The 115,343-nt window shown below is 41.2% G+C and carries 115 protein-coding genes and 1 other RNA gene (1 of these 116 running past the window's edge); 81 read left to right on the top strand and 35 right to left on the bottom strand.

Features of this window, described 5'->3' with window-relative positions; translation table 11 throughout:
- The 3 genes in view from ES896_RS17515 to ES896_RS17505 are tightly spaced (at most 19 nt apart) and all read left to right on the top strand, a layout consistent with a single transcriptional unit that may run on beyond the window.
- Window positions 1–721, top strand: partial view of a thymidylate synthase gene (locus tag ES896_RS17515; protein WP_008346390.1) — the 3' portion only. It extends 74 nt beyond the left edge of the window; 721 of the gene's 795 nt are visible here — the last part of the coding sequence; its start codon lies beyond the left edge, outside the window; the stop codon is at window positions 719–721.
- On the top strand, window positions 718–1,206 hold the full coding sequence (folA, locus tag ES896_RS17510) for a type 3 dihydrofolate reductase (RefSeq protein ID WP_060781127.1): 489 nt from the start codon (window positions 718–720) through the stop codon (window positions 1,204–1,206). The genes ES896_RS17515 and folA overlap by 4 nt, the downstream gene beginning before the upstream one ends.
- A 19-nt stretch (window positions 1,207–1,225) precedes the next feature.
- On the top strand, window positions 1,226–1,849 hold the full coding sequence (locus tag ES896_RS17505; protein WP_135227109.1) for a lysophospholipid acyltransferase family protein: 624 nt from the start codon (window positions 1,226–1,228) through the stop codon (window positions 1,847–1,849).
- A gap of 38 nt (window positions 1,850–1,887) precedes the next feature.
- Here ES896_RS17505 and trhA read toward each other — a convergent pair whose 3' ends face one another.
- Both trhA and ES896_RS17495 read right to left on the bottom strand, forming a co-directional pair.
- Complete coding sequence (gene trhA / locus ES896_RS17500) at window positions 1,888–2,523, bottom strand: PAQR family membrane homeostasis protein TrhA (protein WP_008346394.1); 636 nt, start codon at window positions 2,521–2,523, stop codon at window positions 1,888–1,890.
- A 13-nt stretch (window positions 2,524–2,536) separates the two neighbouring features.
- On the bottom strand, window positions 2,537–3,505 hold the full coding sequence (locus ES896_RS17495) for a sigma 54-interacting transcriptional regulator (protein WP_017359698.1): 969 nt from the start codon (window positions 3,503–3,505) through the stop codon (window positions 2,537–2,539).
- A 180-nt stretch (window positions 3,506–3,685) separates the two neighbouring features.
- Here ES896_RS17495 and ilvA point away from each other — a divergent pair, with 180 nt between their 5' ends.
- The 7 genes from ilvA (at window position 3,686) to ypmT (ending at window position 8,511) form a co-directional block, all read left to right on the top strand.
- Window positions 3,686–4,954, top strand: a complete 1,269-nt coding sequence (gene ilvA, locus ES896_RS17490) for a threonine ammonia-lyase IlvA (protein WP_045035067.1) — start codon at window positions 3,686–3,688, stop codon at window positions 4,952–4,954.
- Window positions 4,955–4,990: 36 nt separating this feature from the next.
- Window positions 4,991–5,242: a YpmP family protein gene (locus ES896_RS17485; protein ID WP_008346400.1), complete on the top strand. Its 252-nt coding sequence runs from the start codon at window positions 4,991–4,993 to the stop codon at window positions 5,240–5,242.
- Window positions 5,243–5,426: 184 nt separating this feature from the next.
- The gene (locus tag ES896_RS17480; protein WP_135227108.1) at window positions 5,427–6,269 is read left to right on the top strand and encodes a DegV family protein; all 843 of its coding nucleotides are present in this window, start codon (window positions 5,427–5,429) and stop codon (window positions 6,267–6,269) included.
- Between the two features lie 22 nt (window positions 6,270–6,291).
- Window positions 6,292–6,882 carry a cytochrome c oxidase assembly protein gene (locus ES896_RS17475; protein ID WP_007500791.1) on the top strand — a complete coding sequence of 197 codons (591 nt, stop codon included), beginning with the start codon at window positions 6,292–6,294 and terminating at the stop codon, window positions 6,880–6,882.
- Window positions 6,883–6,951: 69 nt separating this feature from the next.
- Window positions 6,952–7,713, top strand: coding sequence for an SGNH/GDSL hydrolase family protein (locus ES896_RS17470; RefSeq protein ID WP_017359696.1), 762 nt, complete (start codon window positions 6,952–6,954; stop codon window positions 7,711–7,713).
- Between the two features lie 9 nt (window positions 7,714–7,722).
- Window positions 7,723–8,289: a YpmS family protein gene (locus ES896_RS17465; protein WP_007500787.1), complete on the top strand. Its 567-nt coding sequence runs from the start codon at window positions 7,723–7,725 to the stop codon at window positions 8,287–8,289.
- A gap of 24 nt (window positions 8,290–8,313) precedes the next feature.
- Window positions 8,314–8,511, top strand: a complete 198-nt coding sequence (gene ypmT / locus ES896_RS17460) for a protein YpmT (RefSeq protein WP_008346409.1) — start codon at window positions 8,314–8,316, stop codon at window positions 8,509–8,511.
- Window positions 8,512–8,699: 188 nt separating this feature from the next.
- Here the strand turns inward: ypmT and ES896_RS17450 are convergent, their stop codons facing one another.
- From ES896_RS17450 to ES896_RS17440, 3 genes are all read right to left on the bottom strand, one after another.
- A complete protein-coding gene (locus tag ES896_RS17450) occupies window positions 8,700–9,368 on the bottom strand; it encodes a DUF4397 domain-containing protein (RefSeq protein ID WP_017359694.1) in 669 nt (222 codons plus the stop codon).
- A 117-nt stretch (window positions 9,369–9,485) separates the two neighbouring features.
- The gene (locus ES896_RS17445) at window positions 9,486–9,746 is read right to left on the bottom strand and encodes a hypothetical protein (protein WP_008346413.1); all 261 of its coding nucleotides are present in this window, start codon (window positions 9,744–9,746) and stop codon (window positions 9,486–9,488) included.
- Between the two features lie 52 nt (window positions 9,747–9,798).
- Complete coding sequence (locus tag ES896_RS17440) at window positions 9,799–10,230, bottom strand: MarR family transcriptional regulator (RefSeq protein ID WP_007500780.1); 432 nt, start codon at window positions 10,228–10,230, stop codon at window positions 9,799–9,801.
- A gap of 138 nt (window positions 10,231–10,368) precedes the next feature.
- Between ES896_RS17440 and msrA the strand changes: the two genes are divergently transcribed.
- Entirely contained in the window at window positions 10,369–10,902 is a 534-nt protein-coding gene (gene msrA / locus ES896_RS17435) for a peptide-methionine (S)-S-oxide reductase MsrA (RefSeq protein WP_046343804.1), read from the top strand.
- A complete protein-coding gene (gene msrB, locus ES896_RS17430) occupies window positions 10,902–11,333 on the top strand; it encodes a peptide-methionine (R)-S-oxide reductase MsrB (RefSeq protein WP_041091280.1) in 432 nt (143 codons plus the stop codon). The genes msrA and msrB overlap by 1 nt, the downstream gene beginning before the upstream one ends.
- Before the next feature lie 52 nt (window positions 11,334–11,385).
- Here msrB and ES896_RS17425 read toward each other — a convergent pair whose 3' ends face one another.
- Window positions 11,386–12,414 carry an SDR family NAD(P)-dependent oxidoreductase gene (locus ES896_RS17425; RefSeq protein WP_017367463.1) on the bottom strand — a complete coding sequence of 343 codons (1,029 nt, stop codon included), beginning with the start codon at window positions 12,412–12,414 and terminating at the stop codon, window positions 11,386–11,388.
- Window positions 12,415–12,667: 253 nt separating this feature from the next.
- On the opposite strand from ES896_RS17425, the gene ES896_RS17420 reads away from it, so the two are divergent.
- The gene (locus tag ES896_RS17420; protein ID WP_058214051.1) at window positions 12,668–13,390 is read left to right on the top strand and encodes an acylneuraminate cytidylyltransferase family protein; all 723 of its coding nucleotides are present in this window, start codon (window positions 12,668–12,670) and stop codon (window positions 13,388–13,390) included.
- A gap of 28 nt (window positions 13,391–13,418) precedes the next feature.
- Here the strand turns inward: ES896_RS17420 and ES896_RS17415 are convergent, their stop codons facing one another.
- Together ES896_RS17415 and ES896_RS17410 are read right to left on the bottom strand one after the other, a co-directional pair.
- Window positions 13,419–14,381, bottom strand: coding sequence for a CgeB family protein (locus tag ES896_RS17415; RefSeq protein ID WP_135227107.1), 963 nt, complete (start codon window positions 14,379–14,381; stop codon window positions 13,419–13,421).
- Between the two features lie 15 nt (window positions 14,382–14,396).
- Window positions 14,397–14,798: a hypothetical protein gene (locus ES896_RS17410; RefSeq protein WP_007500770.1), complete on the bottom strand. Its 402-nt coding sequence runs from the start codon at window positions 14,796–14,798 to the stop codon at window positions 14,397–14,399.
- Between the two features lie 207 nt (window positions 14,799–15,005).
- On the opposite strand from ES896_RS17410, the gene cgeC reads away from it, so the two are divergent.
- The 7 genes from cgeC to ES896_RS17375 all read left to right on the top strand — a co-directional run bounded on the left by cgeC (window position 15,006) and on the right by ES896_RS17375 (window position 21,107).
- Complete coding sequence (gene cgeC / locus ES896_RS17405; RefSeq protein ID WP_007500768.1) at window positions 15,006–15,326, top strand: spore maturation protein CgeC; 321 nt, start codon at window positions 15,006–15,008, stop codon at window positions 15,324–15,326.
- An 18-nt stretch (window positions 15,327–15,344) separates the two neighbouring features.
- Entirely contained in the window at window positions 15,345–16,640 is a 1,296-nt protein-coding gene (locus ES896_RS17400; RefSeq protein ID WP_048003317.1) for a glycosyltransferase family 2 protein, read from the top strand.
- 157 nt (window positions 16,641–16,797) lie between these two features.
- Window positions 16,798–18,174, top strand: a complete 1,377-nt coding sequence (locus tag ES896_RS17395) for a sigma-54 interaction domain-containing protein (protein WP_135227106.1) — start codon at window positions 16,798–16,800, stop codon at window positions 18,172–18,174.
- Between the two features lie 116 nt (window positions 18,175–18,290).
- The gene (kamA, locus tag ES896_RS17390; protein WP_008346434.1) at window positions 18,291–19,691 is read left to right on the top strand and encodes a lysine 2,3-aminomutase; all 1,401 of its coding nucleotides are present in this window, start codon (window positions 18,291–18,293) and stop codon (window positions 19,689–19,691) included.
- Between the two features lie 2 nt (window positions 19,692–19,693).
- The gene (locus ES896_RS17385; protein WP_025207505.1) at window positions 19,694–19,975 is read left to right on the top strand and encodes a YokU family protein; all 282 of its coding nucleotides are present in this window, start codon (window positions 19,694–19,696) and stop codon (window positions 19,973–19,975) included.
- A gap of 79 nt (window positions 19,976–20,054) precedes the next feature.
- Window positions 20,055–20,279, top strand: a complete 225-nt coding sequence (locus ES896_RS17380) for a YozE family protein (protein ID WP_003215834.1) — start codon at window positions 20,055–20,057, stop codon at window positions 20,277–20,279.
- Window positions 20,280–20,426: 147 nt separating this feature from the next.
- Window positions 20,427–21,107: a hypothetical protein gene (locus ES896_RS17375; RefSeq protein WP_008346441.1), complete on the top strand. Its 681-nt coding sequence runs from the start codon at window positions 20,427–20,429 to the stop codon at window positions 21,105–21,107.
- On the opposite strand, the gene ES896_RS20450 is transcribed toward ES896_RS17375, so the two are convergent.
- Window positions 21,104–21,238 (bottom strand): hypothetical protein, encoded by a 135-nt coding sequence (locus ES896_RS20450; protein ID WP_017359686.1) that lies wholly within the window; start codon window positions 21,236–21,238, stop codon window positions 21,104–21,106. The two genes, ES896_RS17375 and ES896_RS20450, sit on opposite strands and share 4 nt — an antisense overlap.
- Window positions 21,239–21,357: 119 nt before the next feature.
- Between ES896_RS20450 and ES896_RS17370 the strand changes: the two genes are divergently transcribed.
- From ES896_RS17370 to ES896_RS17350, 5 genes are all read left to right on the top strand, one after another.
- On the top strand, window positions 21,358–21,528 hold the full coding sequence (locus ES896_RS17370) for a YozD family protein (protein WP_017359685.1): 171 nt from the start codon (window positions 21,358–21,360) through the stop codon (window positions 21,526–21,528).
- Window positions 21,529–21,579: 51 nt separating this feature from the next.
- Window positions 21,580–22,188: a phosphatase PAP2 family protein gene (locus tag ES896_RS17365; protein ID WP_052320724.1), complete on the top strand. Its 609-nt coding sequence runs from the start codon at window positions 21,580–21,582 to the stop codon at window positions 22,186–22,188.
- Between the two features lie 54 nt (window positions 22,189–22,242).
- Entirely contained in the window at window positions 22,243–22,560 is a 318-nt protein-coding gene (locus ES896_RS17360) for a YodL domain-containing protein (RefSeq protein WP_007500756.1), read from the top strand.
- Window positions 22,561–22,670: 110 nt separating this feature from the next.
- Window positions 22,671–23,366: a purine-nucleoside phosphorylase gene (deoD, locus tag ES896_RS17355; RefSeq protein ID WP_060781124.1), complete on the top strand. Its 696-nt coding sequence runs from the start codon at window positions 22,671–22,673 to the stop codon at window positions 23,364–23,366.
- 68 nt (window positions 23,367–23,434) lie between these two features.
- Window positions 23,435–24,265 carry a M15 family metallopeptidase gene (locus ES896_RS17350; protein ID WP_017367458.1) on the top strand — a complete coding sequence of 277 codons (831 nt, stop codon included), beginning with the start codon at window positions 23,435–23,437 and terminating at the stop codon, window positions 24,263–24,265.
- A 49-nt stretch (window positions 24,266–24,314) separates the two neighbouring features.
- Here ES896_RS17350 and ES896_RS17345 read toward each other — a convergent pair whose 3' ends face one another.
- On the bottom strand, window positions 24,315–24,578 hold the full coding sequence (locus ES896_RS17345) for a hypothetical protein (protein ID WP_017359682.1): 264 nt from the start codon (window positions 24,576–24,578) through the stop codon (window positions 24,315–24,317).
- A 92-nt stretch (window positions 24,579–24,670) separates the two neighbouring features.
- Complete coding sequence (locus ES896_RS17340; RefSeq protein WP_060832400.1) at window positions 24,671–25,369, bottom strand: class I SAM-dependent methyltransferase; 699 nt, start codon at window positions 25,367–25,369, stop codon at window positions 24,671–24,673.
- Between the two features lie 151 nt (window positions 25,370–25,520).
- Between ES896_RS17340 and ES896_RS17335 the strand changes: the two genes are divergently transcribed.
- Window positions 25,521–26,906: a S41 family peptidase gene (locus tag ES896_RS17335; RefSeq protein WP_008346456.1), complete on the top strand. Its 1,386-nt coding sequence runs from the start codon at window positions 25,521–25,523 to the stop codon at window positions 26,904–26,906.
- 245 nt (window positions 26,907–27,151) lie between these two features.
- On the opposite strand, the gene ES896_RS17325 is transcribed toward ES896_RS17335, so the two are convergent.
- The 3 genes from ES896_RS17325 to ES896_RS17315 form a co-directional block, all read right to left on the bottom strand.
- Window positions 27,152–28,645 (bottom strand): sodium:solute symporter family protein, encoded by a 1,494-nt coding sequence (locus tag ES896_RS17325; RefSeq protein WP_048003186.1) that lies wholly within the window; start codon window positions 28,643–28,645, stop codon window positions 27,152–27,154.
- On the bottom strand, window positions 28,630–28,848 hold the full coding sequence (locus ES896_RS17320) for a DUF3311 domain-containing protein (RefSeq protein ID WP_008346461.1): 219 nt from the start codon (window positions 28,846–28,848) through the stop codon (window positions 28,630–28,632). Before ES896_RS17320 ends, ES896_RS17325 begins: the two co-directional genes overlap by 16 nt.
- Before the next feature lie 237 nt (window positions 28,849–29,085).
- The gene (locus ES896_RS17315; protein ID WP_113747251.1) at window positions 29,086–29,703 is read right to left on the bottom strand and encodes a nitroreductase family protein; all 618 of its coding nucleotides are present in this window, start codon (window positions 29,701–29,703) and stop codon (window positions 29,086–29,088) included.
- A 141-nt stretch (window positions 29,704–29,844) separates the two neighbouring features.
- On the opposite strand from ES896_RS17315, the gene ES896_RS17310 reads away from it, so the two are divergent.
- On the top strand, window positions 29,845–30,177 hold the full coding sequence (locus ES896_RS17310) for a winged helix-turn-helix transcriptional regulator (protein WP_008346466.1): 333 nt from the start codon (window positions 29,845–29,847) through the stop codon (window positions 30,175–30,177).
- A gap of 75 nt (window positions 30,178–30,252) precedes the next feature.
- Window positions 30,253–30,471, top strand: coding sequence for a hypothetical protein (locus tag ES896_RS17305; protein ID WP_003215921.1), 219 nt, complete (start codon window positions 30,253–30,255; stop codon window positions 30,469–30,471).
- A 40-nt stretch (window positions 30,472–30,511) separates the two neighbouring features.
- Here the strand turns inward: ES896_RS17305 and ES896_RS17300 are convergent, their stop codons facing one another.
- The gene (locus ES896_RS17300; RefSeq protein ID WP_135227105.1) at window positions 30,512–30,985 is read right to left on the bottom strand and encodes an Hsp20/alpha crystallin family protein; all 474 of its coding nucleotides are present in this window, start codon (window positions 30,983–30,985) and stop codon (window positions 30,512–30,514) included.
- An 86-nt stretch (window positions 30,986–31,071) separates the two neighbouring features.
- Between ES896_RS17300 and rarD the strand changes: the two genes are divergently transcribed.
- From rarD to bshB2, 4 genes are all read left to right on the top strand, one after another.
- Window positions 31,072–31,983, top strand: a complete 912-nt coding sequence (gene rarD, locus ES896_RS17295) for an EamA family transporter RarD (RefSeq protein WP_039165518.1) — start codon at window positions 31,072–31,074, stop codon at window positions 31,981–31,983.
- A 78-nt stretch (window positions 31,984–32,061) separates the two neighbouring features.
- Window positions 32,062–32,343 (top strand): hypothetical protein, encoded by a 282-nt coding sequence (locus ES896_RS17290; protein ID WP_135227104.1) that lies wholly within the window; start codon window positions 32,062–32,064, stop codon window positions 32,341–32,343.
- Window positions 32,340–32,690 carry a YojF family protein gene (locus ES896_RS17285; RefSeq protein WP_008346474.1) on the top strand — a complete coding sequence of 117 codons (351 nt, stop codon included), beginning with the start codon at window positions 32,340–32,342 and terminating at the stop codon, window positions 32,688–32,690. The genes ES896_RS17290 and ES896_RS17285 overlap by 4 nt, the downstream gene beginning before the upstream one ends.
- Window positions 32,691–32,707: 17 nt before the next feature.
- Window positions 32,708–33,373 carry a bacillithiol biosynthesis deacetylase BshB2 gene (bshB2, locus tag ES896_RS17280; RefSeq protein ID WP_135227103.1) on the top strand — a complete coding sequence of 222 codons (666 nt, stop codon included), beginning with the start codon at window positions 32,708–32,710 and terminating at the stop codon, window positions 33,371–33,373.
- A gap of 21 nt (window positions 33,374–33,394) precedes the next feature.
- Here bshB2 and ES896_RS17275 read toward each other — a convergent pair whose 3' ends face one another.
- Window positions 33,395–34,762, bottom strand: coding sequence for an MATE family efflux transporter (locus tag ES896_RS17275; protein WP_019743266.1), 1,368 nt, complete (start codon window positions 34,760–34,762; stop codon window positions 33,395–33,397).
- Window positions 34,763–34,821: 59 nt separating this feature from the next.
- A complete protein-coding gene (locus ES896_RS20445) occupies window positions 34,822–34,947 on the bottom strand; it encodes a hypothetical protein (protein ID WP_003215647.1) in 126 nt (41 codons plus the stop codon).
- Window positions 34,948–35,028: 81 nt separating this feature from the next.
- Here ES896_RS20445 and cdaS point away from each other — a divergent pair, with 81 nt between their 5' ends.
- From cdaS to odhB, 7 genes are all read left to right on the top strand, one after another.
- A complete protein-coding gene (gene cdaS / locus ES896_RS17270) occupies window positions 35,029–35,655 on the top strand; it encodes a sporulation-specific diadenylate cyclase CdaS (RefSeq protein WP_024718575.1) in 627 nt (208 codons plus the stop codon).
- Window positions 35,656–36,059: 404 nt separating this feature from the next.
- Entirely contained in the window at window positions 36,060–37,391 is a 1,332-nt protein-coding gene (locus tag ES896_RS17265; protein ID WP_056704786.1) for a C40 family peptidase, read from the top strand.
- Between the two features lie 77 nt (window positions 37,392–37,468).
- Window positions 37,469–38,047: a superoxide dismutase family protein gene (locus ES896_RS17260; RefSeq protein ID WP_007500730.1), complete on the top strand. Its 579-nt coding sequence runs from the start codon at window positions 37,469–37,471 to the stop codon at window positions 38,045–38,047.
- Window positions 38,048–38,136: 89 nt separating this feature from the next.
- Window positions 38,137–39,015, top strand: a complete 879-nt coding sequence (locus tag ES896_RS17255; RefSeq protein ID WP_017367449.1) for an ATP-binding protein — start codon at window positions 38,137–38,139, stop codon at window positions 39,013–39,015.
- An 11-nt stretch (window positions 39,016–39,026) separates the two neighbouring features.
- Entirely contained in the window at window positions 39,027–40,943 is a 1,917-nt protein-coding gene (locus tag ES896_RS17250) for a vWA domain-containing protein (RefSeq protein ID WP_135227102.1), read from the top strand.
- Between the two features lie 224 nt (window positions 40,944–41,167).
- Window positions 41,168–44,002 (top strand): 2-oxoglutarate dehydrogenase E1 component, encoded by a 2,835-nt coding sequence (sucA, locus tag ES896_RS17245; protein ID WP_035703265.1) that lies wholly within the window; start codon window positions 41,168–41,170, stop codon window positions 44,000–44,002.
- 14 nt (window positions 44,003–44,016) lie between these two features.
- Window positions 44,017–45,273 (top strand): 2-oxoglutarate dehydrogenase complex dihydrolipoyllysine-residue succinyltransferase, encoded by a 1,257-nt coding sequence (gene odhB / locus ES896_RS17240; protein WP_007500721.1) that lies wholly within the window; start codon window positions 44,017–44,019, stop codon window positions 45,271–45,273.
- A gap of 31 nt (window positions 45,274–45,304) precedes the next feature.
- Here odhB and ES896_RS17235 read toward each other — a convergent pair whose 3' ends face one another.
- The 3 genes from ES896_RS17235 to ES896_RS17225 form a co-directional block, all read right to left on the bottom strand.
- Window positions 45,305–46,255 carry a bile acid:sodium symporter family protein gene (locus ES896_RS17235; RefSeq protein ID WP_135227101.1) on the bottom strand — a complete coding sequence of 317 codons (951 nt, stop codon included), beginning with the start codon at window positions 46,253–46,255 and terminating at the stop codon, window positions 45,305–45,307.
- A 150-nt stretch (window positions 46,256–46,405) separates the two neighbouring features.
- Window positions 46,406–47,230 (bottom strand): superoxide dismutase, encoded by an 825-nt coding sequence (locus ES896_RS17230; protein WP_135227100.1) that lies wholly within the window; start codon window positions 47,228–47,230, stop codon window positions 46,406–46,408.
- A complete protein-coding gene (locus ES896_RS17225) occupies window positions 47,223–49,100 on the bottom strand; it encodes a terpene cyclase/mutase family protein (RefSeq protein ID WP_135227099.1) in 1,878 nt (625 codons plus the stop codon). The genes ES896_RS17230 and ES896_RS17225 overlap by 8 nt, the downstream gene beginning before the upstream one ends.
- 50 nt (window positions 49,101–49,150) lie before the next feature.
- Between ES896_RS17225 and ES896_RS20190 the strand changes: the two genes are divergently transcribed.
- Complete coding sequence (locus ES896_RS20190) at window positions 49,151–49,402, top strand: hypothetical protein (protein ID WP_156060890.1); 252 nt, start codon at window positions 49,151–49,153, stop codon at window positions 49,400–49,402.
- On the opposite strand, the gene ES896_RS17220 is transcribed toward ES896_RS20190, so the two are convergent.
- Window positions 49,399–50,883 (bottom strand): aldehyde dehydrogenase family protein, encoded by a 1,485-nt coding sequence (locus tag ES896_RS17220; RefSeq protein WP_017359492.1) that lies wholly within the window; start codon window positions 50,881–50,883, stop codon window positions 49,399–49,401. The genes ES896_RS20190 and ES896_RS17220 overlap by 4 nt on opposite strands.
- A 209-nt stretch (window positions 50,884–51,092) precedes the next feature.
- Here ES896_RS17220 and ES896_RS17215 point away from each other — a divergent pair, with 209 nt between their 5' ends.
- The 8 genes from ES896_RS17215 (at window position 51,093) to ES896_RS17180 (ending at window position 56,812) form a co-directional block, all read left to right on the top strand.
- On the top strand, window positions 51,093–51,305 hold the full coding sequence (locus ES896_RS17215; RefSeq protein ID WP_017367443.1) for a DUF6501 family protein: 213 nt from the start codon (window positions 51,093–51,095) through the stop codon (window positions 51,303–51,305).
- 49 nt (window positions 51,306–51,354) lie between these two features.
- Complete coding sequence (locus ES896_RS17210) at window positions 51,355–51,492, top strand: YozQ family protein (RefSeq protein WP_017359491.1); 138 nt, start codon at window positions 51,355–51,357, stop codon at window positions 51,490–51,492.
- 277 nt (window positions 51,493–51,769) lie between these two features.
- Window positions 51,770–52,111, top strand: a complete 342-nt coding sequence (locus ES896_RS17205) for a PH domain-containing protein (RefSeq protein WP_008346505.1) — start codon at window positions 51,770–51,772, stop codon at window positions 52,109–52,111.
- A gap of 177 nt (window positions 52,112–52,288) precedes the next feature.
- Entirely contained in the window at window positions 52,289–52,936 is a 648-nt protein-coding gene (locus ES896_RS17200; protein ID WP_017367442.1) for an SDR family oxidoreductase, read from the top strand.
- Between the two features lie 91 nt (window positions 52,937–53,027).
- Complete coding sequence (locus ES896_RS17195) at window positions 53,028–53,528, top strand: TraR/DksA family transcriptional regulator (protein ID WP_008346509.1); 501 nt, start codon at window positions 53,028–53,030, stop codon at window positions 53,526–53,528.
- A 133-nt stretch (window positions 53,529–53,661) separates the two neighbouring features.
- Window positions 53,662–53,847: non-coding RNA, 6S RNA (ssrS, locus tag ES896_RS17190), on the top strand.
- Window positions 53,848–53,982: 135 nt separating this feature from the next.
- A complete protein-coding gene (gene recQ / locus ES896_RS17185) occupies window positions 53,983–55,764 on the top strand; it encodes a DNA helicase RecQ (protein WP_135227098.1) in 1,782 nt (593 codons plus the stop codon).
- 256 nt (window positions 55,765–56,020) lie between these two features.
- Entirely contained in the window at window positions 56,021–56,812 is a 792-nt protein-coding gene (locus ES896_RS17180; RefSeq protein WP_135227097.1) for a LysM peptidoglycan-binding and 3D domain-containing protein, read from the top strand.
- 152 nt (window positions 56,813–56,964) lie between these two features.
- Here the strand turns inward: ES896_RS17180 and ES896_RS17175 are convergent, their stop codons facing one another.
- Window positions 56,965–57,471: a GNAT family protein gene (locus tag ES896_RS17175; protein ID WP_008346514.1), complete on the bottom strand. Its 507-nt coding sequence runs from the start codon at window positions 57,469–57,471 to the stop codon at window positions 56,965–56,967.
- A 204-nt stretch (window positions 57,472–57,675) separates the two neighbouring features.
- On the opposite strand from ES896_RS17175, the gene ES896_RS17170 reads away from it, so the two are divergent.
- The 4 genes from ES896_RS17170 to prpB all read left to right on the top strand — a co-directional run bounded on the left by ES896_RS17170 (window position 57,676) and on the right by prpB (window position 61,894).
- Entirely contained in the window at window positions 57,676–58,215 is a 540-nt protein-coding gene (locus ES896_RS17170; RefSeq protein WP_135227096.1) for a DUF420 domain-containing protein, read from the top strand.
- A 167-nt stretch (window positions 58,216–58,382) separates the two neighbouring features.
- A complete protein-coding gene (mmgD, locus tag ES896_RS17165; protein ID WP_058214061.1) occupies window positions 58,383–59,525 on the top strand; it encodes a citrate synthase in 1,143 nt (380 codons plus the stop codon).
- Window positions 59,526–59,527: 2 nt separating this feature from the next.
- Window positions 59,528–60,964 (top strand): bifunctional 2-methylcitrate dehydratase/aconitate hydratase, encoded by a 1,437-nt coding sequence (locus ES896_RS17160; RefSeq protein ID WP_135227095.1) that lies wholly within the window; start codon window positions 59,528–59,530, stop codon window positions 60,962–60,964.
- Window positions 60,965–60,976: 12 nt separating this feature from the next.
- Window positions 60,977–61,894 carry a methylisocitrate lyase gene (prpB, locus tag ES896_RS17155; RefSeq protein ID WP_135227094.1) on the top strand — a complete coding sequence of 306 codons (918 nt, stop codon included), beginning with the start codon at window positions 60,977–60,979 and terminating at the stop codon, window positions 61,892–61,894.
- A gap of 87 nt (window positions 61,895–61,981) precedes the next feature.
- On the opposite strand, the gene ES896_RS17150 is transcribed toward prpB, so the two are convergent.
- The gene (locus ES896_RS17150) at window positions 61,982–62,644 is read right to left on the bottom strand and encodes a lysozyme family protein (RefSeq protein WP_008346523.1); all 663 of its coding nucleotides are present in this window, start codon (window positions 62,642–62,644) and stop codon (window positions 61,982–61,984) included.
- A gap of 97 nt (window positions 62,645–62,741) precedes the next feature.
- Window positions 62,742–64,067, bottom strand: coding sequence for an APC family permease (locus tag ES896_RS17145; protein ID WP_017367435.1), 1,326 nt, complete (start codon window positions 64,065–64,067; stop codon window positions 62,742–62,744).
- A gap of 187 nt (window positions 64,068–64,254) precedes the next feature.
- Here ES896_RS17145 and czrA point away from each other — a divergent pair, with 187 nt between their 5' ends.
- Window positions 64,255–64,584 carry a Zn(II)-responsive metalloregulatory transcriptional repressor CzrA gene (gene czrA, locus ES896_RS17140; RefSeq protein WP_007500691.1) on the top strand — a complete coding sequence of 110 codons (330 nt, stop codon included), beginning with the start codon at window positions 64,255–64,257 and terminating at the stop codon, window positions 64,582–64,584.
- A 35-nt stretch (window positions 64,585–64,619) separates the two neighbouring features.
- On the opposite strand, the gene ES896_RS17135 is transcribed toward czrA, so the two are convergent.
- Window positions 64,620–65,144 (bottom strand): CcdC protein domain-containing protein, encoded by a 525-nt coding sequence (locus ES896_RS17135; protein WP_019743306.1) that lies wholly within the window; start codon window positions 65,142–65,144, stop codon window positions 64,620–64,622.
- Between the two features lie 118 nt (window positions 65,145–65,262).
- Between ES896_RS17135 and ES896_RS17130 the strand changes: the two genes are divergently transcribed.
- The 7 genes from ES896_RS17130 (at window position 65,263) to ES896_RS17100 (ending at window position 71,270) form a co-directional block, all read left to right on the top strand.
- Window positions 65,263–66,186 carry a helix-turn-helix transcriptional regulator gene (locus tag ES896_RS17130; protein ID WP_135227093.1) on the top strand — a complete coding sequence of 308 codons (924 nt, stop codon included), beginning with the start codon at window positions 65,263–65,265 and terminating at the stop codon, window positions 66,184–66,186.
- Window positions 66,187–66,240: 54 nt separating this feature from the next.
- Entirely contained in the window at window positions 66,241–66,717 is a 477-nt protein-coding gene (locus tag ES896_RS17125; protein ID WP_035703240.1) for a GyrI-like domain-containing protein, read from the top strand.
- 38 nt (window positions 66,718–66,755) lie between these two features.
- Window positions 66,756–67,475 carry an MBL fold metallo-hydrolase gene (locus ES896_RS17120; protein WP_046343767.1) on the top strand — a complete coding sequence of 240 codons (720 nt, stop codon included), beginning with the start codon at window positions 66,756–66,758 and terminating at the stop codon, window positions 67,473–67,475.
- Between the two features lie 3 nt (window positions 67,476–67,478).
- Window positions 67,479–68,051 carry a TetR/AcrR family transcriptional regulator gene (locus ES896_RS17115; protein ID WP_108611646.1) on the top strand — a complete coding sequence of 191 codons (573 nt, stop codon included), beginning with the start codon at window positions 67,479–67,481 and terminating at the stop codon, window positions 68,049–68,051.
- 151 nt (window positions 68,052–68,202) lie between these two features.
- Window positions 68,203–69,084: a hypothetical protein gene (locus tag ES896_RS17110; protein WP_135227092.1), complete on the top strand. Its 882-nt coding sequence runs from the start codon at window positions 68,203–68,205 to the stop codon at window positions 69,082–69,084.
- Window positions 69,047–69,652, top strand: a complete 606-nt coding sequence (locus tag ES896_RS17105) for a DUF4166 domain-containing protein (protein ID WP_135227091.1) — start codon at window positions 69,047–69,049, stop codon at window positions 69,650–69,652. The genes ES896_RS17110 and ES896_RS17105 overlap by 38 nt, the downstream gene beginning before the upstream one ends.
- Window positions 69,645–71,270 (top strand): YndJ family protein, encoded by a 1,626-nt coding sequence (locus ES896_RS17100; RefSeq protein WP_135227090.1) that lies wholly within the window; start codon window positions 69,645–69,647, stop codon window positions 71,268–71,270. Before ES896_RS17105 ends, ES896_RS17100 begins: the two co-directional genes overlap by 8 nt.
- Here ES896_RS17100 and ES896_RS17095 read toward each other — a convergent pair.
- Window positions 71,267–71,746: a hypothetical protein gene (locus ES896_RS17095; RefSeq protein WP_007500681.1), complete on the bottom strand. Its 480-nt coding sequence runs from the start codon at window positions 71,744–71,746 to the stop codon at window positions 71,267–71,269. The two genes, ES896_RS17100 and ES896_RS17095, sit on opposite strands and share 4 nt — an antisense overlap.
- A gap of 264 nt (window positions 71,747–72,010) precedes the next feature.
- On the opposite strand from ES896_RS17095, the gene csaA reads away from it, so the two are divergent.
- From csaA to ES896_RS17080, 3 genes are all read left to right on the top strand, one after another.
- Window positions 72,011–72,343, top strand: coding sequence for a chaperone CsaA (csaA, locus tag ES896_RS17090; protein ID WP_017367427.1), 333 nt, complete (start codon window positions 72,011–72,013; stop codon window positions 72,341–72,343).
- 516 nt (window positions 72,344–72,859) lie between these two features.
- Entirely contained in the window at window positions 72,860–74,251 is a 1,392-nt protein-coding gene (locus ES896_RS17085; RefSeq protein ID WP_135227089.1) for an MFS transporter, read from the top strand.
- A 25-nt stretch (window positions 74,252–74,276) separates the two neighbouring features.
- Entirely contained in the window at window positions 74,277–75,884 is a 1,608-nt protein-coding gene (locus ES896_RS17080) for a glycoside hydrolase family 43 protein (protein ID WP_135227088.1), read from the top strand.
- Window positions 75,885–75,930: 46 nt separating this feature from the next.
- Here the strand turns inward: ES896_RS17080 and xylR are convergent, their stop codons facing one another.
- The gene (gene xylR / locus ES896_RS17075; RefSeq protein ID WP_047946553.1) at window positions 75,931–77,091 is read right to left on the bottom strand and encodes a transcriptional repressor XylR; all 1,161 of its coding nucleotides are present in this window, start codon (window positions 77,089–77,091) and stop codon (window positions 75,931–75,933) included.
- A gap of 213 nt (window positions 77,092–77,304) precedes the next feature.
- On the opposite strand from xylR, the gene xylA reads away from it, so the two are divergent.
- From xylA to ES896_RS17060, 3 genes are all read left to right on the top strand, one after another.
- Window positions 77,305–78,642 (top strand): xylose isomerase, encoded by a 1,338-nt coding sequence (gene xylA / locus ES896_RS17070; protein ID WP_135227087.1) that lies wholly within the window; start codon window positions 77,305–77,307, stop codon window positions 78,640–78,642.
- Between the two features lie 33 nt (window positions 78,643–78,675).
- A complete protein-coding gene (gene xylB, locus ES896_RS17065) occupies window positions 78,676–80,169 on the top strand; it encodes a xylulokinase (protein ID WP_135227086.1) in 1,494 nt (497 codons plus the stop codon).
- 94 nt (window positions 80,170–80,263) lie between these two features.
- The gene (locus ES896_RS17060) at window positions 80,264–80,950 is read left to right on the top strand and encodes a glycoside hydrolase family 11 protein (protein ID WP_007500674.1); all 687 of its coding nucleotides are present in this window, start codon (window positions 80,264–80,266) and stop codon (window positions 80,948–80,950) included.
- A 46-nt stretch (window positions 80,951–80,996) separates the two neighbouring features.
- Here the strand turns inward: ES896_RS17060 and ES896_RS17055 are convergent, their stop codons facing one another.
- Window positions 80,997–83,036 (bottom strand): molybdopterin oxidoreductase family protein, encoded by a 2,040-nt coding sequence (locus tag ES896_RS17055; protein ID WP_135227085.1) that lies wholly within the window; start codon window positions 83,034–83,036, stop codon window positions 80,997–80,999.
- A gap of 118 nt (window positions 83,037–83,154) precedes the next feature.
- Window positions 83,155–84,351, bottom strand: coding sequence for a cytochrome P450 (locus ES896_RS17050; RefSeq protein WP_135227084.1), 1,197 nt, complete (start codon window positions 84,349–84,351; stop codon window positions 83,155–83,157).
- A gap of 471 nt (window positions 84,352–84,822) precedes the next feature.
- Between ES896_RS17050 and proC the strand changes: the two genes are divergently transcribed.
- Genes proC through ES896_RS17035 form a run of 3 tightly spaced genes read left to right on the top strand, consistent with a single transcriptional unit; the run spans window position 84,823 to window position 88,053 of the window.
- Entirely contained in the window at window positions 84,823–85,620 is a 798-nt protein-coding gene (gene proC / locus ES896_RS17045; RefSeq protein WP_240688397.1) for a pyrroline-5-carboxylate reductase, read from the top strand.
- Window positions 85,621–85,647: 27 nt separating this feature from the next.
- Window positions 85,648–86,766, top strand: a complete 1,119-nt coding sequence (proB, locus tag ES896_RS17040; RefSeq protein WP_135227082.1) for a glutamate 5-kinase — start codon at window positions 85,648–85,650, stop codon at window positions 86,764–86,766.
- Between the two features lie 18 nt (window positions 86,767–86,784).
- Window positions 86,785–88,053, top strand: coding sequence for a glutamate-5-semialdehyde dehydrogenase (locus tag ES896_RS17035; protein WP_041092839.1), 1,269 nt, complete (start codon window positions 86,785–86,787; stop codon window positions 88,051–88,053).
- Between the two features lie 180 nt (window positions 88,054–88,233).
- On the opposite strand, the gene ES896_RS17030 is transcribed toward ES896_RS17035, so the two are convergent.
- Window positions 88,234–88,803: a GNAT family N-acetyltransferase gene (locus ES896_RS17030; RefSeq protein WP_072368380.1), complete on the bottom strand. Its 570-nt coding sequence runs from the start codon at window positions 88,801–88,803 to the stop codon at window positions 88,234–88,236.
- Window positions 88,804–88,891: 88 nt separating this feature from the next.
- Here ES896_RS17030 and ES896_RS17025 point away from each other — a divergent pair, with 88 nt between their 5' ends.
- Window positions 88,892–89,713, top strand: coding sequence for a MerR family transcriptional regulator (locus ES896_RS17025; RefSeq protein WP_135227081.1), 822 nt, complete (start codon window positions 88,892–88,894; stop codon window positions 89,711–89,713).
- Window positions 89,714–89,772: 59 nt separating this feature from the next.
- On the opposite strand, the gene ES896_RS17020 is transcribed toward ES896_RS17025, so the two are convergent.
- From ES896_RS17020 to gltC, 3 genes are all read right to left on the bottom strand, one after another.
- Window positions 89,773–91,602 (bottom strand): ABC transporter ATP-binding protein, encoded by a 1,830-nt coding sequence (locus tag ES896_RS17020; RefSeq protein ID WP_017359463.1) that lies wholly within the window; start codon window positions 91,600–91,602, stop codon window positions 89,773–89,775.
- Entirely contained in the window at window positions 91,599–93,332 is a 1,734-nt protein-coding gene (locus ES896_RS17015; RefSeq protein ID WP_008346579.1) for an ABC transporter ATP-binding protein, read from the bottom strand. Before ES896_RS17015 ends, ES896_RS17020 begins: the two co-directional genes overlap by 4 nt.
- A gap of 94 nt (window positions 93,333–93,426) precedes the next feature.
- Window positions 93,427–94,329: a glutamate biosynthesis transcriptional regulator GltC gene (gene gltC / locus ES896_RS17010; RefSeq protein WP_008346581.1), complete on the bottom strand. Its 903-nt coding sequence runs from the start codon at window positions 94,327–94,329 to the stop codon at window positions 93,427–93,429.
- 153 nt (window positions 94,330–94,482) lie between these two features.
- Between gltC and gltB the strand changes: the two genes are divergently transcribed.
- Both gltB and gltD read left to right on the top strand, forming a co-directional pair.
- Window positions 94,483–99,054 carry a glutamate synthase large subunit gene (gene gltB / locus ES896_RS17005; protein ID WP_017367413.1) on the top strand — a complete coding sequence of 1,524 codons (4,572 nt, stop codon included), beginning with the start codon at window positions 94,483–94,485 and terminating at the stop codon, window positions 99,052–99,054.
- Window positions 99,055–99,070: 16 nt separating this feature from the next.
- The gene (gltD, locus tag ES896_RS17000) at window positions 99,071–100,555 is read left to right on the top strand and encodes a glutamate synthase small subunit (protein WP_008346585.1); all 1,485 of its coding nucleotides are present in this window, start codon (window positions 99,071–99,073) and stop codon (window positions 100,553–100,555) included.
- A gap of 63 nt (window positions 100,556–100,618) precedes the next feature.
- On the opposite strand, the gene ES896_RS16995 is transcribed toward gltD, so the two are convergent.
- Window positions 100,619–101,821 (bottom strand): nitrate/nitrite transporter, encoded by a 1,203-nt coding sequence (locus ES896_RS16995; RefSeq protein WP_017367412.1) that lies wholly within the window; start codon window positions 101,819–101,821, stop codon window positions 100,619–100,621.
- A 169-nt stretch (window positions 101,822–101,990) separates the two neighbouring features.
- Here ES896_RS16995 and nirB (ES896_RS16990) point away from each other — a divergent pair, with 169 nt between their 5' ends.
- From nirB (ES896_RS16990) to ES896_RS16950, 9 genes are all read left to right on the top strand, one after another.
- Window positions 101,991–104,252, top strand: a complete 2,262-nt coding sequence (gene nirB / locus ES896_RS16990; RefSeq protein ID WP_135227080.1) for a nitrite reductase large subunit NirB — start codon at window positions 101,991–101,993, stop codon at window positions 104,250–104,252.
- Entirely contained in the window at window positions 104,249–106,387 is a 2,139-nt protein-coding gene (gene nasC / locus ES896_RS16985) for an assimilatory nitrate reductase catalytic subunit NasC (RefSeq protein ID WP_135227079.1), read from the top strand. The genes nirB (ES896_RS16990) and nasC overlap by 4 nt, the downstream gene beginning before the upstream one ends.
- 89 nt (window positions 106,388–106,476) lie before the next feature.
- Window positions 106,477–108,888, top strand: coding sequence for a nitrite reductase large subunit NirB (nirB, locus tag ES896_RS16980; RefSeq protein ID WP_135227078.1), 2,412 nt, complete (start codon window positions 106,477–106,479; stop codon window positions 108,886–108,888).
- Window positions 108,889–108,911: 23 nt separating this feature from the next.
- A complete protein-coding gene (nirD, locus tag ES896_RS16975; protein ID WP_008346593.1) occupies window positions 108,912–109,235 on the top strand; it encodes a nitrite reductase small subunit NirD in 324 nt (107 codons plus the stop codon).
- Window positions 109,236–109,302: 67 nt separating this feature from the next.
- On the top strand, window positions 109,303–109,995 hold the full coding sequence (locus tag ES896_RS16970) for a DUF421 domain-containing protein (RefSeq protein WP_008346595.1): 693 nt from the start codon (window positions 109,303–109,305) through the stop codon (window positions 109,993–109,995).
- 99 nt (window positions 109,996–110,094) lie between these two features.
- Window positions 110,095–111,075 (top strand): pectinesterase family protein, encoded by a 981-nt coding sequence (locus ES896_RS16965; protein ID WP_056704304.1) that lies wholly within the window; start codon window positions 110,095–110,097, stop codon window positions 111,073–111,075.
- Between the two features lie 131 nt (window positions 111,076–111,206).
- The gene (gene dacB / locus ES896_RS16960) at window positions 111,207–112,691 is read left to right on the top strand and encodes a D-alanyl-D-alanine carboxypeptidase/D-alanyl-D-alanine endopeptidase (RefSeq protein ID WP_008346599.1); all 1,485 of its coding nucleotides are present in this window, start codon (window positions 111,207–111,209) and stop codon (window positions 112,689–112,691) included.
- Window positions 112,692–112,710: 19 nt separating this feature from the next.
- Window positions 112,711–114,078: an MATE family efflux transporter gene (locus ES896_RS16955; protein WP_135227077.1), complete on the top strand. Its 1,368-nt coding sequence runs from the start codon at window positions 112,711–112,713 to the stop codon at window positions 114,076–114,078.
- Window positions 114,079–114,142: 64 nt separating this feature from the next.
- Window positions 114,143–114,703, top strand: coding sequence for a CatB-related O-acetyltransferase (locus ES896_RS16950; RefSeq protein WP_135227076.1), 561 nt, complete (start codon window positions 114,143–114,145; stop codon window positions 114,701–114,703).
- Between the two features lie 31 nt (window positions 114,704–114,734).
- Here the strand turns inward: ES896_RS16950 and ES896_RS16945 are convergent.
- Window positions 114,735–115,343, bottom strand: a 609-nt coding sequence (locus ES896_RS16945) for a BclA C-terminal domain-containing protein (RefSeq protein ID WP_481747314.1), incomplete at its 5' end; no start/stop codon positions are given.

Raw genomic sequence — 115,343 nt, 5'->3', positions numbered from 1 at the left:
CACTATCAGCACGTTCGGTTACCAAATGAGATTTGATTTACAGGAAGGGTTTCCTTTATTAACAACAAAGAAATTACACCTGAAATCAATCATTCATGAGTTACTGTGGTTTTTAAAAGGTGATACAAATGTCAAATATCTTCAAGAAAATGGTGTCCGTATTTGGAATGAATGGGCAGATGAAAATGGAGAGCTAGGGCGTGTGTATGGTGCGCAGTGGAGATCATGGGCGAGCGGAGACGGAGAGACAGTAGATCAGATCAGCAGACTGATCCATGATATTGAGAATCATCCTAATTCGAGAAGATTGATTGTCAGTGCGTGGAATCCAGGAGAGATTGATCAGATGGCGCTGCCTCCTTGTCATTGCTTGTTTCAATTTTACGTATCAAACGGTAAATTATCGTGCCAGCTCTATCAACGTTCGGCAGATATCTTTTTAGGTGTGCCTTTTAATATTGCTTCGTATGCACTTCTAACGATGATGATTGCCAAAGTGACAAACCTTGAGCCAGGAGAGTTTATTCATACGCTAGGAGATGCTCATATTTATCAAAATCATCTTCCGCAGGTCAAAATGCAGTTAGAGCGTGAGGAGCGCACACTTCCGCAGCTTCGCATCACTAGAGATGTCAAAAGTATTTTTGATTTTACGTTTGATGATTTTGTGCTCGAGAACTATGATCCACATCCGCATATTAAAGGAGAAGTCAGTGTATGATTTCCATGATAGTGGCGACAGGAAAAGACAGAGTCATTGGCAAAGATAATCAAATGCCTTGGCATTTACCCGCTGATTTAGCGTATTTTAAAAAAGTCACAAGTGGTCATGCCATTGTCATGGGTAGAAAAACGTTTGAATCAATTGGACGAGCACTGCCTAACCGCCGGAATATCGTGTTGACCACAAGTTCTTCTTTTCAAGCTGAAGGATGCGAGGTAGTCCATTCAATCGATGATATTTTAACCATTGCGAAGAACGCGGAAGAATTATTGATCATTGGCGGGTCTAAGCTGTATGAGGAAATGATGCCATACGCAGATCGTCTATATATCACGCACATTCATCATTCATTTGAAGGCGACCGTTTCTTCCCTTATTACGATGAAGATCATTGGACGGTTGTATCACGTGAAAAAGGCCATCGTGACGAAAAGAACCCCTACAATTATGAATTTGTCGTCTATGACAGAAAAGAAGGATAAGTGAGTAGGAGGAGTACGGTTGTTTCGTTATTGGTTTTTAACGATTTATGTTGTTGTATCCTTTTTTAAAAGTATAAGGCATTTGTATGATCATGAATTAACGGATCCACGCATTTCCTATACGAAACGAATGCATCTCATCCATGAGCATGCAAAAAGGTTTGCCAGAGGGTGTATTGATCAATCAGGATCGGTCATGACCATTCATCAGCAAAAAAGGCTGCCAGATGGCCCTGTTATTTATGTCACAGAAGCACATCATCCAGTGACGACGACATTGCTGATTGGTCACTTAGAGAAGCCATTTGCTTTTATGGCAAAACCGCATCTGTTTCGCTATCCCATCTTAAAACAATGGTTGAAGAAGATGGCGGTGATCAAGCAGAATCAATCTGATGAGGCGTTATTAGAAGAAGCAAGAGAAAGAGTTCTATCTGGCCAGAGTCTGTTGCTTTCTGAACAGTATCGTGTCATGGCAGAAACGCTTGCTGAAGAATGTAACTGCTCACTTGTTCCGGTTGAAACAAGCGGCGCAGACCGTCTTTTAACAGGGAAGATCGTCAAAAGACTTCGTCCAGTTAATGTCGATATCCATATAAAAGCACCGGTCAAGATGAGTGATTACGCACAAAAGCGCGCATAGAAAAAACCAGCATCCGAATGTGGATGCTGGTTTTTTAATCATGCTGGGATGTTGACGCAATAAAATAGAATGCAGAAGAACATGGATGCACTTCCACCGAGAACAAAGCTGTGCCAAATCGCATGATGATAGGGAATTTTCCGCCAAATATAAAAGATCGTTCCGACTGAATACAAAATACCGCCTAATAGTAAGAGGCTGAATCCAGCTCCTGTTAATTGAATGTACAGAGGTTTAATTGCGATGATAATCATCCAGCCCATTAATAAATAAACAAGGGTGGATACAATGATAAACCGTTTGACGAAAAAGATCTTAAAGACGATACCGCCTGCAGCGAGCGCCCATACGATTGCAAGAAGAGTATAGCCAAGTGCGCCTTTTAATGGGCCAAGCAAAAATGGCGTATATGTACCAGCAATCAATACATAAATCGCAGAGTGGTCAAGGATTTCAAATACATCTTTTGTTTTTTTGTGCCGAATGCTATGAAGCAAAGTAGAGCTTAAATAAAGCAGCAGCATCGACGCGCCAAATATCGAAAAGCTAATAATGTCAGTGACAGTGCCGTATTGAACAGCGAATAAAACGAGAAAAACAATGGCGGGAATGGATAAAATGACGCCAATGCCATGTGTAATCGCGTTGGCAATTTCTTCTTTTACAGTAAACAATGGATGTCCTCCTTTATTGAACCGGTATATAACCATCAAGCGACTTCAGAAATGAGAGACCTTCAAGTGTAATCTTCGTTCCAGCTCTGCCTTTCCCTTTCGTCACATAGGCTTTTTTCTCAAGATCATCTAATCGACTCCTGACTTGTTGAGGGGTCAGAGGGATGTCGCCTTGTTTGCTTAACTCAGACAAGATACGTCTGCTGGCTGCTTCTCCTTTTTCATTTAGAGACTTAATGGCTTCGAGTAAGAAAACAAATTCTTGTTTCTCCATAAGCGTGAGCTGGTGTTCTTCTTTTTTTCCTTTACCAGCTGTTTGTTGAGGTAATAATACAAAAGGTGGCAAGTGATGCAAGAAAACTGTTTGCCCTTCGAGGATCGCGGCTGCATAATGAACGATATTTTTGAGCTCTTGGACATTCCCTTCAAACGAATATTGCTGTAAGACTTCCCACACACTTGAGTCGATGTCAGGCGTCATGTTCAGTTCCTGAAAGAAAGCAGCGGTTAAAATAGGAATATCTGTTTTTCGATCTTCTAAGGGCGGGAGAGGGATATGAAGCACATTGAGCCGATAAAACAGCTCAGGTAAAAAACTGGACGAAACGCTCATCGCCTCTAATGATAAAGACGAAGAAGCAATGATTTTTGTTGCAGGAGAAACTTCGAGAAAACGAATGACCTGATGCTGCATAGGAATACTAAATGCGCTGACTTCGTCTAAATAAAGCACATGATTTGCCGCATGAGTAAATGCTTCCTGCAAAGTCACTTCATCTACAATGGGGCAGTAGATATGTTTCATCGAAGCCTGCGCAGCAAATGTATTGGCCATTTCTTTTGCAAAGCGTGATTTGCCTGTTCCAATTTCACCTGTGATCAACACAGGCTCATCGTTTTTCGTGAATTGTTTAGCCAAATGAATGGCGTGTTTTATATCTTGGTGTTCTCCATATATAGAAGCAAACGGATGTGTGGTCATCGAGCGATTCCTTTCTTTTGGTTCTAATTGGTTTTATTATAACACCCAATTAGAACAAATGTATAGAAAAACGAAAAAGTTCATGAAATTTATCTCCGATCCATGATCTATTGGTTTATTTTTTGAATATTCATGTTATAATGACAAATTAAATAAGGTTAAAGAGAAAGGATCTTGTACATGAAACCGTTGCTCAAAGAAAACACGCTAATTCAAGTGAAAGACATCTTAAAAGCCCATCAAAATTTGAAGGATGTAGTGATTCATACACCACTTCAAAAAAATGAGCGACTTTCTGAACGATATGAATGTAATGTCTACTTAAAAAGAGAGGACCTGCAAGTTGTTCGTTCTTTTAAATTAAGAGGCGCTTTTAATAAAATGAGCCAGTTGCCAAAAGAAAAACTAGAAAACGGCATTGTCTGTGCCAGTGCAGGAAATCACGCACAAGGCGTTGCCTATTCTTGCAAATATTTAGGTATCCACGGGAAAATTTTTATGCCTGCTACCACGCCAAGGCAAAAAGTATCTCAAGTGGAGCTTTTCGGAAAAGAATATGTTGACATTATCTTAACCGGAGATACCTTTGATGATTCGTATCATGAAGCAGTCAAATGCGGAGATAAGGAAAAGCGGGAATTTATCCATCCTTTTGATGATTTAGATGTCATGGCAGGACAAGGAACAACTGCTGTAGAAATATTAAATGATATCGAAGTGGAGCCTCACTTTTTATTTGCAAGTGTTGGGGGCGGAGGTTTGTTATCTGGCGTTGGCACATATATTAAAAATATCGCACCAGAAACAGAAATTATTGCAGTCGAGCCGCTTGGTGCCGCCTCACTTCATGCTTCCCATGAGAAAGGGGAGGTTGTCACACTTGATTCAATAGATAAGTTTGTAGATGGAGCAGCGGTTCAGCGGATTGGCGAAAAGACGTTTACGTCGCTTCAGTCCGTTGTCGATAAGATTAGTCTTGTACCAGAAGGAAAAGTATGCACAACCATTTTAGAGCTGTATAATCAATGTGCAATTGTAGCTGAGCCAGCGGGTGCTTTACCGATCGCGGCTTTAGATGCACATCGTGAGGAGATTAAAGGGAAAAATGTTGTTTGTATTGTCAGCGGAGGCAATAATGACATTGGCCGGATGCAAGAAATCAAGGAACGCTCCATGATTTATGAAGGTCTCCAGCATTATTTCATCGTTAATTTTCCGCAAAGAGCAGGTGCTCTCAGGGAATTTTTAGATGAAGTGTTAGGGCCAAATGATGATATCTCACGCTTTGAATATACGAAAAAGAATAACCGAAGCAAAGGGCCTGCGCTTGTTGGTATCGAATTGAAAGAAAGAGATGACTATGCAGCGCTGATTGACCGAATGAATAAAAAAGGCTTTCACTATGTTGAAGTGAATAAAGATCAAGATTTATTCCACCTATTTATTTAGGCTTAACAGATAATTGGAAAAGAGGATTGATCGTTTGTGCTGCTCAAAACAATATGTTTTAGACGGATGGATGGAGCTCAGATCAAGGTAACAGAAGTCCCTGTTTTAAAGGGAGATGAATCCTATGGTTTCATGCTCACCTTTAGACTTGAAGCTTTCTTGAAAAAAGTCTATGTATCTAAGGGAAAGAGGCATGTGTACTCTTTCAGGGAGGATGTGAAACGTAACGTCAAGTGGAGCACATATGAACAGATCTATCAAGAGCCTACATTGAAACACAATGCGTAAATAAGAATCTTTGTCAAAGGAGTAAAAGGCCGCTTCAAGTGCGCCTGCTCAGTTTGGCAAGGATTTTTTACATGAAAAGAAGAAAATGTGACAATTTCAAAAACGTTCTGACAGTTGTTTTGAAGATTGAAGGAAATAAGGTAATATCTTAAGTAAAGACTAAGACAGCAAGGATGAGACGATAGTGAAACAAATTAAAATTGTAACAGATTCAACTGTGGACCTTCCGCAAGAAAAAATCAATGATCTTTCCATTCATGTCATTCCGCTCAATATCTCCATTTCTGGGGTTGATTATATTGACCGAGTGAACATACAGCCAGATGAATTTATTGAAAAAATGGAGGCCGCTGAGGAACTGCCGAAAACGTCTCAACCTGCGATCGGTCAATTCGTCGAATTATATGAAAAACTGACGGCAGATGGAAGCGAAGTCATTAGTATCCATTTAACTGGTGGGATGAGTGGTACGGTTCAAACTGCTGAAAGCGCTTCTAAAATGGTAGACGGGAATATCACTGTCATTGATTCGAATTTTATTTCCTATGGTTTAGGGTTTCAAGTCACCAAAGCAGCAGAGCTTGCAAACAAAGGGGCAAGCCGTGATGACATCCTCAAAGAAATGGACAAAATTCGTCTTAAAACAAAGCTATTTGTCACAATCGATACATTAGAAAATCTCGTGAAAGGTGGACGAATTGGAAGAGGAAAGGCGCTGATCGGTTCACTTCTTCATATTAAACCAATTGCCAGCTTAACAGACGGCATATACACACCAGAAGCGAATGTGAGAAGTTACTCCGCTCTTGTCCGCTATTTGACAAAACAGTATGTACAGGCGGTGAAAGGGAAAACCGTTCAGGCAATTGGGATTGCACATGCAGACGCATTAGAACTTGCAGAAAAGCTTAAAGCAGCACTGCTTGATCACACACCTGATGCACTAGTTGACATCGCTTATACAACTCCGATTATTTCCTGTCATACTGGTAAGGGCGCTATAGGCTTTACTTTTTATACCGATTGATTGAAAAGGGGATGTAATTGTCATGTATACAAAAAGGGGAGCCTTATTTGGTGCGCTTACGATCATAAGCGTGCTTCTTTTAGTCTCATGTTCAAATGGACAAATCAAGGATGCATTAAATTATCAAATCCAGCCGTTTGAGTATCAAAACCAGGATGGTCAAAAGGTGTCGCTCGACGATTTAAAGGGGAAAGTCTGGGTGGCAGATTTTATTTTCACAAGCTGTGAAACGATTTGCCCGCCGATGACGGCACATATGACAGAGCTACAAAAACGGTTAAAAGAAGAAAAATTGGATGCGCACATCATTTCATTTAGCGTCGACCCAGAGGTGGATTCACCGAAAAAGCTAAAGGAATTTGCAAAAGCATATCCATTATCCTTTAAAAATTGGGATTTTCTCACTGGTTACTCGCAGTCAGCGATTGAAAAATTTGCAATGAAAAGCTTTAAGACGATTGTGAAAAAACCTGAAGACGAAGACCAAGTGATACATCAATCTCTGTTTTTCCTCGTTGATCAAGAAGGAAAAGTGATGAAAAATTATGATGGCGTTCAAAATACGCCATATGATGAAATCATCAAGGACATCAAAACACTGAATCGAAGCTAGCATAAGGATGTTCAAATGAGCGAAAACATGATACACTTTTTTAATCAGAAAAAGGAGGGACATCATCGTTTGAAGGCTCGTTTGATTTTGATTGTGATGTCTCTAGCTTTTGTTCTTTCTGCATGTTCCGCGCAAGAGGCTGGCATAAAGGATAAACTAGAAGACACACAAAACGTAAAAGAACATATTACGATCGCAGCGGTTGGAGATTCCTTAACAGAAGGAATCGGAGATCAAAATAAAAAAGGGTATGCAGGCATCACCCGTGACAAGATAGAAGCGGTGGACGGCGTACAGTCTGTTACATTAAAAAACTATGCCATTAAAGGCAGTAGAACGGTAGATTTATTAAAAAGATTAAAAGAAAAAAAAGTGCAGGATGGACTGAAAGACGCTGATTATATTTTCTTTACGATCGGCGGAAATGACTTAATGCATGTCGTCCGTCAAAATGTGCTCAACTTGACATTTGCTCCTTTTCAAAAAGAGCAAGGTCCTTTTGAAGAGCGTTTTAAGACCATTCTTGCTCAATTAAGAGAGCATAATGACCATGCAAAGATCATGTATGTCAGTATGTACAATCCTTTTAAGTTCAGCTTGTCTGAGCTGAGAGATATTGATGAGGTCGTAAAAGACTGGAATGCTGCTGCCGAAAAAGAACTAAAAAAAGACGGCAATGCTGATATGATCGATGTAGCAGATTTATTTGAAGATGATAAAGATGAAAAATTACTGGCAGATGATGATTTCCACCCAAACCAAAAGGGGTACTCTCTTATGGCAAATCGTTTATTCTCAGAAGTGAAAAAAGAAGGACTGCCGAAGGAATAGGGTGAAAAGATGAAAAAATGGAAGAGTTTATTTTTTATTTTACTGTCAATTAATCTATTGATTGTTCTTGTGTGCGGTATTTTTATGCTGCTGCCGAGCGATCAATCCGCTTCGAAAAAAGAAGTGAACAGCGAGTATGCTTTTAACATTTCTAGTTCAAAAGAATCACTCACTAGCTTTGTCAATGATTATTTGAAAAATCAAGGATCAAGCGATATGCCAGACTTTCATGTTGCAATTGACCAAGATGTGAAAGTAACAGGTGCAATCAAAGCTTTTTCTTCAACGATTAATGCAAATGTATCATTTACACCAACTGTTGAAGATAACGGGGATGTTCTGCTGAAAGTAGATGACTTTTCAATTGGGCAATTAAGCATCCCAATCAGTTTTGTTTTAAGCTACATGGGTCAATTCTATGAACTGCCTGATTTCGTTCATGTGAAACCAGACCAAAAAACGGTGGAAGTGCGCCTTTCAGAAATGCCGCTGACGAATGATATGTATGTCAAAGCGAACAAAATTGATCTTGAGAATGATGAAATTGAATTCTCATATTATCATCCAAAGCAATAGAACGTGTAAGTCAGGAGTGAAACGATGAAGCGAGTCTATCAATATTTTAGTTTACTGTCGCTCTTATTTGCTGCATACTTTGGCATGACAGCTGCCTCTCATTTAAAAGCAGAAAATATCGACCAGTTTTACTTAAATATCGCCTATTGTGCATTATTTTTAGGTACCATGATTCTTGCTTTTGATTTTCAAAAACAAGAAAAAGCTGAAGATGTCTCGTAAATAGCCTTTTCCATTTGGAAAGGCTATTTGTCTTCTTTTCAGCGTGATTGAAAACCTTTGCATTCTAGGAAGCACGAGTACCGGCGCGGAGTGAATGTGACATTCGTGAGCACCGGCACGCAGGACTGACACCGAATGAGAGGGTTTGTCTACACGCTAAGAGCCTTTTCCATTTGGAAAGGCTCTTTTTACATTTGGTGAGACAAGACGACTTTTGCCATTAGCTCTGGCTCTCCGTTGGCAAATCCATGAAGTAAAATAAGATAGGCCCGCTTTGTTTGCAGGTGAACTTTCGGAATATCTAGCAGTACACTTTGAGTACCGGCAGCTTTTAATTCAAAGTGATACTTATTCGGAGAGAAGTGGTGGGTTTGGGTGCCGTTTACATATCCGAGCTCCTTTGATAACATGCCTTGATCTCGTTCATATATATCAATGAAAGGGAGGTCTGGTGACAGCTGGATAAACGTGAGTGCTGATAGCTCATCTTGCTTAATCAGCGAGTCTTGCTTTTCTGTGAGCAGCGCAAAGCCGGTACGAGCTCCTGTGATACATAGCGTGTAAGTCTCGTTTCCATTAATCATCATACGAGAAGAAAGAATTCTTTCTTTTGTAGCCAGCTTGAATACTTCTATCTCATAAACACCCTCATCCCATTCCATATAAGCAGACAGCTGACCGTATGGTAGCTTTTTTTGGATTGGCTGCTGATTTACAAATACAGCAAGCTCACTTAAATCCGGTGCAGCGTGAAATAATCGAATAACAGCTTTGGAAATGGTGTTTCTCGGATGGTATGGGGGAAAGGTAGCTAATGGACGATATAGAAATTGATTCATCTCGTAGAGCTGCTGCACGTCTTTATCCCTTCTTTCTCTGCAATGTGTTTTTTGTAGCGTATGCAAGAAAGGGACGATCTGTATAGGCAAAAGAAACATAGAAAAAAGCCTGACACTTTTTGTCAGGCTCTCGTATTAAGAAGGAGATGAATATTGATGATATTCAGCCAACTTAATGAACGTTTTTTCATCCTCAATTAATCCGCAAACGCCGCACTGGACTTTGATTTTCGGTCCTTGATAGTTCATGTGAAAAGGAGAAAGCTGATCTCCTTCATATGTTTCGACAATCGCTCCAGTTGCTGGATCAAGTTTCACAGGTTCTGAATGCTGCTCGATGAGATTAAAACGCGTTCTGTTGGTTTTGCAGTTCGGACAAAGATATGGACTTGTCATGGTTCATTCCACCTTTTTATCCGTAGCATGTCCTCCACGCTAAAATCTATGCTTAATCCTTTTGACTTTTATCCAGCTTTTTAAATAATTTGATCATCGTTTTCAGTTCTTCATCATCAAATGATTCAAATCGTTCCATGAAGTATTCTGTTTTCTTTTTCTCAAAATGCTCAGTAATTTCCTTACCCTTATCGGTTAAGTGGATTTTGATGATGCGTCGATCCTCTTTTGAACGGATACGAGTGATCCAGCCTTTTTCTACAAGTGTGTCGGTTACAGCTGTAATATGGCTTGCTGATACACCGAGAATTGAAGCGAATTCCGTTACTTTTTTTGCGCCTTGTTCACGCAGCAGATTTAAAATGAGAAATTCATTCCGAGATAATTCGTTTTCAAGCAGGCTGTTAATTTCATAACGTATTTGCTTAAATACGGTTCTCAGTAAAGTATCCATTTCATACATCATTTGTTTTCTTTGTTCCAATCATTAAACCCCCATTATATTTTAAGATACGACAGAATGCTTTCTTTTGTTTTTAGGTATACAAGTCGTATCATTTTCATTATTTTTTATCATGTTATAATATGATGATACCATTTTTTAAATGAAGGGGGCACTAATATGTCTGAAAAACAAGAATTAGCCACATTTGCTGGAGGCTGTTTCTGGTGTATGGTTAAACCTTTTGATGAACAGCCAGGCATTATCAAAGTTGAATCAGGGTATACTGGCGGACATACAGTGAATCCAACCTATGAGGAAGTATGTACAAATACGACAGGCCATAGAGAAGCCGTTCAAATTACCTTTGATCCAGACGTTTTTCCGTATGAGAAGCTATTAGAACTATATTGGCAGCAAATAGACCCAACAGATGATGGAGGACAATTTGGTGATAGAGGAGAGTCCTACCGTACAGGGATTTATGTCCACAATGAAAAACAAAGGCAACTTGCAGAAACATCAAAAGAGCAGCTGAGCCAAAGTGGAGTTTTCCAAAAGCCAATCGTGACAGAAATTTTAGAGGCTGGTCCTTTTTATCCTGCTGAGGAATATCATCAGCATTATTATAAAAAGAACAAAATGCACTACGAACGATACCATGTCGGTTCGGGCAGAGCAGGTTTTATTCAATCTCATTGGAGTGATAAATAATGGCTAACGAAAAAGAGCAGCGCATCAAAGAATTAAACCGAATGCAGTACGAAGTGACGCAAAATAATGGAACTGAGCCGCCATTTCAAAATGAATTTTGGGATCATAAGGAAGAGGGCATTTATGTAGATATCATTTCAGGCAAACCATTGTTTTCTTCTTTAGATAAATTTGATGCCCATTGCGGCTGGCCAAGTTTTACAAAGCCGATTGAAGATCAAGAGGTAGAAGAGAAAGTAGATACGAGCCATGGCATGGTGCGGACAGAAGTTCGCAGTAAGACGGCCGACTCTCACCTTGGTCATGTATTCCCAGACGGCCCAGGGCCAAACGGTCTTCGGTATTGTATTAATTCTGCCGCTTTAAAGTTTATCCCGAAGGATGAGCTTGAAAAAGAAGGCTACGGTCATTTGAAACACATCTTTCAATAATTGATTTAAAAATCGTCACATGGAAGTCAGCTGCTTCCGTGTGACGATTTTTTTATTTTTTATGGTGTGTATGATGTAATTGTTCAATGATGTGAAACAGTTTCTCTTTTGTAATGAGCGGTGCTTCGTTTGATGTGTAATGGGTCAAATGGACTTTTTGAAAATGAGGGTGAAGATGTGGTCTTGGTAAAATGGCGTAAAATTGTTCATGTTCAAACAGTGCATCTCCCTCGTGAGGGAATGTGAGTTCCTCGTGAAGTTTTTCTCCAGGTCTTTTGCCGACAACGAGAATATCAGGAGAAGGAACGTTGATCTGACCGGCATATTCATGAAATGCTTTCAATAGATCAGCCAGTTGTAATGACTCCATCTTGAGGATGAATGTTTCGCCGCCTTTCATCATGATAGCTGCTTCAAGTGTGAGGGATACAGCTTCTTCGATAGACATAAAAAAGCGTGTCATCTTAGGATCAGTTACAGTTAGAGGTTGTTCATTTAACAACTGTTGAAGCATGATGGGGATGACGGAACCCCTTGATCCAAGCACATTGCCAAACCGGACAGAGCAAAACCTCGTTTTCTGATTTGAAATACTTTCATTCGCTTGAAAAAACAATTTTTCTGAAATTAATTTTGTAGCTCCCATGGCATTTGTCGGAGAAACCGCTTTGTCGGTTGAAATGTTCACAACATGACTGACTTCATGTTCAAGTGCTGCTTCGATGACATGCTGTCCGCCGATGATGTTGGTTTGGACAGCTTCAAACGGATTATCTTCGCAGGTGGGTACTTGTTTGAGTGCAGCTGCATGGAAGATGATATCTACCCCTTTGACAAGCTGCCTGACGCGGCTGGCATCCCTCACATCTCCAAGTGCAAATACAACCTCTGGATGCGCCGCATATTCATTTTTCATCATGTATTGTTTACTGTCATCTTTACTGAAGACAATGACCTTTTTAGGAGAGCAGGCTGTTAATTTTTTCACAATCTGCCGGCCAATCGAACCCGTACCGCCTGTGACCAAGATGATTTTGTCACGAAAAAAGGTCTTCAAACTCGTTTCTATTTGTTTGGACATATCTAATCCCCCAACTCTCATTTCTCTACTTTGCATCATATGTGAAAGAGAGGAAGACGTTTGAGGAAAAGAACCACTTCATGCATAAATTAGGTGAACCAATTATAACCATCTGCTTGATGACTTAATAGAATATGTAGAGATAGAAGATTAAGTAGAATAACGAGGCACCTGAAGACTTCAGTACGGCGATCAGTTCAGCTCTCAGAATATATTCACTGATACTGAGCTGCGCGAGGGGAGAAGATCATACATGTATAGGGGAAATCGTATTTTAGCCATGATACCAGCTTTTAGCAGCAAGCAGGGGCATCATGCTGAACACATTCGCGTATTGGCGGAGCGGCCGCTAATCTATTGGACCATTCAGCCATTATTACAAATGATTGAATTAGATGAAGTCATCGTATCTTCAGAGGATGTGAATACTCAAATCATTTCGTCCCACTATGGAGCAAATGTGATTGAACTGCCAAGCACACATGTGACGGAACAAACACCTTCTTTAGTAGCTGTGAAGCATGCACTTGCTTATTTAGAACGAGAGGGAAAGACGTTTGATATTGTTTTGTATTTGCATCCAGCATCACCACTAAGGCAGACGGCAGATATTGAGAACTGCTTGCAGCTTCTAGTAGAGGGAGGATATGATTGTGCGGCTTCTTTTACAGAGGCGTTAGAAAATCCAAATGAAACTTGGACACTTCATGACACCAATGAAGCCAGCCTGTATAAGGACAATCATTATTTTTTTGTACCAACTCAGGAGCACCCTTATACGTATGGACGTTTAAATGGAGCTGTCTATGCGTTTCATGTTCCATATGCAAAAGAATGCATTCATTCCTTTTTAGAAGGATCTGTTGGTGCATATATGATGGATCATGCGCAATCGCTTGTTGTGAAAAGTGAGGAAGATCGGAAAAAGGCAGAGAAGATTTTATTGGCTCGAAAAGATGCAGAAGGAACGGCATAAGATGATGGCAATTAGAAAAAGCGCCCGGTCATAGGGCGCTTTTGACTATTTCATAAAGTCTGTAAGGCAGCGTATCAAATGTGTTCCAGCGAACGACTTGCTCGTAATTGTTCTCTGCAACCGATTGTCTTTGTTGAGGATTTTTTACATAGTGCTCGACCTGCTTAATCAAATCGTTTTCATGTGTGTAAAAAGCGAAGCTTGAAAATGCCTGTGACGGTTGTAGATCTGTCAACTGAAAGCCTCCGCTTGCAGCGATATCAAATGCTCTGTTGTTGAGACTCATATTATGAACATTGGCTTTGTTTTGATTATAGGCAAATTGCGCGGGCCTGTGCGGATTCAGAACAATGGCTGATGTTTGATAGATGTCTGCCATCTGCTCGGGACTCAGCCAGTGGGTCATCAGTGAGAGATCACGATATCGTCTGCGTGATTTATTCAACACGCGATGCCACTCTTTTCCTGCTACGAGAATGCGCCATTTGTTTTGATGTAAGAGTGTATCGATGGCTTTGATGCGGTTTGGATAAGGGTAGCCAATGAGTGCAATGTCATAAATGCACGACTCATGTGGTGATTCTTTTTTCTGAAATACGTGTGTATTGGTTGGAATGGGAAAGTAGTGCGTGTGATCAGCGCCCATTTGTTTGTAAAATGACAAAGCACCTTCGTCAATCGTTAAGATCAGCTGTGCATCACTTACGCATGCAGCTGACACATCTATATAAAAAGGGTCTTCTGTCATCCACAGTACAACGGGGATCTTTTCTTGTTTGAATTGATGAAGCAGTTCTGTTGGAATATGATCACCGATCATCATGAAAACAAAATCCGGAGAGAATGTCCGGATTTTGTGCATATAAGCGGGTAGAGTTTCCCTTTCCACTTTGACGCATGAAAAGGGGGAATCAATGAAGCTATCTTCTATCCATTGATCGAACATCCGATAGATTCCACCGTAGCCAGAGCTGATATAAAGAAGCTTCATGATGGCCCTCTCACATTAAGATGTGAACGTAACACTTTCTACTTTATCTACATCTAATAGAGTCGTTGCAGAGCCTGTAGGTGTCACAGAGCTTTCTTGTGTGACGAAAACAACACCTGTTGAAGCATCGAATGATACGAATTGAACGGGTCCGATTAAGTCACCTGAGTCCATGACAATGCTAATGACTGTTCCAGGTGCAAGTCTTGCAAAAATCCATCTTGCTGGTTGAGATACGTCGAGTGTTGTAGCAGAATCTGAAGGTGATGCTTCAGCAGCCACCTCACTAAATAAATCGTTCAATTTTTCTTCCACTTGAACTCCTCCTTCTTCGAGATTAACTGTTAACGCATGACTAAGCGGTTTGAAAAACAGCTTTAACAGCTCTTTTTTTAATTCGGCACGCTTTTCGCTCATGTTTTCCCCATCCTTTCTTCATCCATTCAAACACACCACTATGTATATGCCGTTCTCTTTTTTTGGTATAAGCAGAATGCTCATTCCTTGTTCTTTTTTCATTTAATGACTTCACACATTTTTGAAAAATATTTTCAAATGCTGATGCTAAATGAAGTGATCCTCATACTCTAGTAAAGATCAAACGAGAAGAAAGAGGGAATCTGAATGGAATTTGAACAACTATTAAATGGCTGGAACGAAGAATTACTAGAAACAGAAGGAATACTTGAAGTTGTGTTGATTATACTTCTTCTTCATCTTTTAGAGGAAAGTGAGGAAGGGAGTGCGTCAGAGATTAAAGAATTGCTGCGCCCGTGGCTTGAGCTCGGCATTCCGCTGCCGCGTGTTCATTTAGTCAATGGAGATGTGCTGCAAAACGTGGTTGTCGTACAATTGTTTGACTCAGTAGCAGTCTTTAAAAATGCGACAAATCAGCTAAGAGTAAGTGTTCCTTATGTGAACATTGTCAGCTGGGGGGCTTTTTAATCTATTTAAAAAAGGATAATGGTCATGAAAGTATCAGTGATATTAACAAGCTACAACAAACCTGATTTCATTGAACGTGTGTTAAAGAGTGTGGTAGAACAAACGTATCAGCATTGGGAGCTTTTGATCATGGATGATGGCTCTGAACAAGAAACGATCCAAAAGATGCAGCCTTATTTAGTGGATAAGCGCATTCAATTGTATTCTCATCAAATTCATCCTGCAAACCGGCTGAAGACTGTACGTTATGCAACGCTAATTAATGAAGCATTAACACGTATAACAGGTGAGCTGGTTTGTTATGTAACTGATGATACAGTCTACAGAAAAGATCGTTTAGAGAAAATGGTCGAGGTTTTTCAATCGAAGCCTCACATAGATATCGTCTATTCCTCGCAGCGTGTCGTGCATGTGAATCAGCATTTGGTGGAAACGGCGAGCTTCGTTCGAGAAGCAGATCAAGTGTTGGAGCATGCATCCTTTCAAGTCGACCATTGCTCTGTTATGCATAGAAGCCGGCTGCTTTCGCTTATTCATGAAAAATACGGACAATACTGGGCCGACGAACCAAAACATTGGCATCATGCTGATTCTGTGTTTTGGATGAGACTGAATCATTTTGCTGCGTTCTTTCCATTACAAGAAGTACTAGATACCACATATAAAACGCCACAATCATTCCATCATATGTTTGCGAGTATGCCCTACGATTTAATTGACGGAACTGTGATTGAAAGAGATGGCGCTTATTATCAAATCGCTCACGGATGTCTCCATCTAATTGACAAGCGCTGGGTGAATGAAAAGAACAGGCGTGCGATTCGTGTTCCTTCCTTATGTACGATGAAATATGAAATGAACGAGCCGCTGACAGTTCCGAATTATACAGTCGTCACTGCAGATAACGGCAGAACATTTTATTATATTGAACATCAGACAAAAAGACGGTTTGCTTCAAGACGTGATGTGCAATATTTTCAGTTTCATCAAAAGGAGATTTACACGGTCACAAAACAGCAGCTGGAGACGTTTGAGGAAGGCAGCATCATTCAAGTATCTCCAATATTCAGCCCACCAAATAGACGGCTGTTTAAATGGAAACAAGATGTCTATTTATTTGTGCATGATACCTTTTGCCGAATTGTCCCTGAGGTAGTGAAAATATTTGCGTTTTACCATCAGCCAATCAAACTACAACCTTCTCAATTTGCATTTTTTCAAGAAGGAAAGCCAATTGTGCCGCTGTATATGGAGTCTCTTCAGGAATTTGACATGTCTCTTTATCAAACGTCAGGACGAAAGCACTCCTCATAAGTGGGGTGCTTTTTTTTAGAATTGACGAAAAAAGCAGGAGATCGAAAGGAAAAAGCGAAACGTGAAAAGGATAGGGGAACACGTTGAATATCATCAAGCCGCTGAAAATTGGGCAATACAGTGCCGGATTTTCGGCATAGAAAGTGAGGGGGAAATAGTGGGGAAGGTTGTCGAAAGAGCGGATTGGTTTGAATTAATTTTAGAAGCCATCGATGAAGCGATTCACGTTGTAGACGATCAAGGGGTCACCATCTTTTATAATCATAATGCAGCGAAGTTCGACTGTTTAGCGAAAGAAGAGGTGATTGGCAAGTACATACTGGATGTGTATCCTTCATTAACTGAAAAGACAAGTACACTCATGCATGTACTTAGAACAGGAAAACCCATTTATCATTCGTTGCAAACCTATTTGAATAAAAATGGAGAAAAAATTGAGACCGTCAACACCACACTGCCCATTATGGAAGGCAGTAAGTTAATTGGGGCGGTAGAAGTATCGAAGGATGTGTCGAAGCTGTCGGCGCTTTCGAATCGTTTAGATCAAAAAAAACGAACGGATGGTGCCGCGGAGACCACTCAAATGCTCGATTTTTCTTCATTTTTAACAAATGATCCACACTTAAAAGAGATGCTGGAGAAAGCGAAAAAAGCTGCTGCATATCCTTCGTCGGTTATGGTCTTCGGGGAAACTGGGACAGGAAAAGAGGTACTCGTACAAGCGATTGTTCATGCATCTGATCGGAAAGATCAAGTCTTTATCCCGCAAAACTGCGCTGCTCTTCCAGAATCGCTGCTTGAAAGTCTTTTATTCGGGTCTGTCAAAGGAAGTTATACGGGCGCAATAGATCGCAAGGGGCTGTTTGAATTAGCAGATGGCGGTACGCTTTTTCTTGATGAGCTGCAAGCGATGCCGCTTACGCTTCAAACAAAATTACTGCGTGTGTTAGAGGATGGTGTTGTCCGCCGGATAGGTGATGCAAAGGCGGTTCAAGTAAATGTCAGAGTGATTACTGCCCTCAATATCGACCCATTTGAAGCCGTTAAAAAACAAATGTTAAGAGAAGACTTATTTTATAGACTGCATGTGTCATCATTTCATATCCCGCCGCTTCGCACCAGGAAGCATGATATCCAGCTGTTATCCCGCCACTTTATTCAAATGTATCATCAGCAATTTTCAAAAAACGTCAACCGCCTTTCAGAAGAAACTGTCCAAGTATTTATGGCCCATCAGTGGCCAGGGAATGTCAGAGAATTAAAACATACGATCGAGCATGCCGTCTTGATGATGCCAAAGGAAGCAGAAGAAATCACCCCAGCATATCTCCCTGCCCATTTGCGGACGCATCAGATAGAAAGTCATCCACCAGAGTCCTCATTAAAAAGTCAAGTGACGTCATTTGAACAAACGCTGATTCAAGAAGCTTTAAGACAGCACGCAGGGAATATTAAGCAAACAGCAGCCGCTTTAAAGATTCCTCGACAAACATTGCAGTATAAACTAAAAAAATATACAGATGCCGAAAAGTAGGCACTTCAAACAGGTGAATGTGACGGAAAAGCTCCTTTTGTAAAGAATAGGGGCATTTTCCCATGTTGGCACATAACTTGCATAGTATAAAGTGAATGCTGATAGGGGGAATGGATATGAATCAAAAACTGTATCAACCTGCGCGACATTGGAAGGACATTGAACTTTGGAAGGACGTACCCGAGGAAAAGTGGAACGACTGGATTTGGCAGCTGACGCATACGGTCAAAACGCTTGAAGATTTAGAAAAAGTCGTGAACTTAACAGAAGAGGAAAAAGAAGGGGTGAAGATTTCCACGAAAACCATTCCACTCAACATAACACCCTACTATGCCTCACTGATGAATCCAGACGATCCAAGATGCCCAATCCGTATGCAGTCTGTACCGATTGCAGAAGAGCTTCATAAAACAAAATATGACCTCGAAGATCCGCTCCATGAAGATGAGGATTCACCTGTTCCGGGTTTAACGCACCGCTACCCAGATCGTGTGCTGTTTCTTGTCACAAATCAGTGCTCCATGTACTGCCGCTATTGTACGAGAAGGCGCTTTTCCGGTCAGATCGGGATGGGCGTGCCGAAAAAGCAATTAGATGCCGCCATTGGATATATTAGAGAAACCCCTGAAGTGCGGGATGTGTTAATTTCAGGCGGTGACGGGCTGTTAATTAATGATCAAGTGCTTGAATACATTTTGAAAAACTTACGAGACATTCCTCACGTTGAAATCATTCGAATTGGAACACGTGCACCGGTCGTGTTTCCGCAGCGAATTACAGATGAATTGTGTGAGATTTTAAAAAAATATCATCCTGTTTGGCTGAACACTCACTTTAATACAAGCATTGAAATCACAAAAGAAGCAAAAGAAGCGTGTGAGCGACTTGTCAATGCTGGCGTCCCTGTTGGTAATCAGGCGGTGATCCTAGCAGGAATTAACGACAGTGTTCCAATTATGAAGAAGCTGATGCATGATCTCGTCATGATTCGCGTCAGACCTTATTATATTTATCAATGTGATTTATCAGAGGGGATCGGCCACTTTAGAACACCAGTTTCAAAAGGCCTTGAAATCATTGAAGGCTTAAGAGGACATACGAGTGGTTATGCCGTGCCAAGCTTTGTTGTAGATGCGCCAGGCGGCGGAGGTAAGATCACCTTACAGCCAAATTATTTATTATCTCAAAGCCCTGAGAAAGTGGTCCTGCGTAACTTTGAAGGTGTGATCACCTCTTATCCGGAGCCAGAACATTACGTCGCAGGCCAAGCAGATGCGTATTTTAATGAAATCTATGAAGAAAAGAAAGAACCCGCCATTGGCATAACTGCTCTATTTGAAGATGAAGCAAGATCCTTTACGCCTGAAAATTTAAGCCGAATGAAACGAAGAGAGTCTTATGAAACGAATCCTGAACATGATACGCTCAAAAACAAACGTGAAAAACGAGATGAATTAAAAGAGAAGAAATATCAAGCCCAGCTCAAAAAAGAACAAACCGTAAAGGAGGAGAAATAACGTTGCTGACATGTGATTGGTGTGAGGAGAAGAAAGCGAACGCAGGACAGACCACAGTCTATTGGGAACTCATCACGGGCACACAATCGATTGAGATTTTGGAAACGCCTTCGATTTCTTGCACGCATTGCGGGATGACGTATCAGAAGGATGAGACAGTAAAAGAGATAGAAGATCAATTAATTTTAGTCGATCAAACAAAACTTCCAGAAAAAATCTCATATGCAGAATTAATGAGCATGGAGCGGTTATTAAAGCGTAATTACTTTGATTTTTCTTCATAAGTTGTACCTCCGCCTATACAAGTCATCAAATTCCTGTATAATATAACAACAAAATAGAGTGTCGCGGAGGGAAAAACAGGTGAAGTCGTTTTACCATTATTTAATGAAGTATAGACATCCAAAACCGAAGGATGAAATCAGTCATTTTGCAAATGCTGCTTATGAAGATCACAGCTTTCCTAAAGCATCCACTGATTATCATGAGCTATGTGCCTATTTAGAGTTAAATGGGGACTATTTAAGCTCCATGACGACATTTGACGAGGCTTTTGAGCAATACGAAGTAGAAGTCAAAAAAAAATAACACACACAACCGCTTGTTCCGTATGGAAGAAGCGGTTTTTTCATGAAGAAATAAAATGGCGTTTTGCATGGTGTGGTTGCCCATGCAGAATTCCTTGCGCCGGCATACGATACGTTAAGACCAAAAGTCGGGCAAGGGGGAGACAGAATGAAGGCGAAAGCACCAAAATATAAAGTAGGGGATATTGTCGTCGTTGTCATGTACGGCACAGTTGGAACGATAACAAAAGTCCATCAAATTGACCAGCATTATTTATATGAGGTCAATCATAATGAGGTGCTTTATTTTGAAACATCACTCCAGCTTTACGATGAGTACGACGGGGTGATAGTGGATACAGAAAAGCTGGACATTGAATATGAGTTCCTCATTGGCGATGTTGTATATGTAAAGGATTACGGGAAAGAGCTATTTAAAATCATTGGTCATCGGACTGAAATATGGCGTTACCTTGAAGATGGCTGGGAAGATGTCATTTATGAACTGACAAGGTTAAAAGACGGAGAATGGTTGGAAACAGAAGAAGAAGACTTGACGCTTGTTCTAAGGAAATATGAGATGGATCAGTTTGTTCATCAGCTTCTTTTTGTGCATTATGTTGGAGAAACCTCAAAAGAAATAGAGGAAGATATGGTGCAAACCGCTCTATTACAGTTAGAAGAGAAACAAGAAAGCGAAGCATCACTAGAATTTCTCGCTGTATCTATAGTGGATGAGCTTCTTGATATTTACAATGATTATAAAATTCTCTATGAATTTTTCAAAGACCCAGAATATAAGGATATGATGGACTTTATTTTGGAAAGTTTAAACGAGCATTTTGGTTAAAAGAAGACTTGTCCTAACACGAATAAAAAGTAAGGAACACAGAAAAAAGCAATCACATAAAACCATCCCCTCAAGATACGGCCCATCACCTGATCAAAAGTATGTCCATCTAAAATGCTTAACCATTTCATTGCCTCATGCCCCTTTTCTTTTCGTTTACTGCATTTATATGTATGGAATGAGCCATTATGACAAACTGTAATAAAAATAAGGCGACGTTCATACATCATAAAAAAGGAGGCGGAAAGCAATGAAAGAAGCAGATTTGGTGATTGATACAGAGGAAATTGCAGAATTCTTCTACACGGAGCTGGTCAAAAGAGGGTACATACCATCTGAGCTGGAAACGTTTGAGCTTGCCGATATTACATTTGAATATATGCTGAGGAAAGCAATGATAGTTGAAGAAGAGGCGTGGTAGGCACTATACTTTGAAGAGATTCTGAGTAGAAAGGGAGGGGAATTGTTTCGCGTGTATGTCATCATTTTTTTCCTTTTGTTTGGCGCCATCGCAGCGCTTATGGTGTCTGGCATGTTCCAGGAGTTGGACAACCAGATCATCTTATCGTTTGAAAACATCAGACTTCCTTTTTTAAATGATGTCATGCTGACTTTGACTGACTTTGGTATCAGTGCGCTGCTTGTCCCAATCATGCTCATCTTTAGCGTGGTGCTGTTTATGTATAAACGCTACCACTCTATTATGCTGCTTTTTCTACTATATATAGCAGAAAAAACGGTCAATCATGAACTGAAAGGACTGTTTGCTAGAGAGCGTCCAGCCTTTGATCATCTAGTGAATGAGACCTATTACAGCTTTCCGAGCGGACATTCTATGAATGCAGCAACGATCTATCCATTTATCGCCTATCTATTCATTGAAATGGTTCCGTGGCTGAAAAAGAGACAAAAAGCAGTCTACATGGTGACAGGATGTTGTGTGCTGATGATCGGCATCAGCAGGATGTATATCGGTGTGCATTATGTCACTGATGTAGCAGGGGGCTTTGCGATAGGACTAGCTTTATTTCTCATATGTAAAAAGATTGACGAAAAATTGTCCGTCATTCGACAAAAATAGAAGAAGGAAATTCATAGATCCCAGCCAATTTTATATAAAAGGGGAGGGATTTGAATGCAATTGACGTTGAGATTTTTTCAAAAGAAACCTTCAGCTTATCACTTAACCATTTATCAAACACCTGAATATGGTGCAGAAAGCGGACATCAGCCTGTGTACCGGACAAAGATTGGCGGCAGGACACACCTTGATGTACTGGAAAAAGCATTCTCGACATTTAATGTACAAGATACAGTCCCTAATGATTACAATGCACGGTTTATCACAACAGGGGATATCGTTGTGATTGATGACCAGAAAAAAGGGAAGTGCTACTACCAGCTCTTTCCGGCAGGATGGAAACGCAGTGAACGCCTAATGACGATGAGTTAAATATAAACGACGATGCCAGCTTTACTTTCAGCTGGTATTTTCTTTTTTGATCTCAATCGTTTATAATAAATGGGACTAAACACATGTTAAACGTAAGTGGAGGCTAAAAAATGAGTGTACATATTGGAGCAGAAAAAGGACAAATTGCAGAAACGGTATTGCTTCCGGGCGATCCGCTTCGTGCGAAATATATTGCAGATACATATTTAGAAGATGTTGTGTGCTATAACGAAGTGCGCGGCATGTATGGTTATACTGGAACATATAAAGGAAAACGCATTTCTGTACAAGGTACTGGAATGGGCGTACCGTCTATTTCGATCTATGTGAATGAGCTGATCCAAAGCTATGATGTTCAAAACTTAATCCGTGTTGGTTCTTGCGGAGCGATCAAAAAAGATGTCAATGTACGTGACGTCATCTTAGCTCAAACATCATCAACAGATTCTCAAATGAACCGTGTGGCATTTGGACCGATTGATTACGCACCATGTGCTGATTTTGGTTTACTGAAAAAAGCCTACGACACAGCAGAAGTGAAAAATGTAGCTGTGCGTGTTGGGAATGTATTTACAGCAGACCAGTTTTATAATGAAAAACCACTTGAGCTGATGGATCAATATGGAATTCTAGCGATCGAAATGGAGACAACGGCTCTTTATACGCTTGCTGCAAAATTTGGCAGAAAAGCGTTGTCGATTCTGACAGTGAGTGATCATGTGCTAACAGGAGAAGAAACAACTGCTGAAGAGCGTCAAACGACATTTGACGAAATGATCTTAATTGCACTAGATTCTGTTTTATAATAGTATAAAGGGTGTGCTACGATGTAGCGCATCTTTATTTTTTTAGTAGAGCAAAAGGAAGGTATGTCATGAAGAAAAGCTATAAAATACTCTCAATCGCATCGATTCTTGGTTTGACGGCCGCATTATCAGGCTGCCAGTTGCTGGATCAGAAAAGCGGTACCACTGAATCTAACAAAACAAACGAACAAAAGAACGCAGCAAGTTCATCACCCCAGCAAAACTCAAACGATACGGCAGATTCATCTAATCAAGAGCTGACGTTAAAGAGTGAATATTTCAATGACATCAAGGTAGTGAGCGGACTGAAGACCATTCAAAACCCTGAAAATGTGCTTGCTTTAGTGAACAAAGAATATGCACTGCCAGGAACCTATAAACCTTCTGATCTCGTTGTACCAAAAGTGGAATTCTCTTTTTCAGAGGATATTGAAAAACGATATATTCGAAAAGAAGCAGCGGAGGCACTTGCGAAGTTATTCAAAGGTGCTAAAAAGGAAAACTTTGAGCTTGCTGCAGTATCGGGCTATCGTTCCTATGATCGTCAAAAAGTCATTTTTGATAGTGAAGTGAAACTAAAAGGGAAAGAAAAAGCCCAAGAAGCCGTAGCCTTACCAGGCGAAAGTGAACATCAAACAGGTTTAGCTATGGATATTTCCTCAAAAAGTGCCGGTTTTGAAATCTCTGAAAAATTTGGTGAAACACCTGATGGTAAATGGGTAGCCAAAAACGCTTATAAATATGGCTTTATCATCCGTTATCCAAAAGGGAAAGAAGACATCACGAAATATGAATATGAGCCGTGGCACCTGCGCTATGTAGGGAAAGAAGCTGCAAAAGCGATGCATGATCATGATTTAACATTCGAAGAGTACATGAACAAAGTGAAGAAAATATAAACAAATAAAAGGTCTCCCGAAGCTGGGAGGCCTTCTTTTATACGCCGTTTTAAAAAAAGAGCAAACCTGCTAATGCGAAGCCGGTAATAAAACCGAGACCGATGCCATAAGCTGGACCCCAGCCATAATAGCCTCCGTAATAACCTCCGTAATAGCCAAAGCCTAAGCCCCTGCGGGACCCGCCGACTGGTCGGATATAAACTTTGCGGTTTGACACCCGCTCAATACGTCCAACATGTACTCTGCCATTTCGATCAGTAATTCTAGCTACTTTCCCCATATGCTGCTGACAAAGTTTATAGTAGCGCTCCATGTTTTTCCTCCTTATGACAAACTCTTTTCACTCTTATCCTATGCGAAAGACTTCATAGAGTTTGGACAAAACATATAGGAGATTCGCTCATTTTATACTGTACATTCAAATACAAGGTGACTCAGGTGTTCTCGGTGTGTTTGAATCAGGTCATAGTGTGTCTGTAATGTATCATAAAGAGAAGGTGGTATTTGATCTGATAATTCCATTTCGGTCGGCTCTTCCTGCACCATGTGCTCATCGAATGAGAGAATCTGAATGTCACGGAATCCTGCGGACGCTAACTGCCTTTTCCATTCAGAAAATGAAAAGAGGGAGTGAAACCCATAAAACTCCCGAATGGTTGCCTGTTCTTTTGAGGGAAGCGGCACTTTTAACACAGCCTCATTTGCGATCAATTGTTTTCCAGGAGCAAGCACCCGTTTGACCTCAGCAAGCGCAGCAGGTAAATGGGTGAAACTTAAAACAGATTCACTGATCAGTAGAGAGAACGAGTCATCCGCAAATGGCAGGTGTTCGATCGATGCTTGCTGTGCACGGAAAGGTAGTTGTTCCCGCTCGAATCGCAGATTGGCTTTTTCAATCATCAAAGGGTGTGTATCAATCGCCTCTACTTCATAACCTAAATGTCCTAGATAGGCGGCTGTTTGTCCTGTGCCGCATCCGACATCCAGTATACGATCGTCAGACGCCAAGTGAAGATGCTCAATCATCGTTTTTGTTAGCTCAATTCCACCAGGATGGGCACCTGATACACCAAAATAGGCAAGCATTTCTACATAGTCACTCATGGAATCCCTTCTTTCTTTATCATGTTTCTCTCTAAAGATTATGCATTGCAAGGCGAAATGGCTTATCTTTTCAAATAGAAGTTTGATCCTTTGGTTGACGGATGAAGAATCGTCCTTGATAATAATGAAAGGAGATAAAGGTGGTGTTTTTTTGAAAAAACAATTCAAGTTCGTGATAGCCATTCTGGTAACAGCAGCGCTTTCCTCAGCGATTACATTTGTGATCACAAAACAAGGTGCTGTCAGCGTTTCAGGAGATGAGAAGTTTAGTAAACTCATGGCTGCATATACGAAGGTAAAAAACGAGTATTACGAAAAAACGGATGATCAAAAACTAGTAGACGGTGCGATTCAAGGAATGATTGCATCACTTGATGATCCATACTCTACATATATGGATCAGGAGGAAGCCGAAGGGTTTAACAACACCATTTCATCTTCATTTGAAGGAATTGGTGCACAAGTAGAAGAGAAGGATGGACAAATTTTAATTGTCGCACCGATTAAAGGCTCTCCTGCTGAAAAAGCTGGTTTGAAACCTCATGATCGTATTTTAAAAGTGGATAGTAAAAGTACAAAAGGCATGTCAGTGAATAAAGCCGTTTCTCTTATCAGAGGGAAAAAAGGAACGGATGTCAAACTGCATTTGAACCGACAAGGTGTTGGAAATGTGGATGTGACGATCACAAGAGATACGATTCCACTTGAAACGGTGTATGCAAAACTAACAAAAGATAAAATAGGTGAAATCCAAATCACTTCTTTTGCTGAAACCACGTCTAAAGAGTTAGATAAAGCGATTGATGACCTCGAGAAAAAAGGGGCAAAAGGTTTTGTCATTGATCTGAGAGATAATCCAGGCGGCATTATGACAGAAGCAATTGAAATGAGCAATGACTTTATCGATAAAGGAAAAGTCATTATGCAGGTTGAGGAAAAAGGAAAGAAACAAGTGTACAAAGCGGAAAAAGAACGCAAAGTTCATCAGCCGACAGTTGTTCTTGTAAACGGCGGTTCAGCGAGTGCTGCTGAAATCATGGCGGCAGCTCTGCACCAATCCTCTAGCATTCAACTGGTTGGAGAAAAGACATTTGGTAAAGGGACTGTTCAAAATGCGCAAAGCTACAATGATGGCTCTAGTGTGAAATTAACCATTGCCAAGTGGCTGACACCAGACGGGTCTTGGATTCACAAAAAAGGAATTGAGCCACAGGTGAAAGCATCTCTGCCGAGTTATGCGAAGCTGCCATACTTAAGTCCGAAAAAGACGTATCAACTGAATGATGATGGAGATGAAGTCAAAGCGGCTCAAAAAATGTTCCAAGCGCTTGGCTACAAAGCAAAAGCCAATGGAGAATATGATCAAGCATTCCAGTCGATCGTGAAAAGTTTCCAATCAGATCACGATCTAAAGGCTGATGGTATTCTGACAGGGGACACAACGACGGTACTGATGACAAACATCCAAGATAAGCTCAAGAAAAATGACACGCAAATGAAAAAAGCCATTGAAGTGTTGAAAAAAGAAATGAAATAGAAAAAGCAGTCCTCATCAGGGGACTGCTTCAAATTGTTGACAAAGGGCTAAAATGAACTTTATTTTAGCCCTTTGTCTTCTTTTCAGCTCAGCGTGATAGAAAACCTTTGAAGTCTAGGAAGGACGAGTACTGGAGCGGAGCGAATTTGACATTCGTGAGCACCAGCACGCAGGACTGACAAAGAATGCGAGGGTTTGTCTACACGCTGAAGCAGTCCTTATCAGGGGACTGCTTTTTTCTTGTGTTATGCTTTGTTAGCCACAGGTTCCGTTGTTTTCCCATTCTTTTCAAACAAATCACTTGTCACAGAATTAGATGCGACATTCTTCTGGAAGAATGGATTCAATATCAAGATGACCACAACGTTTGCTAGTAAACCGAGAAAGCCTTCATAAAGGCCGAATGTCATTTGTGTCATATTCGCTGTAAAGGTCACGATAATTCCTACGATGAGCCCCGCAATCGTTGCTTCTCTCGATTGTTTTTTCCAGAACAAGCTGATGGCAATGGCTGGGAAAATTTGAACCATTCCAGAAACACCGATCAGCTGAAGCGTGACAAGCGCAGTCGGGAACAACATACCGAATAAAAGAGCAAGCCCGATCACGATAAATACCATCGAACGTGTAATGATCGTTAAACGTTTAGGTGACACATTTGGATGGATTAAATCACGGTACAAATTATTGGCAAATAAATTCGACGCCCCAATGGCCATGATCGAGCATGGAATGAGAGAAGCAAGTGCAATCGTTGAATACGCAAGCCCCTGCATCACGCCGCCATATGACGTCTGAATTAAATGAAGAAGAGCAAATCTTGGATTTGTATCTTCCGGTAAGACTAAAAAGGCAATGAAGCCAAGGAAGATGACCAAAATCAATACAATGTTGTAAAGAGGTAAAAACATACTGTTTTTACGGATGGCATCTGCGCTTTTGGCTGTGAAAACACCAGTTGCTGCATGAGCCCACATAAATAATGCGAGTGCAGAAACACCTGATGCGGTAATAAACCACAAAATGCCTTTAGGGCCTCCTTCAGGTATCGTCAGAAGCTGTGGGGCCTCCTTAGCTAACGTATTCATCATCGGCGTCCAGCCGTTAAAATGAATAATCGGGAGGGAAACCACCATAAAGAGCATGATCACCCAAACAAGAATATCTTTAATAATAGCTGTATATGTAGGACCTTTAATACCACTGAAAAATGTATAAAGTGCAACTAAAATAAATGAAATCATAACAACTGCATTCACATTAATATAACCCGTTCCAGCGACAGTTAACGTATCTTGAATCCCGCTGAGCTGAAGACAAATGTATGGAATGAGCATGAGTACACCGACAATGGCAATCAAACTGGATAACAGTTTACTGTCAAATCGCTCACGTGCATAATCAGCAAGTGTTGTCAGCTTGTGATTTTTTGCAACCGTCCAAAGTTTTGGTAAGAAGAAATACGCAATAAAATAAGCAAGAACTGAATAGGGGATAGCGAAAAAAGCAACACTTCCCGCTGTATAAGCTGTACTTGTGAGCCCTAAAAAGGTATAAGCAGTATATAAGTCTGCGCCAACAAGGAACCAGACGAGAAGCCCGCCAAATTTTCTCCCGCCAACAGACCATTCTTCTACTGATTGTCTTGATGATTTATCACGACCAGCGGCAAAACCGATGACCACGACGATGAAAATAATACTTGCAGTAATCAATAAAGCTGTTAAGTTTCCTTGCATTCGTCAGTTCCTCCATTTGAATGTTGCATCCTGTAAATGATAAATGTGCAAACGGGTGTGAGTACAATCCATAGTAAGAGCCAGAAGTGGAAAAAAGGCAGCCCGATGACAAATGGATGAATACGATTCACAAAGGGGAGCAGTGCAAGCTGCCCAATGAATGGAATCGCGATGAGTAGTGTCAGTATCAGTTTTTTGTTCATGTTTTCCTCCTCTAATATTTTGTAATTTCATAATAATAGCAGTTGTCAGATTAGATCACAAGACCATTTTCAGAAAAAACAATCATTTTTATGAATATCATACTAATATAACGCTTTCATTTTTAAAAAGAGGTAAATAGTGAATAGAGAGAAAGGAAGACTTGAAAATAAGTATGGAAAAATAATATTTAGAGCAAATAAAAAAGCCCCAGCATGAAGCTGAGACTGTGCCGTTTTTTATAGGAAATCAGATACTTCTTCGATGTCAAAACGATTGCTTTTATGAGCTTCTTTTGCTGCTTTGCCGACAGAAATCAACATCACTGGTTCGTATCGACCGCTCACATTGAATTCTTTCACGTACGCTTCTTTGCTGAAACCGCCCATTGCGCATGTATCATATCCCATTGCTTTCGCCGCAATCATTAATTGCATAGCAGCTAACGAAGCGTTTGAATAAGCAGCTTCACGTGCATATTGCTCGCTTTGGTAAGCACCATTGATTTGTGTCATCAGTGTTTCTTTAATATCTTCTGTGATGAAGCCTTGTTCTGCTAGCTCACTGTAGATTTTTTCACCATTTAGATTGGCTTCAAGGTCACCAAGCACTGCAATCACAGCTGATGCTTGTGAGACTTGTTTTTGGTTATAAGCAATTGGAAGAAGTTTTGCTTTTGATTCAGCACTATGGAAAACAGTGAAATGCCAATGCTGAAGGTTCCAAGCAGATGGTGCTTTTGTTGTGATATCAAGAAGCTCTTTTAACTCTTCTTTTGTCATTTCATGAGTTGTATCATACTCTTTTACTGAAGCTCTTTCTTTTAAAATGTCAATCGTTTTTTGATCGCTCGCCATATGGATATTTCCTCCCGTTTTTGCAAATAGTATGGTACAATAAATAAAAAAGTGAGAAACTTACTTATTGTAACTAGAGATATATTTTAAATTGTATACCGTTAGTTTGTCAAACGATCATGAAAAGAAAGGCTGAAAAATATGGAATTTCAATTATGTCCAAACATTCAGCAAGCTTTTTTACTTCTTGGCAAAAGGTGGAATGGTCTCATCATTCATGTATTGCTTGATGGTCCGAAGCGGTTTAAAGACCTGACGGATATTATTCCATCCATCAGTCAAAAAATGCTCGCAGAACGCTTAAAAGAACTTGAGCAAGAAGGAATCATAAAGCGCACTGTACTTCCTGAAACGCCAGTCAAAGTCATCTATTGTCTAACCGAAAAAGGAAGTGCATTACATGGTGTGTTCGGAGAAGTATCGCGCTGGGCAGGGGAGTATGCTGGATCTCATGTAAAAAAGGAGCAAGCTTAGTTTTAGGTTTGCCCAAACGTTTTGTCTCCTAATGAATATGCTGATGTTAGGCACATGACAAAGGAGGAGAAAAGCATGTACCCTCATACTCCGTATTTTCGAGGCGGTGCCCCTGGCATTCCGCCATATGAATCTAGAGTCCCTTTGTTTTTTGGTTTTGGCGCTCCTTTAGTCGGCGGACTGCTTGGCGGATTTCTAGGAAGTGCGATTTTTAATTATCCTCGTCCATATTACCCGCCACCACCACCGCCTGTTCCACCACCTTATGGCGGCGGATATCCACCATATTATTAAGAAAAAAGAGTAAGCCTGCTTCCATTTCAAAGCAGGCTTTTTATAATGGAATATCAATTTCAGAGATGCCTGGATCATCATGCTTTAAAAACATAATTTCTAAAATACCATCTTGATACGAAGCCTTCGTTCCTTTTCTTTTCACAGCAGCAGGCAGGACAACCTTCTTTTGTTTATTCTCTTCAGGAAAATGATCAATAAACAGCAGATTGGCTGTATGTTTGATTTTTACTTTTTCAGTGTTCGGACGATCGAGCTCTATTTTGACAAACACGTGATCTGTCGTCTCAAATACTTCAACATTCGGCTCTTTCTTTTTTTTATCGTCTGTCTCTCTTGCTTTCTGCTTCTGAGACAGCGGATCCTGAAAGGGGAATTGAGCAGAATAATTGGAGCCGAAAACACTTTCCATGACTTGATTGACATATTGCTCAACGTCTTTAGGGTCTGATTTTTTTAACGCTTCTTTTGAAAATTGCTTTTGAAAAGGGAATAATCGGTTCCAGTCAAACATGCAAATCATCCTTTCTAAATGCCCTGAATTAGTATATGCCCATAATGTGATGTGCGTGCTATAATATACGATAAGTTTAGAAAGGAATGGTTAGATTGAACGAACAACAATCAAAAGGTGTCTTATATACGGCTGCATCTTTTACATTATGGGGGTTGTTCCCATTATATTGGAAACTGATGGAGCATATTTCGTCAGGCGAAATTTTAGCGCACAGAATCGTATGGTCCTTTATTTTTATGTGCGGTATTCTTTTATATTTAAAGCAAGTCCGTCCAGCGATGCAGACTGTGAAAGGTCTGATGATTGATGGAAAAGCACTTTTTTCATTACTTTTATCGGCTATTTTGATCTCGGTCAACTGGTATGTGTATATTTGGGCGGTAAATCACGATCTTATGCTGGAAGCGAGTTTAGGGTATTATATTAATCCGCTTGTATCAGTTTTACTAGGCATCATTTTCTTAAAAGAACGACTGAATAAAATGCAAACCACCGCCATTCTCATTGCCGCAGCTGGTGTCATCATCTCAACTGTTCAGTACGGCTCATTTCCTGTCGTGGCTTTCGTATTGGCTTTTAGTTTTGGGTTCTATGGACTGATTAAAAAAAGGATGAGTTTTACGAGTGCCATTGGATTAACCATTGAAACACTGCTTCTTGCACCAGCTGCGCTTGTTTACTTATTCTTCTTCTTAAAAGAACCTGTTGTCACAATGAATCCGAGCAGCTTCGGCTCTCTTGGGCTATTATTTTTTGCAGGTGTCTTTACAGCTGTACCGCTTCTTTTATTTTCTGAAGGGGCCAAAAGAATTCCTTTATACCAAGTTGGTATTTTGCAGTATATTGCACCGACCATTACACTCTTTTTGGGGCTGTTTGTATATCACGAACACTTATCTGCAGCAAAAATCGTGACATTCCTCTGTATTTGGGTGGCGATTTTACTATTTACAACCTCTCAACTGCGAATGAAAAAAACAGCGAATTCTCATTAAAGAGACGAAGCAGTTTGCTTTTTTTTGCAGGCGGATCATGTCATAATAAGTTGTTACCAAAACTGTAGAGGTGATCACATGTCATCAGCCGATGAGCTTGCACACGCTTATCAATCTTTATGGAAAAATCGGCAGCTTGATGTAGTGGATATGACTTCATTACACGAGGCGATACGAGATGATTTGCTTGATGCACGCACCCATCCTCGCGCAAGAAAGTCATTACATCAAAAGTATGTACTCGCTGTGGAAAGAATTTTAGAAAGTGCTATTGAGCAGGGTCATCAACTACAGCTGATCAGCTTACATACGAAAAAGCTGCGAGAACTAATTCAAAATGAAGGAAGGAACCACTCATGAAACCAATTCAAACGGAAGATGTCACAGCACATCTTGAATCGTTTTTAAATCGGCCAGTCTTCGTTCATCTTGAAACGACAACCGGTTCTTATTCAGCTCATGTGAATGAGCAAAATATGACGGTCGTGGCGTATATCCGCAACGCAAAAGTTGTCTATTCACAGGCAAAAATAAAAGGACAAGGCCCATATCGTGTCGGGATGAAAACAGAAGATGGCTGGATTTACGCAGAAGGTTTAACCGATTACGTGTTTGATGAACAAGGTCGCCTGCTGTTAGCAGGACACCTGCCAGACGGAAAACTAGCGATCTCATTACAAATTAGTGAAACACCATTTCAGGTGTAGGAGAGAGGGGAACAGTGATGAACGAACATGTACTTGTGATGCTGCCTCACCCCGACGATGAATCCTTCGGGGTCGCAGGGCTCATCGCGCAAAGCAGAAAACGTGGAATTCCAGTGACGTATGCATGCGGGACACTTGGAGAAATGGGAAGAAATATGGGAAGTCCAACATATGCTAACCGTGAGACACTTCCTGAATTAAGAAAACAGGAATTAATCCATGCATGTAAAGAAATGGATGTCACAGACTTGCGAATGCTTGGTCTTCGGGATAAAACGTTGGAATTTGAAGATGATGAGTATTTAGCGGATGTGATGGAACGCATAATTGATGAAGTGAAACCAACTCTTATTGTCACGTTTTATCCAGGTCATGGCGTACACCCTGATCATGATGCGACAGGTGAAGCGGTCATTCGTGCTCTATACCGAAAGAAAAAAGAAGACCGTCCCGTCACATACTGCATGGCCATTACGAAAAATCGAGAAGAAGTGCTAGGAAATGCCGATATTGTGATTGATATTACGGATGTAGCAGATATCAAATTAAATGCACTAAGAGCGCATAGAACACAAACAGAAGGCATGCTAAGAGAGCTTGAACAAAAGTTGAAAAACAAAGAACCAGTCGTTCAAAAATGGTTTGATGAAGAAATTTTCTGGACGTATCAATGGAATGACTAAATGAAAGGCAGCTGACTTCAGTCAGCTGCCTTTTCCTGTTGTATCAGAATGCATACGTCTTTCAATCAACCTGAGACGAACAAATAGGACGATGGCACCTGCGGCAAGCCCAGTAATCAGCCCAACCCAATAACCAAACGCTCCAAATGAGGTATACGTGCCAATCAAGTAGCCAGCTGGAAGGCCGATGACCCAATAAGAGACAAACGCAGCAATCAGTGTATAATTCACATCTTTATAGCCGCGCAGAGCCCCTTGAATGGGTGCAGCGATCGCATCAGACAGCTGGAAAAAGATCGCATACATCAAAAAGTGCTGTGTCATTTGTAAAACAGCTGATTCAGTTGTATATAAACCAGCGATCTCAGGTCTAAATAACAAGATGAGTGCTGCAGTACATAATGAGAACAAAACAGCTGTTGCAATGCCAATATAGCTGTAGCTTTTTGCGTCTTTATATCGCATCGCACCGGCTTCAAAACCTACAACAATCGTTAAAGCCATTGAGATACTAAGCGGCAGGATATATAAAATAGAAGCAAAGTTCATCGCTGCTTGGTGACTGGCGATTGTCACGGTATCAAAGTGACCCATTAAGAGTGTGACAGCTGCAAAAATACTTGTTTCAAAAAAGATCGCAAACCCAATAGGGATACCGATTTTCAGTATTTGACCCATTCGGGAGACGTTAAAACGAGGTAATGTCTGAAACAACCGAAAGGATGCAAACGGTTCGGCTTTGATGACAATACAAATACTCATGATGAAAATCGCCCAATACGTCAGCGCAGATGCAAGACCTGCCCCTGCACCGCCAAGCTTTGGAAACCCAAAGTTTCCAAAAATAAAGAGATAATTTAAAACAAAATTAATAGGAAGTGCGGTTAACGTAATGAACATCGTCACACGTGTTTTTCCTAATGCATCAATGAACGATCTCATGACTGAATAACCAAAAAGCGGGATGATCCCAATAGCAAGGAAGCTGAGAAAATGACGGGCAATAGTTTCTACGGATGGTTCAAGCCCAAGTCTCCCTAAAATAAAAGGAACACACAACGATCCAATAACAATCACCACGATACTTAAAAGAAAAGATAAATAAATGGCCTGGAAGACTGCACGAGGAACGTCTTCCCTGCGGCCGCCGCCCATCAGCTGAGCCACAATAGGGGTAACAGCCATTAAAATGCCAGCAAGACCAGTATAAACAGGTGTCCAAATGCTCGAACCGATCGCTACACCTGCTAGGTCTTCTGCACTCACTTTTCCAGACATCACCGTGTCTAAAAATGTGATGAGCGAAAGACCTGCTTGTGTAATTAAAATCGGAATCAATATGGTTAAAAATTGTGCCAACTTTGCTCGAATACTATTCGTTTCTCTCATCATAAGTTCCTCTCTGAACAGAAATAACGAGAGGAATTATATCACGCTATGTAAAAAAATCAATTCTCCGTCGGATTATTTTTCTTTGAGGGCTTCGTTTTTTTGAACATTTGGGCATAAATAAAAGAAAGACTGACAACACCTAAAATGCTGCAAGCATATTGAATCACTTTTTGAATGGTCATATTGAATTCACCTCCATACAAATAGAATGTGCACAATTTGTTATTTTATGACACAAGCGAAAGAAGGAGGGACATGGTGAGATGATCAATCGCACAAATGAAGAAGCGATGTTTAAGTTAGAAATGAAATCTCATTTAACGCAAATTATGATGGATGCAAGGAAAATCGTCGATTCGCTTGACCAGACCGAACAATGCCTTCTTTGTGAACTCGAATCATTGCATGATCAGTTTAATGAAATGCATGCAGAGGCTTCCTCGTTTTATTTACAAGCGTATATGGAAGAATTCACACCAGGTTTTGCTCAATTTTCTTTAGCCATTGAGAACTTATCAAAACAAAAGCACGGCGCACTGATTGTGATTCAAAGGAGAGATGAGGTGGAGGATTATATACAAAAAGGGACAAACCTCCATGCGAAAATTAGCGCATCATTAATAGAAAGCATTTTCTATCCTGGAAACCCACTTCATGATGGCGCCCTTTTAGTAAAAGAAAACACGCTTGTTTCCGCTGCAAACGTCCTACCGCTCACCTCAAAAAAAGTCAGCCCTTCTCTAGGCACAAGACACCGGGCAGCCATTGGACTTTCTGGCATGACTGATGCCCTTGTTCTTGTTGTATCAGAAGAAACAGGGAAAATGTCGTTTGCGAAAGAAGGCGTCCTCTATCCGTTAACTGTAAAAGACCAAGAAATCAGAAAGTAAACATGAACACAGCATTCTTCATTGGGAAGGGTGCTTTTTTTATTGAGGAGAAAAAACAGGCAATTAAGTAAAAAGTCATTTGATACAGAAAAATTTGTCATGTAGAATAGAACTATGAAACTAGCAACGTGCTTGTTTTGACAAATTTCTAAACGTCAACTTAAAAATTCCTTAAAAATTGTTTATAAATACAGCAAACAGCCGATAGAAACGATATGGCTTTGTTTTAGCATTTTGAGTTTGCTGCTCTAAAACCTATTTAGTATTGCCCAACGTCTTCATGTCGAGTAATATTATAGAAATAAAGATAAAATAGTGCAAGAGAAGCAGAACCATTAAATGCTAAACTCAAAACTAGTACATAAGTCTTATGGGACGAAATCATGAAAGGCGGAGATTCATCTATGAAGAAAAAAGTAGTAACCGGCCTCACAGTTTCAGCGATCGCGGGCTCAGCTGTTATTGCTGCACCGGCAGAAGCACAGACGATCAAGGTGAAAAGCGGTGACTCACTTTGGAAGATTGCCGAACAGTACAACACAAGTATTTCGGAACTTCAATCTCTTAATCAATTAAAAACGACGATGATTTTTGCAGGACAAAGCTTAAAGATTCCTAGTGCAAAAAGTTCAAAATCCAGCTCATCAACAAGTTCAAAAGCAACGAAATCAAGTGCTTCAACAACATCTAGCTATACAGTCAAGCTTGGGGATTCATTATGGCTGATTGCGAAGAATCACAAAATGTCAGTTGCAAGTTTGAAAAGTTTGAACAGCTTAAACAGTGACCTCATTCGTCCTGGACAAAAGCTGAAAGTGTCTGGAACGACGAAAACGAGCGGCAGCCAGTCCACAAATTCAAACTCAACATCTAATTCTAGCTCAAGTAACAAATCAACGAATTCTAATAGTTCGTCGTCAGCATCTAGTACATATAAAGTGAAATTAGGCGATTCACTTTGGAAAATTGCCAATTCGTTAAATATGTCGATTGGTGAAATTAAAACATTGAACTCGCTAAAATCTGATACGATTTATCCAAATCAAGTATTGAAGGTAAAAGGAACGGTGACGTCAAAACCAAGTCAGCCGAAAGCACCTGCTCAACCTAGCACGCCTTCAAACAGCAATCAGTCTTCAAGTAGTAAAACAACATCTTATACGGTTAAATCAGGTGATTCATTATGGAAAATTGCGAATCAGTTTAAGGTGCAGGTTCAATCAATCCGCACAGCAAACAGCTTGAAAAGTGATGTGCTGAGAATTGGACAAGTATTAAAAATCAACGGAACAGCTTCCGGTTCAACTGGATCTAATGGTTCTACGTCAAACGGTTCAACAACACCGGTCAACAATAATAAAAATGACGTTCCAATGAATGCCAAAATCACGACAATGATTCAAGAAGGTAAAAAACTCACAGGCATACCTTACAGATGGGGCGGCAATACACCAGCTGGATTTGATTGTAGCGGCTTTGTTTACTATCTCATTAATAAGGTTTCATCAGTATCTAGATTGAGTACAGCAGGATACTGGAATATGATGACGCCTGTCAGCACACCACAAGTTGGAGATTTTGTTTATTTCACAACGTACAAAGCAGGTCCTTCTCATATGGGACTATACCTAGGTGGAGGAGATTTCCTTCATGCAAGTGACAGCGGAGTAGGAATTTCAAACTTAAGCAATCCTTATTGGAAAAAAGCCTACCTAGGTGCGAAACGTTTCTTCTAAAAAAGCCGATCTTCGGCTTTTTTTGTTTGCCTTCTCATCAGTTTGTCCATACTGATAACAAAAGGGGGCAGTCATAAATGAAAAAGTCAGTGTGGATGATCATGATATGTTTGATCTTTACCGCATCAGCATGTCATGCACCGCCGAAAAAAGAAACGACAGAAGAAACAAGAGAAGTTGCCGCACCTAAACAAGCACCAGTCACAACGTCACTCATAAACGAAAGCGGACAAAAAATAGGGAGCATTGAAATAAGAGAGTCCTCAGAAAATGGGCTGGATCTGCATGTGAAAGCGAAAGGACTGCCGCCAGGTCCTCACGGCTTTCATATTCATGAAACAGGAATATGTGAAACTCCAGATTTTGAAACGGCGGGGGCTCACTTTAATCCGACCCATAGAGAGCATGGCTTCGACAACCCAAAAGGGCATCATGCTGGAGATATGCCTAATTTAGAAGTAGGGGCAGATGGACAAATTGATGTTGTTGTGAATGTACCAGATGTGACGTTAAAGGGAGGCCCAAATCAATTAATCGATCAAAACGGGCGAAGTTTCATCATCCATGCAGAAGCAGATGATTACTTAAGCAACCCTTCTGGCAACTCAGGGAAACGCATTGCTTGCGGAGCCATCACAAAAGAAATGGTAAAATAACAGAAGACGAACCTTTATGTATTGAGTGCATAAAGGTTTTTTTAGTATACTTGGTGAGGAAAATGATCGAAGAGAGGAATTAATCATATATGTTTAACCAACCATCACTCCCAGAAGAAATTCAAGCAATGATCGAAGCAAAAGGAAAAGTTCTCGAAGAAGAATTTCGTCCGCTCATCGGAACAGGCGGCTATGAATCACAAGATACGTCTATTATTCAAGATGCCATGATTGCACTTGCCCTAGGAAAAAATGTTCTGTTAAAAGGACCGACGGGCTCAGGTAAAACAAAACTAGCAGAAACTTTATCCGCGTTTTTTCAACAGCCGATGCACAGTGTAAACTGCTCAGTTGACCTTGATGCAGAAAGTCTTATTGGCTATAAAACCATCCATAATGATGGACAAGTTGCTTCTATAGAATTCATTGAAGGACCCGTTACAAAAGCAATGAAAAAAGGACACCTTTTATATATTGATGAAATCAACATGGCAAAACCAGAAACACTGCCTATTTTAAACGGTGTGCTTGATTACAGAAAAATGATGACAAACCCATTTACAGGTGAAGTCGTTAGAGCAGAAGAAGGTTTTGGCGTGATTGCAGCAATCAATGAGGGGTATGTGGGGACAGTGCCGCTCAATGAAGCGCTGAAAAACCGTTTTGTTGTCATTGAAGTTCCTTACATTGGCGGTGGCATTTTAAAAGAAGTACTGCACACTCAATCCGTATTAAAGGATGAGCGGTTAATCGATCAATTCGTACAGCTCTCATCAGATCTCATCGTCCAAGCACACAATGGACAGGTCAGTGAAGAAGCCGCATCCATTCGTGCACTGTTAGATACATGTGATCTTGCGCAATATATCCCGCCGCTTCGTGCAATTGAACGAGGAATTGTAGAGAAGCTAGAAGATGACCGGGAAAAAGCAGCGGTAAGAAATATCGCTCAAACATTATTCGAGTGAGGTTCTGACTTTTGAAATTCATCAAATTTAATGACAGCAGAATCGATTCATTTCTATTTATGGAATTAACGGATTTAGCCAAAACACTTGCCAAAAGTGATGATGTGGAGCTTGAATACGGTGTTCAGTCGTACTATGAACCGTTTGAAAAGAAAATTTTCATCAGCCATTTTTGGGATGATCGTCATCAAGAGGATATGATGGCAGGCCTAAAAAGTGATGTGTTCCTGCGAGCAGTAGGGACAGTGTATAGCGATCTTACAGTATTTGAAGACATCATTTCCTATGCCCACACATTATCCATTCCTGATGTGTGCAAACAATTGTTTATGCTGTTTGAAGATATCCGAATTGAAGAGCGGATTAAACGTGACCGCCCAGGAACAAAAAAGGTATTTAAACGGAGAAGGGAGCTTTACAGACGGCACTTTAAAACACAATTAACGATTAACCAAGAGCGTAGTATTTTAACAGATGCACTCTTTTGTGCGATATACGTGAAGCTGACAGCCGAATCTCCGCTTGAAGAAATTCCACCCCTTCATGAGCGGATAGATCCAATGATTCCGTTTATTGAGTCAAGTCTTGAACGTGTATATGACGCACGCTCGACATCTGATATCGCCATCATTGTGAAGGAATTGACAGAAGGCTTCGATGAGCTCCTTGAAAAGGATATGCTGAACACATACTTTTTCTTCCCAGAATTGGACTATGAAAAAGCGGCAAAAGAACCGCTTTTCCATGACCTCAAAAGAAAGCCTAAGTTAAGTGAGGATATAAAAGTCGATCGGGAAAAAGAGGGGGATGAAGACATCCATAATGAATATATGGAAGTATGGCATAGAGAAACGGAAGCACCATCTAAAAGTTTCCTTCAATTTGATTTAGAACACGGTGGTAAAAGCGACCTCGGTAAAGATGCAGCAAGAGAAGGTGACGATGGAGATCAGGCGCTTGGAACGGTTCAAGGTTCAGCCAAACAAACCCATCGAAAAGACTATTCAAAGCTTGAAGCACTAGAAGAGGCAGAAGGAGAAGAAAGCGGGGCAGATGCGCATGAGAATGGAAAAGAAAACAAATATGCGTTTCCAGTCATGATTTCACCAGAACCTCCTTCACCAGAGCAAATAGATGTGTACAAGCAGCACGCAAAGGCAATCGAGCCTTATCAGAAACGCTTAAAACAAATGATTCAAAAAACACTTGAGCATAAAAAATCATGGCCAAAAACAGATCTTCATGCAGGGCGTCTCAGTAAAAAGCTCATTCGTTATTTTACAGAGTCCAATCCTCGACTATTTTATAAAAAACAAGCGCCATCTTCTCAAATTGATGCTGTGTTCACTTTATTAGTTGACTGCTCTGCAAGTATGTTTGACAAAATGGATGAGACAAAAAAAGGGATTGTTCTGTTTCATGAAGCTTTAAAATCAGTGCAGGTACCTCATCAAATTGTAGGGTTCTGGGAAGATACAAATGACGCAACTGAAACAAGTCAGCCGAACTACTTTAACACCGTCGTATCGTTCAAAGATTCCTTATTTGACGCAGGACCATCCATTATGTCACTTGAGCCAGAAGAGGATAACCGGGATGGATATGCGATTCGCCAAATGACAAAAATGATTTTAAAACGAAGAGAAGAGCAAAAATTCCTCATTGTTTTCTCAGACGGAGAGCCGGCTGCATTCAGCTACGAACAAAATGGGATCGTGGATACACATGAAGCGGTTCTCGAAGCGAGAAAAAAGGGAATTGAAGTGATCAATGTGTTTTTATCCAATTCTCCGATTGAAGAGGCGCAGATGAAAACGATCCAAGATATGTATGGCAAGTTCAGCATTTTTGTACCGGATGTCGATACATTGCCAGATGTGCTCTATCCATTACTCAAGAAATTGCTGCATAAAAGCATTGGGGCATAAGGTTTTGCCCCTTTCTTTAAAATATTTTTCGGAATGATTTAAATTTTTTGTTTTTCTTTGAATTTTTTATCTTTAATTGAACAAAGAATGTAGAAAGTAATCCGAAACAGTGGTAGAATATGATTGGAAGCGTTTTATTACATAAATTTGGTCATTGTGTTCTGGAAGTTATATCGAGATAGTGTTCAATCACTTGATGATCAAAGTTGGGGGTAGTGTTCAAAATGTTTCAAAATGATGTGAAACAACCGTTGAGTTGGGAAGAATTTCATGGTCCGAACCTCGGCTACGTGCTCGAGCTCTACGATCAATATGTCCAGGATCCTACTAGTGTTGATGAAGACATAAGAGGCATATTTGATGAACTTGGTGCACCACCGAGTGAAATGAAGGAGGAAATTGGGAAAAAAGAAAATAGCGTAGTTACTTCTGAACAAATCCAAAAGATAGCATCAGTCGTTAAACTGGCAGAAGACATCAGAACGTATGGCCATTTAAATGCTTCCGTCAATCCTCTTCGCAAAGAAAAGGAATTACAAGAGCTGTTTCCATTAAAGGAATACGGTTTAACTGAAGAAGACGTTAAGAATATTCCAATATCAATTATTAGTCCAGATGCACCTAAACACATTTCAAACGGCATAGAAGCCATTAACCATTTGAGAAATACGTATAAGCGTACCATTTCATTTGAGTTTGATCACGTACATGACTTCGAAGAGCGCAACTGGCTCTCTAAATCTATTGAGTCTGGCGAATTATTTAAGAAAAAACCAGCAGATAAACTAGTTTCTGTACTCAAAAGATTAACAGAAGTCGAGCAATTTGAGCAGTTCCTTCATAAAACATTTGTTGGACAAAAGCGTTTTTCTATAGAAGGATTAGACGCACTTGTTCCAGTACTTGATGAAATTATATCCGAGTCTGTTACACAAGGGACTTCAAATATTAACATTGGAATGGCACATAGAGGCCGTTTAAATGTATTAGCACATGTGTTAGGAAAGCCATATGAGATCATTTTCTCAGAATTCCAGCATGCGCCTAATAAAGAGCTTGTACCATCAGAAGGCTCTATTGGCATCAGCTACGGATGGACAGGGGATGTAAAATATCATCTCGGTGCTGACCGCCAAATCAAAGATGAAGATACAAAGAGTGCAAGAGTCACACTTGCCAATAACCCAAGTCACTTGGAATTTATTGACCCGATTATTGAAGGAAGCACTCGTGCAGCGCAAGAATCGCGTACTCAAAAAGGCTATCCAGTTCAAGACGTTGAAAAAGCGTTAGCCATCTTAATTCATGGGGATGCTGCATTTCCTGGAGAGGGAATTGTCGCAGAAACATTAAATTTAAGTCAATTAGTCGGCTATCAAGTGGGGGGAACGATCCATATCATTGCCAACAATATGATTGGATTTACCACAGAAAGCAATGAATCTCGTTCAACGAAATACGCTAGTGACCTTGCAAAAGGTTTCGAGATTCCAATTGTTCACGTCAATGCAGACGATCCAGAAGCTTGTTTAGCAGCTGTTCAGCTGGCGGTAGAATACCGTAAACGGTTTAAAAAGGATTTCTTAATTGACTTGATTGGCTACCGCAGATATGGCCATAACGAAATGGATGAGCCTTCTACTACTCAGCCAATGCTGTACGATGCGGTCAGAAAGCACAAAACGGTCAAGAATATCTTCGCAGATAAGCTTGTCACTGAGGGCCTTCTGTCAAAAGAACAAAGAGAAGAAATTGAGCAGGCTGTCACGGCAAAAATTGAAGAAGCTTATAAAAAAGTACCTTCAAAGAAAGAACATACGATTCAAGAAATCGAACTGCCAGAGCCTGTATCTAACGGCTTCCCTGCAGTTGATACATCTGTAGAGTTTGATGTATTAAGAAAGCTGAATGAAGAATTAATTAGCTGGCCGAAAGACTTCCAAGTATTCGGTAAGCTAAAGCGGATCCTTGAAAAACGTGCAAAAGTGTTTACAGATGATCGCAAAGTGGAATGGTCACTTGGTGAAGCACTGGCATTTGCATCTATATTAAAAGACGGTACGCCGATTCGAATGACCGGACAGGATTCTGAGCGAGGCACATTTGCTCAAAGAAACCTTGTTCTTCACGACAGTCAAACGGGTGATGAATTCATTGCTCTTCATGAACTGAGTGATGCAAATGCATCATTTACAGTCCATAATAGTCCACTGTCAGAAGGCTCTGTCATCGGGTTTGAATATGGTTATAATGTCTATTCTCCTGAAACATTAGTGATTTGGGAAGCTCAATTTGGAGACTTCGCAAATGCGGCTCAAGTGTATTTTGATCAATTTATTTCAGCAGGCCGCGCCAAGTGGGGACAAAAGTCAGGGCTTGTGATGCTCTTGCCACATGGATATGAAGGACAAGGTCCAGAACATTCTAGTGGAAGAACAGAACGTTTCTTGCAATCAGCTGCTGAGAATAACTGGACAGTTGCGAACCTGACAAGTGCAGCTCAATACTTCCATATTCTTAGAAGACAGGCGAAAATGCTGCTTCGTGAAGAGATTCGTCCTCTTGTCATCATGACACCGAAGAGTCTGCTTCGTAACCCGAACACATTATCCGAAGTCCAAGAACTAACAGATGGACAGTTCCGTCCAGTTCTTGAACAGCCGGGCCTTGTGCATGATCATGAAAAAGTAACACGCCTTGTGCTATCGAGCGGGAAGGTATCGATCGATATTAGTGATCGTTTTACTCAAATGGAAGACTCAAAAGATTGGCTTCATATTGCGAGAGTGGAACAATTATATCCATTCCCAGCCAAAGATATTAAAGCCATTTTATCAAAACTGTCGAACTTAGAAGAAATCGTATGGGTGCAAGAAGAACCGCAAAATATGGGCGCTTGGGGATATATTGAGCCATATTTACGTGAAATTGCATCTGAAAAAGTAAAAGTACGTTACATCGGCCGCAGAAGACGTTCAAGTACGGCTGAGGGTGATCCAACTGTTCATAAAAAAGAACAAGAACGAATTGTATCTGATAGCTTGACTCGCAAAAACTAAGGGGGAAATGAAAAATGGCGGAAATTAAAGTACCTGAACTAGCGGAATCAATCTCGGAAGGAACAATTGCTCAGTGGCTAAAACAGCCGGGCGATTATGTTGAGCAGGGGGAATACCTGTTAGAACTTGAAACAGATAAAGTCAATGTCGAATTGACAGCTGAAGAATCTGGTGTTCTAAAAGAAGTACTGAAAGATTCTGGTGACACTGTCCAAGTTGGAGAAGTCATCGGAACGATTGCAGCAGGTGAAGCTGGCGGAAGCGAGTCCGCAGCTCCAGCACCTGAGCAAGATTCTGCACCAGCTTCGAAAGAAGAACCAGCAGCTGAACAAAAAGAAGAGGCAGCAAAAGAAGAGCCGAAATCTGGTAATGGCAGAACGATCGCTTCTCCAGCAGCTAGAAAACTAGCAAGAGAGAAGGGGTTAGACTTATCTGAGATTCCAACCGCAGATCCGCTGGGCAGGGTACGAAAGCAGGATGTAGCTTCTTACCAAAAGAATGAAGCTCCTGCAAGTGCACCGAAAGCCGCGCCAAAAGCAAATGCTGCGGTGCAAAATGATCAAGCAGGGAAACCAGTTGAGCGTGAAAAAATGTCACGCCGCAGACAAACCATTGCAAAACGTTTAGTTGAAGTTCAACAAACGGCAGCGATGCTGACAACATTTAATGAAGTCGATATGACAGCTGTCATGGATCTAAGAAAGCGTCGCAAAGATGCCTTCCTTGAACAAAACGATGTGAAACTGGGCTTCATGTCCTTCTTCACAAAAGCAGTGGTAGCAGCACTTAAAAAATATCCACTTCTCAACGCAGAAATTCAAGGTGATGAGCTTGTCATTAAAAAATTCTATGACATCGGTATTGCTGTAGCCGCCAATGAAGGGCTTGTGGTACCAGTTGTCCGTGATGCAGACAGACTATCGTTTGCTGGAATTGAAAAAGAAATCGGTCATCTTGCGAAAAAAGCAAGAGATAACAAATTATCGCTCAATGAATTACAAGGTGGATCATTCACGATCACAAACGGAGGAACATTTGGTTCTCTGCTTTCAACACCAATTTTAAACAGTCCTCAAGTTGGAATTTTAGGTATGCATAAAATTCAACTTCGTCCTGTTGCAATTGATGAAGAACGCTTTGAAAACCGTCCAATGATGTATTTAGCTCTTTCATACGACCACCGTATTGTCGATGGTAAAGAAGCTGTTGGGTTCCTTGTCACGATTAAAAATCTACTTGAAGATCCTGAACAGCTATTGCTTGAAGGATAATCGAAAGAAAAAGCTAGTACCCTCATCGGTACTAGCTTTTTTGGTCTTTATTTTCTGGGTAGCCTCTTTTTGACCAAAATGTTGCCAGCCAAGAGCCAGATAAATTATGCCATACGCTAAAAATGGCACTGGGAACGGCGGCAAGTGGAGAAAAATGTGCGGTCGCAAGGGCTGCGCCAAGTCCAGAATTTTGCATCCCTACTTCTATTGAAATTGCTCGTTGAGAAGGAATGTCCATTTTACACCATTTTGCAATGAGGTAACCCAATAATAGACCAAGAGCATTATGTAAAACAACAACGGCAAAAATAAGCAGTCCAGATTGCAGAATCTGTTCTTTATTTGCACTGACAACAGCTGCAATGATGGCGACAATGCCAGTAACAGATACAAGCGGGAGTGCTTGTACAGCATACGTCACTTGTTTTTTAAAAAACAATTTGACGATGACACCTAAAATAATCGGAATTAAGACAACTTGGACAATCGACAAAAACAAAGCACCCGGTGATACAGATAACCAAGATTTTGCAAAAATATAAATAAAAACAGGGGTCAAAATGGGAGCAAGTAGGGTCGAGATCGTTGTCACGGCAACAGATAAGGCCGTATTCCCTTTCGCTAAAAAGGTCATTACATTGGATGCAGTCCCGCCTGGACAGCAGCCGACGAGAATGACACCAACAGCGATTTCAGAAGGCAAATGTAACCCATAGGCCAATAAAAATGCTATGAGTGGCATCAGTGTATACTGCGCTAAAACCCCGATCAATACATAAAGAGGCTTTCTAAAAAGCTCTTTAAGATCTTCAGAAGACAGCGTCAGCCCCATGCCAAACATAATAATGCCCAGTAAAAAAGGGATATAAGGTCCAATCAAAGAAAATGCCGCAGGAAAAGTAAAACCTAGACAAGCAAAGACAATGACCCATATAGCGAATGTTCTTCCTGCAAAGTGACTAATGTGTAAAAGGGTGTTCATACTATCTTTCAACTCTCTTTCTTTTCATATCTTTTCTATTTTAAATGAATTTTCTGAAAAAACAACCTATGATTTTGTAATGGGTGTTCATAATATTATTATGTTAACTAATAAAACCCACATAGTAAATGAACTATGTGGAGTATGCGATCAAAAAGGTGTCCATTTCAATTGTTGAGCCTGTTTTAGTCTTGCTTCTGGCTCACGCCAGTCAACGACATTCCACCACCGGTCTACATATTGCGCCTTTTCATTTCGATATTGGAGGTAATAGGCATGCTCCCACACATCAAGAGCAAGAAGGGGGATGATGTCCCATTGTGAGAGGAACTGATGGCGTTCTGCTTGTAAAATGTCTAAACGCTGAGATCGAGGGGACCATACAAGAATCGCCCATCCGACACCTTCTACTTGTTTGGCAGCAGCTGAAAAATGTGACTTGAACGCCTCATAGCTGCCAAATGATTGATCAATGAGACGAAGCATTTGACCAGTAGGTTTTCTTTTCCCTGAAGGACTCATGGAAAACCAAAAGATACAATGTAAATAATGTCCTGCCCCATGAAAGGCAAGCTCACGTTCCCAATGCTTGATCATGGTAAAGTCATTGGTTCTTCTTGCTTTTTTTAGTGCAAGTTCAGCTTGATTTAGCCCATCAACATAAGTTTGATGATGCTTTTGATGGTGCAAGTACATGATTTCTTTTGAAATATAAGGTTCGAGCGCGTCATACCGATAAGGCAGTGGTGGTAACTGATGATTTCCAACTGCTACATCGCGCACTTCTTCGTGTGGATGCTGCATGTCTTCTGCAATCCTTTCGGCTAGTTCGTACCATTCTTGTTCACTGGAATCATCATCCTCCATTTTGAGTCGTAAATGTTCCACTTTTCGATGGATATTATCATCTTGCCACACATGTTGAATCGTGCTAAGCCACTCTTTGAGCTGTGAGCGATATTCTTCTTTATTCATGTATACGCCTCATTTCCTCTAAAAATGTAGAACAAGCCATCATCGGAAACACAAATGGGTAGCTATGATAGGTGATGTAAAATTGTTTTGGCAGTCCAATGCCGACCGGATAGTACATGGCTTCTTCAGTATGGTGATGGTTCACTAAAAAGGAGACAGCTTTCAAAATGGCTGCGTTATTTGCTTTCTCATATTGGAGGAGCGCCTCTGTCGCCCATGCGGTTTGAACCACTGTGCCAAAGGAAAGCGGGACATAGGTTTTCAGTTCTGCACTTTTACACGATTCTCCGAAACTGCCATCTTCAAGCTGAATCTGCTTTAGGAAACGGCACGCTTTTTGCACAGCAGGGTGTGAGGAGGGAATGCCGGCCGCTTTCAGTCCTGTTAACGCTGCCCAAGTTCCATAAATATAACAAACACCCCATCTGCCAAACCATGATCCGTTTTTCTCCTGGTGGTCAATGAGCCATTTTACACATCGATCTTTTTGCCTGAGAATCGTGGGTGAAGCAGTCTCTTTTTCTTCTAAACCAATCAAATGGAGCACACGACCAGTAATATCAGGAGTTGACGGATCAATCGCCGCATCCTCCGCAGATTCAAGCGGAAGGTGACGAAGTAGAAAGTGATCTTGATTTTTTTCGAAAGCAGAAAAGCCGCCATCACGGTTTTGCATGGAGAGAAGCCAGTCATATCCTCGTTTCCACTGAAGTGGAGCGTATTCTTTTGGGATCGCTTTTAACACAATTTGCGTGTCATCACAATCAGGATTATTCGTATTGATATGTGAGAAACCAAAGCCACCAGGAGCAGCATGCCGGTTATGAACTGCCCAATCCGCTTTCTTCATTTGCTGGCGGTCCAGCAAATAGGTGAAGGAATTCATGATCATGGGATCTTGTCGTTTTCTTCCTGCTCTTTGAGAAGCGTAACTGACAAGCGCTGTATCCCACACAGTCGAGGTGGAATTCTCAGCATATATCTTGCCTTGACAGGAGGTGACGAGCTTTTTCATACCTCTGACTGCTTTTTGGATGAGATGATGTCCAGGGGAGTACCCAAGGCTCATGAGGGCATAGACCATAAAGATGGTTGCACTTAAGTAACTGTACAGCGTCCCATCTTTTTCAAGACGGTCAAACATGTATCGCTTTGCCGCTTCATATCCGAAAAAGTCGATCCGGCTGTCGAGGGCTGTATATGACCGCATATACATGAGGAAGTGATCCGTCGAACGTTCTTCTCTTGCCATAAACCAGTCAAATGGATTTTTAGACATGTTTTCATCAAGATGGGCTAATGATGGAAACGTAGCATGAGAGGTATACCGTTTGTTCAGTGCGATCATCATGGGTACAAAATGAATCCTTGCATAGGCACTAAGGTGGTAGAAGTGTAGCGGAAAAGACGTAGGGATGAGTAAAAAGGAAAGAGGTGCATAGAAGTAGGGCCAAGGGTGCATGCCATTTACGGCAAGCATCCACTTTGTCATAAAATGAACGTTCTTTAGTCCACCTTTTGAGCGAATATATTGTGCTGCTTTTTCCATATGGGGCTCGTCTTTTTGAAATCTGCCAGATGCGAGCATGCCGCAATAACCTTGTACTGTAGCTGTGAGATGTCCCGACTGGTCATGATACAAAGAAAAGGAACCATCTTCATTTTGTTTGGCATGTATTGCTTCGGCCAATTGATGAATCAATTGCTGATCAGGGTCACCAACGGCTTTTAACAGCATAATGAAAAAAGCATTTGTCATCATAGGTCCTTCAAAGCAGAAAATAAATGCGCCATCTTCTCTTTGTCTGCGTTCTACCTGCATGTGCAGTTCATCGATATATTCGTTGACTCTCGTTTTAAAATCTTGCATTCGGCCATGCTCCTTTCCTTTATCACTATATTCAGGAGTCGGCCTGTCACATGACAGCTCAAAAAAAGCCGATGACATCGTCACCGGCTCAGCGTGTAGACAAACCCTCGCATTCTTTGTCAGTCCTGCGTTCCGGTGCTCACGAATGTCAAATTCGCTCCGCTCCAGTACTCGTCCTTCCTAGTCTGCAAAGGTTTTCTATCACGCTGAAACGAAGACAAAGGGCTAAAATCAAGTTCATTTTAGCCCTTTGTCAACAATCTGAGCCGATGACATCGTCACCGGCTTTCTTAAATGATTAATCTTGCAGATTAATCCACACGCTTTTGACTTCTGTATAGTTGTTTAGGGCATATGATCCCATTTCTCTGCCAAGGCCTGACTGTTTATATCCGCCAAACGGGGAGGCGGCATCAAAGACATTATAGCAGTTGACCCAAATGGTTCCTGCTTCTAGGCGTGCAGCGATATCGTGGGCATGCTTTAAGTTTTCTGTCCAAAGTCCTGCCGCTAACCCATAGTCAGATTGATTGGCCCGTTCGACCACTTCATCAATGGAATCGTAAGGAATCGCAGATAGAACTGGACCGAAGATCTCTTCTTTTGCGATTGTCATTTCATCTTCTACATCTCTAAAGACAGTAGGGGAGACGAAATAGCCTGCTTCATAAGGGCAGTCACCACCGACTACGGCTGTTGCACCTTCTGACTTCCCTTTTTCGATGTAACCTAACACACGTTCATGCTGCTCTTTACTCACTAGAGGCCCAATCTGGGTATCATGATGAAGACCGGCTCCTTGTTTTAATGATGTCGCATATTTAGCCATTTGATCGACGACTTCATCATATTGGCTCCGGTGCACAAAGACCCTTGATCCTGCACAGCACACTTGACCTTGGTTAAACATCACGCCGTTTAATGCACCTGGAATGGCTTTCTTTAAATCAGCATCTGGTAAAATAATATTCGGCGATTTTCCGCCAAGCTCTAAAGTAACACGCTTGATGGATTTGGCTGCTTTCTCCATGATCAATTTCCCAACACTTGTTGATCCAGTGAAAGCCAGCTTATTGACATCAGGGTGATCGGTTAATGCTTCACCGGCTGTTTCACCGAATCCAGGAACGATGTTAATCACGCCTTCTGGGAATCCGGCTTTATCCACTAATTCAGCTAAATATAAAGCAGATAGTGGCGTTTGTTCAGCTGGCTTTAAAACGATGGTGCAGCCTGTTGCTAGTGCAGCACCCATTTTCCACATGGCCATGAGCAGCGGGAAGTTCCAAGGAATGATTTGTCCCACAACGCCAACAGGCTCATGGCGGGTATAATTAAAATATCCCTGGCTAACAGGAAGGGTTTGTCCAGTCATTTTTGTGGTCCACCCTGCATAATAGCGCATGTGCTCAATGGCAAGAGGGATATCCGCATTGGTTGTTTCATTAATTGGTTTTCCATTATCAAGTGTTTCCAGCTGAGCCAGTTCTTCTTGGTGTTCTTCCATTAAATCTGCCAGCTTAAACATCAAGCGGGCACGTTCGGCTGCAGACATAGAACGCCAAGGTCCATGGAACGCCTTTTTAGCAGCTTTTACTGCCTCATCAATGTCGGCTGCACCTGCTTCATATACATCAATAAGGGTTTCTCCTGTGGCAGGGTTAGGCGTAGAGAATGTTTTATTATCATGACTTGTGACAAACTGACCGTTAATGTAGAGTTTTTTCGTCCCTTGGAGAAAAGATTCGAGTTTTGAACTGATTTGAAGTGTTGTAGAGCTCATAAATAAACAAACCTCCTTAAAGATATGGGTTGTTCTGCGAGTTCTAGGTGGAAAAAGTGGACATGAAGCCATTTGTATACGCACACGAATGTAAACGTATACATTTATCATATTACACGACATCTTTGAAAGCAATCGATAACACTCATTGCATTTCACGAAAAATTGGCTACAATAAATGTATAGATGAAAAAAGGAGTTTTTAAATCATGATCCATCAAAACTGGCAAACGGCTGAAACGGTAAAACAAGTAAAATGTGTACATACAAATGCGAAAAAATATATGGTTGACCGGGCATTAACGGTTGGACACACATATGATGTGAAAAATGAAACAGAGGAATTTCTCTTTGTCGTTGATAATACGGGTAAAGTAGGCGGGTATTACAAAGAGTATTTCGAAGACAATTCTGCTGAATGATTTTGATGGTCATCACTCATACTAAGAAAAACAGTAAAGGGTGATGATGATGAAAAAGCAGCAGCAAGAAGAGCAGAAACATCAAAATGCTTGGCATGACAATGAAGATGCTGATATGGCGATTACACTTGAGCAAATTTCTGATGTGTATGCCGAAGGAACGATTGATACCCCGAAAGATGAATAGTCATTTAAAACAGTGGTTTTACATAATCACTGTTTTTTTTATGGTCTCATAACGAATGATTTCTTGAAAAAACTGAAACTTTTTTCCTGCTTTAACAGTCTAAATAAGTAGAGGAAAGAGCATCGGATCAAAAAGAAAAAGTTAAATGAAATTTAATCTATTCGTAATGGAATAACGACGATTTATAGCGTATTCTATAAGTGAGAATAAAACGTACCCACAGAGCCGTGTGGCCGTTTTGTCATAAAGGAATTTGATGCAGGAAGAGGGGGTTTACGTGGGTATTTTTTCTGTCAGTAAACAAAATGATCATAAAAAATTCGAATCCTTATTAATTGAAGGAGAAAGAATTGAGGCTGTTTACAGACTGCGTCACGACCAAATTTGTTTCACCAATAAACGACTGATCTTTGGCGATAACCGCGTATTTTCTAAAAAGAAAGTCAGGGTCTCCTTGCCGTATCGATCAATTGAAAGTTTTGCCATTCAAGAAGCTGGCGTGTTTGATCAGGACACTGGTATGCTGCTTGTTACAAGCTCAAAAGTATTTGAACTCGATTTTTCTAAAGATACAGATTTGAGTGACGTGCAGGCCATTTTAACAAAACATCTTTGCTGATCAACGATGCGATTACATAGATCACATGCACTTTTCTCATTCTTTGTTCTTATTTTTATCTATCGCACATCTCTTGAGCTTTTCCCACTACAGTGGGGAAGGCTTTTTTCTATTCATGTGTTTGAATCCCAACAAAAAAGGATAAAGATGAAACAGATACAGAAAGGAGAATGAACAATGAAAGTATTAGTTGCTGGAGCAAACGGACATACAGGGAGACTTGTCATTCGATATTTAAAAGAAAAAGGACATGAGCCACTTGCTCTCATTCGAGATGAAAAACAAGCAGATGCGCTAAAAGAACTTGGTGCAGCGCCTGTCATCGGTGATCTTGAAAAGGATGTGACAGATGCTGTGAAGCAAGCAGAAGCTGTCATCTTTGCAGCTGGTTCAGGCTCAAAAACAGGTGCAGATAAAACCATCGCTGTTGATCAAGAGGGGGCAAAACGCCTCGTTGATACAGCCAAAAAAGAAAATATTCAGCATTTTGTGATGCTGAGTTCTTATAATGCCGACGATCCTCATCAAGGAAAAGGACAAGGCAGTATGGAAATTTATTATGAAGCGAAAAGAAAAGCCGATGAACATTTAAAACAGTCTGGTCTTTCTTACACCATTGTGCGGCCAGGAGCACTGCTGCATGAGGAAAAGACAGGGAAAATAGAAGCGGCGGCTCATATTCCAGACGATCGTGACATTGAGATTTCAAGAGAAGATGTAGCCACTGTCTTAGTGGAAAGCTTAACGGAATCCAATGTGAAAAATAAAGCCTTTGACTTAATCAAAGGTGATACACCAGTAGAAGAAGCACTTCGCAATCTTTAAATGAAGAAAGCTGCTGCCAAAGAGGCGGCGGCTTTTTTGATGTTTTCATTTCGCATGGAGCGGGAAGGTAAAGAGAAAGGAGTGATTGACCGTGAGCTTAACGAAAGAGCAAAAAACTAATTTATATGAAAGACTTATTCAATTAAAAGAAGATGTGAAAGGATCAAAAAAGAAAGAAGAATCCATGCTGGTCGAATCGAATGAGATTTCAAATGGTGTTGGAAACCATATCGCAGATCACGGAAGCATCTATTTAGATCGCATGACCGAACAGACGCTGGATCAAGTCGACGATCAGCTCGAAGGTGAAATTGATGCGGCGTTTAAGCGGATGGAAGACGGAACATATGGAATTTGTGAAAAAACAGGAAAAGACATTCCATATGAACGTTTGAAAGCAGTACCCTATACTCGTTATTCAATTGATGCAAAGAAAAATGAAGAAACCAATCAAGATCCAAATGAATTTGACCGTTCGTTCTCTGAGCAAATGCGTGATTTAACAAATAGAGAAACGATGGATCAATTACATTCAGATACGTATGAAAGGCTAGAAGAAGAGCAAGATGTTGATGTAGATGAGGAAAAATAACATGATGAGAGGAAATTATGTTTTCTCAACATAATGTTTTTCCCCGTCTACATGGACAAATATCTTGTATACATGAGTATTTTTTTAGAAAAAACATATCTTGAAATTTAATAAACTTTCGTGTAGTATAGTTTAAAGGCTGCGATGCGCGTAATGTTAATTAAGTTTTAACCTTTAAGCTGTAATAGGGAGTTTTATATTGAATCCGGAATGTCACGCCTCCTTCGAGAGGAAGACAGGAACGTTTCTGCAAACACCCACTTTGAGGAGTGGTGGTTTAAAACTTTCTTACTTAGATTACGGCATCCGCAGCTTTTCCTAGGATGATTCAAGCCATTTTCCATTTTTGGAAAATGGCTTTTTATTTTGTCCAAAATACGATTTTGAACAGACCGAATGTGGATGGACAAATGTATGTTAAAATAGACAAAACAAACGACGGAGAGGGAATTGGATGTTACAACAAGCTGAAGCACTTCTTAAACAATATTATGGCTTTGATGCTTTTAGACAAGGACAAAAACAAGCCATTGAATCGATTGTGAATAAACGGAAGGATACGGTCTGCATTATGCCGACAGGTGGAGGGAAATCGGTTTGCTACCAGATTCCTGCCCTTATGATGGAAGGAACGACAATCGTTGTATCTCCGCTTATTTCTTTAATGAAAGATCAGGTTGATGCGTTAAATGAGATGGGAATACGATCGTCCTTTTTAAATAGTACACTTTCAGCAGGTGAAATGAATACAAGGCTGAAAAAATGTGAACAGGGGGAGTATGATTTGCTTTATATCACCCCTGAACGCTTACAAAATGAACGTTTTTTTCAGCTGCTTGATCGATTGACGATTCCTTTAATGGCTATAGATGAAGCGCACTGTATATCTGAGTGGGGACATGATTTTAGACCGAGCTATCGCTTTATACAAGAATGTGTAAACAAGCTTTCAAAAAGGCCTGTTATTGTAGCATTAACAGCCACTGCTACAAAGAAGGTCCAACAGGATATATGTGAGCAGCTTGGCATGGACGAAGAAGAAACAATCTTTACTGGTTTTGCTAGAGAAAATTTGTCTTTTCAAGTAGTGAAAGGGCAAAACAGCGACCAATTCATCACACAATATATGAAGAAAAACAGTCTTGAGTCAGGCATTATTTATACAGCCACACGAAAAGAAGCAGATCAAATTTATCATCGTCTAAAAAAGCAAAAGATCAAAGCGGGTGTTTATCACGGAGGATTAGATGATGAAGTGAGAGAAGAACAGCAAAATCTTTTTTTAAATGATGATATTCAAGTAATGGTAGCTACATCTGCATTTGGTATGGGGATTAATAAGTCTAATGTACGTTTTGTCATTCATCATCAAATTCCAAGAGATATTGAAAGTTACTACCAAGAAGCAGGACGTGCCGGGAGAGACGGGCTTGAAAGTGAATGCATTTTGCTGTTTTCACCGCAAGGCGTACGCGTGCAGCGCTTTCTCATTGAACAATCAACAGAAGATGAAGTGCGGTATCAGCATGAATTGCTCAAGCTGAGACAAATGGTAGACTACTGTCATACGGAACAGTGCCTTCAGCAATTTGTGATGGACTACTTTGACCAATCATCAAGTGCCCCTTGTCAAAAATGCAGCAACTGTCTAGACGAGAGAGAGCGTGAAGACGTCACGAGAGAAGCACAAATGGTTTTGTCGTGTACCGTTAGAATGAACGAACGATTCGGAAAAATGATGATTGCTCAAGTATTAGCCGGCTCTAAAAACAAAAAAGTGCTTGATTTTGGTTTCGACCGGCTTCCTACTTATGCTTTAATGAAACAGCATTCAGCCCAACATATCAGTGATTTCATTGAATTTTTAATTACGGAAGAGTATTTACACATGTCTGAAGGAGCTTTTCCAACACTAAAAGTGACACAAAAAGGAAAGAAAGTGCTAGTGGGGCAGGAGACCGTCTATAAAAAGCAGGCGATAAAGGCAGAGTCTATTCAAGAAAATGATGCATTATTTGAGCAGCTAAGAATGGTCAGAATGAAGTTGGCAAGAGAACAGGGCGTTCCGCCATTTGTTGTCTTTTCTGATCAAACATTGAAGGAAATGTCAGCAGTAGAGCCTAAAACAGAAGAAGAACTTTTAAATATTAAAGGTGTCGGCGCACAAAAAAGAGAGAAATATGGAGATGTTTTTTTAGAAGAAATTCGTTTATTTATAGAAAAAGAGAAAAAATAAAGAGTTTGAAGAAGGAAAATAAACTTTTTTCGTTTCACTTGGACGCGTTTTCATCATGATGATTTCCATCCCTTCAAAACCTTGATATGATGCGGAATTGAGCCATTTAGTGGGCTGATTTACCAATGGAGAGAGATGTTTCATGTAAAGGAACTGTAATCTAAAACATATCGTTTTGTTATTGAAATGACATTTACATATGTTACGATAGCACTCGTTAGCCGCCATAAAAAGCTAACAAGGGAGGATTTACTTTATGAAGAAGACTATTATGTCCTTGGTTGCTGTTGCAGCAATCTCAACAACAGCATTAGGAGCACAGCAAGCTTCTGCAAAGGAAATCACTGTACAGAAAGGTGATACACTTTGGGGAATCTCTCAAAAAAATGATGTGTCTCTAAAGGACCTAAAGGGTTGGAACAATTTATCTACAGACATGATCTATGTAGGAGATAAATTGACAATCTCTTCAAAAGAGAAAACTCAGGAGCAGTACAAAGTCCAGAAGGGGGACAGCCTCTGGAAAATCGCTCAAAAATTCAATGTGTCAATTAGCGATCTTAAGTCTTGGAATAACTTAAACTCAGATATAATTATGATTGGTTCAACACTAAGTGTTGCTGGTCAAAGCTCAGCTCCGGTAAGCTCAGAACCTGTTCAAAAACAGGCACCTGTCCAAAAAGAGCAAACTACGAAAAAAGCTGCTCCTAAAAAGGAAACAGCTAAAGCAGAATCATCTTCTGCTAGTCAAAGTGTACAAAAAGAAATGACTGTAACGGCTACGGCTTATACAGCAAATGATGGTGGCATCTCAGGTATCACTGCAACAGGGGTAAACTTAAACAAAAACCCAAATGCAAAAGTAATCGCAGTAGATCCTAATGTCATTCCATTAGGAAGTAAGGTTTATGTTGAAGGCTACGGTGAAGCCATCGCAGCAGATACTGGCGGCGCAATTAAAGGTAACAAAATTGATGTACACGTACCAAGCAAATCCCAAGCTAAAAATTGGGGCGTAAAATCAGTCAAAGTGAAAGTACTTAACTAGTAGTCTATTGTTTTTGGAAGAAAGCATCAGGTGGCGGCCTGATGCTTTTATTATACCTTTTTTTGGCCGGAAATACACATATTTTTCTGAAAAATTCGCATTTTCGACAAAAACCAGCGTATAAGCTCATCTCAACGCTGGTTTTTGTGTCGTTAGCTGTCCACCCAATAAATTTCTCCGCTTTGCTCTTTCCAATTGATTTGGACATCAAAATGGTGTTTTTCATAAAAATGAATCAGGCGGTCCACATGGTTCCAATCTCTTTTGACGAGATCCCCAGTAATGACTGGAATGTTTTGCTCTCTTGCGATTTCTTTTAAATGCTTCATACAAATTGATCCATAGCCATTATCAGGCGGGCCTTTAATATCGGCAATGTGAATCTTTCCTTCTTCAGGATATTCCGCGATCAAGGAAAAATCAGATTGTCCGCGAAAAGCTTTTTCGCAATCGCTTAACATGATTTTGCACGTATCTGCATTCTCAATTGCAGAGACGATCATCCATTCATCTTCCTTCGCTTGATCAATGCCAATAATCTTTGCTTTTTTTGAAATATCTTTTATATTTTCTTGCATTCGATACATTTGGAACTGCAACTGCTGTAATTCTTGCTCTAATGTCTTCACATCTTTTGTTGTTTCCTGTAAGATTGACAAGTCTATTGCTCCTTTCATAGAAGAGTTGATAAAAACCACACAAATTCCCATTCTAAAGGAAGTGAGTGGATCTTTCAAGCCGCTAGAAGGCAGGCAATCGGCAAGTTTGTCTAAAATTCGACGAAGACAGCGAATTCATTGACTTTAGAGAGAAAGTTAAATAACATACTCTTAGTCGGAACTAATAAAGAGAGGTTTTCAAACATGAACGAACAGAATCAAAAACCGAAAAATTTCACCGGCATTGTTGTCTTTTTAACAATTGCCATAAACGGCTTAATTGCTTTATTATTTTTCATGCCAAAAACAGATAAATTTAGTCATCTGGATATTACATTTCTGCCGTTACTGAATGCCGTGATGAACAGTTTTACGTTTATCTTTTTACTTTCAGCGCTCATTATGATTAAACAAAAGAACATTAAAGCCCATAGACGATTTATCTTTGCGGCTTTTTCAACAACACTTGTCTTTTTAATTTCGTATGTGACGTATCATTCAATGGCAGCTGATACACACTTTGGGGGAGAAGGAATCATTCGTCCGATTTACTTCTTTATTCTCATCACACATATCGTCTTATCTGCCGTCATTGTACCGCTTGCACTGATCACTCTCTTTAGAGGCGCACAAATGCAAGTCGAACGTCATCGTAAAATTGCCAGATGGACCATGCCTCTTTGGCTCTATGTCAGTCTAACAGGTGTCATCGTATATATCATTATTTCTCCATACTACAGCTAACGTATGTCCATTTGGACATACGTTCTTTTATTTACAAGATGAAGTGCTTTGGATAAAATGGGAATTGGGTATCCGACTTGCACGGTATCTTCCCACCTATAGAATCACATCATGTCTGGCCGTTTGCTCGTTTGGAGAACACAATTGAACGAAACGGGGGTTATATGATGACTGAACAATTGCAGTACAAACCGGGGCTTGAAGACATTGTGGCAAGCGAAACGTCAATTTCGTTCCTAGATGTCCAGCAAGAAGAAATTGTGATTCGCGGTTATGACCTCATCGAGCTGGCACAAAACAAGACGTACTTAGAAACAGCCTATCTGCTCATTTACGGAAGATTACCAGATGCAATGGAATATCACCAATTTCAGCAAGATATTTCCTCACAAACAAGCTTACATCCAACCATTCAAACCATTTTGACAAAACTGCCAAAAACCACTCACCCAATGGATGCCATGAGAACGTGTTTATCTGCTCTTGCAGGGTACGATGAACAACTGAATGATCGATCAGAAGTATGCCAACAAGCGCGTGCCGTTCGATTACTTGGACAGCTGCCAGCGATTGTTGCGGGAAGCTATCATATTCTCACACAAGACACCACACCTACTCCAGACCAGACCAAATCCTACACTGAAAACTTTCTAGCGATGTTAACAGGCCGCACTCCGGCACAAGACGAAATCAAAGCATTTGACCAAACACTCACGCTTTATAGTGAGCATGAGCTGCCGAATTCAACATTTGCAGCAAGAGTCATTGCATCTACTCATTCTGACATGTATGGTGCTTTTACTGGAGCGATTTCTTCATTAAAAGGTGACTTACACGGAGGCGCAAACGAAGCAGTCATGCATATGTTGCTCGAAGGCAAAACAACTGAAGGTTTCCTTGCGCTCATTGAACGTAAATTAGCCGCAAAAGAAAAAATGATGGGCTTTGGACACCGGGTATACATGAGAAAAATGGACCCAAGAGCGGCTCTTTTAAAACGATCGTTGAAAACGCTTACCGAATCAAAAGGAGACACGACGCTGTATGACATGTGCGTCGCAGGCGAGGCATACATGAAAGAAAAGAAAAACCTCTATCCAAACCTTGATTATTACGCAGCACCTATTTATTACGTGCTCGGCATTCCTATTTCACTTTATACACCGATTTTCTTTGCTGCGAGAGCAAGCGGATTAGCAGCGCATGTCATCGAGCAGCATTCACACAATCGGATTTTTAGACCGAGAGTACGGTATTTAGGACCAAGAGGATTAAAAGTCTCAAATGATGATGGAAAAACGGGGGAATGAATATGAATAAAACAGCAGTAGCCAATCAAACAGATCAACTATTAGAAGATATCGCAGCCTATGCCGTGGATGGAGAAATTACGAGCAAAGAGGCCATTGAAACAGCTCGGTATGTACTCATGGATACACTCGGCTGCGGAATGCTGGCGCTCAACTTTCCAGAATGTACGAAGCATCTTGGACCAATCGTACCTGGAACTGTTGTCCCTAACGGAGCAAGAGTGCCCGGCACTTCATTTGTATTAGATCCTGTTCAAGCGGCGTTTAATATAGGATGTATGATCCGCTGGTTAGATTATAATGACACGTGGCTTGCACAGGAGTGGGGCCATCCATCAGATAACCTGGGCGGGATATTGGCTGTAAGCGATTATATCAGCAGAACGAGGCTTGCAAACGGAGAAGAACCGCTTTCGATGAATGACGTACTGCATGCGATTGTAAAGGCACATGAAATACAAGGTGTGCTTGCTTTAGAAAATTGTTTGAATCGAAATGGCTTGGATCATGTTCTTTTTGTCAAGGTGGCATCAAGTGCAGTCGTTTGTGCAATGCTTGGCGGAACGAAAGAAGATGTGCAGCATGTGTTATCACAAGCTTTTGTGGATAATTCACCGCTTAGAACGTACCGGCATGCCCCGAACACAGGATCAAGGAAATCGTGGGCAGCAGGGGATGCTACAAGCCGTGCGGTGAGACTGGCGATGATGACATTGAAAGGAGAAATGGGCTATCAAACGCCCCTCAGTGCAGAAAAGTGGGGATTTGAAGATGTGTTAATGAAAGGAAAACCACTCACACTTGCCCAGCCGCTCGGGTCATATGTGATCGAAAATGTACTCTTTAAAATTGCCTATCCAGCAGAATTTCATGCGCAAACTGCCGCTGAGGCCGCTGTCATTCTACATGACGCGGTAAAAGACCGTTTAGATGAGATTGACAGGATAGAGATTACGACACATGAATCAGCCATTCGAATTATTGATAAAAAAGGACCGCTTTACAACCCGGCAGACCGTGACCATTGCTTGCAGTATATTACAGCCATTGGGTTAATCTATGGTGAGCTGACCGCTGATCATTATGAAGAAGAAACGGCGCAGAATCCGCTCATTGACCGTTTGCGTGATCAAATGATCGTCAAAGAAGATAAACAGTATACAGAAGACTATTTAGATCCGAAAAAGAGATCAATTGCAAATTGTGTTCAAATCTTCTTTAAAGACGGAACGATGACAGATCGAATCGAAATTGAATATCCGCTTGGTCATCGTAGAAGAAGGCAGGAAGGGATCCCGCTGCTTGAAAAAAAATGGGCATATCATTTGAAAACGAGATTTCCACAAAAACAAGTCGATCAAATTGTTTCACTTTGTCAAAATCCAAATCAATTAAAAACAACGACAGTACCAGCATTTATGGATTTATTTGTCATATAAGGGGGAGCTAGTGTGTGGATCGTGAATGATGAAGTAAATCAAGCTGACTTAGCCGCAGCTTTTAAAGAGCAAATGCACAAATCCGCTTTATTTCAAATTCCAGGCGTTCACGATGGAATGTCTGCGCTCTATGCGAGGAAAATGGGATTTCAAGGGCTTTATTTATCGGGTGCCGCTTTTTGCGCAAGCAAAGGGCTTCCTGACCTTGGTATGATTCATTCCACTGAAATGGCGGAAAAGGCAAAGGAAATCATTCGAGCTTCTCAGCTGCCTCTTTTAGTTGATATGGATACTGGCTATGGCGGTGTATTAAATGCAGCCAGAGCAGCAAAAGAGATGGTTGAGAGCAAGGTAGCGGCTGTTCAAATTGAAGATCAGCAAATGCCGAAGAAATGCGGACATTTAAACGGAAAATTACTTGTTTCTGTAGAAGACATGATGGCGAAAATCAAAGCGATCAAACAAGCGGCACCTACACTTCTTGTCATCGCAAGAACGGATGCGAAGTCAGTAAACGGGATGGAGGATGTGATTCACCGGGCTAATCTCTATCTAGAAGCAGGAGCAGATGCCATTTTTCCCGAGGCGCTGATTACAGCAGAAGATTTCACGTATGCTTCAAACAATATAAAAGGGCCGCTTCTTGCAAACATGACGGAGTTTGGAAAAACACCTTATTATCATATAGACGAATTTTCTATGTTTGGCTTTCAAATGGTTATTTATCCAGTGTCATCCCTGAGAGTTGCTGCAAAAGCGTATGAGCGTTTATTTACAGAGATTAAGGAAAAGGGGACGCAACAGGGAATGCTGGAGGACATGCAAACGAGAAAAGAGCTATATGAAACGATTCATTATGATGAATATGAAGAAATGGACCAGCGTTTAGCCAAAACGATCCTGCCGGAAATAGGGAAAGAACATTCATAAGATGAAAAGAAGACAAAGGGCTAAAATAAAGTTCATTTTAGCCCTTTGTCAACAATTTGAAGCACTTCCGTTTAGGAAGTGCTTTTTTTACGATGATGGTGTGGATGATGAAGCCAATTTCATCTTTTCTTCAACTGTTTTCGTTTTTTCTTTTACTTTTTCAGCATAAGTGAAATCACCGTAGCAATACGGATAGCGGAAGTTATCTTTGTCGCCCCCGCATGTATAAACTTCAGGGTTTCGCTTCACTTGCTTTTTGGAGTATTGCTTTGCCAATTCTTCGGAATGTTTTCCCCCGTTTTTTGCAACAAAATCAATATAGCCGATTCCCATGTTATAGCTTTGAATAATGGTTTCCAAATCAACGCCTTTTTTCTTCCCATGCTTGTACATAGTCGAAAAATGATGGACTCCTTGTTTAATGCTTTTCTGAGGGTCATTGATTTCATTTCGTTTCAAACCAAGAGATTCAGAGGACTGCATTGGATCTCCGCCTCTGCCTTTTGATTCTTGATACATCATACCGAGAATTAACGCGGTATATTGATCTAAATCTTGATCTCTTAACTCTGTTTCTACAAGCGGTTTGTAATCATCCAGTCTCGACAAAACAATTGATTCCGTATCAATCGGCAGCTTTTTTAACTCCTTTTGATTAAAGGAAATGACAATGGCCGCTAATACGCAAACAAACAGAAAAATCGTGAAACAGCCTGAAATGGCAAAACATCCTGTTTTTTTCTTTTTCAAGGTCAGTTCACCCCTGTTTTGCCCCGCTTTTAAAAGGGAAGTACAGCCTTTATATTATGCCATATCCTGCACAGGATACCAAGTGAAAACCTTATATTCAATCATAGCCAAACGTAAATTCTGTTCTTGTTTTCAGTCTATAGCAGAAATAAACAAAACCGATCATGAGCCACACCATGCCGATGATTAATGCATTTGTACTGATGCTTGTTAAGAGCCAAATACAAAAAGCCGTTCCGCAAAGAGGGATGATGGCATACCTCAGTGTGTTTAATACACCTCTTTGTTTTTGTTTGATGAAATAGTAGGCGAAAACAGACAAGTTAACAAACGTAAATCCAATTAATGCCCCGAAGCTGATAAACGAGTAAATGACCTCAAGCTCACCAACAACTGCGGTTAACGAAAAAACACCAATTAATAAAATATTAAATACAGGCGTTTTCAATGTTGGGTGAATATAACCGAAGAAACGCTTTGGTAATGATTGATCTCTTCCCATCGCATACAAGAGTCTTGCGGCACTCGCATGTGATGATAGGGAGGAAGAGATGACAGCGACCATGGTGCCGGCTAAAAAGAATGAGTGGAGAAACGCGCCGCCCACAAATTCCGCAATTTCAAGTGATGCCGCATCTGGATGCTTGAACTGTTGAAAATTTGGAAACACCTGCTGTAAAAAATAAGAGGTAAGGGTAAACAGCACACCTCCAATAGCGACCGTTAAAAATATGGCGAGAGGAATCGTTCTTTTTGGCTTAATTGTTTCCTCAGACATGGTCGAAATCGCATCAAATCCTAGAAAAGAAAAACATAAAATCGTCGCGCCGGAAAAAATAAGGGCGGGATCTAAGCTCGCTGAATAAAACGGACGGGTTGACAGTAACTCTCCCGTGCCTGCATGCTGCGTGAGCCCATAAATAATAAACCCAACAAATGTAACAGCGACAATCACCTGAAAGGTCACAAATAGCGCTGTAATGTTGGCTGTAAGACGTATACCGATTACATTGACAGTCGTTATGGCGATAGCAAGTATGATGATCCAAATGTAATGAGGTACATCAGGAAAGGCTGCGGTTAAATATGCACTTCCGATTGCAAAATTCACCATAGGCAAAAATAAATAGTCTAGCAATAGTGTCCAGCCTACAAGGAAGCCGACGTGAGGATGAATACTTTTTTGCGCGTATGTATATGCAGATCCTGCTTTTGGAAAAGCCTTCACCATATTCCCATAGCTAAGCGCTGTCAATAGTAATGCCAGTAAAGTAAAGATATAAGCTGCAGCAACGTGTCCTTTCGTCAGCTGAGCAACAATGCCGTATGAATCAAATACGACAAGTGGGTCCATATAAGCAAGCCCGATCACAACAAGCGGAAAAACAGTCAGGCTGCGTTTTAGTCTTGGCTCTTCAGTCAATTTGCCTATCAGCTCCTCTAAAAAAATGAATAAATAATGCTCATTTTAAAAAGAATGCTACCACGTGTCAATGCTATTTGAATAAATCTTTTTTCAAAAGGTGTGGAAGCTTTGCATGCTACACGTTTTGGTATATGATGATACATAGAATAAGTCGTGAGTTGACTGACAAGAAAGGTGAAGCGAAATGAAGGAAGAACTGAATACAAATCAAGAACAGGAACGGATGGAGCTGGACGAAGAAAGTCTATTTCTTGTCTCCCAAACATTTAAAGCCTTATCTGATCCGACGCGTATTCGTATTCTGCATTTGCTGTCTCAAGGTGAACATTCAGTAAATGATATAGCAGAAACACTAAACCTTATGCAATCAACCGTATCTCATCAGCTGCGCTTTTTAAAAAATCTTCGTCTCGTGAAATCTAGACGAGCAGGGACCTCGATTTTTTACAGTCCTGAAGATCAGCATGTGATGGAAGTGCTTGAACAAATGATACACCATGCACAGCATGATTGAGAAAAAACCTTCCTACTTTTATATAGGAAGGTTTTTTATGCATGATGTACATGGGTTGATCGTTTATTTGCTTTCATCATTTGATAAGAAAACACAATATAGTAAGCCGCTAGAAGGAAAAAGCTGAGTATTGTCAACGCATCATCGCTGACAATATGCTGATACAATTCAACGATATCCATTTTGGTGATCGCATGTGTTGTCAGATTGACCGATTTAAATGCAAGCCTAGATAAAAACAAACATAAAATAAAGCTTTCAATCCATTTACTTGTTTTCATATACAGCCGGCCATTTTCTAATTTCATCTGAATCGTCTGATAGGCGTGAACGGCGAGACTGCTCCCGAAGATCATGCCAATGACGGCATAGATAAAAATACTGTGATTTTGCCATCCTTCTGATAAGAGAATAAGGGCAGTGAGACTAAATACATACATTCTCATGAAAAGATTTACCGGGCGCACAAGCTGATAGCGTCTCATTCGATTCATTCGAATGATGATCCAGACGAGCATGACGATCCCGATCATGAACAACTGCCATACGTGATGTGTCATGATGCAACCTCCTCCTGCACAGGCAGGGATGTAAACGAATGCTGGCTGTTACTTATCATTACCATTCTTTCTTTTTTTATCAAATCAAAACCTATATTTATGAAAAAGAGGAAAAGTCATGAAAATCGATCGCATTTTGTCCATTGTGATGATACTGATTAGCAAACGGCAAGTACAGGCGAAAGACCTCGCTGAACTACATGAAGTGAGCGTAAGAACCATATACCGTGACATTGATACGATTAATCAAGCGGGGATTCCAGTTGTCACAAAACAAGGCGCAGGGGGTGGAATTTCACTCGTTGACGACTATCGTCTAGAGAAAAAATTATTCACCGATGATGATATTGAACTGATTTTAACAGCTCTTGAAAGCATCACGAGTGCATACACCTTTAAAGAAAGTGAACATGTACTAAAGAAAATGAAATCCCTGATTCCGCCTCAAAACGAAAAACAGCACCATGTATTTATTGATTTAAGCTCTTGGGGGAAAGACCGCTACTTAGAAAAGAAGCTCCAGCTCATTCATACCGCTGCCTCAGCGCATCAATATATCCAGTTCACCTACCGCAATGCAAAAGGCGAAACACTTCCTAGAAAAGTAGAGCCTTATACACTTGTCTTAAAAGGAAGACACTGGTATTTGTATGCGTATTGCTGCGTGAAAAAAGCGTTTCGTCTGTTTAAACTCAAAAGAATGTCAGACCTTATCACGCATTCAGTATCTTTTCTTCCTAAACGAATAAAAAATGAAGACAAGTCTTGGAATGATTCTTGGCATGAAGAACCTTCCGTCAGTACACTAACGCTCAGGTTGACTCAAGATTCTGTTGGTAAAGTGAAGGAATGGATAGATGAAAATGAATTCACCGTATGTGCAGATGGTACGTATCTTGCCACAATCACGTTGCCTCAGGATGATTGGTTATATAGCTTTCTTTTTTATTTAGGGCCAGATGTCGAGATTGTCTCTCCGCTATCCGTTCGGGAAGCATTTGATCTCAAGTTGAAACAATTTCAAAAACCAAAAGGAACTTGACACAATGTTGTCAGGTTTCTTTTTATATGATGGAAAAAAAGGAGATGAGAATGTATGTACGATATCGTGATTTTACAGAAACAATGGATCAAGGGATTATCTGTTCGAACAACAAATGAAATGGAGCAAACAAACGAGCGGAAGATTGCACCGCTTTGGCAGCAATTTTTCACGCAGCAGCTCGACGGGGGCCATGCGCCAGTCATAGGGCTGTATTCAGATTATGAAAAGGATGAAAATGGCGCTTATTTGTTCACAGCGGGGCAATTGGTTGACCAGCAGCTAGCACAAGATGCAAAAGAGATTCCAGGCTCCACCTACGCAAGATTTCAAACGAGAAAGGGCCCGATTGAAGAGGTTGTGTTTGAAACATGGCAGCAGATTTGGAGCTGGGATCAGCGTCACTTGCGAACATATACTGGCGATTTTGAATGGTACGACGAACGATCGATTGATCCAAAAGAAGCACAAATTGATATTTATATAGCAGTCGATGAAAAAATAGTTGCTAAAACTAATGGTATTAGTTAATATAAAACTAACGACATTAGTTTTAGGGGGAAAACAAGATGAGAGTGACAACATTTGACCGTTTGCACCAGCTTACACTCATGCCACGTATTTTTCCGGTAAATTGTTATGTATTTGAGGAAGAGAATGAACTCATCTTAATTGATGCAGCTTTGAAAATGGCAGCAAGCTCGATCATTGAATTTGCACATCAATTAAACAAACCCATTAACAAAATTATTCTGACTCATAGTCATATGGATCATATTGGCGCACTAGATGAAGTGAAAAAGGCTTTTCCAGAGGCAGTTGTTTATTTATCGAAACGAGATGCTCGCCTGTTTGCTGGCGATTTCTCTTTACTTCCTGGTGAACCAGAGAAAAAAGTCAAAGGCAGTTTTTCAAAAGACATTCTCACAAAACCAGACGTGCTTGTTGAAGAAGGGGACGAGATTGGGTCACTTAAAGTCATTGCCACACCAGGACATACACCAGGAAGCATCTCTCTATACGATGAAAAGTCAGGGGTTGTCATTGCGGGTGATGCAGTTGTGACAAAAGGCGGTTTATTTGTAACGGGTGAGTTTCGCTTGACCTTCCCATTCCCGGCTTTTGCCACTTGGGATGCAGAAACAGCACTAAAAAGCGCTGAAAAATTACTGGCACTTCCCTTGTCTTGTCTCGCAGCAGGACATGGTGATCTCATCATAGAGCCTGAGGCAAAGCTCAGAGCCGCTATCGAAAAAAGGAAGCATCAGCTACAAAAGGGAGGACAGTAAGCCATGTCTCCAAGAATGGGTATCACACAAGAAAAAATTGTTGAATCTGCCGTCGAATTTGTCGATGAAGAGGGCTTTTCCGCTTTGACCATTGCTACATTGTCCAAACGGCTAAACATCAGACCACCATCTCTTTACAACCATATATCCGGTCTTCATGAAATACAGGCAGCTCTTGCTGTTAAGGGGCTGACAATGCTTTGTGAGGCCGGCAAACAAGTAACAGCGGGGCTGGAAAAAGAAGACGCTGTTTTAGCATTTGCAAGACAATATGTTCAATTTGTTCGTCAGCATCCCGGCCTTTATGAGGCTGCTTTTTCACATATGAATGAAAGAGAAGTCAGTGTGGCTGCAGAGAATCTTGCTGATTTTGTCCAATCCATCATGTCTCGTTTTGGTGTAAAAGAAGAGGACATGACGCATGTCGTCAGAGGTCTCAGAAGCTTACTGCACGGCTTTGGAGATATTTCAAACAAAAAAGGATTTCAACGGAAAGAACAGCTTGAAGATAGTGTGAGCTATGCGGTCCGTCTTTATATTGCAGGCATCAAAGAGCAAGAAGATCTGTCTCATTGACAGGTCTTTTTAATGTATCGAACCGATATGATGAAGGAGATGTAAACAAATCAAAACATTTTTTGGGCAAAAAACCAATAAAGATTTGACAGTTTTGTGAAACATGGTATGCTTATTATGTGAAATAATTCACATAGAGGAGTAGAGGCAGATGAAAAGAAAGCCTGTTTATGTGGAAACAACCATTCAAGCACCTATTGAAAAAGTATGGGAGTATACGCAAAATCCAAAGCTTCATGAACAATGGGATTTGCGATTTTCGACCATTTCATTAAATGGACCTAGTGATGAACAGCCCCAATTCTTTTTGTATGAGAAACACCTTGGATTCGGCATTAGTGTAACTGGGACAGGAGCGTATCGAACGAGCGTGAAGGATGAGCGTCATGAAAGAGCATCCTCACTTCAATTTAAATCATCACACCCTTTGTCTTTCATCAAAGAAGGCGGAGGGTATTGGAAATACATGAAAACGAATGATCACATTGTGTTTCAAACGCAATTTGATTATGAAACAAAGGAAGGAAAAGGGTGGAAATGGGCAGACCGGTTCTTTTTTCGGCCAATGATGGGGGTTATGACTGCCTTTAGCTTTGGCGCATTAAAGACGTGGCTTGAAAAGGGCACGCATCCCCGTTTGCTGCTTGAGAGAACACTTGCCCATTATGGCATTTGTTTGTTGTTTGCCATCGTCTGGTTATGTCAAGCGATCATTCCTTTTTCACCTTCTGCTTTTGATCATAGCACCGGATTTCGATTGTTTTATGCGCTATTAGGTGTATCATGGCTCATGCCTAAACTGCCAAAAAAATATATATTTATCCTTCAAAGCATTTTTCTGCTACTGATGCTTGGTATAGGGATTTTATCGCCAGAAACGACTCTGCACGAGCCGCTGGTGCTGAGTGCATTTTTCATTTTATCCGTTGCAGGAATGATCAATTTAAAAGATTGTGTAGATGTGTTTTCAATCAAACGAAAAAGGGGAGGTAGACATGGTCGTTCATCATCATCAAGTAAAGGACTACGATAAGCTGCATCCAACATTAAAAGAACGTTATAACCGCGCGTTTACGGCCGAAGGCATCATGGAGGAAATAGGAGGCGGGACAAAGCTCATCCGATTGTTATTCAAAATCGGTCCATTGTTTCGCTGTTTTTTTCCTGAAAGAGGGCGAAATATTCCCTTCCAAATTGTGAACAAGCCTTTTACGACAAGTAAGGGAGAAGAAGGGATGCACTGGTTTCGAACGTTCTATTTTCCTGACAAGGAAAGACATTTTGATGCAGATATGATCATTGTTCAGAAGAGCCATCAAGTACTAGACTACTTTGGAAAACCTAGGCTTCTTGTGTCAGAGCTTCATTTTACAGTCACGGAAAAAGGATTCTTGCACATTCAATCAGGTAAGCAAAAGTTTTTGCTGTTTGGGCGGGAGTGGCCGCTCCCTTCTTGGCTTTATGGTGAATCTGATGTAACAGAAGGGTACGATGAGCGTGCAGGTGAGTATACGATTGATGTTCAAGTGAAAAATCGCCTTTTTGGCACTCTTTTTACGTATAAGGGCCGGTTTACGGAAAGGGTGTCATCTCATGAATAAATGGCATTTGATGTGTAGCATCGTGTTGATGGCTTGCTTTCTCCTTACACGTTTGACGACAGCTCCCATACCAGAATTTTTTGTTTTGATTGCGATTTTATTTTTTCTTCCCGCTTTCTTACACTTTTTTTATCAGGAAGAGAAGAAACGGCAGCAGAAGGGGCTGATCGGCTTCATAATGAAAGCCTTTCCAGTAGCAGCTCTATGTGCAACAGGCGCATTCATCTTTCACTCTCTTTGGCTTGCATTGGGATGGCTTTTCTTTACAATGATTCTGGCTTTATTTGGTTTCACCCGTTTGCTGAAAAGAGGGGCCCATCCGCTTCATGAGCTGATGATCGATGGCGCATGTATGTATATCGCTCTAGGTGGACTTTGGTTCTGGCTGTACATAGCAGATATACAAGTGATGACATTTTCACCGATGATTGTACTTTTGACCGCTATTCATTTTCATTATTCGGCTTTTTTTATCCCTATCTTTTATGGATTATTGGGGAGGCAGCGGAAAAAAGAGACGACGCTATACAAAGTGGGTGGCTGGGTTATTTTACTGTCGCCAGTGATGATTGCTGTTGGAATCAGCTATTCTCGCCTGTTTGATACGTTCAGCGTCGTTCTTTATGTGATCGCACTTTATTTGTATGGAATTTTATGTATGACAACTTCTTTTCGTTCAACTGTCGCAAAAGGGTTCGTTGTGTTTTCTAGCATCATGTTAATGGGAACGATCGTCCTATCATTCCTTTATTCTGCCGGAATGCTTTTACATGTTAGCTACATCAGCATGGATCAAATGATTTGGTTTCATGGCAGTATCAATGCAAGTTTGGTTATTTTACCAGGCCTCATTGGATGGTTGATTGAAAGACCAGCTGATCGATTGAAACAGAAGGAATTTCCGGTATCGAGAGTTCACGGTCGTTTTCAGGTCATGTCTTTTCAACATGACGACATGCAGCATGATGAGAAGATTGGTTTAGTCGATTCTCTTGACCAATTAAATGGAAAGGCATTTTCAGCAGAGAGTGTGTCACCTGTTATTCGCAGATTTTATGAGGACCCGATGTCCTTTAAGTTAAAAGCAGCCGTCTGTTTTCATTGGTGGGTAAGGCCGTTTGTCTTTTTGCTTCAACCTGTTTTTAGACAAATAGGACAGCTCTATTTAGGGTCATCACGAATGCCATATGAAATGCCGGGGAGTCTTTCAAGATTTCAACATCCTCTTGAAGAAAGGAAGAATGTACGTGTGTGGATCAGGCGCAATGAGAAAGGCGAGCAAGTCTTTTATGCGCTCTATGCTCAGCACCATGATGAAGAGACAGTCTATATGAATATTGCTTTGCCGCTTCCTTTTTCACAGCTTACGGCTATTTTAAAACCTTTGAATGAAAAGGAAGATTTTCTATTAAAAAGTAAAAGTCCAAAAGGCAGTACGGGTGATGAAGGATTGTATTTGCATACGTCTTTCATCACCATGAAACTGCCAATGGAAGAAAGCTTTCATATGAAACCGGAGACGGAAAAAAGTCTCACAGCAATTCATCAAATGAAGCTATTCGGTATTCCTTTTTTAACGATTCAGTATCAAATCGACAGTGAAAGCCACTCATCTTAATCAATGATGTCGCATGGTTCACCGTGACGAATGATGTTCACAATCGCTTGCCCATCACTCGGATGATGATCTGCATACTGTACTGGCAGTAAAGCAAAAAATACATAGTAGACTGAGAAGTAAGCAAATTGATAGAAAAATTGATGTTCTGGCAGGAAATCGTTGGCGATCATTGTGTTCAATATGAGAACACTGAGCAGGTTGCATAATGATCCGCCTAAGTAGACAAGAATGTGTGAGAAACGGTTATTTCTCCTCATTTCTTCATAGTGGCAAAATGCATCAAGAAAATAGATTCTTCTAATTTCAACGACGCCTATTTTCAATACTTTTTTGCCTCGGCCAAGCGCAAACGAAACCTTTGCTCCAAACAGCCAGGCGACTACAATATGGCCCAGCTGATGCAAGATGGCAACGATAGGAAGAATGACGAAAAACGACCAGCAAAACGTCCACATATCTGATAATGTAAACAAGTGTTAACCCTCCCTGGAATATTCGAGAGGAAGCAGTAGGATTATTTGCCATTTTACCGAATTCATTTTCATGATGCAAACATTTAATAGACTACTATAAAATGATTATGTAAACTAAAAAATTTCAATCAATAGGCTTTTTAACCCTTTCTTTTAGAAGAGTAGGGTGTGCTACAATTAAGAAATTAGTGGAAGACAAGTGGTCATCTAGCAGAAGAAAAATGTGACCTTTTTTATGAAAGATTGAAAGGGAGAGAGATTCTAATGGCAGATATTGAACAGTTTTTAGCGTTAGACATTCGTGTTGGGACGATAGTAGAAGCAGAGTTCTTTGCAGAAGCGAGAGTGCCTGCTTTCAAGCTGAAGATTGACTTTGGGGATGAGATTGGCATAAAACAATCTAGTGCACAGCTGACAAAACGTTATCAGGCTGAGAATCTCACTGGGAAACAAATTATTGCAGTGGTCAATTTCCCGCCAAGAAGAATTGCCGGGTTTAAATCAGAGGTGCTTGTCTTAGGAGGCATGCCGTCAAAAGAAGACGTTGTTTTGCTTGCCACAGATGAGCCGGTTGAAAATGGCACCAAAATAGGGTAAGAAAAAAGACATCTTCATCAGAAGATGTCTTTTGCGTATTGAGGCGGAATAACCACACGCCACATTCGTGTGTGTCTCAAAGAGACGTGTTACCCGACTTACACAATTCAGCTCATCGCTTGATTAATATAGCATGGGATTGGTATGAATGCAACCATTATTTGAGTTCTCTTTGATTTTGGAAGATAAAAAGAGATTCATATCCTCATATCATAGAAAAAATGACAAGAAATCAATTATTTGGATTATTTTTTCAAAAAATATTGAAAAGTCAGATCATATTTTATAAAATGAATTCATCTTAGTTTGTTTAATCGATAAACTAAGATGGCGATCATCTATTGATCTATTGTTTAAAGCGAATGATTTGCTGCTATGTGGGCTAAGCTGAAAGAAAGAGATGTTCAGCTTCATTTTTACAACGAATTGAAAGCGCTTTATTTTTGACCTATTGATTGCTGCTGCCCTGCACCATCTGTCCGTTAGAAGAGGCTAAGTGAAGAAGGGAGAAAACTCATGGTGAGTGAGAATTTAAAGAAGATTCGTATGTCTGAAAAAGTGGGGTATGCTTCAGGAGATTTCGCATGTAATTTAATTTATGCAACTGTCTCTACGTATCTATTATTTTTTTATACGGATGTGTATGGATTATCAGCAGCAGCTGCAGGGACGATGTTTTTGGTGGTTCGGGCCATCGATGCGCTTGCAGATCCGTTTATTGGGGCGATGGTTGACCGAACGAACAGCCGTTTTGGCCGGTTTAGACCTTATTTGTTATTTGGTGCGTTACCTTTTGCCGTTCTTGCTATTCTTTGTTTTACGACACCGGATTTTTCCGAAATGGGAAAACTCATTTATGCGTACATCACGTATGTTGGTTTATCGCTTACATACACGTTCATCAATGTTCCTTATGGTGCTTTAACTTCCGCAATGACAAGAAATAACCAAGAGGTCGTCAGTATTACGTCTGTTCGTATGCTTTTTGCAAATCTCGGTGGTTTAGTTGTTGCTTTTTTTGTTCCGTTTCTTGCGACGTTTTTGAGTGATACAACAGGAAATACAGCACTTGGCTGGCAGATCACGATGGCATTTCTCGGTGTACTTGGGGGCGGATTACTGATTTTCTGTTTTAAAAGTACGAATGAGCGCGTCACACTTCAAAAGCCAGAGGAAAAGATCAAGTTCAGTGATCTCTTTGTCCAGTTACGAGTGAATCGTCCGCTTGTTGTGTTAAGCATTTTCTTTATCATTATCTTTGGTGTGAACTCGATCAGCAACTCTGTTGGGATCTATTATGTGACATATAACCTCGGCAGAGAAGATTTAGTGAAGTGGTACGGCCTGATTGGCAGTCTGCCAGCCTTAATGGTGCTGCCATTTATACCTAAGCTGCACAAACTGTTAGGAAAGAAAAGGCTGCTGAATTATTCGCTTTTGCTGAATATCGTTGGTCTTCTTGCTTTACTTGTGATACCGCCGAGCCAAATTGTGCTCATTCTTCTTTTCAGGCTAGTCGCTGCAGCTGGGAGTATTACGGCTGGCGCTTACATGTGGGCGCTTATTCCTGAAACTGTAGAATACGGTGAATATAAAACAGGAAAAAGAATGGGTGGATTGATCTACGCAGTGATTGGCTTCTTCTTTAAATTTGGTATGGCATTAGGTGGCATCGTTCCAGGACTTGTCCTTGATCGATTTGGTTATATAGCAAACCAAGTGCAAACACCAGAAGCATTGCTGGGCATTTTAATCACCACAAGCGTTATCCCTGCCTGCTTACTTGTGTTAGCGATGATTGATATTCACTTTTATAGCCTTGATGAAGAAAAACATAAACAAGTTGTGAGAGAGCTTGAGAACAGGGATAAAGTATATGTCGATCACATCGACGATTTTAAAATGTAGTGTCAGCAAAAGAGGAGGAAATTCAATGAACATTACCAATCCAGTGCTAAGAGGGTTTAACCCTGACCCAAGTATTTGCCGTGCGGGAGAGGATTATTACATGGCGGTTTCTACATTTGAATGGTTCCCGGGGGTGCAAATTTATCACTCAAAGGATCTCGTCCACTGGCGGCTCGCCGCGCGTCCCTTGCAAAAAACTTCTCAACTCGATATGAAAGGAAATCCTGATTCCGGCGGGGTATGGGCGCCGTGTTTAAGTTATGCGGATGGTCAGTTTTGGCTCATCTATTCAGATATTAAAGTAGTAGATGGTCCGTTTAAGGATGGTCATAATTATTTGGTCACAGCTGATGCAGTAGATGGCGAGTGGAGCGATCCGGTTCGGCTCAATAGTTCTGGGTTTGATCCTTCCTTGTTCCATGATCCAAGCGGAAAGAAATACGTGTTGAATATGCTGTGGGACCATCGAGAAAAACATCACTCCTTTGCAGGTATAGCCTTGCAGGAATATAGTGTATCTGAAAAAAAACTGGTCGGTGAGCGGAAGGTCATTTTTAAAGGCACGCCAATCAAACTGACAGAAGCCCCGCATCTTTATTACATCAATGATGTCTATTATTTATTAACAGCTGAAGGGGGAACACGTTACGAACATGCAGCCACAATCGCCCGTTCCTCGCGTATTGATGGGCCGTACGAGGTTCATCCTGACAACCCAATTTTAACGGCTTTTCACACGCCTAGCCATCCACTACAAAAATGCGGGCATGCTTCCATTGTACAAACGCATACAAATGAATGGTATTTGGCTCATCTGACTGGCCGCCCAATTCATTCAAGTAAGGAATCCATTTTTCAGCAAAGAGGCTGGTGCCCTTTAGGAAGAGAGACGGCCATACAAAAGCTTGAATGGAAAGATGGCTGGCCGTATGTGGTAGGCGGAAAAGAAGGGATGCTAGAGGTTGAAGCGCCTGCTATGAGCGTAAAAGAGTTTTCTCCAACCTATCACATAGTCGATGAATTTAAAGATTCATCGTTAAATAGACATTTCCAAACTTTAAGAATCCCATTTACGGATCAGATTGGTTCAGTGACGGAAAATCCTCATCATTTAAGGCTGTATGGGCAGGAATCTTTAACGTCTAAATTTACCCAAGCGTTTGTTGCGAGGCGCTGGCAAAGCTTTTATTTTGAAGCAGAGACAGCGGTTTCCTTCTTTCCAGAAAACTTTCAGCAAGCGGCAGGTCTTGTGAATTATTATAATACGGAAAATTGGACTGCACTTCAGGTGACTTATGACGAGGCGCTTGGTCGTATCCTTGAATTATCTGTGTGTGAAAATCTGGCCTTTTCTCAGCCGCTAATCAAAAAAATTATCATCCCAGACGAGATTCCGTATGTGTATTTAAAAGTGACCGTTCAAAGAGAGACGTACACGTATTCTTATTCTTTTGATCAACAAGAGTGGGAAAAAATAGATATAACGCTTGAATCGACCCATTTATCAGATGATTTTATTCGAGGAGGGGGATTCTTTACAGGGGCTTTTGTCGGAATGCAGTGCCAAGACACAAGCGGCGAACATCTGCCTGCCGATTTTAAGTATTTTCGATACGAAGAAACAACTGAATAAAAAAAGACAACACTCTAAAGGCTGTCTCTCTTTAACATGTATTCCATTATGGTGAAGGCGTGACATCTCGCAAAAAAGCTTCAGTGACAAGAGATGTCATCCCTAAGGCTGGTGCGTTTTGTCCTAATGACGAAGGGAGTAGCTCCACCCGTGAGCTGAATTGTGCATCCATTCTAGAGGATACTTCATCTTGAATGACACTTAGAACGGCCTGCTCAGATTCAATGACCTTGTTTCGTAAAATAACGGCTTGTGGGTTGAAGGTATGCAGAACGTTTGTGAGACCTACCCCAATGTAAAAGCCAAAGTTACGCAAGGCATTGAGTGTCTTCATATCATTTAACTTCGCCAGCCGCTCAATATCTTGATAGGTGAATGGCTGACCATCTGTTTGGAGCGATTGGAACAGTGCTTTCTCAGATGCATACAGTTCCCAGCAACCACGATTTCCGCAGCTACATGTCGGTCCATTAAAGTCGATCGTCATATGTCCCATTTCACCAGAAAAACCATTTGTGCCTCTATATAAATGATGATTGATAATGATGCCTATTCCAATACCAGTGCCGATACTTGCATAGATCAGATGGTCATAATGTTTAGCAGCACCAAAGATTTTTTCACCGTACGCACCGGCATTTGCTTCATTCTCGATAAAAACCGGTACTTGGAATGTGTCTTGGAGACTTGTTTTTAGATCGACATTTTTCCATTTTGAATGAGGCGTAAACACAATTTGTTCATCTGCATCGACCAGACCAGGTATACAAATCCCTATACCAATCAGCCCGTATGGAGAAGAAGGAATGTGTGAACGTAACTGCTGAATCAATTCAATTAAAATACGGACGGTCACATCAGGTGTGCTGGATGGGAGCTTGAGCTGCTCATTATGAATAATCGACCCTTCAAGGTCTGTTAAAATGCCGTTGACATAATCAACACCGACATCAATGCCGATAGAGTAACCTGCACGTTTATTAAACATGAGAAGCACGGGTCTTCTTCCGCCGCTAGATTCGCCTTGACCGATTTCATAAACAAGATGTTCTTTCATTAATGTACTCACTTGAGAAGAAACGGTCGATTTATTTAACCCAGTGCGTTCAGATAATTTTGCTCTGGAAATTGGTGCATGGTGCAGAATTTCGTTTAGCAATAGCTTTTGATTTATTTTTTTCACAAAGTTCTGATCCGCAATATCCATTGTATCCACTCCATTTGTTTCGTCTTTAGATTAAGTGAAGAAAAGCCATTTTTTGTCGAGTTCATTCTCTATAAAACATGCTTTTCACTTTATTATAACGAAAATATTTCTAAAAAACTAAAAAATATGGAAAATTCAAAGAGATTAGTTGGTCAACTCGTTCATTTGTTTGTTGAATCAACTTACTAAGTGAATATATAGGGGGAATCACTTATGGTCAAATCAAATATGACTTCGTTAAGTCGTTTACAGGGGATTGGCAACATTCAATATGAAGGAAAACATTCAAAGAACCCATTCGCATTTAAATATTATGATCCGAGCGAAATGATTGGCGGAAAATCAATGAAAGATCACCTGCGATTCTCCGTCGCTTATTGGCATACACTGACTGCTGATGGAACAGACATGTTTGGAACTGGCACGATGAAAAGAGCTTGGGATTCTTATAGCGGAATGGATTTGGCGAAAGCTAGATTGGAAGTGGCCTTTCAGCTCTTTGATCTATTGGATGTTCCGTATTTTTCATTCCATGACCGTGATATTGCACCAGAGGGCGACACGCTTCAAGAGACCAATCAGCAGTTAGACATCATCATAGAAAGAATGAAAGACTACATGCAGCAAAGCGGGGTTCGGCTTCTATGGAACACGGCTAATATGTTTAAGCATCCAAGATTTGTTCACGGTGCAGCGACATCCTGTCATGCAGATGTATTTGCCTATGCAGCTGCACAAGTGAAAAAGGGCATCGAAACAGCAAAGGAACTCGGCGCAGAAAATTATGTTTTCTGGGGAGGACGAGAGGGTTACGACACACTGCTGAATACAGATATGAAAAGAGAACTTGACCATATGGCGGCCTTTTTGCATATGGCGGTCGATTATGCAAAAGAAATTGGATTTACAGGTCAATTTTTAATTGAGCCAAAGCCGAAGGAACCGACAACTCATCAATATGATACGGATGCAGCGACATCAATCGCCTTTTTAAAACAATATGGATTGGATACACACTTTAAATTAAATATCGAGGCCAATCATGCGACATTAGCGGGTCATACGTTTGAGCATGAGCTGCGTGTAGCAAGAATTCATGGACTGCTCGGTTCCGTTGATGCCAACCAAGGAAACTCCCTTCTAGGCTGGGACACTGATGAATTCCCAACGGATTTATATGCCACAACACTCGCCATGTATGAAATTTTGCAAAATGGCGGACTTGGAACAGGCGGTCTCAATTTTGATGCAAAAGTCAGAAGAGCCTCCTTTGAACTGGAAGATCTTCTGTATGCCCATATTGCGGGGATGGATGCATTCGCAAAAGGGTTGCGGGTGGCTCATAGACTCATAGAAGACCGCGTGTTTGAAGATGTGATCAAGCATCGGTACCGCAGTTTTTCTGAAGGAATTGGACGGGAGATTTCAGAAGGAACGGCAAACTTTCATACATTAGAAGAATATGCACTGAAACATCCGCTCATCAGAAACGAATCTGGCAGAGAGGAACAGCTGAAAGCCAGATTGAATCAATATTTGTTAGAAGATTAATGGAGCAGGCGGATGTTTTGAAGGAGTGAACACATGAAGTATGTGATGGGAATTGATCTTGGAACGAGCGGAGTCAAAGCGATATTAGTAGATGAGAGCGGGAGGGTATGCTGTGAGACGACTAAATCTTACCGCCTCATTCAAAGCAAACCAGGTTATTGTGAGCAAAATCCTGAAGACTGGGTAGAGCAGACGATGGCCGCGATGACAGAACTTATGGAGAGAAAGCCTGTTCAGTCAAGGCAAGTAGAAGGCATCAGTTTTTCTGGACAAATGCACGGACTTGTTTTATTGGATGAATCCCTTCAAGTGCTCAGGCCTGCCATCTTGTGGAATGACACAAGAACAACACCGCAATGCGTGCGCATGACAGAAAAGCTAGGAGGCAGGCTGCAAGCGATCACAAAAAATCAGGCGTTAGAAGGGTTTACACTGCCAAAGTTGTTATGGGTAAAGGAACATGAACCAGAAATTGATCAACGAATCCATTTGTTTTTACTTCCAAAAGATTATGTCAGATATCGATTAACCGGCGCTATTCATATGGACTATTCTGATGCGGCTGGTACGTTACTGTTGGATATGGGAGAACAAACATGGAGCGAGGAGATTTGTCAAAGCTTTGATATTCCGATTCGTATTTGCCCGCCACTCGTTTCATCGGAGGCGGAGGTTGGAACACTCTTGCCGCAGATCGCAAAGGTAACCGGGATGACAGAAGAGGTGAAGGTTTTTGCGGGTGGAGCGGATAATGCTTGCGGTGCCATTGGCGCCGGCATTTTATCATCAGGTCACACATTATGCAGCATTGGTACATCAGGTGTCATTCTTTCCTATGAAGAAAATCATAACAGAGAGCTGAATGGAAACTTGCATTTGTTCCATCATGCAAAAAAAGACGCTTTTTATACAATGGGAGTCACTTTGTCAGCAGGTTATAGCCTCGATTGGATTAAATCTTTACTTGCTCCGAATGAGTCGTTTAAAGCCCTTTTAGCCGGAGCAAAGGATATAGCGCCTGGCGCAAATGGATTGCTATTTACGCCATATTTAGTTGGGGAAAGAACGCCTCATGCAGATTCAGTCATTCGTGGAAGCTTCATTGGATTAGACAGCCGGCATGAAAAAGCGCATATGGTTAGAGCTGTGCTTGAAGGAATCACTTTTTCATTAAATGAATCGATCGCTTTATTCAGGCAGGCCGGAAAAAGAATAGATGCTATTGTGTCCATTGGTGGAGGTGCGAGAAGTCATACATGGCTTCAAATGCAGGCAGACATTTTTCAAGCTGAGGTGATTCAGCTTGAAAATGAGCAAGGGCCCGCGTTAGGTGCAGCGATGCTTGCAGCAGTTGGATGCGGCTGCTACGAGTCACTTGAGGCGTGCGCGGATCAGTTTATCCATCAAGCGGCCGTATTTACACCAAATCAACAGCATGTCGATGTATATGATCATCTCTTTCGTTTGTATCAAAGCATTTATACAAACACAAGAGACATTCATGCGGGTCTAGCACAGTATCGATAATCTAGTAGTGAGTGGGGGCATGAAAGGAGGTGATGAATTCGTTTCATCTTAGAGATGACAGAATCAAAAGGATGAAAAAGGAGAGGAATGGAAGATGAATTTGAGAAAATTAAGACTGTTGTTTGTGATGTGTATTGGACTGACGCTTATACTGACGGCTGTACCAGCCCATGCGAGAACCATTACGAATAATGAAATGGGTAACCATAGCGGGTACGATTATGAATTATGGAAGGACTACGGAAACACTTCGATGACACTCAATAACGGCGGGGCATTTAGTGCAGGCTGGAACAATATCGGAAATGCTTTATTTAGAAAAGGGAAAAAGTTTGATTCCACTAGAACTCACCATCAGCTTGGCAACATCTCCATCAATTACAACGCAAGTTTTAACCCAGGCGGGAATTCCTATCTATGTGTCTATGGCTGGACACAATCTCCATTAGCAGAATACTACATTGTTGATTCATGGGGCACGTATCGTCCAACAGGAGCGTATAAAGGATCATTTTATGCTGATGGAGGCACATATGACATTTATGAAACAACCCGTGTCAATCAGCCTTCCATTATCGGGATCGCAACCTTCAAGCAATATTGGAGTGTACGTCAAACGAAACGTACAAGCGGAACGGTCTCCGTCAGTGCGCATTTTAGAAAATGGGAAAGCTTAGGGATGCCAATGGGGAAAATGTATGAAACGGCATTTACTGTAGAAGGCTACCAAAGTAGCGGAAGTGCAAATGTGATGACCAATCAGCTGTTTATTGGCAACTAAAAAAGTCAAAGAAAAGAGCCGGGAGCAAAACTCCTGGCTTTTTCTATCATAATTTTTCAACTTCGACTCTGCCGGAAAAGAACGTCGCACCACCGCCCATATCTGCCAAACGATCAGGTGTGAGGCCATTCACCAAATGTTTTTTGCCTTTTTGGTCTGCCCATAATCCCTGACTGACAACAACACCAGATAACACATTTTGTCCGACTGACACGATCAGCTCGCATTCTCCTCGATCATTCAGCACACGAACCATGTCCCCATCTTCAATCTGTCTTTCTTTTGCATCTTGTTCATTCATATGAAGCTTCGGAAATTTCTCAAGCTTTTGATGCTTCTCATGAAGAGAGAAGGTGGAATTAAGAAAATTATGGTTTGGTCCCGGTATAAACGTTAGTGGATAATCACTTTCCTTGAATAAAGGTACATAGGTTGGAAGGGCTGGATATCCATCTTTTTTCATTTGTTCAGAGTAAAGCTCAATTTTCCCGCTTGGGGTAGGGAGCTTTAAATCTTCGAAAGGCCCTCGTTTTGCTTTGATCCACTTTTTCTCTTTTAACGCTTGATATGAAATGTTTTCATAGTGCGGGTTTTCAGGATGATGAAGAGCTTGTTCCATTAGTTCCGCATCTGTCTCTTTAAAGGCTTCATCTTCAAAGCCCATCGCATGAGCCAAAAGACGAAACACTTCAGTGTTTGATTTGCTTTCTCCATAACGTTCTATAACAGGTTCTTGAATTTGAATGTAATGATGCCAGTAAGAAGTATAAAAATCCTCGTTTTCAAAGGCAGATGTCGCTGGCAGAACAATATCCGCATAAGTAGCTGTCTCTGTCATGAACAAGTCATGGACAACCGTAAATAAGTCTTCCCGCATTAAACCGTCTCTTACTTTATTTGCTTCAGGTGTCACAACAGCCGGGTTGCAAGAGTAGACAAAAAGAGAATCAATAGAAGGTTCTGCGTTCGTTAGCACGCTGCCCAGCTGATTCATATTAAATGTTCTAGGTTCGCGTTCCTTTAATAATTCCGGTCGCTGAAGAGCGGTTTCATTATAACTAAGAAAAGAAGAGTTCGATTTCATCGCACCGCCGCCTTTGTGCAGCCATTGACCGGTGAGGGCAGGGAGGCAGGAGATGGTTCGAATACTCATGCCGCCATTATCGTGATGCTGAAGCCCATTGCCAATACGAATGAGAGACGGCGTTGTCTCTGCGTACATTCTCGCAAGTGTGATGATGTCTTCTTTTGGGACACCCGTGATCTGTTCGACTGTTTCTGGATCGTACTGCTTCACATGCTCGCGAAGTTCATTGTGACCGACCGTGTAAGTCTCTAAAAATGACGCATCTGTGCGGTCTTCTTTAAAAAGGACATGCATGATCCCAAGAGCTAGCGCACTGTCAGTGCCAGGGCGAAGCGGAATGAACCAATCTGCCATCCGGCCCGTTTGGTTTTTGTGCACATCAATGACGACAATTTTAGCCCCTTGCTTTCGAGCTTTTTGTGCCAACGTGATTTGATGCATATTGGTTGAAACCGCATTGATGCCCCAAAAGATAAATAGTTTCGTATGAATGGTATCTTCTGGATCTGTCCCGATGCTTGCGCCCATTGTATATTTATAGCCAGTTGTTCCGGCTGACTGACAAATGGTTCGGTCTAGCTGACTTGAGCCAAGTCGATAGAAAAAGCGGCGGTCCATTCCTTCTGCATTAAGATTCCCCATATTCCCATAGAAGCTGTAAGGCAAAATGCTTTCTGGTCCTTTTTCTTCGATCAGCTTTGTCCATTTTTGACGAATGGTTTCAATCGCTTCTTCCCACGTAATTGGTGCAAACTGCCGGTCACCTTTTTGACCTACACGTTTTAATGGCGTTGTCAGACGTTTTTCATCATATAAACGAGCTGTGACATTCCGCACTTTATTGCAAATGTTTCCCTGAGTGACTGGATGATCTGGATCTCCTTGAACTTTAACGATCTTTCCGTTCTCTTTATGTATTAAAAGACCGCACTGATCAGGGCAATCTAACGAACAAACTGATTTGAATATTCCGTCTTTCATTGCTGTGTAATCGGTCATACGTTTAGCTTCCTTTCCGAATTCCGTGATCACTGTACATATGGACTTTATTTTAGCATGTTCAGAGCAGGAAGGTAAGGATAAGCATATGAAAAAAAGCCCCTGATGAAAGGGGCTTTTAAAAACGGGTGACCTGCACAGGGAATTCTTTGACCCCAAAAACAAACGTGCTTTGAATTGGTTTCAGCTGATCTGCCGCACGGGTGATTTCTCGAAACGTACGGAGTAAAATCTCAAGTGCTAGATGAGCCTCAAGCCGGGCGAGAGGAGCACCAAGACAAAAATGGATGCCGAAGCCAAAGCTCAAATGCGGATTTGATTTTCTGTCAAGACGAAACGTATCTGGATCGTCAAACTTCCGTTCATCACGATTCGCAGATGCCACCCAGCTGATGAGATAGTCTCCTTTTTCAATGTGAGAACCGGCAATCTGAACATCCTCTGCTGCAACTCGCCCAATCGCTTGAACAGGCGGATAATAGCGCAGCGTTTCCTCCGTCAATTGAGGAATGAGAGACAGGTCTTGCCGCACTGATTCGGCGATATGCGGCTGTTCTGTTAAAAGTCGTACGGAATTTGTGATTAAATTCGTTGTTGTTTCATTACCAGCAACGAGTAAGAGTATACAAAAGCCAAGCAGTTCATTTTCTGATAAACGCTCACCGTCAATTTCCGCTTGGATGAGAAGGGAGATTAAATCATCGGCTGGCGTTTCTTTTCGTTTTTGGATCAAATGAGCAAAGTACGCTGACAGCTCTTTTTCTGCTTGTTTTTGCATGTCGACAACGGCTTGAATAGCTTCTTTTGAATCGTCTTTGGCTCCTGCAACTAGAGCATCTGAATGCTTTTTGATCAGCTCTCTGTCTTTCACTTCTGCACCGAGAAGCTCGGCGATGATCATGACAGGTAGGGGAGCGGCCAGATCTTGCACAATATCGAAGGTCCGTTGATCCTTTACTTGATGTAATAGATCATGGGTCAAGTCTTTGATCTTTTCTTCTATTTGTTTGATCGCTTTTGGCGTGAAGGCTTTATTGACGAGTGCTCTCATTTTGGTATGTTTTGGAGGGTCCATTGTTAAAATACTCGTTTTAGATGTACTTCTTCCTCGCTGTGATGAAAACACTTTTGGCTGCTTCAGAACGGACTGAATATCAGCATATCGAAAGAGATCCCAGCACTTTCTCGTTTCATCGTATCGAATATCACCCTGCGATCGTAATTCATTGTAGATAGGGAATGGGAAAAGAAGGTCATCAGTAGATCGGATTTCTTTCATTGGGATGACATTGACGTAATTTTCTTTTACTTTCATTATGAACGCTCCTTTTTCACTTGATTTCCCTTTCACGGTATCACCACGAAAAACGCATTTCAACGGACATGTTTTCTAAAATATGTCAATAGTCTAATCGAAAGATTCAAACACATTCATCCTATAGGAAAATAGATAGTCATCAAAAATGATAGCGCTTTCTAAAAACTAGAATTGAAGTCACCGAAACCAAAAATAAAATGGTGAATTCAGTCGAACGAAAGGGTACTATGATTCAAATCTATATAGTTCTTTTGATCTAAATTGATGATTTAAAAAAACACGGCTAACATACATACCGCAAGCTGTTCAGCGTGTATTCGGGACTTTTGAAAAGCGCTGGCTCTTTCTTGACACGATTTCTCATCATGTTACGATAACTAACGTGCGAAAAACACGAACAAAAAGCGAACAAGGGAGAGGATCAATATCATTGATCAAAAGAAAGTTGCTTTCATTGGAGCAGGTTCTATGGCGGAAGGAATGATTGCAGGTATTGTGCGATCAGGTCAGATGCCGCTCAGCCAAATTTACGCAACAAACAAGCAAAATAAGCAGCGATTAAACGAACTAACGAAACGCTACGGAATCCAAACAGCCACAATGGATTCATTTCCTTTTGAAGAAATGGATATGTTGATCCTGGCGATGAAGCCAAAGGATGCTGAAACAGCACTTGAATCATTAAAACCTCATATTCAGAAAGATCAGCTCATCCTGTCTGTACTTGCAGGTGTGAAATCATCGTATATTGAAGACATGCTGCATGAAGGGCAGCCTGTTATGCGAGTAATGCCAAATACGTCAAGTACGATTGGGGCGTCGGCGACCGCTTTATCTGCTGGACGTTATGTGAAAAATGAACATGTAAGCACGAGTCGGGCTCTTTTATCTGAAATGGGAGAAGTGTATACCATTCAGGAAGAGCAAATGGATATTTTCACAGGAATTGCCGGAAGCGGTCCAGCTTATTTTTATTTCTTAATGGAAAGAATCGAAGAAGCTGGAGAAGAAGCTGGCTTATCAAAAGAAATGTCCCGTCAAATCGGTACACAGACACTTCTCGGTGCAGCGAAGATGCTGCAAGAAACAGCTGAAAACCCTTCTGTCCTCAGAGAAAAAATTACGTCACCTAATGGAACAACTGCTGCAGGACTAGATGCATTAGATGATTTTGGCGGAGGAGAAGCCATCAAGCAGGCTGTCAAACATGCCGCCAATCGATCAAAAGAAATAAGTGAACAGCAAAAACAAAAAGTAACGATATAAATAGAGCCTCAATACAGGAGTGATAAGGTGTACGCAGATAAAGAGAGAAAACGAATTGTTGTGAAAATCGGAAGCAGCTCTCTTACTAGCTTTCAAGGTGAGATTAGTTTAAAAAAACTAGAAAACCTCGTCAATCAAATTGTAAAACTCAAAGATGAAGGACACGAAGTCATTTTGGTCTCATCTGGTGCGGTTGCAGCTGGTTACCGAAAATTAGGATTTATTGATAGACCGAAAACACTGCCAGAAAAACAGGCGTCTGCCTCAATAGGGCAAGGGCTTTTAATGGAGTCATATTCTACTTTATTTTTATCGCACGGTTATATTGCTTCACAGCTATTAATTACAAGAAGCGATTTTTCAGATGAAACGCGCTATCAAAATGTGCGAAATACAATGAATGTGTTATTAGATCGAGGGATCATCCCGATTATTAATGAAAATGATACAGTGACGATCAATCGTTTGAAGTTTGGAGATAATGATACATTGTCTGCAAAAGTAGCTGGACTGATTGATGCGGATTTCCTCGCTATTTTATCTGATATTGATGGCTTGTATGAAGATAACCCTCATACAAACCCGAATGCGAAGAGAATTCTCGAAGTCACAGAAATCACAGAAGACATCGAAGCAGCCGCTGGAGATGCGGGAAGCAGCGTTGGCACAGGCGGAATGAAATCAAAACTCGATGCTTTTAAAATTTCAATGGCCGCAGGCATCAATGGCTTTTTGGGAAAAGCCGATACGCCTCACATTTTAGACAAAGCCATCAATGGGACAGAGGACGGCACTTATTTTACAGCTGACGAAAATTTAGCGCCGCTGAATTATAAAAAACAGTGGATTGCTTTTCATTCTGGCCCAAAAGGCGAAATCGTTGTTCAAGAGAAAACACAGGAGCTTCTCATGCATCGTGAGAAAAGTCTGGATTCTGACGGCATAGTCGATGTAAATGGTTCGTTTAAAAAAGGCGATGTAGTCCGTATTTTAGATCAAGATGAAAGAGAAATAGGGCTTGGCATTGTCAATTATGCGTCCGACGAACTCGCACTGAGCGGTGACTTGCTACAGGATGAAGTGGTGCATGTCGTAGATCTTGAAGCGTTTGTTTGTCATTTAGATTTATCAATACCAGTTTGCTAATCATAAGGGAGGAATTTCATGACACTGACAGCTGAAGTTGTCACATCGGTCAAAGAAAAAGCGAAAAAAGCAAAGCACGTATCAAAAAAACTAGGTTTACTTCAAACAGAGGAAAAAAATGAGGCGCTGCTGAAAATAGCAGAAACGCTCGAACAGCAAAGTGATTTTATTTTACAGGAAAATCAAAAGGATTTAGAGGCAGGAAAAGAAAAGGGCTTCTCTGAAGCATTAATGGATCGATTAATGTTAAATGAAGAGAGAATTCATGAGTTTGCAGAAAGTTTGCGGCTTGTGACGAGATTAACAGATCCTGTTGGAGAAATATTGGATGAATGGACTCTTGAAAACGGCTTACATGTGAAAAGCCGAAGAGTACCGCTCGGCGTGATCGGGATGATCTATGAAGCGAGACCGAATGTCACTGTCGATGCAGCAGGGCTTGCCCTCAAGGCAGGCAACTCAGTGATTTTAAAAGGCGGTTCCTCCGCTATTTCTTCCAACAAAGCCATCGTCCGCGTCATTCATGAGGCATTGGATCAAACAAAGATCCCTCGTGATGCGGTACAGTTTATTGAACAAACAGACCGTTCATCGGTTCAAGCGATGTTTCATCTAAAAGAGTGGATTGATGTTTTAATCCCGAGAGGCGGGGCTTCTTTAATCAAAACAGTTGTAGAAGAATCGACCATTCCAGTTCTTGAAACAGGGACAGGGAACTGTCATATCTTTATTGATCAAACAGCGAATGTAGAAAAAGCCATTCAGATTGTCATCAATGCGAAAACAAATCGTCCGGCCGTTTGTAATGCGCTTGAGACTCTGATCGTTCATCGCGATTGGCTGAAAGAAAATGGTGCAGCATTGAATGAAGCACTGCTTCAGCATCAAGTCACTGTGCACGGGGATCAAGACGCTCAATCCTTTTTTTCCGAAGCGGTTCCTGCGGAGGAAGTGGATTGGACAGATGAGTATTTAAGTCTTGATCTTGCGGTGAAAGTCGTTGACTCAATTGAGGGCGCCATTCACCACATTGATCAGTACGGAACGAAACATTCAGAAGCCATCGTAACAGAGGATGAAAAAAACGCACAAATCTTTCTAAACGAAGTCGATGCGGCTGCTGTTTATCATAACGCATCTACACGTTTTACAGATGGCGGTGCACTAGGATATGGCGCTGAAATTGGCATTTCTACTCAAAAGCTGCACGCAAGAGGGCCAATGGGACTTCCTGCACTGACAACAACAAAGCTGCTTCTATCTGGTGATGGTCAGATTAGAAGCTAGAATGAATGTAACGAACACTACCTTTCTAACTTGGGGTAGTGTTTTTTTAGTGTATGAGAAAAGAAGAGAGAAAAAAGGGAACGACATGGAAACGATGCTGAAGCACTGACAACTCTTGAAAAAGAAGACAAAGGGCTAAAATGAAGTCCATTTTAGCCCTTTGTCAACAATCTAGTTTTTTTATGAACTTGAACGGTCTTTTTTCATGACTTTCTCAAATTTGAAAAATTCAAATGTCTCAGGTGCTAAAGGGTCATTTTCTTGATTCTTCTCATGAGGGAAGCTCGGATCTGGATGGTGTAAGTGATAAAACTCAACAATCTGAAACCCGCATTTGTTCACATAAAAATGAATGTTGCGCTTTTCAAAATAAGGAGTGACAACTTCCCACACCTTCGTTTCTGGATATTGCGCCTCAATGGCTTTCCATGCTGCCTGACCAATGCCGCGGCTATGAGATGATGAAGAGATATATAATAGGTCCACCGAATTGCGGTGTGTGTGATGGTTGATTTTTAAGACAACCCCTCCTGCCTTTTGACCATTTAGTAAAATATGATAGACAAGGTTCTCTGTCGAATAAAAAGATTCATCAATCGACTCATCAGGAGGAATTGGTCCACCTTCTGCATCGCCAAATGCATCAATGATGCCAGCTGTGAAAGCATCTTGCAGTTCTTTTTTCATCAAAGGGAAGTCCTCTTGTTTTGCAAGTGATAATGTGACTTGATCTTGTGCGATTTTGTTCATGTGTAAATCCTTTCTCCACATACGTGGTGTTTATGCATGTTATCATAAAGGATGGAGTAACTCCATAGTCAAGAAAGGAGCCCTAAAAATGATGAGCGATGTTCAAAAAACATTTTTAACTGGAGAATTTGCGTCATTATTTGAAGTGAAAAAAGATACACTGCTCTATTATGATAAAATCGATTTGTTTAAGCCGGCAGGTGTTCAGGAAAATGGGTACCGTTATTATACATTTGAACAGTTTGATCATTTCATGGCCATTCAATCCCTTCGTGCTGTTCAATTTCCGATCAAACAATTAAAACAATACTTTACTGAGCCTTCTCAGGAGAAATTGCAAAGCCTTGCGGTTGAGCAAGCAGAAAAGGTCGGGGAGGAGATCCAAAAACTACAGGATATTCAATCTTTTCTTTTTCGTGTGATCGAGACAACGAATGAATTATCATCAGTGAAAACAGGGGAGGTCTTGTTTCAAGAACTGCCAGAAGAACCGATCGTCCTCAGTACATCAAACCCAATTGATTCAAACACACCTACAGAAGAAATTTCTCGAATTGTAGGAGAATTTCTGAAAGGGATTGGTATTAAAGGTGCGGCGGCAAATGGTTCTATTTTAAACAAGGAGCAGTTTTTGCAGCGTCATTATCATCAATCTGATCGGCTGTTCTGCCGAATGGAAGGACCGGATGCAGTCAAAAAGCCAGCGGGTCTATATGCAGTCATGTATCAACAAGGAACATATGAAGAAATGGAGACTGCCTATTCACGTTTATTAGATCACATCGAAGCAGAGGATATGATACTGGATGGGGATGTCTTTGAGGAGTATTTACTTCATTCTCTGATGTCTAAAAATGAAGCGGATTACATGACGAAACTTAGTGTGAAAGTCAGAAAACGGGAAGCTTAAGGCATAACAAAAAGGATAGACAGGCATTTTTACATGCTGTCTATCCTTTTTGGTGTTGTTTAACCGACTTGGTTTTCGGCAAATTGACTCATATAGAGGTCGGCATAAAAGCCTTTTTCTTTCAAAAGCTCACGATGAGTTCCTTTTTCAATGATCGTGCCATCTTTCATGACTAAAATGAGATCGGCATCTTTAATCGTTGAAAGTCGATGTGCAATGACGAAGCTTGTTCTGCCGTTCATTAATTCATTCATTGCTTTTTGAATATGCATCTCTGTCCGTGTATCGACACTGCTTGTTGCTTCATCTAAGATTAATATCTTCGGATCAGATAAGATGGCACGGGCGATGGTTAACAGTTGACGTTGACCTTGTGAGAGGTTGCCGGCATCTTCTGTTAAGAGTGTGTCATATCCATCTGGAAGGGTGCGGATGAAATCGTCTGCATAGGCATGTTTAGCGGCCTTCAACACATCCTCTTTTGAAACATGCGGTCTACCATATGCGATGTTGTCATAAATTGTGCCTTCAAAGAGCCATGTATCCTGAAGAACCATCGCAAATAAGTCACGTACTTGCTCTCGGCTGAGGTCGGTGGTTTTTACGCCGCCAATGCGAATGGAGCCTTGATCTAGCTCGTAAAAGCGCATTAACAGATTAATTATCGTTGTTTTTCCAGCGCCTGTTGGCCCAACAATGGCCACCGTTTGTCCTTCTCGGACTTGTAAATTCAAATCTTTAATAATGGGTTGATCTTTCTCATAACCGAAGTGAACGTGCTCAAAGGCCACATCTCCGGAAAGGGATTTAAGATCAATCGCTGCATCTTCTTCCGCATGTTCTTCTTCCTCATCCAGAATTTCAAACACCCGTTCAGCAGAAGCGATAGCAGATTGAACTAAGTTTGCAACACTGGATGCTTGCACAAGCGGCTGCGACATTTGCTGTGTGTATTGGATAAATGCTTGCACATCCCCGACACGAATATTCCCGTTAATGACAAGAATTCCGCCAGCAACACTTACCGCCACATAGCCAAGATTCCCAATAAAGGTCATCATTGGCATCATTAAGCCGGAGATAAATTGTGCTTTTCTTGAAGATTCATATAGTTGTTCGTTTAATTGATCAAATGTATCAATGGCTTTCTTTTCATAGCCATACGCACGAACCGTCTGATGTCCTGTGAACATTTCATTAATATGTCCATTGATCATCCCTAGTTCTTTTTGCTGTGCTTTAAAATGCTTTTGCGAAAATGATGTAATGCCTCGAATCGCAAACAAACTAAGAGGCAGCGTCAAACAAACAAGCAGTGTCAGCAGCGGACTGATGAAAAGCATCATGACGACAATACCAATGACTGTAATAACAGATGTGATCACTTGTGTGAGTGCCTGCTGTAAAGAAGTATTAATATTATCGATGTCGTTCATCACCCGGCTCAGCGTGTCTCCGTGTGTTGTTTTATCAAAATAACGAAGGGGGAGACGTGTGAGTTTGTCACTCGCTTCTTGTCTTAGTTCAGCAATGGTCTGCTGCGAGACACCCGCCATTACATATTGCTGCACGAATGAGAAGAGAGATGCCACGACATATAATAGAACAAGCAACAATAAAATGCGTGAAATGACATCAAATTGAACACCAGTTCCTTGTGTAAAACTTTCAAATAGGGAAGAGGTGGCATCCCCAAGTAATTTTGGACTGACAACATTAAAAACGGTTGAACCGATCGCTGCAATCAGGACAATGATCAGCTGAAATTTCCTCGGTTTTAAATAGCCCGTTAAACGAAGAAGTGTTTTTTTAAATTCCTTCGGTTTTTGTACTGGACCCCTTGGGTGACCGCCTTTATGTCCCATTCCAGAAGACATTTTTTTACTCATCCTTGCTCCACCTCCTGACCTTCCTGTGATGCGACGATCTCTTGATAGACAAGGTTATCTTTCAGTAACTGTTCATGTGTACCGATACCTGCTATTTTTCCATCATCTAACACAATGATTTTATCGCTATGCTTCACTGTGCTGATTCTTTGAGCCACAATAATCAAAGCAGCATGCTCTTTTTCAGCTTCTAGCGCTGACCGAAGTTTTGCATCCGTTTTGTAATCAAGGGCAGAGAAGCTATCGTCAAACAGGTAGAATGCAGGTTTTCTTACGAGTGCTCTTGCAATCGAAAGACGTTGTTTTTGACCGCCAGAGAGATTCGAACCCCCTTGGTCTATCTCTGCGTGAATTCCGCCATCTTTTTGCAAAACAAATTCTTCGGCCTGTGCTGTCCGCAGTGCCTGCCAAATCTCGTCATCTGTAGCATCTCGTTTGCCAAAGCGCACATTATCAGCAATGGTTCCGCTAAATAAAATGGCTTTTTGAGAAACATAACCCATCTGACTTCTCAGTTTCTCTTGAGGCAATTCTCTAATATCGACACCATCTAATATAATTTTTCCTTCTGTTGCTTCATAAAAACGTGTCATCAGCTGAAGAAGGGTCGTTTTCCCGGAACCTGTACTGCCAATGATCGCCGTCGTTTCACCCTTTTTGGCTTCAAACGTCATGTCTTGAACGGCTGGTTTTTCAGCATTTGAATAATAAAATGACACATTCTCAAAGCGAATGGACTGGGCTGGCTGATCAAGTTTAGTGATAGCCTCTTTTTTGTCTTTAATTCTTGGTTCTAGATTTAACACTTCATTCATCCGTTTAGCTGATGCCTGAGCTCTAGGCACCATAATAAAACTCATAGACAGCATAATGAGTGCCATTAAAATCATCATCGCATATTGAATGAAGGCGATCAGATTCCCGACTTCCATCTGTCCGGCATCAATCCGATTAGCGCCAATCCAGACAATACCGATATTCGTGAAGTTCATGATAATGAGCATAAAAGGGAACAAGTACGCCATTAATCGATTGACCTTAAGGCCAGTATCCTTATACGATGTATTGGCTTTTTGAAAACGTTCCTTTTCGTCATCTACTCGGTTAAACGCACGAATGACCCGAATGCCTGAAAGCGACTCTCTCATAATCAAGTTCAGCCGGTCCGTTTTTTTCTGAAGCTGGCCAAAGAGGGGGATCGCTTTTCTTGACACCAAATAAATGAACCCGCCAAGAAGGGGAAGAGCTGCTAAAAAGATGAGAGATAACACAGCATCTCTAGATACAGCCAAAATAATTCCACCAACAAGCATTAGAGGCGCCCGTGTCATCATTTGTAAGATCATGATCGTGACATCTTGAACTTGTTTCACATCATTTGTGGATCTTGTAATAAAGGAAGATGTCCCGATTTTTTGAAATTCTTCTAATGAGAATTGTTCGACATGCACAAACAGCTGTCTTCTCATATCACGCCCGAAGCCTAGAGCTGTCTTAGATGACAAGTAGGACTTCCAAATCGTGAGCAAGATGGCAAGTAAAGAACAAGCCACCATCCAGCCCCCAACCTTCCATATATAAGCGACATCTCCTTGGACGATCCCGACATCAACGATATCTGCCGTAAGCGTCGGTAAATACAGCTGGAGCATACTGCTTAAAAAGGTGAGAATCACAATGGACACAACGGATAGCCGATAGGGCTTTAAAAACGATAAAATTGATTTCATACGATTACCTTTCTTCCATATAGTCTGTTGTTCTGTAACTCATCATATACAAAGAGGGATTATTTCTACAAATGAAATGTCTTGTTTTAATGAATTATTTATATTGTTCAATTTTTGAAAAGAAGTCCTTTACAAACATATAAAAATCATGGGCAGAAGGAGACATCTCTCTCGATTTAGAAGCAATAATTCCGACCGTTCTTCTCACTTGAGGGAAATCAATGGGAATTTTCACTGTAAATCGCGGTGTTGTTTCATAAAAGGCACTTTCGGGTAATAAGGTAACACCCATTCCTGCCGATACGAGACCTTTTATGGCATCCAAATCTTCTCCTTCAGATGAAATGGTAGGCTCATAGCCTGCCTGCTTGCAAGCATCAACCGCAATTTGTCTCAGCACATACCCTTCAGGAAATAACACGAAATGATCCTTTCTTAAATCACTTAAATGAATGCTCCTTTGTCCGCTAAAGGGGTGGCTAACCGGTAAAAGGGCATAAATGCTTTCGGAAAACAAGATATTTCCTTCTATTTGAGGATCGTTTGTCGGGACGGGTCCTAAAAAGGCAAGATCAATGTCTCGATTTTTGACAGCTTCAATCAGAAACTTATAGGAACCTTGCCGAAGTAAAAAATCGACCTCTGGATATTCCAGCTTAAATGCGGAAATGACAGAAGGGAGCACTTGGCTTGCTAGACTTGTAGGAAATCCAATGTTCACTGTCCCTTTGTGAGGGTCTAAGTATTCATCAATTTGTTCTTTGGCGTAATCTATCGCTTTTAGGGCGGTTCTGACATGGTCCAAAAATTGTCTGCCGATTTTCGTTAATTTGATATTTCGTCCTTCTCGTTCGAATAAAGCCACTCCAAGTTCTTCTTCTAAATTGGCAATCTGCCGGCTGATGGCAGATTGGGCAACGTGTAAGTTTTCAGCCGCTTCTGACACGTGTTCACGGTCAGCAACTTCTACAAAATAACGTAATTGACGAAGCTCCATTTTTGCACTTCACACCCATCTATCTCAAAAAGAGATTGTTTTGATCTAAATTATATATTGTTTATATTAATTTGAAAACTTAAAATAAGTTACAGAGTTTGTGAGATTTTATTACTGTGAAAAAACGGATCTTTTAAACGGGGGAGAGAAACGATGACTTATAATCAACTACCACAACCACAAGGTCTCTACCGTCCTGAATTTGAACATGATGCATGTGGAATCGGACTGTACGCCCATTTAAAAGGGGAGGCGACACATAGCATCGTCAAAAAGGGATTGCAAATGCTGTGCCAGCTTGATCACCGCGGCGGGCAAGGCAGTGATCCGTATACAGGTGATGGTGCCGGTTTAATGGTACAACTGCCAGACGCTTTTTTTAGAAAGAACTGTCAAGACCTTGCACTTCCTGAAAAGGGCCGTTACGGGGTAGGAATGGTGTTCTTTTCAAAAGATGATGATGCCAAAACGCGTCAAGCGATCGAACAAAAGATCAACGGCTTCATTAAACAAGAAGGGCAAACATTAATTGGCTGGAGAACGGTTCCTGTTGATGCTGGGAAAATTGGAACGGTTGCAGCGAAGAGCTGTCCGGTTGTCCGGCAAGTGTTCATCGGAGCAAACGACAACATAACAGACCGTTTGTCATTTGAACGAAAATTATACGTCATCCGCAAGCAGGCTGAAAACTGGGGAACAGCAGAGGAAAAACAATTTTACTTTGTCAGCCTGTCGAGTCAAACCATCGTATATAAGGGGCTTTTAACATCAGATCAAGTTGATGCTTTTTATCTTGATCTACAGGATGAAACATTTGTTTCTGCATTTTCACTCGTTCATTCAAGATTTAGTACAAATACATTCCCGACATGGGAACGAGCGCATCCAAACCGTTACTTAATTCATAACGGAGAAATTAACACATTAAGAGGAAACATCAATTGGATGAGAGCAAGAGAACAACAATTCGTGTCTGAAGCCTTCGGAGAAGATCTAGACAAGATTTTGCCAGTGCTGAATGCAGACGGAAGTGATTCATCCATTTTAGACAATGCCTTTGAATTTTTCGTGCTTGCAGGGCGTACTCCTGCTCATACAGCGATGATGCTGATTCCTGAGCCGTGGACGGAGAATACGCACATGTCAAAAGAGAAACGGGCATTTTATGAATACCATAGTTCGTTAATGGAGCCATGGGATGGCCCAACAGCGATTTCGTTTACGGATGGTAAACAAATCGGCGCCATCTTAGATCGTAACGGATTAAGACCCGCGAGATACTACGTGACAAATGACGATCATATCATTTTCTCATCTGAAGTTGGCGTCATCGACACGAATGAAGAAGATGTGAAGTATAAAGACCGTCTTGAACCAGGTAAAATGCTGTTAATCGATTTAGAAGAAGGACGCATTATTTCTGATGAAGAAGTGAAATCTTCGATTGCGAATGAACTTCCTTATCAAAAATGGCTCGATGAAGAAATGGTTCACGTCAATCGCTCGGAAGAAAATTCAGAAAATTCTAGTATAATGAGTGATTTGTTAACGCGTCAGCGTGCTTTCCATTATACGTACGAAGACATTCAAAAGTATTTAATTCCTTTACTAGAAGAAGGCAAGGACCCAATAGGCTCGATGGGAAGTGATACACCGCTTGCTGTGTTATCAGATCGTGCGCAGTCGCTGTTTTCTTATTTCAAACAGCTGTTTGCTCAAGTGACGAACCCGCCAATTGATGCCATTCGTGAGCAGCTTGTCACATCGACCATGACTTGGTTAGGTGCTGAGGGAGATATTTTACATCCAAATGAATATTCATGCCGAAGAATTAAACTTTATACACCAGTTTTAACAAGCGGGCAGTTCAACGGCTTGAAAACGATTGTTCATAACGCCTTTAAAAGCAAAACGATTCATACACTTTTCACTGATGACCTAAAACGCGGTCTTGATGCGATGTTTGAAGAGGCAGAAAAAGCCATTCGTGAAGGGGTATCTTTACTAATTCTTTCTGATCGTGACATGACAGAAGAAAAAGTGCCGATTCCACCACTTCTTGCATTGAGTGCACTTCATCAGCATCTTGTGCGTCAAGGCTTACGAACAAAGGTGAGCTTAATCGTCGAATCTGGAGAAGTAAGAGAGGTTCATCATTTTGCCGCACTGATTGGCTACGGCGCAGATGCGATCCATCCGTACCTCGTTTACGAAACATACAAACAGCTTATTGCTGAAGAAGCGATTGCGATTAGCTTTGATGAAGCTGTCACAAAGTTTGGGAAAAGTGTGACTGAGGGCGTAGTTAAAGTAATGTCTAAAGTGGGAATTTCCACTGTCCAAAGCTATCGAGGCGCACAAATTTTTGAAGCAGTCGGTATTAGTGAAGATGTCATCCAGGCGTATTTCACAGGAACAGCTTCGCAGTTAGGCGGTATTGATCTTGACACCATTGCAAGTGAAGCAAAGCTTCGTCATGAGGCTGGGTATCAGGCATCAACTGATCAAACGCTAGAATCAGGCAGTGAATTCCAGTGGAGAAAAAATGGAGAGCATCATGCCTTTAACCCAAAAACCATTCATACCCTTCAGTGGGCATGCCGCAACGAAGATTATGATTTATTTAAGCAATATACGAAGGCAGCGGATGAAGAACGAATTGGTTTCCTTAGAAATCTATTTGCTTTTCGTTCAAAACAAAAGCCAGTTCGTCTGGAAGAAGTTGAATCTGCTGAATCCATTGTACGCCGCTTTAAGACAGGTGCGATGTCATTTGGTTCATTAAGTAAAGAAGCGCATGAAGCACTAGCGATTGCGATGAACCGAATTGGCGGCAAAAGCAACAGCGGAGAAGGCGGGGAAGACCCTGCACGCTTCACAGTAGATGAGCACGGGGATGATCGCAGAAGTGCAATTAAACAGATTGCTTCTGGCCGCTTTGGTGTGAAAAGTCATTATTTAGTCAATGCAGATGAACTGCAAATTAAAATGGCGCAAGGTGCAAAGCCTGGAGAAGGCGGACAACTGCCAGGGAATAAAGTATATCCTTGGGTCGCAGACGTACGTGGTTCTACGCCAGGTGTTGGCCTAATCTCACCACCGCCTCACCATGATATTTATTCAATCGAGGATTTGGCTCAATTGATCCATGATTTGAAAAACGCAAACCGTGACGCACGCATCAGTGTCAAGCTAGTTTCTAAAGCTGGCGTTGGAACGATTGCAGCAGGTGTTGCAAAAGGGACAGCGGATGTCATCGTAATTAGTGGATATGATGGCGGTACTGGAGCTTCTCCGAAAACAAGTATTAAACATACAGGACTTCCTTGGGAGCTTGGATTGGCAGAAGCGCATCAAACCCTTGTCTTAAACGGCCTTCGAGAGCGAGTCGTTCTTGAAACGGATGGCAAATTAATGACAGGACGCGACGTTGTCATGGCTGCGATTTTAGGAGCAGAAGAATACGGCTTTGCGACAGCTCCACTTGTCGTATTAGGATGCGTCATGATGAGAGCATGTCATTTAGATACTTGCCCAGTCGGAGTCGCTACTCAAAACCCAGAACTTCGCAAAAAATTCATGGGTGACCCTGATCACATTGTCAACTTCATGATGTTTATTGCAGAGGAAGTAAGAGAAATTTTAGCTGAACTTGGCTTTACATCAATGGATGAATTGATTGGGCGTACGGATGTCTTATCAGTAAGTGAAAGAGCAAAAGCACACTGGAAAGCAGGACAGCTGAACCTTGAAACCCTGCTATATCAGCCAGAGGGACCACGCACATTCAGAACGCCGCAAAATCATAAAATTGATGAATCACTGGATATGAATGAGATTCTCCCTTATGTACAGGAAGCGCTCGATCATCAAACACCGGTTGATCTGTCACTAAACATTCGCAACATTCACCGTGTAGCTGGAACGATTACGGGCAGTGAAGTGTCTAAGCGCTACGGAGAAGAAGGTCTGCCAGAGGATACGATCACACTTCGGTTCACTGGTTCAGCTGGACAAAGCTTCGGCGCATTTGTTCCAAAGGGGATGTCTTTATATTTAACAGGTGACTCAAATGACTATATCGGCAAAGGACTCTCTGGAGGCAAAATTGCTGTCAAAACATCTGATCACTTTGTACAAAATGGACATGAGAACGTGATTGTCGGTAACGTTGCATTTTACGGCGCGACAAGCGGAAAAGCGTATATTAACGGTCGTGCAGGTGAACGATTTGCCGTTCGTAATTCAGGTGTCAATGTGGTCGTTGAAGGAATCGGTGATCACGGCTGTGAATACATGACTGGCGGACGTGTTGTCATTTTAGGTGACGTTGGGAAGAACTTTGGCGCAGGGATGTCTGGCGGTATCGCTTATGTGCATACATCCGATGCAAAACAGTTCAAAAGAATGTGTAACATGGAAATGATCATGTTTGAAAAACTCACAGATCACGAAGAAGAACAAGAAGTGAAGCAAATGATTCAGGAACACCTTGATTATACAAACAGCTCAAAAGCAGCAGCGCTTCTAGAGAACTGGGCACAAGAAAAGAATCAATTCATTAAGATCATTCCGAGAAATTACAAAATGATGCTTCAAAGCATTGAGGAACAAAAACAAGCAGGCCTCAGCCACGAGGAAGCTGTTATGTTCGCATTTGAAGCAAACACAAAACCGAAAAATAAAGAAACGGCAAACGGGCAAAAAGCAGCCGTCGCTCATTAAGAAAGGGGAGAGGACAATGGGCAAAGCAACAGGTTTTATGGATTATAAAAGAGAAAAGCCAAATGAACGTGACCCTCTCACTCGTCAAAATGACTGGAAAGAATATTCAGCTCCTTATACAGATGAGGTATTGAAACAGCAGGGTGCTAGATGTATGGATTGCGGAACACCGTTTTGTCAAATTGGGATGGAGATCAGGGGCGGCGTTTCTGGCTGCCCGATCTACAATTTAATTCCAGAATGGAATGACCTTGTCTACCGGGGCAGATGGAAAGAAGCGCTTGAAAGACTACAAAAAACGAACAATTTCCCTGAATTTACTGGAAGAGTATGTCCAGCACCTTGTGAAGGCTCATGTACCGTCGCGATCAATGATCCAGCAGTATCGATTAAAAATATCGAACGGACGATCATTGATAAAGGTTTTGAAAATGGCTGGATTACACCAAGAATTCCTTCAAGCCGTACAGGGAAAAAGGTTGCCATTGTCGGATCAGGACCAGCAGGACTGGCAAGTGCAGACCAACTAAACCAAGCAGGGCACGCTGTAACCGTGTTTGAACGATCTGATCGTCTTGGTGGACTGCTCACTTATGGTATTCCGAATATGAAGCTCGACAAAGAAGTCGTTGAGCGCAGAGTTAAACTGCTAAGACAAGAAGGCATTGACTTTGTGACCAATACAGAAATTGGTGTGGATATCACGGCTGATGAACTGAAAGAGCAATTTGATGCGGTCATCCTTTGTACAGGTGCACAAAAGCAGCGTGACCTGTTAATTGAAGGCAGGGAAGCAAAAGGGATTCACCTGGCAATGGATTATTTAACACTCGCAACAAAAAGCATGCTTGATTCAGGATTCAAAGATAAAAACTTTATTGACGCAAAAGGGAAAGACGTCATTGTGATTGGCGGAGGAGATACAGGCGCTGACTGCGTCGCAACTGCACTTCGCCAAAAAGCAAAAAGTGTTGTTCAATTCGGAAAGCATCCAAAGCTTCCAGATACACGTGTAGGGGATAACATGTGGCCAGAACAGCCTTATGTCTTCTCTCTAGATTATGCTTACGAAGAAGCACAAGCAAAATTTGGAGAAGATCCGCGGCAATATTCGATTCAAACCACAAAGATTGTGGCTGATAAAAATGGGAAGTTAAAAGAGCTTCATACCATTCAAATGGAAAAGGTGAAAAACGAGCAAGGGAAGTTTGAATTTCATGAGATTCCAGGAACAGAGAAGGTATGGCCAGCTCAGCTAGTCTTTATTGCGATTGGTTTTGAGGGAACTGAACAGCCGCTAGTGAAACACTTTGGCGTGGACAGCAAAAACAATCGGATTGACGCAAAATATGGGGAATATACGACGAATGTAGAAGGCGTATTTGCAGCGGGAGATGCAAGACGCGGTCAAAGCTTGATTGTCTGGGCAATTAACGAAGGCAGACAAGTGGCGCATGAGGTAGACCGTTATTTAATGGGGAGTTCGGTTCTGCCAAAATAGGTCAAACAAAGGGTGTTTACCATATATAGAGAAAAGCCATGACCAAAGAGTGGTCATGGCTTTTTATGATTCAGACATGGTTGGCTGGATAATGACTTTTTTACGTTTGAACTGGGAGACAACCAAACAGAGGAAGACAGCAAGAACAAAAAGAGAAATGGTCAAAAAGCCAAATGTATAGGAGCCCGTCATTTCTTTTAAACTGCCAAGAACGTTTGGTAAAAAGAATCCCCCAATGCCTCCTGCAGCCCCTACAATTCCAGTCACAATCCCAATTTCCTTATGAAACACTTGCGGCACAAGCTGGAACACCGCCCCATTCCCCATACCAAGACACATCATTCCGACAAATAAAAGCGCAATGACCACTGGTAAAGCAGGTAGACTACTCACTGCCCCTAAACAGATACCAATCAAAGCAAATAAACCGAGCAGTACTTTCATCCCGCCAATTTTATCGGCAATCAAACCGCCAACTGGCCGAAAGAAGCTGCCTGCCGCCACACAAAGCGTCACAAAATCACCGGCATGAATTTTTGAAATAGCATATTGGTCCACAAAGAAAATACTCAAGAAACTTGAAAGTCCGACAAAACCACCGAATGTAATTGCATAAAGAAGACAGAAAAACCACGTTGTCTTTACTTTAAAAACTGAAAAATAGGACCGAAGCGGCTGAGGGGCCGGCTGGTTTGGTGCATCTTTTGCTGTGAAAATAAAAAACAAAAAGACGAAACTTAAAGGAATAAGAGCGAGCCCCATCACTGTATGCCAGCCATACATCTCCGCAAGCCTTGGTCCAAAGAGTGTCGAGATCAGTGTTCCGCTGTTTCCGGCGCCGGCAATTCCCATCGCTACCCCTTGTAAATGAGGAGGGTACCAGCGGCTTGCCATCGGTAAAGCGACCGCAAAACTCGCACCTGCAACCCCTAATAAAATCCCGATCAGTACTAGCTCTGAAAGGGTTGTACCACCGAAAAACCCCCATATAAGCGGAATGGTGGTCAAAATCATGCCCATCATCGCTGTTTTTTTAGGTCCCATTCGGTCTGTTAATAGGCCTAGCACAATTCGAAAAAAAGATCCGGATAAAATCGGAATGGCTACAATCATGCCTTTTTCTATTGTCGATAAGGCAAAATCTTGTGCAATAAAAGCACCGAGTGCCCCCAGCAAAACCCAAATCATGAAACTCACGTCAAAATATAAAAATGAACCAAACAATGTCTTAGGATGACCACTAGAAGTCAATTCTGAGAGTTTCACAAAACCACTCCTTTATTTTGAATTTTCTGACTTAAAGATAGCGAGTTGATAGAAGGAATGGAAGTATTGTGTTAGAAAAAATGACATGGATAAACACTTTTTTACAAATGTGTGCCATAATCTAGGCAAACATTGCTTTGGCGCAAAAAGCTAGAAAGGTTGATCTCACATGGCAAAACGTAAACTCGTGTTTATCGGAAACGGCATGGCGAGTATGAAATGTATCGAGCATATCGTAAAGAATCAGCCAGAACGCTATTCCATCACGATCATTGGAAAAGAGAAGCACCCGGCCTACAACCGAATAAAACTTTCATCGGTTTTACAAAAAAGTGAATCATTGTCTCAAATTGAACTAAAGCCAAAAGAATGGTACACCAAACATGACATCACCATCCAAACAGGCGAAGCAGTTGTCCACATCGATACAAAGCGTCAATTGCTCATGACAGAAGCACGCCGGAATATCCCGTATGACAAACTGGTTATCGCCACAGGCTCATCGCCTCATTTTCTACCTATACAAGGCGTATCCAAAAAAGGGGTCTATGCTTTTCGTACGATTGACGATTATGAGGCCATTTACGCTGATTCTTTACGCTATGAGCGTGCAGCAGTCATTGGAGGTGGTGTACTTGGTGTGGAAGTGGCCGCTGGTTTACAGATCGCTGGACTGAAGACAACCTTGATTCATCACACGGATTGGCTTATGCAACGCCAATTAGATGAAACCGCTGCAGGGCTTTTGTCTCAACAATTAAGTCGCAAGGGGATTCAGGTAAAAACAAATGCTCATACGATTGCATGTTTAGGAAACAAGAGAGTAGAAGGCGTTCTGTTAAAAAGTGGAGACATCGTGGATGCTGATCTCGTGGTTTTCACAACAGGGGTCCGTCCGAATATAGAGCTTGCAAAACAGCACGGCATTCATACAAGAAAAGCCATTGTTGTAAATGATGTCATGCAGACAAACGTTGAGAATATTTATGCTATTGGAGAATGTGCAGAGCATAAGGGAATGGTGCACGGTCTTGTGCAGCCTATTTATGAACAAGCAAACGTGCTTGCGAATCATTTATTAGATGAACTGGTCACGAATTTACCTCCTGCCATTTATTCAACAAAATTGAAAGCAAATGACATATCTATTTATTCTGCTGGCAGTATTGTAAACCGATCCCCCTCCGCTTCAGTGGTGACTTACTTAGATGAAGAACAAGAAGTATATAAAAAACTAGTGTTTGAACATGATGTGCTCACAGGCGTTGTATTAGTTGGTCAACTTGAGAGAGCTGAGCAGCTTTTGCAGGATGTAAAAGTGGGGCGTGATAAAAGCGTAGTCATGAAATCACTGAATGAAGAGCAGATATCCCCTTTAGATTCATTAAAAACAGAGGATCTCATCTGCCAATGCCACACGGTGACGAAGGGAGCGATATTCAAAAGCATATCGGTCCATCAGCTGACAAATTTAGAAGAGATAAAAAAACAGACAGGGGCCGCAACGGGCTGCGGAGGCTGTCAAGAGCTTGTTCGTGCCTGCTGCCATGTCTCATCAAATCAGCTAACGGAAGCACTGGACACGTTTTGCTCGTGCACAAATGTAGAGGAAGAGACCATTTTTTCGTATGTAAAAAAGCAGCAGCCGCTGAATGAAGAGCAAGTAAGAAGACAATTTGATTGGATGACAGATAACGGCTGTGACAAGTGCCGAGCAGCCATTCCATACTATCTTGAGCAGTTTCAAGATCTTTTCGTAAAAGACAGCCCATCAGATCATGAGCACATACTAATGCCTCAGTTATATGGTGGCCGTCTTGATCTGACATTTTTACAGATGATAACCGGATTATTAGAGCAAAAGCAAATTCAGCACGTAGAACTAACGGAGAATAAACGAATTCGGCTGATCGGTATTTCACAAGAGGCCGCCCATATTGTAAAAGAACATGGACACATCATGCCACAAGAAACCAAGAGACTTTCTCATGTTCTTTCATGTGATTGTCGTCACGATTCATCTGTCACAACACTTGTCATGGAGATCGAAAGACAACTAGAAAACACGCTTTTACCTGCAGTCACATCGATTCATATCGCTGGTCCTTCCTGCGTATGTCATTTCAGCCCCATCTATGACATCTGCATCAAGAAGCAGCTGGATGAATGGGACATTTATATAGGAGGCAGCATACGTCAACCTAAGGGAGGTCAACTTTTTTATTCTGTGAGCCGAACGGATGAGCTGATTCCTTTTTTAAAAGCACTGCTTGAAGACTATAGAAAACGTGCATATTTTCAAGAATCTATTGGAGACTGGATCCAAAAAAACGGCATCATTTCCATCCGAGAAAAATTGCTCGATGAGGAAATGAGAGAAGAGCTCTGCGAGCAATTTGAGCAAAGTAGACAAAAGGGTGTGAATGTATGAATCAATCTTTTTTACAATATGTGCAGCAAACATCGGAGCAGCAAGAGCGAAAAAGGGTATTCCCATCTCAATGTCCGTTTTGCAGTATGCAGTGCAAAATGCAATTAGTCGAGCAGCACGCAGAAGGGCGAACACGCTACCAGACGATAGGTATTCATAATCCAACCACGTTCGGCAGGATCTGTATGAAAGGGCAGCATGCCCACCAGCACGCACTGCACAAGGAACGATTGAATCACCCCCTCATCAAAAGAAACGGTCAATTTGTCAAAGTGACTTGGCAGGAGGCACTTGACGAAATCAAAGCACGCACTCAAACCCTTCAGACGGAACATGGGCACGATGCTATCAGTGTGTATGGTAGTGCATCGATTACAAATGAAGAAGCTTATTTACTCGGAAAATTTGCAAGGGTCGCCCTTAAAACGAAATACATTGATTACAATGGAAGACTGTGTATGTCTTCAGCAGCAACAGCAGCTAACCAAACATTTGGACTTGATCGGGGTCTAACCTTTCCGCTTCGTGACATCAAGCATGCCCGGGTTTTACTATTGGTTGGAACCAATATAGCGGAATGTCAGCCGACCCTCATACCGTACTTGGAAGAAGCTAAAAAGAACGGGGCATTTCTCATCGTGATCGATCCGCGAAAAACAGCAACAGCCAAACTAGCTGACTTACATGTCAGCTTAAGGCCTGGGGCAGATGCTGCACTCGCAAATGGAATCTTACACGTCATGCTTCATGAACAGTTACTAGACGAAGAATTTATTAAAAAACGAACATCAGGTTTTCAAGAAATGAAACAGCATATTTCACACATGTCCCTGCAAGACATTACGCAGCAAACCGGTGTATCGATGAAAGTCATTCAAAAAATAGCGAGAAAATTCGCCCGCGAAAAAACAGGCATGATTCTGACTGCAAGAGGCATTGAGCAGCAAATAGACGGGACAGCATCCGTTCGTAATTTCCTGAATATTCTGCTTGTTACTGGGAAAATTGGTCGGATTGGGTGTGGCTATGGTGCCATTACTGGGCAAGGAAATGGACAGGGTGCAAGAGAGCATGGACAAAAAGCAGATCAGCTTCCTGGTTACCGTGATATCACAAACCCAGTACATAGAAAAGAAATGGCTGAAATATGGAAGATCGATGAAAAAGAACTGCCTGGAAAAGGTGTATCTGCATTTGAAATGTTTGAAAAAATGCAGAAAGGAGAGATAAAAGCGCTCTTTTTAATGTGTTCTAATCCCGTTCAATCAGGTCCGCATGCAAGCTTTATCAAAAAAGCCATCGAGCAGCTGTCCTTTTTTGTCGCAATTGATTTATTTATCTCTGAAACGGCTGCACTCGCAGATGTTATTTTACCAGCTTCGTCATATTTAGAGGACGAAGGGACCATGACGAACATAGAAGGACGCGTTACGCTGAGAGAAGCAACCTATCCACTCAAACACCAAAGAAAGCACGATTGGCAAATCATTTGTGATATAGCAGCAGTATTAGGCAAAGGCGGCTCTTTTTCTTTTTCATCTGCAGAAGACATCTTTGAGGAATTGAGAACAGCAACGAAAGGAGCCAAAGCCGATTATTCCGGTATGACCTATGACAGGTTAAGGAAGACGCAAGGCATATTATGGCCCTGCTCTCATTTGGAAGACCGAGGAACAGAAAGACTATTTGAGCATCAATTCTCACATCCTGATAAATTAGCAAAATTTGCAGTCGTTGCACATGGACAACAGGGTGCAAAAGAACCAGTCAGTCCAGAATATCCACTCTATTTAACGACCGGCAGGGTGATGGCTCATTACCAAACGGGCGTTCAAACAAGAAAAAGCACCTCTCTTGTTGCCCGGCAGTTTGAAGCTTATGCAGAGCTTCATCCTGATACAGCCAAAGCTTACGGGATTCAGCACGGGGAACTCGTCACCATCCAGTCAAAACGAGGTAGTGTCATCATGAGGTGTCACATAACAGATACCACCCGAAAAGATACTGTGTTTGTTCCATTTCACTGGAACAAACATCAATCAATTAACCTATTAATTGGTAAACAGTTAGATCCACACAGTAAAATGCCAGGTTTTAAATATTGTCCTGTACAGCTGTCAGCCTACAAGAATTGAAAACTATGTGAGAAATTTTAACATGTATTTTCCATCTTTGTTTAGATTATGGTACTTTCTAAAAAACGATCACATGAGGGGTGTTTTTCATGAAAGAAAAACTCGTATTAGTAGGGAATGGTATGGCTGGTATCCGAACGCTCGAAAACATTTTAAAAACAGACAATGAACGATTCGACATGACTGTATTTGGAACTGAGCCGTATCCTAACTATAATCGGATTCTTTTATCGAAAGTTCTCCAAGGGGATACAAAGACAGAGGATATTACGTTAAACGATTGGACTTGGTACAAGGAACATCATATTCAGCTGTTTACAAATGAGACCATTGTGAAGATCGATCCAGACAATCAAACCGTTATGAGTGATCAAGGACGGACCGTGCATTATGACCGTTTAATTTTAGCGACAGGGTCACTCCCGTTCATCCCCCCCATTCCAGGGAGTGATAAAAAAGGGGTAACAGCTTTTCGTACATTACAAGACACAGAGGAAATGGTCAAAGCATCTACGATGTACAAAAAAGCAGCCGTCATTGGAGGCGGGCTCCTTGGACTTGAAGCCGCGCGTGGTCTACTAAACTTAGGAATGAAAGTGACCGTTATTCATCTTGGCTCTCATCTAATGGACCGGCAGCTCGATCCGATGGCAGGTCAACTTCTGCAAACAGCATTAGAAAAACAAGGCATGAGCTTTTTATTAGGAAAACAGACAAATGAAATTTTAGGAGATACAAGAGTAGAAGGATTAACATTTTCGGATGGTTCCACATTAGAGACAGATATGGTGGTCATGGCGGCAGGAATTAAACCGAATCACAAGCTTGCCGAAACGAGTGGCATTGAAGTGAACCGGGGGATTATCGTCAATGATTTCATGGAAACAAGTGTCCCGCGGATTTACGCAGTCGGAGAATGTGTTGAACATAGAGGACAAACGTACGGTCTTGTCGCGCCATTATACGATCAAGCAAACGTGCTTGCGAAGCATGTATGTGATATGGCCCCGACGCCTTATGAAGGATCTGTACTATCGACACAGCTAAAAGTATCAGGGGTTGATGTATTTTCAGCTGGTGATTTTATCGAAAACGATGAGAAACAAGCGATTAAGATTTTTGACGAACAGCAAGGCATTTATCAAAAACTAGTCTTCCAGCAAAACCGCTTAGTCGGCGCCGTCATATTTGGAGAAACAAGCGATGGACCACGTTTATTCTCGTACATTAGAGAAGGTGTTGATATGTCAGATATGGAAAAAGTATCTGTCTTAACATCAAATGAGCTGGCGCAAGAAAACACGATTGAACAAATGGCAAACGACCATATCGTTTGTGGCTGTAATGGTGTCTCAAAAGGTCAAATAGTGGCAGCTATTCAAAAAGAAGGCCTAACGACTATACAAGAGGTCAAGCAATGTACAAGTGCTTCTCGGTCATGCGGAGGCTGCCAACCTGTTGTGGAAGAGATTTTATGGCACACTTTAGGCGATGATGCAAACCGCACTGCGCAAAAAGAAACCATCTGCGCCTGCACCACCTTATCAAGAGATGAAGTGATTCATGAAATAAAAGAGAAAGGTTTGCAGCATGTCAAAGAAGTGATGAATGTACTTGACTGGGAAACAGAAGAAGGCTGTTCAAAGTGCCGGCCTGCACTGAATTACTATTTAGGGATGATGTATCCGCTTGACTACAAAGATGAAAAAAGCTCGCGATTTGTGAATGAACGAATGCATGCCAACATCCAAAACGATGGTACCTATTCGGTCGTTCCACGTATGTACGGAGGCGTGACAAATGCTAATGACCTGAGAAAAATAGCGGATGTCGTTGACAAATATGAGATACCGCTTGTGAAAATGACTGGAGGGCAGCGAATCGACCTTTTAGGTGTCAAAAAAGAAGATTTACCAAAAGTATGGGCTGATTTAGATATGCCGTCTGGTTATGCTTACGGAAAATCATTAAGAACCGTCAAAACTTGTGTTGGAGAACAATTTTGCAGATTCGGAACGCAGGATTCCATTTCTCTTGGGATCGCACTTGAAAAGAAATTTGAAGGACTTGCCACACCGCACAAAGTCAAAATGGCCGTATCAGCCTGTCCAAGAAACTGTGCTGAATCTGGGATTAAAGATCTTGGCATCGTAGGTATCGATGGGGGATTTGAATTGTATGCTGGCGGGAATGGAGGGACACATTTACGAGCTGGAGACTTATTAATGAAAGTAAGTACAGCAGAAGAAGTAGAACAAATGGTCGCAGCCTACCTTCAATATTACAGAGAAACCGCAAATTATTTAGAGAGAACATCCGCTTGGGTTGAACGGCTTGGATTGAATCATATCCAAACGGTACTGCTAGATGACAAGAAACGTGCAGCATTAATCGAAAGAATGGACATCGCACTTTCAACTTATGAAGAACCGTGGCAAGAGATTCGAGAGAACGAAACAGAAACAAGACAATTATTTCAAAAGGCAACTGCTTCCGTCTAAATCAATTGAAGGGATGAGATCAGATGACAGTTTCAATTGTAAAAGTTCATATTGGTACAATATCAGATTTCCCGTTGCAGCTAGGGAAAACAGTCGCAGCCGGTCCACTTGAATTAGCTGTTTTTCAAACCTCTAACAAGCAGTTCAAAGCCATTGAAAATCGCTGTCCTCATAAAGGCGGTGTACTAGCTGAAGGAATGGTGAGCGGAGATCATGTCTTCTGTCCAATGCATGATTGGAAAATCAATCTTTCATCAGGAAATGTTCAAGAACCAGATCATGGATGCGTGAAAACATATGAAGCATTGGTTGAGGGAGACGACGTCTTTATTTTACTGCCTTCATAAATGGTTTAGAACCTTCCTTTCCTGTACATGCTTGTAAGTACATGCAGTGAGAAAGGAAGGTATATGTGTGCCATTTTTTAATATTTTGATTGAACTCTTTATCGGATTTTTCGCTTTATTTTCCATTACAAAGCTATTAGGGAAAACACAATTTGCACAAATCACGCCGTTTGATTTTATTTCTGCACTGATTTTAGGGGAGATGGTCGGTAACGCCATTTTTGATCCAGAAGTCAGCGTGCTACATATCCTTTTTGCAGTTGCAGTCTGGGGCGTTTTAATCTACACAGTTGAATGGCTTTCACAAAAATTCAAATCCATTCGCGCTTTTTTAGAGGGAAGACCCACTCTTGTGATTGATAAAGGAAAGATTCACTACAATCGATTAAAGAAAAATATGCTCGATTTAAATCAGTTGCAGACGCTGATTCGAGCGAAAGGGCATTTTGCTCTTAATGAAATTGAATTTGCCATTTTGGAAACGGATGGGTCTGTGAGTGTGCTTCCGAAAATGAAATATGCACCAGCTACAGCCGAAGATGTGAACGTGAAAGGAAAAGAAGTCACATTGCCTAGAACGTTTATTATCGACGGAGAGATTTTAAAAAAAGATTTAAAGGAAGCTGGATTTGATGAAGCGTGGCTGAGAGAGCAATTGAAAAAGCAGCACATATCCTCCTATAAAGACGTCCTATTTTGTGAATGGATTGAAAATGAAGGAATTTATGCGATGAAATATGAAAAAACATCCACAACCTAACACAGTGGATGTTTTTTTGTGTTTTTTTGTTTTATCACTGAATAGGATCAAAAAGAATACGTCAATGAAAACGTTCACAATATAAGGGGGAGATGTGTGATGAAGTATGGAAAACGACTGCTGATGATGGTATTGGCCTTACTGCTTTTTGACTCAGCTTATGCGCAAGCAGCTGGACACAACCATCAAACAAACCGCGTGCTTATTGTCGATCAAAAAGGAAATGGGACATTTCGAACGGTTCAATCTGCCATTGATGCGATACCAGTGAACAATCAACAGCAAACGACGATATATATTAAAAATGGTGTGTATAAAGAAAAGATTCTCCTTCCGCAAAATAAGCCGTATGTGTCCTTTATTGGAGAAAATCAGTATCAGACGATTCTGACGTATGATGATACAAATGCAAGCAGCGGGAGCACAACCAATAGCTCTAGTACAATGATTCGGGCAAATCATTTTTATGCAGAAAATATCACGTTTCAAAATACAGCTGGCCGAAACGCAGGGCAGGCGGTTGCCCTTTATGTATCCGGGGACCGGGCTGTGTTTAAACACGTACGTGTTCTCGGGTATCAAGATACACTTTATGCCACTGGCACAGGGAGACAATATTATGAAGATTGTTATATCGAGGGCACGGTTGACTTCATCTTTGGTTCAGCAACGGCTGTATTTAAAAGAGCTGAAATAAAAAGTCTTGGAAATGGGTATATTACAGCGGCATCCACAACAGAAGCGCAAAAGTATGGCTACGTTTTTATTGATTCCACATTAAATAAAGGAACGGCTTCGTCTCAATCTGTGTACTTAGGCCGTCCATGGAGACCACATTCGGCTGTCACGTTCCTCCAAACAAAAATGGATGAACATATTAAAGCTGAGGGATGGCATAACTGGGATAACAAAGACAACGAAAGAACGGCTAGATATCAAGAATATGGATCAACGGGCGCAGGGAGTCATGTGGCAAACCGAGTGAAGTGGTCAACGATATTAACAAAAAACGAAGCAAGTCAAATCACCGTTCAATCCGTGCTTAGCGGAAGCGATGGCTGGAATCCTGAAAAAAGGTAAAAGAGGCTTGTCAGTTTTCGTCAAAGAAAGCTGACTTTTCTGTTTAAAAAACCTTTGAGAACAAACGTTCTTTTGTGTATAATGAACATAATCTGCTAAATTTGGCTGCTTTTCTAAAAAGGAGGGATTGCGTGAAACGTTTCTCACAGGTCATGTTTTTACAACTATGTATTTTGTCGATGTTATTTCTCCCTTTTTCAGTGAAAGATGAACAACTAACAGCTCATGATGATCAATCAAAATGGATCACTTCTTTAGACGAATTCATTCGAACAGCACCTGATTTAGAGGGCGCAATTGCTGGCATCAGCGTACGCGATACTTCTGACACTTCTCTTCTTTATGAACATCAAGCGGACATCCGTCTGACTCCTGCTTCTAATATGAAATTACTCACATCTGCTATCGCACTCGATCTACTGGGTGAAACACACACTTTTCCAACAGACGTTTGGATAGATGGTTCAATTCACAAAAAAACATTGCACGGCAATCTTTATCTCCGAGGCTCTGGAGACCCGACATTGTTAGAAAGCGATTTTGCCGCATTAGCCAAACAAGTCAAAAAGGCCGGAATACATACGATTCGTGGACAGCTTGCAGCTGATGATACTTGGTTTGATGACACAAGGTATTCCATCGATCTGCCGTGGAGTGATGAAGATCAATATTACGGCGCTCAAATATCTGCTCTTACTGCTTCACCGAATGAGGATTATGATGCAGGAACGATCATTCTCGAAGTCAAGCCGGGAAAGAAAGCAGGGCAGAAGGCCAGCTATGAGATGATCCCGAAGACTGACGTCGCTCAAGTTGTCAATCAAGTGAAAACTGTGCCAGAAGGTGGAAAGAAGAAAATATCTTTTAAACGCTCTCACGGTACAAACAAAATTACACTGACTGGGACGATTCCGCTAAAAGCATCCTCGTCTAAACAATGGGTCGCATTATGGGAACCGACAACGTATGCTTTAGACTTAATGAAACGAGCATTAAAGGCTGAGGGGATTCAGCTGAAAGGACCACTCAAAACAAAACAAGTTCCTAAAAAAGCGAAAAAAATCGCTTCCCATACATCAATGCCTTTATCCGATCTTCTTGTTCCGATGATGAAATTAAGCAACAATACACATGCAGAAATTCTGTTAAAAGAACTTGGGAAGCGGGTAAAGAACAAAGGGAGTTTTGACAAAGGGCTTGACGTGCTGAATGAACGTCTTCCTGCCTATGGCATAGATGCATCTATGACTGTGTTGAGAGACGGATCAGGCATATCACCCATTAACCTTGTTTCTGCAAATCAATTCACGTTATTTTTGACAAACATTCAAAAGGAAAAATGGTTTAACACCTATGTCCATGCACTTCCGTTAGCTGGGGCAAGTGAGCGTATGGTGGGAGGTACATTAAGAAACAGATTGAAAGAACCAGCTACACTAGAAAAAGTGCGTGCAAAAACAGGTACGCTATCAACGGTCAGCACACTATCTGGATATATTGAAACACAGAGTGGAAAAACGCTTGCTTTTTCCATCTTATTGAATCATCTCGTTGATGACGAAAAAGGAAAAGAGATAGAAGACCGCATTGTCAGCATGTTAGCTGAGGATCTTTAGACAGAGAAGGAGAACCATCATGACGTTAGATAATAATCAATCTTTAGTAAAAACCATGTCGATCTTTCTAATTCCACTTTTATTAAGCAATATTTTGCAATCAATTGGACAGCTTGTTTCCATTGTGCTTGTCGGTAGATGGATTGGAGAGGATGCAGTAGCTGCGATTTCGGCATTCTTTCCACTTTTCTTTTTACTTGTTTCTTTTTCCATTGGGATTGGATCAGGGAGCTCGATCCTTATTGGACAAGCATACGGAGCAAAAAATGAGCAGAGGTTAAAGGAAATTATCGGTACAACGCTTTCGTTCACCTTTTTAATCGGACTTTCTTTAGCTATCATTGGAGGTTTTTTTGCCACAGATATTTTACATCTGATGGGGACACCTGCAAATATTGTGGAGGAAAGTGCGGCATATGCCAGAATCCTATTCATCTCCATGCCCATCTTATTTCTTTATTTTGTCTATACAACTTTTTTACGAGGAACAGGAGATTCAAAAACACCATTTTATTTCTTAATGATTAGTACAGGAACCAATATTTTATTGCTGCCAATTTTATTATTCGGCTGGCTTGGTTTACCGGCATTTGGTTTATATGGTGCTGCGTATTCTTCTGTGATTTCTACAATCGTTACGTTTATCATTCTTCATATCTATCTTTATAAAACAAAGCACCCGCTGCGCATTGATGCGTCGGTTAGAAAGCATTTATTGATGAAAGGGGATTTATTAAAAACGCTATTAAAGTTAAGTATCCCTTCTAGTATTAATATGATTCTCATTTCTTTATCAGAAATTGCTGTCATTTCTTTTGTCAACGATTATGGATCACAGGCGACCGCAGCTTATGGCGTTGTCAATCAAGTCGTAAGTTATGTACAGATGCCCGCAGTGAGCCTTGGTATTGCGGTTTCTATCTTCGCCGCACAGTTCATTGGCGCAGGAAACATGAATCGTTTGAAAGATGTCATTAAAATTGGGCTGGGGCTAAACTTTGCGTTAGGCGGATTGATTATTATTTTCGTCTATATTTTCGCACCACAAATTTTATCTATCTTTTTAACAGATCCTGCAACGATTGATACTGCATATAGTTTGGTCGTGATTACACTATGGAGCTATCTCATTTTCGGAACAGCACAAATCGTTGCTGCCACGATGAGAGCAAGTGGAACAGTTCTATGGCCGACCATCTTTAGTATTTGTTCCATTTGGCTTGTTGAAGTACCAGTGGCTTATGTGCTATCACACCATACATCGCTTGGGATCAAAGGAATCTGGATAGGATATCCTGCAGCCTTTTTTGTAAACTTATTGCTCCAATACGGCTATTATCGACTGGTATGGAAGAAAAAGCAGATCGTTGCACTTGTCCAATCATAATGTGAGCCTATCATCTGGCATATATATACGAAGATCGATTACTTTGTAGGGGGTCTGATCTTCTATGTTTTTAAATCAAAGAAGTGAGCTCAGTTCGTATGATATCGGTGACTTCACTTATGCCGGACCAGATTTTCAAGTCTTGACGTGGGGAGAAGGAACAACGCTGAATGTAGGGAAGTTTTGTTCCATCGCAAACGAAGTAAAAGTTTTTCTTGGTGGTGAACACCGAACAGATTGGGTCACCACATATCCCTTCAATCAAATTTTCACAGATGCTGCCCATATTAAAGGACATCCACGATCAAAAGGGGATGTGTGTATAGGGCACGATGTTTGGATTGGATATGGAGCAACAATCATGTCAGGAGTACAGATAGGAAACGGGGCAGTCATTGGAGCAAATAGTCTGATTACAAAAGATGTGCCTCCATATGCGGTTGTCGCAGGGAACCCGCAGCGGCTCATGAAATATCGGTTTTCTTCGGATATCATTGAAAAACTTCAGTTATTAGAATGGTGGAATTTAGAGTTTTCTTTCATACAGTCTATTTTTCACCTTTTGCAATCTCCTGATATTGACCATTGTATAAGCGTAATTGAAGATAGAAAAAAGAAAGGCTGACAGAGCCTTTCTTTTTTTATCTTCGTCTCACTTAGCTGAGTCTAATGATGGTAAGCGATGCACCGGTTGCACCACCACCTATTAGAATGGCTGTTACAACCGCTCCGAAAAATTGTAATGAAATTGTATTTCCTGCTGTTAAATTGACAATAACTGTATTGCTCATAAAAGTTGTGGATACGGCAGAGGACTGAATTGAACCTGGAATAGCAGTTGATCCATTCAACCATAGCCTTGTGCTCACTAAAAGTGCAGTAGTGGTATTTACTTGATATGTGATATAGTATTTACCTGTTTGCTGGACTGTGAATGTATCATTTGAACCATTCGGCGTAAATCCATTAATATTTTGATTACTTGGTAAAGCAATGTTCGTACCACCAGCAATAGTAATGATTGTAGGACCTGTTGTATTTCCAGCATAAAGTGCCGTATCAGTTGGACCGCTAGCTCCAGTGGCACCAGTGATTCCGGTAGCTCCAGTTGGACCGGTGCCTCCAGTGGCACCAGTGATTCCGGTAGCTCCAGTTGGACCGGTGCCTCCAGTGGCACCAGTGATTCCAGTAGCTCCAGTTGGACCGGTGCCTCCAGTGGCACCAGTGATTCCAGTAGCTCCAGTTGGACCGGTGCCTCCAGTGGC

It is taken from the genome of Bacillus sp. 005/A4HT-01/001 (genome assembly GCF_004634445.1).
In the GTDB taxonomy this organism is placed as follows: Bacteria; Bacillota; Bacilli; order Bacillales; family Bacillaceae; genus Bacillus; species Bacillus altitudinis.
Note: the sequence above shows the minus strand (reverse complement) of the source record. Positions and strands in the feature narration are given on the sequence as shown.

Excerpts from the sequence above, each read along its gene's own strand:
- ES896_RS17170 (WP_135227096.1), top strand. The coding sequence starts at position 57,676 with ATGAACGAACAGAATCAAAAACCGAAAAATTTCACCGGCATTGTTGTC.
- ES896_RS17125 (WP_035703240.1), top strand. The coding sequence starts at position 66,241 with ATGTACGATATCGTGATTTTACAGAAACAATGGATCAAGGGATTATCT.
- ES896_RS17300 (WP_135227105.1), bottom strand. The coding sequence starts at position 30,985 with ATGTTTGACTGGAACCGATTATTCCCTTTTCAAAAGCAATTTTCAAAA.
- ES896_RS17210 (WP_017359491.1), top strand. The coding sequence starts at position 51,355 with ATGAAAAAGCAGCAGCAAGAAGAGCAGAAACATCAAAATGCTTGGCAT.
- ES896_RS17055 (WP_135227085.1), bottom strand. The coding sequence starts at position 83,036 with ATGACCGATTACACAGCAATGAAAGACGGAATATTCAAATCAGTTTGT.
- nasC (WP_135227079.1), top strand. The coding sequence starts at position 104,249 with ATGAATCAATCTTTTTTACAATATGTGCAGCAAACATCGGAGCAGCAA.
- ES896_RS17135 (WP_019743306.1), bottom strand. The coding sequence starts at position 65,144 with ATGACACATCACGTATGGCAGTTGTTCATGATCGGGATCGTCATGCTC.
- ES896_RS17130 (WP_135227093.1), top strand. The coding sequence starts at position 65,263 with ATGAAAATCGATCGCATTTTGTCCATTGTGATGATACTGATTAGCAAA.
- ES896_RS17060 (WP_007500674.1), top strand. The coding sequence starts at position 80,264 with ATGAATTTGAGAAAATTAAGACTGTTGTTTGTGATGTGTATTGGACTG.
- ES896_RS17425 (WP_017367463.1), bottom strand. The coding sequence starts at position 12,414 with ATGTCCAAACAAATAGAAACGAGTTTGAAGACCTTTTTTCGTGACAAA.
- ES896_RS17030 (WP_072368380.1), bottom strand. The coding sequence starts at position 88,803 with ATGAACAAAATCGCACAAGATCAAGTCACATTATCACTTGCAAAACAA.
- ES896_RS17235 (WP_135227101.1), bottom strand. The coding sequence starts at position 46,255 with ATGAACACCCTTTTACACATTAGTCACTTTGCAGGAAGAACATTCGCT.
- ES896_RS17080 (WP_135227088.1), top strand. The coding sequence starts at position 74,277 with ATGAACATTACCAATCCAGTGCTAAGAGGGTTTAACCCTGACCCAAGT.
- ES896_RS17410 (WP_007500770.1), bottom strand. The coding sequence starts at position 14,798 with ATGAGCGAAAAGCGTGCCGAATTAAAAAAAGAGCTGTTAAAGCTGTTT.
- xylR (WP_047946553.1), bottom strand. The coding sequence starts at position 77,091 with ATGGATATTGCGGATCAGAACTTTGTGAAAAAAATAAATCAAAAGCTA.
- ES896_RS20445 (WP_003215647.1), bottom strand. The coding sequence starts at position 34,947 with ATGACCATTCAAAAAGTGATTCAATATGCTTGCAGCATTTTAGGTGTT.
- recQ (WP_135227098.1), top strand. The coding sequence starts at position 53,983 with ATGTTACAACAAGCTGAAGCACTTCTTAAACAATATTATGGCTTTGAT.
- deoD (WP_060781124.1), top strand. The coding sequence starts at position 22,671 with ATGAGTGTACATATTGGAGCAGAAAAAGGACAAATTGCAGAAACGGTA.
- folA (WP_060781127.1), top strand. The coding sequence starts at position 718 with ATGATTTCCATGATAGTGGCGACAGGAAAAGACAGAGTCATTGGCAAA.
- msrB (WP_041091280.1), top strand. The coding sequence starts at position 10,902 with ATGGCTAACGAAAAAGAGCAGCGCATCAAAGAATTAAACCGAATGCAG.
- nirB (WP_135227078.1), top strand. The coding sequence starts at position 106,477 with ATGAAAGAAAAACTCGTATTAGTAGGGAATGGTATGGCTGGTATCCGA.
- ES896_RS17445 (WP_008346413.1), bottom strand. The coding sequence starts at position 9,746 with ATGACAAGTCCATATCTTTGTCCGAACTGCAAAACCAACAGAACGCGT.
- ES896_RS17110 (WP_135227092.1), top strand. The coding sequence starts at position 68,203 with ATGAAAAGAAAGCCTGTTTATGTGGAAACAACCATTCAAGCACCTATT.
- ES896_RS17320 (WP_008346461.1), bottom strand. The coding sequence starts at position 28,848 with ATGAACAAAAAACTGATACTGACACTACTCATCGCGATTCCATTCATT.
- gltC (WP_008346581.1), bottom strand. The coding sequence starts at position 94,329 with ATGGAGCTTCGTCAATTACGTTATTTTGTAGAAGTTGCTGACCGTGAA.
- ES896_RS17015 (WP_008346579.1), bottom strand. The coding sequence starts at position 93,332 with ATGAAATCAATTTTATCGTTTTTAAAGCCCTATCGGCTATCCGTTGTG.
- ES896_RS17475 (WP_007500791.1), top strand. The coding sequence starts at position 6,292 with ATGTATACAAAAAGGGGAGCCTTATTTGGTGCGCTTACGATCATAAGC.
- ES896_RS17230 (WP_135227100.1), bottom strand. The coding sequence starts at position 47,230 with ATGAATAAAGAAGAATATCGCTCACAGCTCAAAGAGTGGCTTAGCACG.
- ES896_RS17315 (WP_113747251.1), bottom strand. The coding sequence starts at position 29,703 with ATGGCGAGCGATCAAAAAACGATTGACATTTTAAAAGAAAGAGCTTCA.
- nirB (WP_135227080.1), top strand. The coding sequence starts at position 101,991 with ATGGCAAAACGTAAACTCGTGTTTATCGGAAACGGCATGGCGAGTATG.
- ES896_RS17100 (WP_135227090.1), top strand. The coding sequence starts at position 69,645 with ATGAATAAATGGCATTTGATGTGTAGCATCGTGTTGATGGCTTGCTTT.
- ES896_RS17275 (WP_019743266.1), bottom strand. The coding sequence starts at position 34,762 with ATGAGAGAAACGAATAGTATTCGAGCAAAGTTGGCACAATTTTTAACC.
- ES896_RS17255 (WP_017367449.1), top strand. The coding sequence starts at position 38,137 with ATGTTTAACCAACCATCACTCCCAGAAGAAATTCAAGCAATGATCGAA.
- ES896_RS16955 (WP_135227077.1), top strand. The coding sequence starts at position 112,711 with ATGACGTTAGATAATAATCAATCTTTAGTAAAAACCATGTCGATCTTT.
- mmgD (WP_058214061.1), top strand. The coding sequence starts at position 58,383 with ATGACTGAACAATTGCAGTACAAACCGGGGCTTGAAGACATTGTGGCA.
- kamA (WP_008346434.1), top strand. The coding sequence starts at position 18,291 with ATGAATCAAAAACTGTATCAACCTGCGCGACATTGGAAGGACATTGAA.
- ES896_RS17025 (WP_135227081.1), top strand. The coding sequence starts at position 88,892 with ATGATGAGCGATGTTCAAAAAACATTTTTAACTGGAGAATTTGCGTCA.
- ES896_RS17305 (WP_003215921.1), top strand. The coding sequence starts at position 30,253 with ATGTACCCTCATACTCCGTATTTTCGAGGCGGTGCCCCTGGCATTCCG.
- ES896_RS17370 (WP_017359685.1), top strand. The coding sequence starts at position 21,358 with ATGAAAGAAGCAGATTTGGTGATTGATACAGAGGAAATTGCAGAATTC.
- bshB2 (WP_135227103.1), top strand. The coding sequence starts at position 32,708 with ATGAACGAACATGTACTTGTGATGCTGCCTCACCCCGACGATGAATCC.
- ES896_RS17420 (WP_058214051.1), top strand. The coding sequence starts at position 12,668 with ATGTATAGGGGAAATCGTATTTTAGCCATGATACCAGCTTTTAGCAGC.
- ES896_RS20190 (WP_156060890.1), top strand. The coding sequence starts at position 49,151 with ATGACAGCTCAAAAAAAGCCGATGACATCGTCACCGGCTCAGCGTGTA.
- ES896_RS17345 (WP_017359682.1), bottom strand. The coding sequence starts at position 24,578 with ATGGAGCGCTACTATAAACTTTGTCAGCAGCATATGGGGAAAGTAGCT.
- ES896_RS17220 (WP_017359492.1), bottom strand. The coding sequence starts at position 50,883 with ATGAGCTCTACAACACTTCAAATCAGTTCAAAACTCGAATCTTTTCTC.
- ES896_RS17310 (WP_008346466.1), top strand. The coding sequence starts at position 29,845 with ATGGAATTTCAATTATGTCCAAACATTCAGCAAGCTTTTTTACTTCTT.
- ES896_RS17495 (WP_017359698.1), bottom strand. The coding sequence starts at position 3,505 with ATGACCACACATCCGTTTGCTTCTATATATGGAGAACACCAAGATATA.
- ES896_RS17465 (WP_007500787.1), top strand. The coding sequence starts at position 7,723 with ATGAAAAAATGGAAGAGTTTATTTTTTATTTTACTGTCAATTAATCTA.
- ES896_RS17350 (WP_017367458.1), top strand. The coding sequence starts at position 23,435 with ATGAAGAAAAGCTATAAAATACTCTCAATCGCATCGATTCTTGGTTTG.
- ES896_RS17400 (WP_048003317.1), top strand. The coding sequence starts at position 15,345 with ATGGTCATGAAAGTATCAGTGATATTAACAAGCTACAACAAACCTGAT.
- ES896_RS17290 (WP_135227104.1), top strand. The coding sequence starts at position 32,062 with ATGTCATCAGCCGATGAGCTTGCACACGCTTATCAATCTTTATGGAAA.
- msrA (WP_046343804.1), top strand. The coding sequence starts at position 10,369 with ATGTCTGAAAAACAAGAATTAGCCACATTTGCTGGAGGCTGTTTCTGG.
- ES896_RS17200 (WP_017367442.1), top strand. The coding sequence starts at position 52,289 with ATGAAAGTATTAGTTGCTGGAGCAAACGGACATACAGGGAGACTTGTC.
- sucA (WP_035703265.1), top strand. The coding sequence starts at position 41,168 with ATGTTTCAAAATGATGTGAAACAACCGTTGAGTTGGGAAGAATTTCAT.
- ES896_RS17085 (WP_135227089.1), top strand. The coding sequence starts at position 72,860 with ATGGTGAGTGAGAATTTAAAGAAGATTCGTATGTCTGAAAAAGTGGGG.
- nirD (WP_008346593.1), top strand. The coding sequence starts at position 108,912 with ATGACAGTTTCAATTGTAAAAGTTCATATTGGTACAATATCAGATTTC.
- gltB (WP_017367413.1), top strand. The coding sequence starts at position 94,483 with ATGACTTATAATCAACTACCACAACCACAAGGTCTCTACCGTCCTGAA.
- ES896_RS17180 (WP_135227097.1), top strand. The coding sequence starts at position 56,021 with ATGAAGAAGACTATTATGTCCTTGGTTGCTGTTGCAGCAATCTCAACA.
- xylA (WP_135227087.1), top strand. The coding sequence starts at position 77,305 with ATGGTCAAATCAAATATGACTTCGTTAAGTCGTTTACAGGGGATTGGC.
- gltD (WP_008346585.1), top strand. The coding sequence starts at position 99,071 with ATGGGCAAAGCAACAGGTTTTATGGATTATAAAAGAGAAAAGCCAAAT.
- ES896_RS17050 (WP_135227084.1), bottom strand. The coding sequence starts at position 84,351 with ATGAAAGTAAAAGAAAATTACGTCAATGTCATCCCAATGAAAGAAATC.
- ilvA (WP_045035067.1), top strand. The coding sequence starts at position 3,686 with ATGAAACCGTTGCTCAAAGAAAACACGCTAATTCAAGTGAAAGACATC.
- ES896_RS17035 (WP_041092839.1), top strand. The coding sequence starts at position 86,785 with ATGACACTGACAGCTGAAGTTGTCACATCGGTCAAAGAAAAAGCGAAA.
- ES896_RS20450 (WP_017359686.1), bottom strand. The coding sequence starts at position 21,238 with ATGAAATGGTTAAGCATTTTAGATGGACATACTTTTGATCAGGTGATG.
- ES896_RS17260 (WP_007500730.1), top strand. The coding sequence starts at position 37,469 with ATGAAAAAGTCAGTGTGGATGATCATGATATGTTTGATCTTTACCGCA.
- cdaS (WP_024718575.1), top strand. The coding sequence starts at position 35,029 with ATGATCAATCGCACAAATGAAGAAGCGATGTTTAAGTTAGAAATGAAA.
- ES896_RS17115 (WP_108611646.1), top strand. The coding sequence starts at position 67,479 with ATGTCTCCAAGAATGGGTATCACACAAGAAAAAATTGTTGAATCTGCC.
- ES896_RS17360 (WP_007500756.1), top strand. The coding sequence starts at position 22,243 with ATGCAATTGACGTTGAGATTTTTTCAAAAGAAACCTTCAGCTTATCAC.
- ES896_RS17160 (WP_135227095.1), top strand. The coding sequence starts at position 59,528 with ATGAATAAAACAGCAGTAGCCAATCAAACAGATCAACTATTAGAAGAT.
- ES896_RS17375 (WP_008346441.1), top strand. The coding sequence starts at position 20,427 with ATGAAGGCGAAAGCACCAAAATATAAAGTAGGGGATATTGTCGTCGTT.
- ES896_RS17285 (WP_008346474.1), top strand. The coding sequence starts at position 32,340 with ATGAAACCAATTCAAACGGAAGATGTCACAGCACATCTTGAATCGTTT.
- ES896_RS17325 (WP_048003186.1), bottom strand. The coding sequence starts at position 28,645 with ATGCAAGGAAACTTAACAGCTTTATTGATTACTGCAAGTATTATTTTC.
- ES896_RS17225 (WP_135227099.1), bottom strand. The coding sequence starts at position 49,100 with ATGCAAGATTTTAAAACGAGAGTCAACGAATATATCGATGAACTGCAC.
- ypmT (WP_008346409.1), top strand. The coding sequence starts at position 8,314 with ATGAAGCGAGTCTATCAATATTTTAGTTTACTGTCGCTCTTATTTGCT.
- odhB (WP_007500721.1), top strand. The coding sequence starts at position 44,017 with ATGGCGGAAATTAAAGTACCTGAACTAGCGGAATCAATCTCGGAAGGA.
- cgeC (WP_007500768.1), top strand. The coding sequence starts at position 15,006 with ATGGAATTTGAACAACTATTAAATGGCTGGAACGAAGAATTACTAGAA.
- czrA (WP_007500691.1), top strand. The coding sequence starts at position 64,255 with ATGAAGGAAGAACTGAATACAAATCAAGAACAGGAACGGATGGAGCTG.
- ES896_RS17340 (WP_060832400.1), bottom strand. The coding sequence starts at position 25,369 with ATGAGTGACTATGTAGAAATGCTTGCCTATTTTGGTGTATCAGGTGCC.
- ES896_RS16950 (WP_135227076.1), top strand. The coding sequence starts at position 114,143 with ATGTTTTTAAATCAAAGAAGTGAGCTCAGTTCGTATGATATCGGTGAC.
- ES896_RS17120 (WP_046343767.1), top strand. The coding sequence starts at position 66,756 with ATGAGAGTGACAACATTTGACCGTTTGCACCAGCTTACACTCATGCCA.
- ES896_RS17105 (WP_135227091.1), top strand. The coding sequence starts at position 69,047 with ATGGTCGTTCATCATCATCAAGTAAAGGACTACGATAAGCTGCATCCA.
- rarD (WP_039165518.1), top strand. The coding sequence starts at position 31,072 with ATGGTTAGATTGAACGAACAACAATCAAAAGGTGTCTTATATACGGCT.
- csaA (WP_017367427.1), top strand. The coding sequence starts at position 72,011 with ATGGCAGATATTGAACAGTTTTTAGCGTTAGACATTCGTGTTGGGACG.
- proC (WP_240688397.1), top strand. The coding sequence starts at position 84,823 with ATGGCGGAAGGAATGATTGCAGGTATTGTGCGATCAGGTCAGATGCCG.
- ES896_RS17265 (WP_056704786.1), top strand. The coding sequence starts at position 36,060 with ATGAAGAAAAAAGTAGTAACCGGCCTCACAGTTTCAGCGATCGCGGGC.
- ES896_RS17415 (WP_135227107.1), bottom strand. The coding sequence starts at position 14,381 with ATGAAGCTTCTTTATATCAGCTCTGGCTACGGTGGAATCTATCGGATG.
- ES896_RS17020 (WP_017359463.1), bottom strand. The coding sequence starts at position 91,602 with ATGAGTAAAAAAATGTCTTCTGGAATGGGACATAAAGGCGGTCACCCA.
- xylB (WP_135227086.1), top strand. The coding sequence starts at position 78,676 with ATGAAGTATGTGATGGGAATTGATCTTGGAACGAGCGGAGTCAAAGCG.
- ES896_RS16965 (WP_056704304.1), top strand. The coding sequence starts at position 110,095 with ATGAAGTATGGAAAACGACTGCTGATGATGGTATTGGCCTTACTGCTT.
- ES896_RS17215 (WP_017367443.1), top strand. The coding sequence starts at position 51,093 with ATGATCCATCAAAACTGGCAAACGGCTGAAACGGTAAAACAAGTAAAA.